General features: G+C 55.7%; 106 protein-coding genes, 1 tRNA gene and 1 pseudogene (1 of these 108 only partly in view). 48 read left to right on the top strand and 60 right to left on the bottom strand.

Annotated features, from left to right (window positions below; translation table 11 throughout):
* On the top strand, positions 1-1,337 hold the 3' portion of the coding sequence (locus A6R74_RS18385) for a RecQ family ATP-dependent DNA helicase (protein ID WP_064235924.1). It extends 670 nt beyond the left edge of the window; the window shows 1,337 of its 2,007 coding nt (coding positions 671-2,007); the start codon falls outside the window, past its left edge; the stop codon is at positions 1,335-1,337.
* Here the strand turns inward: A6R74_RS18385 and A6R74_RS18380 are convergent.
* From A6R74_RS18380 to A6R74_RS18355, 6 genes are all read right to left on the bottom strand, one after another.
* Positions 1,334-2,755, bottom strand: coding sequence for an FAD-dependent oxidoreductase (locus tag A6R74_RS18380; RefSeq protein WP_064235923.1), 1,422 nt, complete (start codon positions 2,753-2,755; stop codon positions 1,334-1,336). The genes A6R74_RS18385 and A6R74_RS18380 overlap by 4 nt on opposite strands.
* The gene (locus A6R74_RS18375) at positions 2,755-3,702 is read right to left on the bottom strand and encodes a polysaccharide deacetylase family protein (protein ID WP_064235922.1); all 948 of its coding nucleotides are present in this window, start codon (positions 3,700-3,702) and stop codon (positions 2,755-2,757) included. Before A6R74_RS18375 ends, A6R74_RS18380 begins: the two co-directional genes overlap by 1 nt.
* A 4-nt stretch (positions 3,703-3,706) precedes the next feature.
* Positions 3,707-4,660: a polysaccharide deacetylase family protein gene (locus A6R74_RS18370; protein WP_064235921.1), complete on the bottom strand. Its 954-nt coding sequence runs from the start codon at positions 4,658-4,660 to the stop codon at positions 3,707-3,709.
* A 12-nt stretch (positions 4,661-4,672) separates the two neighbouring features.
* On the bottom strand, positions 4,673-5,341 hold the full coding sequence (locus A6R74_RS18365) for an isochorismatase family protein (RefSeq protein ID WP_064235920.1): 669 nt from the start codon (positions 5,339-5,341) through the stop codon (positions 4,673-4,675).
* Between the two features lie 65 nt (positions 5,342-5,406).
* Positions 5,407-6,300 (bottom strand): isocitrate lyase/PEP mutase family protein, encoded by an 894-nt coding sequence (locus A6R74_RS18360; protein WP_064235919.1) that lies wholly within the window; start codon positions 6,298-6,300, stop codon positions 5,407-5,409.
* A gap of 54 nt (positions 6,301-6,354) precedes the next feature.
* Entirely contained in the window at positions 6,355-6,825 is a 471-nt protein-coding gene (locus tag A6R74_RS18355) for a nuclear transport factor 2 family protein (RefSeq protein ID WP_082906745.1), read from the bottom strand.
* A gap of 213 nt (positions 6,826-7,038) precedes the next feature.
* Between A6R74_RS18355 and A6R74_RS18350 the strand changes: the two genes are divergently transcribed.
* The 7 genes from A6R74_RS18350 (at position 7,039) to A6R74_RS18320 (ending at position 13,671) form a co-directional block, all read left to right on the top strand.
* Positions 7,039-7,845, top strand: coding sequence for a GntR family transcriptional regulator (locus A6R74_RS18350; protein ID WP_064235918.1), 807 nt, complete (start codon positions 7,039-7,041; stop codon positions 7,843-7,845).
* Positions 7,846-7,990: 145 nt separating this feature from the next.
* On the top strand, positions 7,991-9,430 hold the full coding sequence (gene leuC, locus A6R74_RS18345) for a 3-isopropylmalate dehydratase large subunit (protein ID WP_064235917.1): 1,440 nt from the start codon (positions 7,991-7,993) through the stop codon (positions 9,428-9,430).
* The gene (gene leuD, locus A6R74_RS18340) at positions 9,430-10,068 is read left to right on the top strand and encodes a 3-isopropylmalate dehydratase small subunit (protein WP_064235916.1); all 639 of its coding nucleotides are present in this window, start codon (positions 9,430-9,432) and stop codon (positions 10,066-10,068) included. The genes leuC and leuD overlap by 1 nt, the downstream gene beginning before the upstream one ends.
* Before the next feature lie 161 nt (positions 10,069-10,229).
* Positions 10,230-11,228, top strand: a complete 999-nt coding sequence (dctP, locus tag A6R74_RS18335; RefSeq protein ID WP_064235915.1) for a TRAP transporter substrate-binding protein DctP — start codon at positions 10,230-10,232, stop codon at positions 11,226-11,228.
* A 64-nt stretch (positions 11,229-11,292) separates the two neighbouring features.
* Positions 11,293-11,799 (top strand): TRAP transporter small permease, encoded by a 507-nt coding sequence (locus tag A6R74_RS18330; RefSeq protein WP_064235914.1) that lies wholly within the window; start codon positions 11,293-11,295, stop codon positions 11,797-11,799.
* A complete protein-coding gene (locus tag A6R74_RS18325) occupies positions 11,799-13,112 on the top strand; it encodes a TRAP transporter large permease (RefSeq protein ID WP_064235913.1) in 1,314 nt (437 codons plus the stop codon). Before A6R74_RS18330 ends, A6R74_RS18325 begins: the two co-directional genes overlap by 1 nt.
* 115 nt (positions 13,113-13,227) lie before the next feature.
* Positions 13,228-13,671 carry an ion channel gene (locus A6R74_RS18320; protein ID WP_064235912.1) on the top strand — a complete coding sequence of 148 codons (444 nt, stop codon included), beginning with the start codon at positions 13,228-13,230 and terminating at the stop codon, positions 13,669-13,671.
* An 8-nt stretch (positions 13,672-13,679) separates the two neighbouring features.
* On the opposite strand, the gene zigA is transcribed toward A6R74_RS18320, so the two are convergent.
* The 5 genes from zigA to A6R74_RS18295 form a co-directional block, all read right to left on the bottom strand.
* On the bottom strand, positions 13,680-14,906 hold the full coding sequence (gene zigA / locus A6R74_RS18315) for a zinc metallochaperone GTPase ZigA (protein ID WP_064235911.1): 1,227 nt from the start codon (positions 14,904-14,906) through the stop codon (positions 13,680-13,682).
* 116 nt (positions 14,907-15,022) lie between these two features.
* Entirely contained in the window at positions 15,023-15,298 is a 276-nt protein-coding gene (locus A6R74_RS18310) for a TIGR03643 family protein (RefSeq protein WP_064235910.1), read from the bottom strand.
* Between the two features lie 3 nt (positions 15,299-15,301).
* The gene (locus A6R74_RS18305) at positions 15,302-16,678 is read right to left on the bottom strand and encodes a PepSY-associated TM helix domain-containing protein (RefSeq protein ID WP_064235909.1); all 1,377 of its coding nucleotides are present in this window, start codon (positions 16,676-16,678) and stop codon (positions 15,302-15,304) included.
* A 97-nt stretch (positions 16,679-16,775) separates the two neighbouring features.
* Positions 16,776-17,408, bottom strand: coding sequence for a class I SAM-dependent methyltransferase (locus A6R74_RS18300; RefSeq protein ID WP_064235908.1), 633 nt, complete (start codon positions 17,406-17,408; stop codon positions 16,776-16,778).
* Between the two features lie 284 nt (positions 17,409-17,692).
* Positions 17,693-18,040: a helix-turn-helix domain-containing protein gene (locus A6R74_RS18295; protein ID WP_064235907.1), complete on the bottom strand. Its 348-nt coding sequence runs from the start codon at positions 18,038-18,040 to the stop codon at positions 17,693-17,695.
* A gap of 495 nt (positions 18,041-18,535) precedes the next feature.
* Here A6R74_RS18295 and A6R74_RS18290 point away from each other — a divergent pair, with 495 nt between their 5' ends.
* From A6R74_RS18290 to mdoH, 3 genes are all read left to right on the top strand, one after another.
* Complete coding sequence (locus tag A6R74_RS18290; RefSeq protein WP_064235906.1) at positions 18,536-20,881, top strand: putative bifunctional diguanylate cyclase/phosphodiesterase; 2,346 nt, start codon at positions 18,536-18,538, stop codon at positions 20,879-20,881.
* A gap of 329 nt (positions 20,882-21,210) precedes the next feature.
* Positions 21,211-22,794, top strand: coding sequence for a glucan biosynthesis protein G (locus tag A6R74_RS18285; RefSeq protein WP_082906743.1), 1,584 nt, complete (start codon positions 21,211-21,213; stop codon positions 22,792-22,794).
* A 4-nt stretch (positions 22,795-22,798) separates the two neighbouring features.
* Positions 22,799-25,330: a glucans biosynthesis glucosyltransferase MdoH gene (mdoH, locus tag A6R74_RS18280; protein ID WP_240488268.1), complete on the top strand. Its 2,532-nt coding sequence runs from the start codon at positions 22,799-22,801 to the stop codon at positions 25,328-25,330.
* 104 nt (positions 25,331-25,434) lie between these two features.
* Here mdoH and A6R74_RS18275 read toward each other — a convergent pair whose 3' ends face one another.
* Positions 25,435-26,382 (bottom strand): helix-turn-helix domain-containing protein, encoded by a 948-nt coding sequence (locus A6R74_RS18275; RefSeq protein WP_064235904.1) that lies wholly within the window; start codon positions 26,380-26,382, stop codon positions 25,435-25,437.
* Positions 26,383-26,593: 211 nt separating this feature from the next.
* Here A6R74_RS18275 and A6R74_RS18270 point away from each other — a divergent pair, with 211 nt between their 5' ends.
* The 8 genes from A6R74_RS18270 to A6R74_RS18235 all read left to right on the top strand — a co-directional run bounded on the left by A6R74_RS18270 (position 26,594) and on the right by A6R74_RS18235 (position 35,459).
* Entirely contained in the window at positions 26,594-28,006 is a 1,413-nt protein-coding gene (locus A6R74_RS18270; protein ID WP_064235903.1) for an ethanolamine ammonia-lyase subunit EutB, read from the top strand.
* A complete protein-coding gene (eutC, locus tag A6R74_RS18265) occupies positions 27,999-28,835 on the top strand; it encodes an ethanolamine ammonia-lyase subunit EutC (RefSeq protein ID WP_064235902.1) in 837 nt (278 codons plus the stop codon). Before A6R74_RS18270 ends, eutC begins: the two co-directional genes overlap by 8 nt.
* A 151-nt stretch (positions 28,836-28,986) precedes the next feature.
* Positions 28,987-30,420: an ethanolamine permease gene (gene eat, locus A6R74_RS18260; protein WP_064236083.1), complete on the top strand. Its 1,434-nt coding sequence runs from the start codon at positions 28,987-28,989 to the stop codon at positions 30,418-30,420.
* A gap of 111 nt (positions 30,421-30,531) precedes the next feature.
* Positions 30,532-31,035, top strand: a complete 504-nt coding sequence (locus tag A6R74_RS18255) for a CIA30 family protein (RefSeq protein ID WP_064235901.1) — start codon at positions 30,532-30,534, stop codon at positions 31,033-31,035.
* Positions 31,036-31,197: 162 nt separating this feature from the next.
* Positions 31,198-31,581, top strand: a complete 384-nt coding sequence (pyp, locus tag A6R74_RS18250; RefSeq protein ID WP_007111627.1) for a photoactive yellow protein — start codon at positions 31,198-31,200, stop codon at positions 31,579-31,581.
* A 141-nt stretch (positions 31,582-31,722) separates the two neighbouring features.
* Positions 31,723-32,868, top strand: coding sequence for an AMP-binding protein (locus tag A6R74_RS18245; RefSeq protein ID WP_064235900.1), 1,146 nt, complete (start codon positions 31,723-31,725; stop codon positions 32,866-32,868).
* Positions 32,869-32,943: 75 nt separating this feature from the next.
* A complete protein-coding gene (aceK, locus tag A6R74_RS18240; RefSeq protein ID WP_064235899.1) occupies positions 32,944-34,704 on the top strand; it encodes a bifunctional isocitrate dehydrogenase kinase/phosphatase in 1,761 nt (586 codons plus the stop codon).
* Between the two features lie 41 nt (positions 34,705-34,745).
* Complete coding sequence (locus A6R74_RS18235) at positions 34,746-35,459, top strand: SIR2 family NAD-dependent protein deacylase (protein WP_064235898.1); 714 nt, start codon at positions 34,746-34,748, stop codon at positions 35,457-35,459.
* Positions 35,460-35,464: 5 nt separating this feature from the next.
* On the opposite strand, the gene bioA is transcribed toward A6R74_RS18235, so the two are convergent.
* The 6 genes from bioA to bioB are packed head-to-tail and all read right to left on the bottom strand — an operon-like array spanning position 35,465 to position 41,158.
* Positions 35,465-36,736, bottom strand: coding sequence for an adenosylmethionine--8-amino-7-oxononanoate transaminase (gene bioA / locus A6R74_RS18230; protein ID WP_064235897.1), 1,272 nt, complete (start codon positions 36,734-36,736; stop codon positions 35,465-35,467).
* Positions 36,733-37,422, bottom strand: coding sequence for a dethiobiotin synthase (gene bioD / locus A6R74_RS18225; protein WP_064235896.1), 690 nt, complete (start codon positions 37,420-37,422; stop codon positions 36,733-36,735). Before bioD ends, bioA begins: the two co-directional genes overlap by 4 nt.
* The gene (bioC, locus tag A6R74_RS18220) at positions 37,419-38,201 is read right to left on the bottom strand and encodes a malonyl-ACP O-methyltransferase BioC (RefSeq protein ID WP_064235895.1); all 783 of its coding nucleotides are present in this window, start codon (positions 38,199-38,201) and stop codon (positions 37,419-37,421) included. Before bioC ends, bioD begins: the two co-directional genes overlap by 4 nt.
* Complete coding sequence (locus tag A6R74_RS18215; protein WP_064235894.1) at positions 38,198-38,926, bottom strand: alpha/beta fold hydrolase; 729 nt, start codon at positions 38,924-38,926, stop codon at positions 38,198-38,200. The genes bioC and A6R74_RS18215 overlap by 4 nt, the downstream gene beginning before the upstream one ends.
* Positions 38,908-40,071: an 8-amino-7-oxononanoate synthase gene (bioF, locus tag A6R74_RS18210; protein WP_064235893.1), complete on the bottom strand. Its 1,164-nt coding sequence runs from the start codon at positions 40,069-40,071 to the stop codon at positions 38,908-38,910. Before bioF ends, A6R74_RS18215 begins: the two co-directional genes overlap by 19 nt.
* Complete coding sequence (gene bioB, locus A6R74_RS18205) at positions 40,058-41,158, bottom strand: biotin synthase BioB (RefSeq protein WP_064235892.1); 1,101 nt, start codon at positions 41,156-41,158, stop codon at positions 40,058-40,060. The genes bioF and bioB overlap by 14 nt, the downstream gene beginning before the upstream one ends.
* A gap of 181 nt (positions 41,159-41,339) precedes the next feature.
* On the opposite strand from bioB, the gene A6R74_RS18200 reads away from it, so the two are divergent.
* A complete protein-coding gene (locus A6R74_RS18200) occupies positions 41,340-42,161 on the top strand; it encodes a tRNA-uridine aminocarboxypropyltransferase (protein ID WP_064235891.1) in 822 nt (273 codons plus the stop codon).
* On the opposite strand, the gene A6R74_RS18195 is transcribed toward A6R74_RS18200, so the two are convergent.
* The 7 genes from A6R74_RS18195 to def form a co-directional block, all read right to left on the bottom strand.
* The gene (locus A6R74_RS18195) at positions 42,099-43,385 is read right to left on the bottom strand and encodes a TraB/GumN family protein (protein WP_064235890.1); all 1,287 of its coding nucleotides are present in this window, start codon (positions 43,383-43,385) and stop codon (positions 42,099-42,101) included. The genes A6R74_RS18200 and A6R74_RS18195 overlap by 63 nt on opposite strands.
* Positions 43,386-43,492: 107 nt before the next feature.
* Positions 43,493-44,941, bottom strand: a complete 1,449-nt coding sequence (locus A6R74_RS18190; RefSeq protein ID WP_064235889.1) for a TrkH family potassium uptake protein — start codon at positions 44,939-44,941, stop codon at positions 43,493-43,495.
* Between the two features lie 52 nt (positions 44,942-44,993).
* The gene (trkA, locus tag A6R74_RS18185) at positions 44,994-46,367 is read right to left on the bottom strand and encodes a Trk system potassium transporter TrkA (RefSeq protein ID WP_064235888.1); all 1,374 of its coding nucleotides are present in this window, start codon (positions 46,365-46,367) and stop codon (positions 44,994-44,996) included.
* 175 nt (positions 46,368-46,542) lie between these two features.
* Positions 46,543-46,749: a dodecin gene (locus A6R74_RS18180; RefSeq protein WP_008959783.1), complete on the bottom strand. Its 207-nt coding sequence runs from the start codon at positions 46,747-46,749 to the stop codon at positions 46,543-46,545.
* A gap of 58 nt (positions 46,750-46,807) precedes the next feature.
* Positions 46,808-48,145 carry a 16S rRNA (cytosine(967)-C(5))-methyltransferase RsmB gene (gene rsmB, locus A6R74_RS18175; RefSeq protein WP_064235887.1) on the bottom strand — a complete coding sequence of 446 codons (1,338 nt, stop codon included), beginning with the start codon at positions 48,143-48,145 and terminating at the stop codon, positions 46,808-46,810.
* Positions 48,142-49,146 carry a methionyl-tRNA formyltransferase gene (gene fmt / locus A6R74_RS18170; protein WP_064235886.1) on the bottom strand — a complete coding sequence of 335 codons (1,005 nt, stop codon included), beginning with the start codon at positions 49,144-49,146 and terminating at the stop codon, positions 48,142-48,144. Before fmt ends, rsmB begins: the two co-directional genes overlap by 4 nt.
* 47 nt (positions 49,147-49,193) lie before the next feature.
* The gene (def, locus tag A6R74_RS18165) at positions 49,194-49,706 is read right to left on the bottom strand and encodes a peptide deformylase (protein ID WP_064235885.1); all 513 of its coding nucleotides are present in this window, start codon (positions 49,704-49,706) and stop codon (positions 49,194-49,196) included.
* A 193-nt stretch (positions 49,707-49,899) separates the two neighbouring features.
* On the opposite strand from def, the gene A6R74_RS18160 reads away from it, so the two are divergent.
* The 5 genes from A6R74_RS18160 to aroE all read left to right on the top strand — a co-directional run bounded on the left by A6R74_RS18160 (position 49,900) and on the right by aroE (position 54,356).
* Positions 49,900-50,745, top strand: coding sequence for a hypothetical protein (locus tag A6R74_RS18160; RefSeq protein ID WP_064236082.1), 846 nt, complete (start codon positions 49,900-49,902; stop codon positions 50,743-50,745).
* A gap of 36 nt (positions 50,746-50,781) precedes the next feature.
* A complete protein-coding gene (gene dprA, locus A6R74_RS18155) occupies positions 50,782-51,918 on the top strand; it encodes a DNA-processing protein DprA (protein WP_064235884.1) in 1,137 nt (378 codons plus the stop codon).
* Positions 51,919-51,961: 43 nt separating this feature from the next.
* The gene (locus A6R74_RS18150; protein WP_064235883.1) at positions 51,962-52,519 is read left to right on the top strand and encodes an L-threonylcarbamoyladenylate synthase; all 558 of its coding nucleotides are present in this window, start codon (positions 51,962-51,964) and stop codon (positions 52,517-52,519) included.
* 80 nt (positions 52,520-52,599) lie between these two features.
* Positions 52,600-53,538: an oxygen-dependent coproporphyrinogen oxidase gene (hemF, locus tag A6R74_RS18145; RefSeq protein WP_064235882.1), complete on the top strand. Its 939-nt coding sequence runs from the start codon at positions 52,600-52,602 to the stop codon at positions 53,536-53,538.
* Positions 53,535-54,356: a shikimate dehydrogenase gene (aroE, locus tag A6R74_RS18140; protein ID WP_064235881.1), complete on the top strand. Its 822-nt coding sequence runs from the start codon at positions 53,535-53,537 to the stop codon at positions 54,354-54,356. Before hemF ends, aroE begins: the two co-directional genes overlap by 4 nt.
* A gap of 81 nt (positions 54,357-54,437) precedes the next feature.
* Here aroE and A6R74_RS18135 read toward each other — a convergent pair whose 3' ends face one another.
* From A6R74_RS18135 to A6R74_RS18045, 19 genes are all read right to left on the bottom strand, one after another.
* The gene (locus A6R74_RS18135) at positions 54,438-54,698 is read right to left on the bottom strand and encodes a hypothetical protein (RefSeq protein WP_064235880.1); all 261 of its coding nucleotides are present in this window, start codon (positions 54,696-54,698) and stop codon (positions 54,438-54,440) included.
* Positions 54,699-54,730: 32 nt separating this feature from the next.
* Entirely contained in the window at positions 54,731-55,534 is an 804-nt protein-coding gene (locus tag A6R74_RS18130; RefSeq protein WP_064235879.1) for a M48 family metallopeptidase, read from the bottom strand.
* Between the two features lie 176 nt (positions 55,535-55,710).
* On the bottom strand, positions 55,711-56,325 hold the full coding sequence (locus A6R74_RS18125) for a hypothetical protein (protein WP_064235878.1): 615 nt from the start codon (positions 56,323-56,325) through the stop codon (positions 55,711-55,713).
* A gap of 353 nt (positions 56,326-56,678) precedes the next feature.
* A complete protein-coding gene (locus A6R74_RS18120) occupies positions 56,679-57,434 on the bottom strand; it encodes a hypothetical protein (RefSeq protein ID WP_064235877.1) in 756 nt (251 codons plus the stop codon).
* 128 nt (positions 57,435-57,562) lie between these two features.
* Entirely contained in the window at positions 57,563-58,591 is a 1,029-nt protein-coding gene (locus A6R74_RS18115; RefSeq protein ID WP_064235876.1) for a hypothetical protein, read from the bottom strand.
* A 528-nt stretch (positions 58,592-59,119) separates the two neighbouring features.
* Positions 59,120-60,523, bottom strand: coding sequence for a ribosome biogenesis GTPase Der (gene der, locus A6R74_RS18110; RefSeq protein WP_064235875.1), 1,404 nt, complete (start codon positions 60,521-60,523; stop codon positions 59,120-59,122).
* Entirely contained in the window at positions 60,520-61,689 is a 1,170-nt protein-coding gene (gene bamB / locus A6R74_RS18105; protein ID WP_064235874.1) for an outer membrane protein assembly factor BamB, read from the bottom strand. The genes der and bamB overlap by 4 nt, the downstream gene beginning before the upstream one ends.
* Entirely contained in the window at positions 61,686-62,342 is a 657-nt protein-coding gene (locus A6R74_RS18100) for a YfgM family protein (protein ID WP_064235873.1), read from the bottom strand. The genes bamB and A6R74_RS18100 overlap by 4 nt, the downstream gene beginning before the upstream one ends.
* Before the next feature lie 95 nt (positions 62,343-62,437).
* Entirely contained in the window at positions 62,438-63,739 is a 1,302-nt protein-coding gene (hisS, locus tag A6R74_RS18095; RefSeq protein WP_064235872.1) for a histidine--tRNA ligase, read from the bottom strand.
* A 61-nt stretch (positions 63,740-63,800) separates the two neighbouring features.
* Positions 63,801-64,916 carry a flavodoxin-dependent (E)-4-hydroxy-3-methylbut-2-enyl-diphosphate synthase gene (ispG, locus tag A6R74_RS18090; RefSeq protein ID WP_064235871.1) on the bottom strand — a complete coding sequence of 372 codons (1,116 nt, stop codon included), beginning with the start codon at positions 64,914-64,916 and terminating at the stop codon, positions 63,801-63,803.
* Positions 64,917-64,924: 8 nt separating this feature from the next.
* Positions 64,925-65,983 (bottom strand): RodZ domain-containing protein, encoded by a 1,059-nt coding sequence (locus A6R74_RS18085; protein ID WP_064235870.1) that lies wholly within the window; start codon positions 65,981-65,983, stop codon positions 64,925-64,927.
* A gap of 47 nt (positions 65,984-66,030) precedes the next feature.
* Positions 66,031-66,765 carry a type IV pilus biogenesis/stability protein PilW gene (gene pilW / locus A6R74_RS18080; RefSeq protein WP_064235869.1) on the bottom strand — a complete coding sequence of 245 codons (735 nt, stop codon included), beginning with the start codon at positions 66,763-66,765 and terminating at the stop codon, positions 66,031-66,033.
* A gap of 140 nt (positions 66,766-66,905) precedes the next feature.
* Positions 66,906-68,102, bottom strand: a complete 1,197-nt coding sequence (gene rlmN / locus A6R74_RS18075; protein ID WP_064235868.1) for a 23S rRNA (adenine(2503)-C(2))-methyltransferase RlmN — start codon at positions 68,100-68,102, stop codon at positions 66,906-66,908.
* A 91-nt stretch (positions 68,103-68,193) separates the two neighbouring features.
* Positions 68,194-68,619, bottom strand: coding sequence for a nucleoside-diphosphate kinase (gene ndk / locus A6R74_RS18070; RefSeq protein ID WP_008959763.1), 426 nt, complete (start codon positions 68,617-68,619; stop codon positions 68,194-68,196).
* A gap of 305 nt (positions 68,620-68,924) precedes the next feature.
* Positions 68,925-69,251 (bottom strand): HesB/IscA family protein, encoded by a 327-nt coding sequence (locus tag A6R74_RS18065; protein WP_064235867.1) that lies wholly within the window; start codon positions 69,249-69,251, stop codon positions 68,925-68,927.
* A 12-nt stretch (positions 69,252-69,263) separates the two neighbouring features.
* Entirely contained in the window at positions 69,264-70,448 is a 1,185-nt protein-coding gene (locus A6R74_RS18060) for an aminotransferase class V-fold PLP-dependent enzyme (RefSeq protein ID WP_064235866.1), read from the bottom strand.
* Positions 70,449-70,500: 52 nt separating this feature from the next.
* Positions 70,501-70,968, bottom strand: a complete 468-nt coding sequence (gene iscR, locus A6R74_RS18055) for a Fe-S cluster assembly transcriptional regulator IscR (protein ID WP_064235865.1) — start codon at positions 70,966-70,968, stop codon at positions 70,501-70,503.
* A gap of 78 nt (positions 70,969-71,046) precedes the next feature.
* Complete coding sequence (gene cysE / locus A6R74_RS18050) at positions 71,047-71,910, bottom strand: serine O-acetyltransferase (protein ID WP_064235864.1); 864 nt, start codon at positions 71,908-71,910, stop codon at positions 71,047-71,049.
* A gap of 114 nt (positions 71,911-72,024) precedes the next feature.
* Complete coding sequence (locus tag A6R74_RS18045; RefSeq protein ID WP_064235863.1) at positions 72,025-72,777, bottom strand: RNA methyltransferase; 753 nt, start codon at positions 72,775-72,777, stop codon at positions 72,025-72,027.
* A 210-nt stretch (positions 72,778-72,987) separates the two neighbouring features.
* Between A6R74_RS18045 and A6R74_RS18040 the strand changes: the two genes are divergently transcribed.
* Complete coding sequence (locus A6R74_RS18040; RefSeq protein WP_064235862.1) at positions 72,988-73,782, top strand: inositol monophosphatase family protein; 795 nt, start codon at positions 72,988-72,990, stop codon at positions 73,780-73,782.
* A gap of 128 nt (positions 73,783-73,910) precedes the next feature.
* Here the strand turns inward: A6R74_RS18040 and secF are convergent, their stop codons facing one another.
* The 5 genes from secF to queA form a co-directional block, all read right to left on the bottom strand.
* Positions 73,911-74,837 (bottom strand): protein translocase subunit SecF, encoded by a 927-nt coding sequence (gene secF / locus A6R74_RS18035; RefSeq protein WP_064235861.1) that lies wholly within the window; start codon positions 74,835-74,837, stop codon positions 73,911-73,913.
* 14 nt (positions 74,838-74,851) lie between these two features.
* Entirely contained in the window at positions 74,852-76,705 is a 1,854-nt protein-coding gene (secD, locus tag A6R74_RS18030; RefSeq protein WP_064236081.1) for a protein translocase subunit SecD, read from the bottom strand.
* A 130-nt stretch (positions 76,706-76,835) separates the two neighbouring features.
* Positions 76,836-77,162: a preprotein translocase subunit YajC gene (yajC, locus tag A6R74_RS18025; RefSeq protein ID WP_007111584.1), complete on the bottom strand. Its 327-nt coding sequence runs from the start codon at positions 77,160-77,162 to the stop codon at positions 76,836-76,838.
* A gap of 164 nt (positions 77,163-77,326) precedes the next feature.
* On the bottom strand, positions 77,327-78,445 hold the full coding sequence (tgt, locus tag A6R74_RS18020) for a tRNA guanosine(34) transglycosylase Tgt (RefSeq protein WP_064235860.1): 1,119 nt from the start codon (positions 78,443-78,445) through the stop codon (positions 77,327-77,329).
* Between the two features lie 79 nt (positions 78,446-78,524).
* Entirely contained in the window at positions 78,525-79,556 is a 1,032-nt protein-coding gene (queA, locus tag A6R74_RS18015) for a tRNA preQ1(34) S-adenosylmethionine ribosyltransferase-isomerase QueA (protein WP_064235859.1), read from the bottom strand.
* A 114-nt stretch (positions 79,557-79,670) separates the two neighbouring features.
* On the opposite strand from queA, the gene A6R74_RS18010 reads away from it, so the two are divergent.
* Positions 79,671-79,757: transfer RNA gene (locus A6R74_RS18010), tRNA-Leu, on the top strand.
* Between the two features lie 245 nt (positions 79,758-80,002).
* Positions 80,003-80,206 (top strand): hypothetical protein, encoded by a 204-nt coding sequence (locus A6R74_RS18005; RefSeq protein WP_240488267.1) that lies wholly within the window; start codon positions 80,003-80,005, stop codon positions 80,204-80,206.
* 16 nt (positions 80,207-80,222) lie between these two features.
* Here the strand turns inward: A6R74_RS18005 and A6R74_RS18000 are convergent, their stop codons facing one another.
* The 3 genes from A6R74_RS18000 to A6R74_RS17990 form a co-directional block, all read right to left on the bottom strand.
* Positions 80,223-80,540: a helix-turn-helix domain-containing protein gene (locus A6R74_RS18000; RefSeq protein WP_064235858.1), complete on the bottom strand. Its 318-nt coding sequence runs from the start codon at positions 80,538-80,540 to the stop codon at positions 80,223-80,225.
* Positions 80,530-80,901 carry a type II toxin-antitoxin system RelE/ParE family toxin gene (locus tag A6R74_RS17995; protein WP_064235857.1) on the bottom strand — a complete coding sequence of 124 codons (372 nt, stop codon included), beginning with the start codon at positions 80,899-80,901 and terminating at the stop codon, positions 80,530-80,532. Before A6R74_RS17995 ends, A6R74_RS18000 begins: the two co-directional genes overlap by 11 nt.
* Positions 80,902-80,990: 89 nt before the next feature.
* Positions 80,991-82,361: a glycosyltransferase gene (locus A6R74_RS17990; RefSeq protein ID WP_082906742.1), complete on the bottom strand. Its 1,371-nt coding sequence runs from the start codon at positions 82,359-82,361 to the stop codon at positions 80,991-80,993.
* 188 nt (positions 82,362-82,549) lie between these two features.
* On the opposite strand from A6R74_RS17990, the gene A6R74_RS17985 reads away from it, so the two are divergent.
* From A6R74_RS17985 to A6R74_RS17945, 9 genes are all read left to right on the top strand, one after another.
* The gene (locus A6R74_RS17985; RefSeq protein WP_064235856.1) at positions 82,550-83,317 is read left to right on the top strand and encodes a helix-turn-helix transcriptional regulator; all 768 of its coding nucleotides are present in this window, start codon (positions 82,550-82,552) and stop codon (positions 83,315-83,317) included.
* Between the two features lie 150 nt (positions 83,318-83,467).
* Positions 83,468-83,824: a RidA family protein gene (locus A6R74_RS17980; RefSeq protein ID WP_008959745.1), complete on the top strand. Its 357-nt coding sequence runs from the start codon at positions 83,468-83,470 to the stop codon at positions 83,822-83,824.
* A 1-nt stretch (position 83,825) separates the two neighbouring features.
* Positions 83,826-84,767 (top strand): ornithine cyclodeaminase family protein, encoded by a 942-nt coding sequence (locus A6R74_RS17975; RefSeq protein WP_064235855.1) that lies wholly within the window; start codon positions 83,826-83,828, stop codon positions 84,765-84,767.
* A gap of 74 nt (positions 84,768-84,841) precedes the next feature.
* A complete protein-coding gene (gene dctP, locus A6R74_RS17970) occupies positions 84,842-85,915 on the top strand; it encodes a TRAP transporter substrate-binding protein DctP (RefSeq protein ID WP_064235854.1) in 1,074 nt (357 codons plus the stop codon).
* Positions 85,916-86,015: 100 nt separating this feature from the next.
* Entirely contained in the window at positions 86,016-86,561 is a 546-nt protein-coding gene (locus tag A6R74_RS17965) for a TRAP transporter small permease (RefSeq protein WP_064235853.1), read from the top strand.
* Complete coding sequence (locus A6R74_RS17960) at positions 86,558-87,832, top strand: TRAP transporter large permease (RefSeq protein WP_064235852.1); 1,275 nt, start codon at positions 86,558-86,560, stop codon at positions 87,830-87,832. The genes A6R74_RS17965 and A6R74_RS17960 overlap by 4 nt, the downstream gene beginning before the upstream one ends.
* A gap of 187 nt (positions 87,833-88,019) precedes the next feature.
* Complete coding sequence (locus tag A6R74_RS17955; RefSeq protein ID WP_064235851.1) at positions 88,020-89,051, top strand: histone deacetylase family protein; 1,032 nt, start codon at positions 88,020-88,022, stop codon at positions 89,049-89,051.
* Positions 89,048-90,154 (top strand): class II histone deacetylase, encoded by a 1,107-nt coding sequence (locus A6R74_RS17950; protein ID WP_064235850.1) that lies wholly within the window; start codon positions 89,048-89,050, stop codon positions 90,152-90,154. The genes A6R74_RS17955 and A6R74_RS17950 overlap by 4 nt, the downstream gene beginning before the upstream one ends.
* Positions 90,151-91,104 (top strand): branched-chain amino acid transaminase, encoded by a 954-nt coding sequence (locus A6R74_RS17945; protein ID WP_064235849.1) that lies wholly within the window; start codon positions 90,151-90,153, stop codon positions 91,102-91,104. The genes A6R74_RS17950 and A6R74_RS17945 overlap by 4 nt, the downstream gene beginning before the upstream one ends.
* Positions 91,105-91,334: 230 nt before the next feature.
* Here A6R74_RS17945 and A6R74_RS17940 read toward each other — a convergent pair whose 3' ends face one another.
* From A6R74_RS17940 to A6R74_RS17915, 6 genes are all read right to left on the bottom strand, one after another.
* Positions 91,335-92,444, bottom strand: coding sequence for a pyridoxal phosphate-dependent aminotransferase (locus A6R74_RS17940; protein WP_064235848.1), 1,110 nt, complete (start codon positions 92,442-92,444; stop codon positions 91,335-91,337).
* 41 nt (positions 92,445-92,485) lie between these two features.
* Positions 92,486-93,868: an FAD-binding oxidoreductase gene (locus tag A6R74_RS17935; RefSeq protein ID WP_064235847.1), complete on the bottom strand. Its 1,383-nt coding sequence runs from the start codon at positions 93,866-93,868 to the stop codon at positions 92,486-92,488.
* 64 nt (positions 93,869-93,932) lie between these two features.
* Positions 93,933-95,564 carry an ABC transporter ATP-binding protein gene (locus tag A6R74_RS17930; RefSeq protein ID WP_064235846.1) on the bottom strand — a complete coding sequence of 544 codons (1,632 nt, stop codon included), beginning with the start codon at positions 95,562-95,564 and terminating at the stop codon, positions 93,933-93,935.
* A gap of 27 nt (positions 95,565-95,591) precedes the next feature.
* Positions 95,592-96,425: an ABC transporter permease gene (locus A6R74_RS17925; RefSeq protein ID WP_007111564.1), complete on the bottom strand. Its 834-nt coding sequence runs from the start codon at positions 96,423-96,425 to the stop codon at positions 95,592-95,594.
* Positions 96,422-97,402 carry an ABC transporter permease gene (locus tag A6R74_RS17920; RefSeq protein WP_064235845.1) on the bottom strand — a complete coding sequence of 327 codons (981 nt, stop codon included), beginning with the start codon at positions 97,400-97,402 and terminating at the stop codon, positions 96,422-96,424. The genes A6R74_RS17925 and A6R74_RS17920 overlap by 4 nt, the downstream gene beginning before the upstream one ends.
* A gap of 107 nt (positions 97,403-97,509) precedes the next feature.
* Complete coding sequence (locus A6R74_RS17915; protein ID WP_007111562.1) at positions 97,510-99,066, bottom strand: ABC transporter substrate-binding protein; 1,557 nt, start codon at positions 99,064-99,066, stop codon at positions 97,510-97,512.
* Positions 99,067-99,319: 253 nt separating this feature from the next.
* On the opposite strand from A6R74_RS17915, the gene A6R74_RS17910 reads away from it, so the two are divergent.
* A complete protein-coding gene (locus A6R74_RS17910; protein WP_064235844.1) occupies positions 99,320-100,030 on the top strand; it encodes a GntR family transcriptional regulator in 711 nt (236 codons plus the stop codon).
* On the top strand, positions 100,008-101,030 hold the full coding sequence (locus tag A6R74_RS17905) for a histone deacetylase family protein (protein WP_064235843.1): 1,023 nt from the start codon (positions 100,008-100,010) through the stop codon (positions 101,028-101,030). The genes A6R74_RS17910 and A6R74_RS17905 overlap by 23 nt, the downstream gene beginning before the upstream one ends.
* A 46-nt stretch (positions 101,031-101,076) precedes the next feature.
* Here the strand turns inward: A6R74_RS17905 and A6R74_RS17900 are convergent, their stop codons facing one another.
* Together A6R74_RS17900 and A6R74_RS17895 are read right to left on the bottom strand one after the other, a co-directional pair.
* On the bottom strand, positions 101,077-101,769 hold the full coding sequence (locus A6R74_RS17900) for a Fic family protein (RefSeq protein WP_064235842.1): 693 nt from the start codon (positions 101,767-101,769) through the stop codon (positions 101,077-101,079).
* Positions 101,747-102,079 (bottom strand): antitoxin VbhA family protein, encoded by a 333-nt coding sequence (locus tag A6R74_RS17895; RefSeq protein WP_205634219.1) that lies wholly within the window; start codon positions 102,077-102,079, stop codon positions 101,747-101,749. Before A6R74_RS17895 ends, A6R74_RS17900 begins: the two co-directional genes overlap by 23 nt.
* 210 nt (positions 102,080-102,289) lie before the next feature.
* Here A6R74_RS17895 and A6R74_RS17890 point away from each other — a divergent pair, with 210 nt between their 5' ends.
* The 9 genes and pseudogenes from A6R74_RS17890 (at position 102,290) to A6R74_RS17850 (ending at position 114,387) form a co-directional block, all read left to right on the top strand.
* Positions 102,290-105,955 carry an ATP-binding protein gene (locus A6R74_RS17890; RefSeq protein WP_064235841.1) on the top strand — a complete coding sequence of 1,222 codons (3,666 nt, stop codon included), beginning with the start codon at positions 102,290-102,292 and terminating at the stop codon, positions 105,953-105,955.
* Entirely contained in the window at positions 105,952-106,587 is a 636-nt protein-coding gene (locus A6R74_RS17885) for a hypothetical protein (RefSeq protein ID WP_064235840.1), read from the top strand. The genes A6R74_RS17890 and A6R74_RS17885 overlap by 4 nt, the downstream gene beginning before the upstream one ends.
* Complete coding sequence (locus tag A6R74_RS17880) at positions 106,584-107,813, top strand: hypothetical protein (RefSeq protein WP_064235839.1); 1,230 nt, start codon at positions 106,584-106,586, stop codon at positions 107,811-107,813. Before A6R74_RS17885 ends, A6R74_RS17880 begins: the two co-directional genes overlap by 4 nt.
* Positions 107,810-108,679, top strand: coding sequence for a DUF7281 domain-containing protein (locus A6R74_RS17875; RefSeq protein WP_064235838.1), 870 nt, complete (start codon positions 107,810-107,812; stop codon positions 108,677-108,679). The genes A6R74_RS17880 and A6R74_RS17875 overlap by 4 nt, the downstream gene beginning before the upstream one ends.
* A gap of 341 nt (positions 108,680-109,020) precedes the next feature.
* Entirely contained in the window at positions 109,021-109,398 is a 378-nt protein-coding gene (locus A6R74_RS17870; RefSeq protein ID WP_064235837.1) for a hypothetical protein, read from the top strand.
* Between the two features lie 3 nt (positions 109,399-109,401).
* Positions 109,402-110,583 carry a DUF6575 domain-containing protein gene (locus A6R74_RS17865; protein ID WP_064235836.1) on the top strand — a complete coding sequence of 394 codons (1,182 nt, stop codon included), beginning with the start codon at positions 109,402-109,404 and terminating at the stop codon, positions 110,581-110,583.
* A 91-nt stretch (positions 110,584-110,674) separates the two neighbouring features.
* Entirely contained in the window at positions 110,675-112,240 is a 1,566-nt protein-coding gene (locus A6R74_RS17860; protein WP_165603398.1) for an RNA-directed DNA polymerase, read from the top strand.
* 308 nt (positions 112,241-112,548) lie between these two features.
* Positions 112,549-113,511, top strand: a pseudogene (locus tag A6R74_RS17855) (ribonuclease Z).
* 210 nt (positions 113,512-113,721) lie between these two features.
* Complete coding sequence (locus tag A6R74_RS17850; protein WP_064235834.1) at positions 113,722-114,387, top strand: hypothetical protein; 666 nt, start codon at positions 113,722-113,724, stop codon at positions 114,385-114,387.
* Positions 114,388-114,432 lie beyond the last annotated feature (45 nt).

The following is a 114,432-nucleotide window of genomic DNA, read 5'->3' as shown; positions in this document are numbered from 1 at the left end:
GGCTGAAGTCACAGATACAGCCGGGCTTTGAGGCGCCGACGATTATCTACGTCACCCTTCAGCAAACCGCCGAGCAGGTAGCTAAAGCACTGGCGGCTCAGGGTATTGCTGCTCAGGCCTATCACGCTGGGTTAGATTCCCAGCGGCGAGATGAGATACAGCGCCAGTTCATGGGCGGCGTGTCGTCTTGCATTGTTGCCACCATTGCCTTTGGGATGGGCATCGATAAGGGCGATATTCGCAATGTAGTGCATTTTGATCTGCCCAAATCCATCGAGAACTACAGCCAGGAGATTGGTCGGGCTGGGCGCGATGGGCTGCCTTCCACCTGCCTGACCATGGCTGGGCGTGACGGCCTGCGGGTGTTGGAAAACTTTGTTTATGGTGATACCCCTGAATACGCGGGCATCTATCGCCTGCTGGAAGAGATTGCTGCGGCAGGCCAAGCGCCAGACCGCCAGTGGGAAGTGCTGCTCAATACGCTTTCCCGGGATACCAATATCCGCCTGCTGCCGCTGAAAACACTGCTGGTGCGGCTGGAGATGCACGGCATTATCGCGCCGCGCTTTGCGTTTCTCGCCGAATATCGGCTGCGCTATCATAGTGAGCCGAATGAGCTGATAAGTCGTTTTGAGGGCGAGCGCGCGGCATTTGTGCGCTTGCTGGTCGACAATATTCCCATCGCCCGCACCTGGGGAACGGTGGATTTTGACCGCTTGCATCATGCCGGGCAGGCCCAGCAGATTGATGCCTCCCGCGCTCGCGTGATTACTGCTCTTGAGTACTTTCAGGACAAGGGCTGGCTGACCCTGGAAGGTAAGCGTATGACCGACGTTTACGAGGTCTGCCAGCCTGAGTTCGCCATTGAAACGTTGGCGAGCCAGCTATATGACGACTGCCTCAATCGCGAGCGTATCGAGATTGATCGTCTGCAATCCATGCTGACGCTGTTTGAGTCTGAGAGTTGCCTAACGCGGCGATTAGCGGAGCACTTTGGTGATAGCACGTTTGACGCACCGCTTCAGAGCGAACAGGGCCGCTGCGGCCACTGCTCGGTATGTTACGGGCACCCCGTTAGGCTGCCGGAAGCGCCGCCACTACCCACGCTATCGGATAATGACTTCACACGCTTTGCCGCCCCGTTTATTCAGCGCCACACCGAACAACTGGGCCAGCCACCTAATGCCCAGCGGTTGGCGCATTTTCTGTGCGGTTTAACCATGCCGGTCTTTTCGCCGCTCAAAGCGCGTAGCATTAGCGGCTTCGCGGTTTTCGAGCAGCGCGGCTACCCCGACGTGCACCAGTGGGCAGAGGCAATGCTGTCGCTAGGCGGTTAGGGCAATACCGCTGAGCTGAGCTTTAAGTGCAGCAACTCAGCGGCGCTTTTACCTGCCACTGCACCCAGCACCACGGCGCTAAGCAGCCCGTTACCGGAGAGATAGCCACTGTCGTTGGAGCCGGAAACCCCGCGAGCAGCACCGCCTGCGGCGAACAAGTTGGGCAGCGCCTGGCCTTGGGTATTGAGCACCCGTGCCGTGGGATTCACCTCTAAGCCGCCCTGGGTATGAAACAAAGCACCAGTCACGCGAATAGCATAGTAGGGCGGTTTGATTAGGTTGGCGGGTTCAAAACGGCGACCAAAGGTGTCTGCTGTTTGTTCTTCGGCATGCTGCTGCATCTCCGCAAAGGTAGCCTGTAGCGCTGTTAGCGGCAGGTTCAAACCAGCGGCCATCTCTTCAAGGCTGGAAAAACTGCGCACCGCGCCGCTCTCCTGAGCATTACGATAATCTTCAAACGCCTGGGCCGACTCATGAATCCGCGCATCAAAAAGGTTCCAGGCCACCTGATCAGGCTGGGCCAACACCTTGGCTGCCTGTTCGGAGTAGCCGCCGTGCTCGTTGGAGAAACGCTCGCCGTTTATATTGACCTGAATGCCGCCTTGCATCATCAGCGCCCAGCTAATCAAAATCTGGTGGGGCGTGGCGAGTGATCCATGCCCCTGGCATGCGCCCAAATCCTTCGTGCTAGCGCCCATGGCCTGACCCCACAGTAAGGCGTCGCCCTGGTTGCCTTCATGGCCGTAATACAGCGCGTTTTTTAGCGTCGGCAGATAGCGTTCAACCAGCTCAACGTTACCGCCATAGCCATTACAGGCCAGGATCAGCGCGTCGCAGCCAATGGTTTCGCGGCTGCCATCAGGGCGTTCGAGCGTAATGCCGCGCACGCGCTGTGTGGCATCAACGTACAAATCGACTACCCGTGCCTGGGTCAATATATCGATACCCGCCGCCTCACAGGCGTTAAGCAGTGCGCCCATCAGCTCTTCACCGGTGCGTCGTGGCGTTGCGTGCATGCGCAGGTGGCGGTGGCCGGGGTAGAGAAAGCCTTCTACCAGCTCAAAGGGCACGCCGTGTTGATCTGCCAGCCACTCAATGGTTTTGCCGGATTGGCTGGCGAGTAGCTCGACAATCGCCGGGTCTGCCTCAAATCCGTTCTTCTTTTGGATATCCTCCGTCATGGCTTCAGCGGAATCCTTGACGCCAAGCTCGCTCTGAAAACGCGTATTAGCAGCGGGAATAAACCCCGACGACATCGCCGTGCTGCCACGGGGAAGCGCATCGCGCTCTAGCACTGCAAGTTCAACACCGGCTTCCTGGGCAGCCAGTGCGGCGACTAAGCCGCAGGCTCCCGCACCGATAATCAGCAGCGGCAGATGGGCATCAAAGCTGTCGTTGCTATAGGGAAGTATCGCCATTACGCCTGCTCCGCTACATGATGAAATGCATCAAGAATCTCGCCTGCCGGGGCCTGCCATACCTCGGGGTGCCCGCTAATGTGCGCGAGCACCTCTTCCAGGCAGGCAATCCGGTGAGGCTGGCCGACTAGCCAGGGGTGCAGGTTCAAGGCAAAAAGCCGCCCGCCCTGCTCGCGGGACTCTTCCAACAGGAAATCAAAAGCGTCTTTCACTTGAGTCACCCAGGAATCTTCCGAATGCAGGTTCTGGCTCATCACAAACTGATCTTCGATCTCGGTCGCCAGGGGCATCATGGTTAGATTGCCCACTTGGGTTTGGCTTGTTTGGGTGAAGCATGCATAGGGCATATCGTCGTTGACCCAGTCGGCGCAGTACTCAATGCCGTTTTCCGCCAGCAGGTCGGGTGTGTTGAAGCTCTGGTGCTTGGCCGGGCTTAGCCAGCCGCGAACGGGCTGGCCGGTGACGCGGCGCAGGGTTTCCACGGAGCGCTTGACCAGCTCGGCCTCTTCTTCAATCGGCTGGCCGCCGTAGTGCAGGTGATCCATGTTCCAGCCATGGGCGATAAATTCACCGCCGTGCTCTTTCAGGCGCTGCACCAGATAGGGCGTTTGCTCAGCGAGCTGGGCGTTGATGGCGAACGTGGGCGTGATGTTGTGTGCCGCCAGCGCTTTGAGCACGCGATAGATTCCCACGCGGTTGCCGTAATCGCGCAGCGAAAAGTGACGCAAGTCCGGGTAGGGCATGGTCATGCCATTAGGCACTTTAAACGGCTTGCCGCGCTGGTTTAGCGGATAGAACTGCAACGAAATATTGATCCACACCGCCAGGGTTTTACCCTCCGGCCAAGTGACCGGTGGGCGTTCACTTAGCATCGACCAGGCATAGCGCTCGTGGTCGTAGCCCTGGCGACGGTGGGGGTAGTCGAGATAGTCGTCATTAAGCGCCATAGCGTTACCCCTGTTGTCTGGCGGTGGCGGCCTGGGCCGCGATGCTGTCGAGGGCGGCATCAAAGTAGTTGGCCAGGTAGTAGTCGGCAATCTCGCGCCCGGTGGCAACCCACACGTCCGGGTGGCCGGTGATGTACTCAAGCGCCTCTTCAAAGGCCTTAATACGGTGCGGGCAGCTCACTTGGTAGTTGTGCGTGGGAATGCACATCACCGTGCCGGACTCGGCGCCCTCGGCATAAAGTCGGTCAAAATGGCGCTTGAGCATGGTGGCGTACTGGCGCGGCTCTACCTTGTTCACGGCGTAGACGATGGTGTCGTTCATCTCAAGGGAGTAGGGCATGGAGATAAACCGCTTGCCGGAGCGAACGCTGACCGGCGTGGGCTGGTCGTCGTGGAACAGGTCGCAGGTGTAAAGCCCGCCTTTGTCGCCGAAAAGCTCTTCGCCCACTTCTGCAAACAGATCCAGGGTGCGCTCTGAGTGGGAGAGCGCCGGGGCTAGATACCCAGCGCAGGCTTGGCCAGTATGGCGGTGAATGGTTTCCATACTGTCGCGGATCATCGCCCGCTCTTGATCTTCGCTAAGCCCGTAGGTGTAGCGGGTGTTGTAGATGCCGTGGCTGAAAAATTCCCAATCGCGCTCTTTGCACATCTGGATAATTTCGGGATGGTGCTCGCATAGCGCCACGGAAAGCGACACCGAGCCGCGAACGCCGTACTTATCCAGCAGGGCCATCTGGCGCTGGTGACCAACCCGGTTACCGTAATCGCGAATGCTATAGCCGGGCACCGATGGGTGCGGGTGCGGCCAAGGGTTACGCTGGGGATTCTGCGGTGGGTCGAGTTCGTAATATTCGATATTGGGTGCGACCCAGAAGGCGACTTTCGCCCCGCCAGGCCAGGTGATCTTGGGGCGCTGGTCATAGGCCCAGTAGTCGTAAACGCCGAGTGACTCTTTCATGGCTGGCTCCTGTTATGACCCATTACCGTCCAACCACGCTAACACCTCGGCAACCGGCAGCACGTCGGCATATTTAAGATGCAGGTCGGTCAGGTTCGCGTAGTGGTAGCTCTCGTGTTTATCCGATACGCACTCCATCGGCACGATGGTGCGGTAGCCCCGGGACAGGCTTTCCACAGCGGTGGCGCGAATGCATCCAGAGGTAGAGCCACCGGTAATAATCACCGTGTCGACCTGATGCCACACCAGCAGCGACTGCAGCGGCGTTTCGAAAAATGCTGAAGGCATACGCTTGGTGTAGATCACATCCCGGCTATGGTCGATCTCGCAGCGCTCGTCGAACTCAGCGCGCTCGGAGCCGTACTTGATGTTTTGCAGCGAGTCCGGTGTGTCGGTGCGCGTGCCCCAAACGCCTGCATCTTCGGCGGAGTCTAAAAAGGCCACATGGGTCCAGACCACCGGCCAACCTTTTTCCCTAAAACCGCGCGCCAGCTGGTTGGTGTACTCCAACTGTTTGGGGTCGGTTTCGTAGGCGGTTTTGAACAGATCGGTGCGGGTGTAGGCTTTTTGCGGGTCGACGTTGACCAGCACCGCTTTGTTGCCAAAACCAAACGGCACCCGCTGAGGGTTGGCCATGACGTCGTTAAAAATCTCTTTCGCCGTTTTGTCGGTGGTCTGCATGGTCGTCTCCTGAATAGTTATTTATTCGCACTTATAAATAATGGGCACGAGTTGATAAGAGAGAGTTAGCGATTGTCGTACTGCTCGCCAAGCTCCAGCATCGCCTGGGTGCCTAAGTAGTCATTGAGCTGTTTGAAATCGAGCATCTGGTCGCGGAAGGCGTCGGTGGTGCCGTCCTGTTTCAGGGTGGCAAAGAAACGGCTGGCCATATAGGTAATCGCCCGAACCAGCGCGCCGGGAAAAATCACCAGCGAGAAGCCTAGCTCTTCTAACGCCTGGGCGTTCTGCAGCGGCGTGTCGCCGCCCTCTACCATATTGGCCATGATCGGCACCTTGCCTTTGAACTGATTCATAATCTTGCTGATATCTTCGTCGCTACGGATACCTTCGATAAACAGCATATCCACGCCCGCCTCGAAATAGGCTTGGGCACGCTCAATGGCGTTGTCGGTGCCTTCTACGCCAAGCGCGTCGGTACGGCCAATAATCAGCGTGTTATCGCTTGCCCGGGCGTCCAGTGCAGCATGCAACTTACCGACCATTTCGCTTTTAGAGACCAGGGTTTTGCCGCGCAGGTGGCCGCAGCGCTTGGGGTAAGTTTGATCTTCTAACTGAATGGCGTTGGCGCCAGAACGCTCCAGCAGGCGTACGCTGCGCATCACGTTCATAGCGTTGCCAAAGCCGGTATCACAATCCACCACCACCGATAAATTAGTGCGTTCGCGAATATGCGACATCGCCGTGCAAATTTCGGTAATGCTAAGCAGGCCAATATCCGGCCGACCCAGCTGGGTATAGGCCAAGCTGGCGCCGGAAAGGTAGACCGTGTCGAAGCCCGCCTGCTCGGCAAGGGAAGCGCCAAGGGCGTCAAATACACCGGGGGCAACGACGATGGAGCTCTCCTGCAACTGCTGCTTAAGCTGGGCTGGCTGGTGTGAGGCGTGCTGTTGGCGTGTCATAAATATCTCGTCACTGTAGGAAAAAGGATAGTAGGAAAAATACGAGCGGTGGGTTCAGGCGTTAGCGTCGGCTGCTTGTTCTAGCGCCAAATCGTTCCATACATCTTGGCGGGTGATGAAGCCATCGGTGAGTTCAAAGCGGTCAATAAAGCGCACGCCGCTTGATGTTTTGCCATCCAGCCACTCCACTGTTAATTCGCCATGGCAAAACACCACTATTACAGAACCAGCGCAGTGGCTGGGATAGTCGCACTGGTCTAATGCGTGAAACGTTTTACTCACCCGGCGGTAGCGGGTTTGGGCCCACTCAACGACCTCGCTTAGCCGTTGCATGGGCGGCGTGCCGGGGAATTGCATCACTACGTTAGCCGCAAGGTAGCGCTCTGCGCTGGCTAGGTCGCGGGCTTCCATGGCGCTTAAAAAAGCGCGTACCCGCTCGGTGCCTTTTTTTTCAGGGCTCTGTCCTTCAAAGCTATGTCCTTCAGGGCTGTGTCTTTCATGGCGATGATTTTTGGCGTTAGACATTGACGATTCTCTTGCCCTCGCTGCCCATCCAGAACCAGGTTGTTAGCAATGCTTAGGGGCGCTGGTTCTGCAATAATGGCTTTCAAGCGGGAGTAATTGTGTTATTGATTAACTGTTGATATGTATTATATGTAATACATTTTTATGTCTATTAATATCCCTGCGTCAAGCCTGACATAAATTTTTCGACCAACATCCTGAGGAGAGGCGTGGATGAGCGAGGCAAAACCCTCTGCGGTGGGGGGTACCAAATCACACCGAATTTATCTGCTGTTAAAAGACGCCATTTTGAGTGGGCGGCTGCCCGCTGGCAGTAAATTGGCTGGTGAAAATAAGCTGGCGGAGCAGCATGGCGTATCCCGGGTTACCGTGCGGCGTGCCATGGAGGCGCTTCAAACAACCGGGATGGTAGAGCGTAAGGCGGGTGTGGGCACGGTGGTGCTGGAACAGCCGTTGGACGCGACGGTGATGACCGCTAGCGTATCCAATCTGATGCCCAACATGGTCAAAATGAGCCAGGCCTCTCAGGTGCGGCTGCTGGAGTTTGCCTACGTGTTGCCACCGGAAATGATCCGTGAGCGGCTAGGTATGTCGCAGAACGTCAAGGTTCAGCGTTCGGTGCGAGTGCGCATGGTCGATGACAAGCCGTTTTCCCATCTGGTAACCCACGTGCCTGAATCGATTGCGCTGCACTACAACGAGATGGATTTAGCCAATACGCCGCTGTTTGTGCTGCTAGAGCGCAGCGGGGTGAAGGTTGACCACGCCTCCCAATCTATTTCTGCCACCTTAGCTAGTCACGAGGTGGCTGAAGCGCTGGATGTTGCCGTGGGCTCGCCGCTGATTTCACTCACTCGTGTAGTGTTTGATGAACAGGGTCGGGGGGTAGAGCATTTGGACGCGCTCTATCGACCGGATCGATATCGCTTCCAAATTGATTTAGAACGAAACGGCGATGATAACTCCCGCTACTGGGAGCCCAAAGTGGCTGGAATGCCCACCAGAGGGAAGGATGAGTAGCAACGCGGCTTATTTTTTAATGTATTAAATTTAATACAGATTTAAAATTATAAAAAATACATTTGACCTGTGTTGTGAAATTGCGCTAGTTGTATTGGGGTGAGAAAGATAAGTCCAACGAAGGCCGAGGCAACGAGCGAAGACCATGAGTACCCCAACAACGCTGTTTGACAAAGTTTGGCAGGCCCATGAAGTTCACCGCAGTGAAAGCGGTCAGAGCCTTCTTTGGATTGATCGCCATTTTGTCCACGAAGGTTCCTTCCATGCCTTCAATAAACTCGCTGAACGCGAGTTGCCCGTTGCCCGGCCCGATTTGACCTTTGGTATTGCTGACCATTACGTACCGACTGTCGCACGCGATCTGGCAGGCGTTGCGGATCCCAAAGTGCGTTCGATGATTGAGCAGCTTTCGCACAATACCCAGCAGCACGGGGTGACGCTGTTTGGTTTGGACGACCCGCGCCAGGGCATTGTGCATGTCTTGGGGCCCGAACAGGGGCTTACCCAGCCCGGTATGGTGATGGTCTGCGGCGATAGCCATACCGCCACCCACGGTGCCTTTGGCAGCATTGCGTTTGGCATTGGTGCCTCGGAAGTGGCCCATGTGCTGGCCACTCAAACTCTGTGGCAGAGCAAACCCAAAGTCATGCGGATTACCGTTGATGGCCAGTTGGCTGAGGGCATCACGGCCAAGGATATTGCGCTGACCTGGATTGCACGCCTGGGTGCCGACGGCGCACGGGGCTACGCTATTGAGTATGCGGGCGAGGCGATTCGTTCGCTCTCCATGGAAGCGCGCTTAACGCTGTGCAATCTCTCCATTGAAGGTGGCGGCCGCTGCGGCATGATTGCCCCCGACCAAACCACCTTTGATTACCTGCGCGAGCGCCCCTGGAGCCCGCAAGGAGAGGCCTTTGAGCAAGCCTGCGCCTATTGGTCAACGCTCTATAGCGATCCAGACGCCAGCTTTGATCTTGAAGTAACGCTGCATGCCAATGAGATCGCCCCCACGGTGACCTGGGGTGTATCGCCCGAAGAAGCACTGCCTATTGACCACGCAGTGCCCGACCCTGAGCAACTAAGCGACCCTGCAAAAGCGCGCCAAGCCCGCGATAGTTTGGCCTATATGGGCTTAACACCCGGGCAAAAACTCACCGATATCACCATTGACCGGGTGTTTATTGGTTCCTGCACCAACGCGCGCATTGAAGATTTGCGCGCCGCTGCTGCCGTGCTGGCAGGGCATAAAAGCCGCGTGCCCGGCATGGTGTCGCCTGGTTCAACGTTGGTGAAAACCCAGGCGGAAGCGGAAGGGTTAGACCGCATTTTTATCGACGCCGGGCTTGAGTGGCGTCATTCGGGCTGCTCGATGTGCGTGGGTATGAACGGTGACTTAGTCGCCAGCGGCGAGCGCTGTGCCTCCACTACCAACCGCAATTTTAAAGGCCGCCAAGGCCCGGGGGCGCGCACCCACTTGATGTCGCCCGCAATGGTGGCTGCCGCGGCGGTCAATGGTCGCCTAGCGGATGTGCGCACGCTGGCAGCTGACGATAACGCCACTGTTCAGGCTTCAGGAGCGCACTAATGCAACCGATTACCGTATTGAACACCCTTGGTGTGGCCCTTGCCGCCGCTAACGTAGACACCGATCAGCTAATCCCCGCGCGCTTTATGAAAGAGCCGCGCAGTGTCGGTTACGGCCAGTTTTTACTCTATGACGTTCGCCACGATGAGCAGGGCAGACCGGACGCGGAGTTTATTCTGCATCGCCCTAATGCGGCCAATGCAGAAGTGATGGTCAGCCGACGCAACTTTGGCGCAGGCTCATCCCGTGAAGCAGCGGTTTATGCGCTGGTCGATTACGGCTTTCGCTGCGTGGTGGCGCCGAGCTTTGGCGATATTTTTGCTTCTAATGCCGTCAATAACGGCTTGCTGCCCGCGGTCGTGGAAGAGGATGACGCCGAGCGCCTGCTTGCAGCCCTTGGTGATGCACCAGCTGCGATTGACGTCGATTTGGAGCAGCAGGTTATCCGTGTCGCTGAAGTGGAAGTCAGTTTTTCCATTAGCCCCGTATGGCGCACCAAGCTGCTTAATGGCTGGGACGATATCGATATGACCCGCCAGCACGCTGACTCGATTACCGATTTCGCAGCACGCTACTTAGCGCGGTATCCCTGGACAACGGCGCAGCCGCCAGAAAGCACCATTATTAGTAAAGGGTAGCGGCAGTGCCTGCTAACCTAAAAATGCATTTTTATAAAAAACGCACGCTTGCAGCAGACGTTTATAAGAGCGATACGAAAAAGCTTATTAAACGGCTTATAAGAAAGTAACAGAAACAATAAACGCTATAACGCAGATTACCCCGTGCAGGAGACTAACGAATGAAAAAAGTAACGCTTACTATGGGCATGCTCACCGCCCTGGCTTCCACTCAGGCGCTAGCCGTTGATCAAATCACCGCCGTGCATGCGTTTCCGCCGTCTTTGATCTATACCCAAAGCTTTCTCGAGTTCGTCGATAAAGTAAATGAGCGCGGTGAAGGGGTGGTGCAGATTAACGTGCGCGGTGGCCCTGAAGTGATCGGTCTTTCCGAGCAGCCAGACGCAGTGCGGAACGGCGTGGTGGATATGGCCTATACCGCTGCGAGCTTTTACGCAGGCACGGTACCGGAGCGCGATGCCATGGTGGCCTCCAATACCAACGCTATTTTTGCCCGTGAAAATGGCGGTATCGATCTGCTCAATGAGATTCATCAGGAGAAGATGGGCACTTATTACCTGGGCTGGTTCGACAGCGGCGTGAGCTACAACCTCTATACCATTAATGAACCCACCATTGATGCTGATGGCAATCTAAGCGTTTCAGGGCTGCAGCTACGCAGTAACCCAGTCTATGACGCTTTCTTCCAGGATTACCTAGGCGCGCAGCCGATTAGCTTACCCACCACCGATGTCTACGCTGCGCTTGAGCGTAGTGTGGTCAACGCCACTGGCTGGACGCAAATTGGTCTTAAAGACCTTAATTGGGATCGCTTCTTGAACTACCGGGTTGACCCTGCCTTCTTTTCTACTGACATGGGCGTAATCGTTAACCTGGACAAGTGGAACCAGTTAAGCGAAGAAGCACAGCAAATTCTTCAAGACGTGGCCATCGAGCATGAGCGTGAAAGCGCTGAGTCATTGGCTGACTTAGCTGAAACGCAGCAAGCTGAACTTGAGGCTGATGGTATGCAGGTAGTTACTCTTGAAGGCGAGGTCGGCGAGCGTTATGCCGAAGCCGCCCGCGATGCTACCTGGGAGCGTATGCGCCGTCAGATGGAGCGTCATCCTTCTGGTCTTGAGCATTACGACACGCTAATCGAAAAGTTTAACGACCTCTAAGAACGGTAGGGGGCGCTGAATTTTCGAGCGCCCCTTTTGTATGACTTTCTCGTTAGGGTCTTTTATGCGCTACGCACAACGCGGCTACCTGCTGCTGCTCAACGGCATGGCCCTGCTGGCCGCCATCATGCTGGTATGGCTGATGGTAGCGGTGGTGCTTTCTGTGGTCATTCGTAATTTAGGGCTTCAACCCTCGGCGTGGTTTTTTCTCTCCACTGAGTACGCCATGTTTTATCTCACCCTGCTGGGTGCGCCTTGGTTGGTACGTCAAAAAGGGCACGTGCATATTGAACTGCTGACCTCTGTTTTGCCGCCGCCAGCGCTGAATATTCTCAGTCGTGGTGTATCGCTGCTGTGTGTGGTGGTGTGCTGCGTGTTGGCGTGGAAGGGGCTGGATCTTGTACTACTCAATATTGAGCGGACTGATTACGATGTGCGCGCTTTCTTTGTGCCGAAATGGATGCTGACGATTGTGTTTCCGATCAGTTTTACATTGATGGCAATCGAATTTGGCCGCTTTGTGGTTGGTCATGAGATTCTTCACAGCGGCGAAGCGGGGATTAAAGAATAATGGAATGGTACTTTGCACTCGCTTTTCTACTCTCGCTGATTCTGTTCTTTATGGCGATTGGTACGCCCATCGCATTGGCATTTTTAGCCGCCAACGTGATTGGTGCTTGGCACTTTATGGGGGGGCAAACCGGCATCATACAGATGCTCAACAATGGTTTTGGTGCGCTCTCTAGTTTTAACCTAGTACCCATTCCGTTGTTCTTACTGATGGGCGAGCTGTTTTTTCGCACCGGCCTGGGCATGAAGATGTTCAATGCGGTTGACCAGTTGATGGGCAAGCTGCCGGGGCGTTTATCGTACGTAACCGTTGTTGGTGGCACGGCGTTTTCTACGTTAAGCGGCTCTTCTATGGGATCCACAGCATTGATGGGCTCGCTGCTGGTGCCGGAAATGGAACGCCGAGGCTATAAAAAGAAAATGGCCATTGGTCCGATTCTGGGCACTGGCGGTTTGGCGATTATTATTCCGCCTTCAGCGCTTGCCGTGCTGTTAGCAACCTTGGCAAGAGTGGATATTGGCGCACTGCTGATCGCGGGCATTCTGCCGGGGCTAACGTTGGCAGGTTTTTATATCGTCACCATCTTTATCCAAACCAAGCTGGATCCCACTGCCGCACCCGCCTATGAGCTTGAGCCGGTGCCCCTTAGCGCGAAGCTCAAACTGATTGTGACCGATATTCTACCCATGCTCAGCGTGATGGTGATTATTGTTGCGATGATGCTAATGGGGTTTGCCACACCTTCCGAAGCTGCAGCCTTCGGGGCATTGGGTGTGATCATCCTGGCGTTTATTTTCCGCTGCATGACCTGGGAGGCGTTTAAGCTTTCGGTCACCGGAGCACTCAAGGTCACTTTAATGGCTTACTTGATTGTCTTCGGCTCTGCCACGTTTAGCCAACTACTGGGCTTCTCAGGCGCCTCGGGAGGCTTGATCGGCTGGGCGACCAGCTTTGATCTTTCGCCTATTTTGATGCTGTTGGCGATGTTTGCCGTGCTGCTGGTGCTGGGCACTTTTATGGAGCAGATTTCCATCATGATGCTGACCGTGCCGATCTTCTTCCCGTTAGCGCAGGCGCTCGGGTTTGATCTAATTTGGTTTGGTATCGTTGTTTTATTGGCTCTGGAGATCAGCTTCTCAACGCCGCCGTTAGGGCTGCTGTTATTCGTCATGAAAGGGGTAGCGCCTGCGGGTACTACCATGCGTGAAATTTATTCGGCCGCCATTCCTTATATTCTCTGTTCGATGCTACTGGTCGCAGTACTGATCGTTTTTCCGGGCCTCGCTACTTGGCTTCCCAGTATGCTGCAATAGGGATTTCTGAGAGCGGTATATCAGCCCCCATCCCATTTGGGTGGGGGCTTCTTTGCATTTGTGAATCATCGGCTAAGCTTAAGCTCTTTCAAGGAAATTAACGCAGGGAGCAGTCATGTTTAGTGGAACGGTAGCGGTGCTGGTGATGACGGTCGCCGCTGTCATCGCCAGCGTGCTGGTGCATTTTGAAGTGGCGGTACGTATTAGTCGGAAGCTGGAGTATTGGCAACTTGCGTTACGGGGCCGCTTTTTAGTGCTGTTTCTAGCGTTATTTGTTGCCCACCTAATCGAAATATGTATCTTTGCGCTGGCGTTAGTTGGCTTACAGGCGTTACCCGAAACAGGACAGATTTCGGGCAGTGAAACGGTGGCACTGTGGGATTATTTTTATATGTCGGCAATAAGCTATACCACCCTCGGGTTTGGCGATCTAACGCCTGAGGGTGGTATGCGTCTGTTACTAAGCGCCGAAGGTTTAATCGGCTTTATGCTGATCACCTGGTCGGCGTCGATCACTTTCTTACAAATGCAGCAGCACTGGGCCGTGGGAGATGAATAGCCTATAACTTATTCCCAAGCGGGGAAGGGGTCGGGCAGTTGCTTCCACGCTTTCATTCCTTCCAGCAGTTCTGCCTCGCTTAGCAGGCAGGCATCTAAGGCTTCACGCATTTTTGCTTGATCCAGGTTCTGGCCGATAAACACCAGCTCTTGGCGCATGTCGCCAAACGGCTCCTGCCACTTCTCCATAATAAACTGGCGGGTTTCGGGGTCGGTTGGCCAGCGCTCTTCGGGAATCGCTTTCCAGAACACACCTGCCGGGCCATGGTGAGCGATACCGCCTGCTTGGCTCCACTGGCCTGCGGCTTGAGGACGGGTTGCCAACCAGAAAAAACCTTTCGAGCGAAGTAGGCCTTTGCCAAACCACTCTTGATTAAGCAAGTCGTGGAATTTTTGTGGATGGAAGGGTCGGCGAGCATGGTAGGCGAAGCTGCCGATGCCATACTCTTCGGTTTCGGGAACGTGCTCACCACGCATCTCCTTTAACCAGCCTGGCGCCAATTGGGCGCGCTCGAAATTGAACTTGCCGGTATCCAGTACTTTATCCAGCGGCACGCCACCTTGGGTGATCGGCACCAGCTCCGCATCGGGGTTAAGTGAACGTAAAATGGCTTTTAAAGCGTCTAGTTCTTTGGCGCTAATCAGGTCGGTTTTGCTGATCAGCAGCACGTCGCAAAACTCGATTTGATCGACCAGCAGGTCGGCGACATTGCGCTCATCGTCTTCACCCAGACTTTCGCCTGCTTCGGCAAGACTCTGCGCTTCGCGGTACTGTTCTAGAAAGTTGGCACCATCCACCACCGTGACCAGCGTATCCAGTCGTGCAACATGGGAAAGACTCTGGCCGCTTTCATCTTCGAAGGTGAAGGTTTCTGCCACCGGTAGCGGCTCGGAGATGCCGGTAGATTCGATTACCAGGTAATCAAACTTGCCTTCCCGGGCCAGCTGGCTGACTTCTTCCAGTAAGTCTTCGCGAAGGGTGCAGCAGATGCAGCCGTTGCTCATCTCTACCAAACGCTCTTCACTGCGATTAAGCGCCACATCGCCATCCAGCGTCGACTCGCCAGGGCCGCCGCGCACCAACGCGCCGTCGATATTCACCTCGCTCATATCGTTGACGATTACCGCTACGCGACGACCTTCACGATTGGCGAGAATATGATTGAGCACGGTGGTTTTACCGGCACCAAGAAAACCCGAGAGCACTGTCACGGGTAGGGGAGAAAATGCGGTCATTGCTAGGTCACCTCTAAACGGGTTTTGTGTTATGTGATAATATAACAATAAAGGTGCGTTTAGATAAAGACCTAAGTTGGAGAGGTGGGGATCAGTTGCCCATTGGTTAGTGAGTCTTAGCGCTTATATTGCGTCGGGCAGTAGCCCCGTAGCACATCGGGTGAACGCAATGCACTATGTTTGGTGGCGCGGCCGGTGACGCGCTTTCGCCATAGGCGAAACGAAGCGGGTTTGAGCTGGTGGCGCATCACCTCAATCACATCGGGCTCGGCAAGGCCAAACAGCGTTTCGATGGCTTCAAACGGGGTGCGGTCTTCCCAGGCCATTTCGATAATGCGTGATTGCTCGTCATCGGGTAACCGGCGAAAGCGTTTAACGGGGGCTTTTGGCATCTTTCACCTCGTTTCAGTGAGTTGGCGGTGTGCGCTGTTGCGTTGTTTAACATACCATCGCAGCGCATCAATCACGATGAAAACCGCTAAGCTGACGCCCAATACAGGCAGCGCCATACCTAGCACGATAGCGACAAACAGCACGCTTAGTTTGGCTGTAAACGGTAGCATTAGCCAAGGTTCAGTCACTGTGGGAAAGCGCTGACCACTTACCGTGCGCAACCGCCGCCATGCCATCAAGTAGCCCCATATTATCAACGTCACAAGCCCTGCGGCGATCAATGCCAGCACGACTTGATTAACAATGCCAAACAATACCCCCATATGCAGGTCAATCCCCCAGCGGGTGAGTTTGGCTGCCAGAGGAAACGTGGTGAAGTCGGTTTGATCGGTCACTGCCATGCTGTGCGGATGCAGTGCTACTTGGTCGACTTGGGTAGGCCACTGGCGATCAATTTCGGCTACCCGCCACGCCTGCTGAGGGCCGCTCGGGGGCGTAAGCTGAAGTCTTGCTGCGTTTAGGCCCGCCTGGCGGGCAGCGCTAAGCGCTCGATCAAAGTCGTCTAATGCGATGGCCGTGGAGACCATGGCCATGTGGCCGCGATGTTCCGCATGTTCATCGTGTGGTTGGGTATCGGTATCGATCAGCGCTGTTGAGGCGCTTGGGGTACTCCAGCCCCATGCATGCCGCAGCTCGGCAATATTGCTGCCCGCCCACTGTGACCAAGTAAGCCCCGTGGCAGAAAAGAACAGCAGCCCGAGCGATAAGACCCATCCAAGTGTTGCGTGGCGTCGGCGGGTTGCCTGGGGCCCTGAGCGTGCTTTTAGCGTGCGGCGTTGCCAAACCCACAGCATGAGGCCACCCAGCGCGGCAACCCAGAGCCAAGAGGCAGCCAGTTCACTATATAGACGGCCTATATCACCCATTAACAGCTGGCGATGAAAGTGATCAATCGCTGTGCGCAGCGGAAGTATTCCGCTGGTGCCGTAAACCGTTGTATCACCAGTCACCGCGAGCGAAATCGGATCAACAAACAATGCGCGATGTTCTGAAGGGCCGAGACCTGGCTCACTAAACATCAGCCTGGTGGTGTCGCCGTGTTCTGGTGCGGGGCGTACCGCGCTGGGTAAGGTTGGAACGCCTAGATAGCGCTGCCCTGCAGCGATCTGTTCGGCAAGCGGTTGAGGCTCGCCCTGAGTAACGCCATATAGGGTGTCATGGTAGAACCACTCTTCAAGTGGCGGGCTGAGTAAGTAGGCAATGCCGGATAACGCCGCGATAAGAATAAAAGGGCCGATGAAGAGGCCAATATATAAGTGTAGGCGGCTAATGAGGGCAAAGAGCAGTCTGCCGGTGCGGGTAGGGGAGTGGGCTGTCATTGGTTTGAGTCCGAGTGGTATCGGTAAAATAGCCTGACAGCTTAGGTAGTTTACTTAGCGATCGCTAGCGTTGAGGCAGCGGTAAAAAGTCACACGTTTAACGGCTAGAAGGCGCTGGCTTGGCGGCCAGCAGTGCTCGAAATAGGCCATTCATCAGCACTGGCTCGTCATGACGAATCTGGAACCCCGCCTCGCTGAGCAATGGCTGTGCTTGGCGAGTAATGTCAGTCGCAAGTGCCGATGTGACGCCATTTAGAAGACGTCGACCCGCTCCCACAGGTTGGTCGTCGGGTTGAAACTTATCCATTACACATAGCTGCCCGCCGGGTTTTAGCACGCGGTACGCTTCGGCAAGTCCTCGCTGTGGGTCTGGCATGACCGCAATAATGAGATGCATGATGACAGCATCAAAGTGCTCGTCAGGGTAGCTGAGCGCCTCGGCGTCCATCACACTACACTCCACATCGTGGCGCAGCGCCTCGGCCCTTTTGGCTGTGCGTTTCACCATGGCCGGAGCGATATCGGTGGCGTGCAATTCAATATCGTGAGGCAAAAAAGGCAGGTCTAACCCTGTACCAGCCCCTACCAGCAGCACCCGCATGCCTGGCTCCCAATCTACTTGGCCAAGCGCAATACGCCGCGGCCTGCGAAACGCCCGAGCGGCGACCACATCGTAAAAAGGTGCGTAAAAAGTGTAGCGTAGGCGATTCCACGCGGTAGTGTTGAGCATAACACCTCTTAGCAGCGCAACGCTGCGATTGCTGAACGGCGGGTGTTGACTGCCGATATCAGACTACCTATAGCATGAAAGTAATCATTCAACCAATCGCGAGTTTTCTTGTTATGCCTGTTATTTTATAAAACTAGTGTTGTAGAGTTATATGTGGTTAGTCATTTTTAGTTTCTGTGTTAAGGTTAAAAGTAGCGTGACATTAGTATATTTATTGTTGAGTATAAGTAATAAACTTTGATTGTTTTTGGTATGGTAGTGACGCGTTTTCTCATTAAATATCATTATCCCTTCTGAAGACGAGCGGCTAAGTTTTCAACAATATCTATAACGAGTTTGCGATCATTTTGATTTAAGGGGGCTAGAAGCTGTTTCATTCTGCTTGACTGATCATCGATATGAAAACTGGCTTGTCCAAACAGCTCTGCAGCTTCGCAGTTGAAAATTTCAGCAAGCTCTATTAAGCGCACAATATTGGGGATCACCCGTCCACGCTCAATGCGTGAAACGGCTTCATTGCCAACACCTAAGCGCTCAGCAACTTCTTCCTGGGTTAAGTGACTGCGAACCCGCTGTTTTGCAATGGCCCGGCCAATACTGCCCGCTAGCCGTTTCTGTTCTGTTTTATTCACAATGCCCTCCATTAGACCTAGATGGTTGAGGAACGACCTATTGACATGAAGGACTGTTTAGGTTGAATATCATCCTCTAAGGTTGATTTGGATGCTGATAGTTACTTTTTGTTTCATTAGATTACTCTCTGAAATGTTTGGTGCAGTGACGGGAAGTTGATTGGGTAGCCAAATAATCATAAATATGTAGATGTATATGGACATATAGATAAAAGCCTACAGCTATGAAATGAATAGCTAAGCGTGTATCGATAGGCATAGTGCTTGAATGTCTTTAAATGTTAATGACCGAGTGGCTTTAGTATTTTTTTAAAAATTGTTTAATGGTTTTAATGTGAGGTGTTGTTAGACAATGAGTGGTTTTCCATTTAAAAATTTTAGCATTTAATCATTTGCCATAAAGCGTTAATAGGGCGACGGGTGTGTTTTTTCCACAGAAACTTATCAGGATGAGCGAGAGAAGCTTGATGTGTAAATCTGAAGGCGCTTAATAACATGCCACTTACTTCTGCACCAGAGGTTTTTCGACAGTTGGCGGATAAGTTGTCCTGCGTCAGTGAAGAGGGTTTTTTTCAGCACCTTGCGAGGTCCTTAGCGGATATCCTTGGGGTTGATCATGCTGTTGTTGAACATGTCGATAGCCACCAAAGCATTGTAACCACGCTGGCGGCGTGGTCGCAGGATGTGTTCATTGAAACGGCCCCATATGCGCTACGAGGCACACCATGCCAGCAGATCGCTGATCACTCACGATTGTTTGTAGCCTCCCACGTTCAGCAGCAGTTTCCAGATGATCAACGCCTGGCTGCCCTGGGAGCAGAGGGGTATTTGGGGGTTTCCATCGCTGCGCCTGGTGGCGGTTTTTTGGGTGTTATTGCGCTGATGCACTCCTCTGTTTTGGGGCTTCCTTCGTATGCCGATGAAGTGCTGCGTATCGCTGCGGCGTTAGCTGGCGTCGAGTTGGCGCGTCAGTTAGCGGAAAGTCAGACACGCGAACGCCTGTTATATAAACAGCGGGCGCTGCAGCGCATTGGCCAACGCAATGAAGCACTGATCAACACTATTAATGAGCAGCAACGTTTTCAGCACGCCGTGGTTAGCGTAGCGACTGCGGTTTCGGCTGAAAATGGCGAAGCGTTTCTGCATCAACTTACCGCTCACACGGCCGAGGCGTTATCTGCCGAGGTAGGCTTTATTGCGCTGCTGAATGAGCGAGATGCTGATTTTGCACATACTTTAACGCTGTATGTAAATGGTCAGCGGCAAAGCAATTTTGCCTACTATCTTCCTGGTGTTCCCTGCCACAAGGTGATGGTGGAGCAGGAGTGTATCGTTCACGATGGCGCCGCCATTATGCTGCCTACTGAAACCAATGGCGCGTTAAGTTGGGTAAACGGCTATGTAGGGCGACGGTTGGATAATAGCCATGGACAGCCCATGGGGCTTATTGGTGTTATGTTTAAACAGCCGCTGGCCGATGTGGCTGTTGTGCGCAACGTATTGCAAATATTCGCCGCGCGGGCGGCTTCAGAGCTTGAACGCCAACAAGATGAAGTACGCATTCGCCAACTCGCTTTTTGTGATCCCGGCACTCAATTGCCCAATCGCGCTGCCTTTATGCGTCATTTAGAGCAGGTGGTTACTGATACTCAGACCGCTGAACTGGCGCTACTGTTGTTAGATCTTAACCATTTCAAAGAGATTAATGACACCGCTGGGCACGACCTGGGTGATTTAGTCCTTAAGGCCGTTGCCGAGCGCTTTGTCGCCACCTTAACGGAGGGGCAGTACCTGGCCCGGTTAGGCGGCGACGAGTTCGTGGTAGTTTGCCCTGGCGTCGAGGCAAACGGCGCGTTAGCCACCGCGCAGAGGCTGTGGGACAGCATCGCGCTGCCGTTTATTGTTGAGCAGCACTCTTTCGAACTCTCGGTGGGAATCGGTCTCGCGTTTTATCCCCAGCATGCGGCAACGCCTTTAGAGCTGTTAAAACACGCAGACATTGCCATGTATCAAGCGAAACGGCAAAAGCTTCCCTTGTGTGTATTTGAGCCTTGGATGGAGCGTGTCGTCGCTGAACAGTTGCATATCGCCAAACGCTTAGCGTTTGCCATTGCAGAAAAACAGCTGAGTCTGCACTTTCAGCCCCAGGTAGATTTACACAGCGGAAGGCTGATTGGCGCTGAAGCCCTTTGTCGCTGGCACGATGAGGAGCTTGGCGACGTTTCGCCGGGCAAATTTATACCTATTGCTGAGGAACGCGGCATGATCGTTGCGCTCGGCAGTTGGGTAATAGAGGAAGCCTGCAGGCAGCTTGCTGCATGGCGAGAGCAGGGACACACCATGCATGGGCAGCTGGCGATCAATATTGCCGCCCAGCAATTTGAAGAGGAGGACTTAGTGGCTAGCGTGCTCAATCGCTGTGCCCAGTTTGGCATTGAAGCATCACAACTGAGTCTGGAAATTACCGAAAGTGGCATTATGGAGAATCCTGAAAAGGCGATTGCTATCACTGAAGTGTTAAAGAGCAAAGGGCTAGGGCTTTCCATTGACGATTTTGGCACCGGGTATTCGTCGCTTGCTTACCTGAAGCGCTTCGCTGCTGACAAAATCAAAATTGATATCTCTTTCGTCCGCGATATGCTTACCAGTGACAATGACCGAGCCATTGTGGCGACGATTATAGCCATGGCGAACACGCTGGGCCTTGAGACCATTGCGGAAGGTATAGAAAACCAAGATCAAATTACCGCGTTGCTGGCGTTGGGCTGTGCTCAGGGTCAAGGTTACTGCTTTGATCGGCCATTGACTGCCGACCAGTTCTCCCAGCGCTGGCTTCGCTAAATCAGTAGATCAATTTTGCCTTAAGCGTTTGCGAAAGGCGCCCGCCAAGTATAGCGGCCGTTGAAGCGGCTCAACGACTTGAGCCCGTTCTAATTTTTTCCTCAGTCCTTTCAAAAAGCCCAGCCAGTCAGGGTGCCAAGTAGTCTAGACTCATGCTATACCTAAGCTGTAATCTCATCTTCATATGCGCTCACGGTGTGTACTTTGGCGATGATGAGTAATAGTAAAAGGACGCATTTAGCTGATCGAATGGACGCTATTCGTATGTCGGTTCGGCAAATAAGCGGATTTGAATTCAGTCAAAGGATTGTACAGGAGCATTACGCTAAATGAGTGAATCGACCCAGCGAAATAACCTTTCACGCCGCAAAGGTTTTTTTTCAGCAGCCGTGCTAGGCGGGCTACTGGTTGGAAGCCTCCCTGTTGAGGCTTTGGCGTTTGGCTTCGATGATGTCGCCCGAAGAGCAGAGGAACTAGCCGAACAGGGCTACCGCCCCCCAGAAACATCGTTGCCAGACGAGCTGCGCGAACTCAGCTATGCAGAGTATGCGCAAATACAGTTCAAGCGAGATCGCGACGTATGGAGCGGTAATGATGCACCTTTTACCCTGAGTTTTATCCATGAAGGGATGCATTACGACAGTTCCATCCAGTTGAACAGTATTGATTCGGAAGGGGAAGTTCACAGCTTTGCTTATAATCCTGACGACTTTACCTACGGTGATTTAGGCATCTCGGACGATGTTAAGCATAGCGATGGCGTTGGTATCGCTGGCGTCAGAATCAACCACACACTCAATGGTGCTGATAGCAATGAAGTGATGGTATTTCTGGGGGCAAGCTATTTTCGCGCTGTGGGCAGAGGCCAAGTTTACGGTCTTTCAGGGCGTGGGTTGGCCGTAGATACGGGATTATCTTCGGGAGAAGAATTCCCCCGCTTTAGCGAAATGTGGATCGTCGAGCCCAGCCCAGAAAGCCTGTACTTAACGATTTTCGCCCTGCTTGACTCGCCTAGCGTTACGGGAGCCTACCGCTTCGTGCTTCGTCCCGGTGAAGGCACTTTAGTCGACGTACAGTCGCGGCTATATTTGCGTAGGCCAGTCGAGAAACTGGGAATAGCACCGCTAACCAGTATGTACCTTTACGGCCCGGAACAGCCTTCATCGACACAACACTATATGCCGGCAATCCATGACTCGAATGGCCTATTAATCGATGATGCCCAGAATGGCTGGCTGTGGCGCCCGCTAGCCAATCCGGCCAGATTAATGATGAATAGACATACAACGCCTCAGTTGCGCGGTTATGGCCTGATGCAGCGTGGCCATAGCTTTAGCGATTATCAGGATATTGATGCACGCTATGATCTGCGTCCAAGCGCCTGGGTTGAGCCGCTCAACGAGTGGGGGGCAGGTAGTGTTGAGCTGATTCAGATTCCGACAGACAACGAGACCAACGATAACATCGTATCGATGTGGCTAGCGGATGAGCCCCATGAGCCAGGAACGCCGCTGGCGTTCGATTACCGCATTATATTCACCACTAATGAAAGCCGTCATCTTGACCCTCAGCTTGCATGGGTTGAAGAGACACGTCGTTCACGGGGTGAGGTGATTCGCGATGACCTAGTGCGGGAGCCAGACGGTACACTCGCCTTCGTCCTCGATTTTGTCGGGCCTTCGCTTGAGGGTATCGGCAACGGCGCAAACATAAGCGTTGATGCAAGCGTGGGCGATAATGGCGAATTAGCCGCTAGCCGCGTTGTGCATAATCCAGCCACTAACGGTTGGCGTGTGTTTGTCAACGTGAAGCGCAATAACGGTAACCAGCCTTTGGATATCAGGGCCAAGCTAATGCTTGATGGCAAGCAAGTATCTGAGACTTGGTACTATAGGCTACCCGCCAATGGCTGAGAAAATGTCTTCTTCACAGGCAACGCCAACGGATATTTATTTAGAGCGGTTGGCGTTGGAGACCCAGAATCGTGAGGAGCGCTACAAGTTACTGGTCGGTGATCTTGATAAGCACGAAATGGCTTCTCTACATGCTGCGCTAGGTGAGCGTAGTGAGGATCATTGTGATGGCCAAGCCGAAGGCCATAATGAAGGCCACAGCGGCGAAAATAATGATCCGGCGGCTTTATCGGTGGGGCGGCGCTTGGCGCTTGCCTATGCGGAGCCGCCTCTCGCGCCGCCAGAGGTGCTGTCAACGGACACATCGGGCATTACGCGACTGCGCACTGCGCCAGCGATGAAGCGAACGCCGTTGGCCCCCCAACAGTGGTCGACCAATCCTTTCGTGAATATTGGCCGACGCTTCAAGCGCTGGGCTAGCGGTGATGTTCGTCGGCGCAAAAGAGCATCACCCTCCGCTTCTTGGAAGTGGGTCGCCTCAAGGCGTCGTTGGATTTTATTAGTGTTGATTTTTGGTCAAAGTATCATCGCCGCCAATCAGATGCGCACCGTTCTCCCTGGCCAAGGCCTGCAGTGGCTTGAGATCGCTATTTTGTCACTGTTTGTACTGCTATTCGCCTGGGTATCCGCAGGGTTTTGGACGGCCTTGATGGGGTTTTTCCAGCTATTACGACGCCATGACCGCTACGCCATTGATAGCGAGGTGGGTGACGAGCCGATAGATGATGAGGCACGCACAGCGTTGCTGGTGCCCATCTGTAACGAGGACGTTGCAAGGGTATTTGCCGGGGTGCGCGCCACCCTGGAGTCTTTGCGTAGCACGGGTAATGATCGGCATTTTGACATCTTCATCCTGAGCGATACCTCCGACCCTGATATTGCCATTCAAGAAACCTATGCATGGTTGGTGTTGTGCCGCGATCTGGAAGCTTTCGGGCAGGTTTTCTATCGCCGTCGACAGCGCCGTGTCAAACGCAAGAGCGGTAATCTTGACGATTTTTGCCGCCGCTGGGGAGCGCTCTATCGCTATATGCTGGTGCTGGATGCCGATAGCGTCATGAGTGGCAAATGCCTTACCCGGCTGGTGCAAATGATGGAGGTGCATTCAAATGTTGGCATTATCCAAACGGCGCCCCGCGCTTCCGGCCGTCTCAATTTGTACGCCCGCATGCAGCAGTTTGCGACGCGGGTTTACGGGCCGTTGTTTACCGCTGGACTGCATTTTTGGCAGTTAGGCGAGTCGCATTATTGGGGCCATAACGCGATCATTCGCTTAGCCCCGTTTATGCAGCATTGCATCCTAGCGCCACTGCCTGGTAAAGGCTCAATGTCGGGCGAGATTTTATCCCACGACTTTGTTGAGGCGGCGCTGATGCGGCGCGCCGGTTGGGGGGTATGGATTGCTTATAATCTGGAAGGCAGCTTTGAAGAAATGCCACCTAACCTGCTCGATGAGCTCAATCGCGACAGGCGCTGGTGTCACGGCAATTTGATGAACTTCCGGCTGTTTTTTTCGCAAGGCATTCATCCCGTACACCGTGCCGTTTTCCTAACCGGTTTAATGTCCTATCTTTCTGCGCCGCTATGGTGTCTTTTTTTAGTCCTTTCTACCGCACTTTTAGCCGTGCATACCTTTACCACTCCCAACTACTTTCCTGAACCGGGGATGATGTTTCCTGTTTGGCCGCAATGGAATCCAATGTTAGCGGTGGGATTGTTCGGTGTGACGGCGCTGCTGCTGTTCTTGCCTAAGCTGCTCAGCGTATTGCTGGTGTGGGTACAGGGTAGCCGACAATTTGGCGGGCCACTCAAGGTGTTAGCGAGCATGGTGCTTGAGTCGCTGTTCTCGATGCTATTGGCGCCAGTCAGAATGCTATTCCACACCCGCTTTGTATTGACATCATTAATGGGGTGGGCGGTTCAATGGCGCTCGCCATCGCGGGAAAATAGTGACACGACGTGGGGTGATGCCTTCCGTGCTCATTGGAGCCAAACCTTGATAGGGGCCGTGTGGGCAGCGGGGGTTTACGTTATGGAACCCACATTTCTGTGGTGGCTCTCGCCCATCGTCGTTTCTTTAATGTTATCCATTCCGGTGTCGGCCCTCTCGAGCCGTGTCTCGTTAGGACGATTCTGCTTTCGAAAGCGGCTGTTCCGGATTCCCGAAGAAACGCAACCCCCAAGGGTACTGCGGCGTATGGTGAGTTTGCTTTCCCGCATGAACACAGGAATGGCGGCGCCGTCTTTTGCCCAAGTGGTGGTAGACCCCGTGCCCAATGCATTGGCAACTTCCCTAGGCACATCACGGCATACCGATGTTGAGCCAGTACGCCGACGTCGAGCCGAGCGGGTTGCACGCGGAGTAAGGATGGGGCCTGCGGCAATGAGTCGGTTAGAGCGTTTGGATTTTCTCGATGACCCTGTGATGCTTTCGCAACTGCACTACCACATTTGGGACGACAGCAAGGCGCACCACAGTTGGTTTGACTATGGTCTTCCAGGGCGTGAATCCAAACATCTGCCTACGTTTAGCTAAGCTAATGATCACTTTCAACGACTGGCGATTTTAACCAGTACCGCACGTTTAATCAGGCCGGCCGAGAGGCTGGCTTGTATTGCCTATCTGCTATTTTGAGTTGCTCAAAACGCTTTCGCATGCAGCGTCTGCGAAGGCGACTCCCCAAACTGCTGTTTATAGTCGTGGGCGAATTGACCCAGATGCCAAAATCCCCAATAAGTGGCTATGTCGGTGACCGACTGCTCTGGTGACGCCGCTCTTAGCGCGCGCCGCACGCGATTCAGCCGCGTTAGGCGTAAAAACTGCAGTGGACTGATGCCTAAAATAGTCGTAAAGCTATACTGCAGGGTGCGGCGGCTCACATGAGTTAGTTGGCAAAGCTCCTCCATGGTCACAGGGCCATCCAGGTGTTTGTCAACATAACGCTTAACGCGGTCAACCACTTCCTTGCGATGGGCGTAGCTGGGCGGCAACACAGCGCCAGGCTGGTCGGTTTGCAGCAGTTCCAGTAGCGCCATTAGCAGTATGTCTTGATGAATATGACTGGCAATCGCCAGGGTTTGGCAGGTGAGTAAACGCTCGATAAGAAACGACACGGCATTAAGCGTTTCCTTATTAGCTTGGCGTCGCGGCCTTACCTGCCAGCGTTTATCCAAGCTCACACCCTGCCGTTGGGCGGCCTCTGCTAATGCTGGTAATTGAATCACCAACCCGTAGATATCGAAATCCTCTGGGGTGACCAGTTCAAAATCCCGCCCGCCGGGGCGGCACATTACCTCGCCCGTGCTAAGCGCTTGACCATTGATACGCGCCCCCTGGCGAGTAGTGGGAAGCCCGATCCATAATGAGTTAGGCCACACCCGGCAGTCCTGACGTAGTGCTTGCCCGGTATGCTCTTTGAACACTTGCATGGTTTCTAATGCCACTTCATCCAGTCGACCATAGAAGCTTCCCGGACTGAGCTGGTCGTATTCCTGCTGCCAGCGCGTCAGGTTTTGTGCATGCTCATCGGCATCAAACGCTTCTTGGATGCATCTTTTTGGTGCAAATGCGCTGTCGAGCGTGGTCATGGGGACTCCCAGGAGCGTCAAATACGCTCAATATTGCTTGGTTGACGCCTTAACTTTCTGTATTTGTTTGAATTTATAAAATAATACCGGGTTTGCCAAAACTCGATACTCGCTATCTATTGATAACGCTATGGTAGCAACAAGCAAGTTTTATACCTCAACGCGCAGTCAGCGCGATTAAAAGCAGCCGTCATATAAAAAGGAAAACGCCATGGCGCAGACCTATCACACTACGGTGGGGAGCCGTAGCTACCGCTTCGCAAGCTTGGCCGAGCTGATGGCCAAAGCCACGCCGCCGCGTTCGGGCGACCGCTTGGCCGGGGTGATGGCGGAGAGTGCCGAACAGCGCGTGGTTGCCCAAATGGTGTTGGCCGAGCTGCCACTCACCACCTTCTTGAACGAAGCCTTGATCCCCTATGAAGACGACGAGATCACCCGGCTGATTATCGATGACCATGACGCCGATTCCTTCGCGCCGATAAGCCACCTCACCGTGGGCGACTTTCGTAACTGGCTGCTCTCCGACCACGCCACCAGTGAGGAGCTAACGCAAGTCCGCGCGGGGATTACCCCAGAAATGGCTGCTGCCGTTAGCAAGCTGATGCGCAATCAGGATCTGATTTTGGTCGCCAAGAAGTGCCGGGTCACCACGGCGTTTCGTAACACCATCGGTCTGCCGGGTCGGCTCTCTACACGGCTCCAGCCCAATCACCCCACCGATGACGTCACTGGCATTGCCGCCAGTATTCTTGATGGCCTGCTCTATGGCAGCGGCGACGCGGTAATTGGCATTAATCCCGCGACTGACAACGTTGCTCAAAGCGTCAAGCTGATGCGTCTGATGGACGAGGTGATTCAGAAGTATCAGATCCCCACCCAGTCCTGTGTGCTTACCCACGTAACAAACACGCTGGAAGCGATCGAGCAGGGCGCCCCGGTCGATTTGGTCTTCCAGTCGATCGGCGGCACCGAGGCAACTAACCGCAGTTTTGGCTTTGATTTGAGCACCCTAGCGGAAGCCGAAGCGGCGGCCCAGTCGCTTAATCGCGGCACGGTGGGGCGCAACGTGATGTATTTCGAAACCGGACAGGGCAGCTCGCTCTCCGCCGATGCCCACCACGGGCTCGACCAGCAAACTTGCGAAGCCCGCGCCTACGCGGTGGCACGCAAGTTTAATCCGCTGCTGGTCAATACCGTGGTGGGCTTTATCGGCCCGGAATACCTTTTCGACGGCAAGGAGATCACCCGGGCGGGATTGGAAGACCACTTCTGCGGCAAGCTGTTGGGCGTGCCCATGGGCTGCGACGTTTGCTATACCAACCACGCCGAGGCCGACCAGAACGATATGGATAACCTGCTCACGCTACTCGGCGTGGCGGGCTGCAACTTCATCATGGGCATCCCCGGTTCCGACGACATTATGCTCAATTACCAGACTACCTCCTTTCACGATGCGCTCTACGCACGGCGAGTCTTAGGGTTAAAAGCGGCGCCAGAGTTTGAGCGCTGGCTTGAAGAGATGCAGATTTTCCAGGATATCAGCACTCATCGGCTCAACGACCAGCTGCCCGCTGCCTTTGCCAACAGTCTGCGCCACCTGCCCAAGGAGCCGCATCATGGTTGATCAGCCAATATCGCCCATCGTCGTCGAAAACCCTTGGGAGCGGCTGAATGCGTTTACCGACGCACGAATTGGCCTGGGGCGCGCGGGTGTCAGCCTGCCGACCAGCAAGCTGTTGGCGTTTCAGTTGGCCCATGCCCAGGCCCAGGACGCCGTTCACACCCCGCTGGATGTCGACGCGCTCGCCAGCGAGTTAACCGCGGCGCTGGATTTATCAGAGGCCCCCATACGCTTACATAGCCATGCCCAAGACCGCGCCATGTATCTGCAGCGGCCTGACTATGGCCGCCGCCTCAACGATGAAACCCGTGAGCAATTACAGCAAGCCGCCGCCTCTCAGCAGCGCTATGACCTGGCGGTAGTGATTGTCGATGGGCTCTCTGCGCTGGCCGTGCAGCAGAACAGTGCGCCGTTTCTTAGCACGCTGTATCAGATGTTCAGCAGCGATGCTGCCGATTGGCAGCTAGCGCCGCTGACCATTGTCGAGCAGGGGCGGGTGGCAATTGGCGATGAGATTGGCGCGCTGCTGAACGCTGACGCCGTGCTGGTGATGATCGGCGAACGGCCAGGACTAAGCTCCCCGGACAGCCTGGGGCTGTATATGACCTGGGCGCCGGAGCCGGGGCTAAAAGATGATCGGCGCAACTGTATTTCCAATGTGCGTCCGGCAGGTTTACAGATTGAGGAGGCCGCTCGGCGCTTCTTTCTGCTGTTAAAAGAGGCCCGTCAGCTCAAAGTGTCGGGGGTTAAATTGAAAGACCGCAGTGAAGACGATGTGCTAGAGGGGGACGCCGCATCCGGTTCAATACGCAACTTTCTGGTCGCTGATTAGCGACCTTGGTTCACGGCAACAGCCGTATCAAAACAGACGTATAAAAACAACGACGTAACAATTCTCCAATAACAATATGGAACGCAGTAATCAGCCAATAGCACAGCACGCCGCTGACGACACTTTCGTTCCACACCATGAGGGCAAAATGATGACACAACCATCAGTTGATAAAGCGTATTTGGCAAAACGCCAATTGCGTAAAGGCACCGCCGGCTGGATGTTGCTGGCGGGGCTAGGGGTTTCCTACGTGATTTCCGGTGATTTCGCTGGGTGGAACTTTGGCATCGCCGAAGCGGGCTGGGGTGGTTTTGCGGTTGCTGCCTGCTTAATGGCGTTGATGTACTTGGCTTTAGTGCTGTCGTTGGCGGAAATGTCCGCAGCGATTCCCGCCGCGGGGGGTGGCTACAGCTTTGCCCGCCAGGCCATGGGGCCGGCCGGTGGTTATCTTACTGGGCTTGCAGTATTGATCGAATACGCTCTGGCCCCTGCGGCGATTGTGATTTTTATCGGTGCCGCGGTGGAGTCATTACTGGGTATCAATGGCCCGTTGGTATATCTGATCTTCTACGCCGTGTTTATTGGCATCCATCTGGCGGGCGTGGGGGAAGCGCTTAAGGTCATGATGGTGATTAGTGGCTTGGCGGTGTTCGCCATTATTGCCACCGCCGTGGCTCTGATCGGTAGTTTTGACTCGGCCAACTTGTTTGATATTGCCCCCACCGATGCGGCGGGTGCGAGTACCTTTATGCCGTTTGGCTGGTACGGTATCTGGGCCGCGCTGCCGTTTGGCATGTGGCTATTCCTGGCGGTGGAAGGCGTGCCGCTGGCGGCGGAAGAAGCCAAAGACCCAGCGCGGGATATGCCCAAAGGCATTATCGGGGCGATGCTGTTTTTGCTGTTCACCGCCTTGCTAGTCGTCGTTCTGCTGGCCGGTGCGGCGGGGGCTGAAATGATCGGTCAAAGCGGCGTGCCGCTGGTGGATGCGCTGAACGCGGCGGGTAACCCAACGCTTGCCACGGTGGTTAACGTGCTGGGCTTAGCCGGACTCATTGCTTCCTTCTTTTCGATCATCTATGGCTATAGTCGCTTGGTGTTTGCGCTCTCACGAGCAGGCTACCTACCTAAGCAACTGTCGCTGACCAGCGGACGTAAAGTGCCCTATCTAGCGCTGATCGTGCCGGGCGTATTTGGCTTCCTGGTGTCACTCAGCGGTGAGGGCGACCTGATGTTGGGGATGGCCGTGGTCGGCGCGACTATTTCTTATGCGCTGATGGCGCTGAGTCACATTATGCTGCGGGTACAACAACCTGACTTGCATCGGCCGTATAAAACCCCTGGCGGTGTGGTGACATCAGGTATTGCGCTGGTACTGTCGTTGGTAGCTCTCACCGGTGTGTACGCCTTTGATCCCCGCGCATTCAACTACACCATCGTGCTATTCATCGCTGGGGCGGCTTACTACTTCCTGTACAGTAAAAATCATTTGGTGGCGAAAACCGCCGAGGAGGAGTTTGCGCTGGTGTCCGCTTCACCTGAAGAACTGGATGAAGGCGAAACCGCACCGGCCGCCGCTAAGCTGTAAGCGAGCCAACGAGTAGGCTACTGTGATAAGCCCCGGGCGGTAAAAACGTCTGGGGCTTTTTTATACCTATGTATTTATGCATCTATCTATGAACCGTTGCGAGGTGGCCGCATGACGCTGAACTTTAATGATCCCAGTGAACAGCAGCGGTGGTATGCCGTCGATGATGGTGTCATGGGCGGGGTTTCCCAGAGCGGGTTTAGCGTTATCGAAGGTGAAGGTCGCTTTCATGGCGAGGTGTCGCTGGAAAACGGAGGAGGATTTGCCTCCGTTCGCCGTGAGCCCAACGGTTTTGAGCCAACGCTAGCGGATGCCCTGGGCATAGCGCTAACCGTGCGAGGTGATGGACGTACCTATCAACTGCGCCTGAAAAGCTCCTCCCTGGGTGATGCCTCTGCCTACCGGGTGAAATTCACCCCTGCTCAAGATTTCTGGGAGACACTGCATTTCCCATGGAGCGCCTTTGAAGCGGTGCGGCGTGGCACCATGCTTAGCGATGCCCCTGAAGTCATGCCAAGCGAGATTCACCAACTCGGTTTCTTAATCGCAGATCGCACCGCAGGGCCTTTCTATTTACAGGTAAGTGCTATAAACGTAGTACTTGGTAAACGATAAAAGTGGTAGCGATATCATCCAATAGTAGTAGTTGGTTGTCTTAGTAACATGATGCTGCTAATTTCGATGGGGCTTGTAGTTTGTGCACAGTTTTTGTGACAGATTTGTAAAATTTTTGGTGGGTCGAAATGCCTGCCATTCGTTCAATCAGGAGGTGTGGTAATGGCAATGGAAACGGTTCGCTTTGGTGGCGACGATATTGAAAATTCACTGGCGAAAATGGATGACAAAAAACTTGATGAGTTAGCCTTCGGCGCTATCCAGCTGGATGCCAACGGTAAAATTATTCAATACAACGCAGCGGAAGGCGGCATTACCGGGCGAGACCCCAAAAGCGTAATCGGTAAAAATTTCTTTACCGAGGTAGCACCCTGCACGCAAAGTAAAGAGTTTCAGGGCCGCTTTAAAGAAGGCGTTAGCAGTGGCGAGCTCAACACAATGTTTGAATACGTTTTTGACTACCAGATGACGCCTACGAAAGTAAAAGTGCATATGAAAAAAGCTATTTCAGGCGATACCTATTGGATTTTTGTTAAGCGTCTGTAATACGCTTATTGGCCGCTTGCTCAACAGATAAGAGGGGTAGGCGGTCTGCTATTTGAAGCGGACATTTTTTCTTGCGAGTTCCGGCTCGTAGTTAAAGGCAAAAAGACAAGTAGTTAAAGATAAATAGTTAAGGATAAAAAGATGCCTCAGTGGCTAAGCGAAGCTGATTGCAAGGCAGTTTTGCAATCACTGCTGAGCGCAGAACTGGCTGTATACCGGGGTACCCCTGCGCCAAACTGGCAGGATACACCGGCTATCGATTCCCTCGAACGGCTTCACCTCGCCGCTTGTGTTAACGAATTCTTTTGTTTACACGAAACAGGAGCCGAAGACCGCCTGCTAATGACCCAAAATTTTGATGACTGGGCCTCCTTAGTGGCACGGGCCATCGCTGAAACCTCAGGGCTGACGTTTAGAACTTCCGGCAGTACAGGCTCTCCTACTGTTCATCTACACCGCTGGGAAGATATTGAAGCAGAGGCCCATGCCTTGGCGCAGCGCTTTGCGTCTCGAGCACCGCTACATCGCGTGATTAGCTGGTTACCGCTGCACCACCTGTACGGCTTTATGCTGGGCGTTGCGCTACCCAGTGTGATGGGTATTCCGCGCATTAGTGCTGACACCGCAATGCTACCGACCTTAACGGCAGGTGATGTAGTGGTGACGGTTCCACCCCGCTGGGACTATTTAGCCCGTTCACGCAACGTTTGGCCCGCCAGTGTCGTCGGCGTGTCTTCGACCGCACCGCTTTCTGCCGACACCTCAGATGCGTTGATCGCAAGTGGTCTAGCCGGGCTATTAGAGATCTACGGCAGCACCGAAACGGGTGGTGTCGCCACCCGCTGGCAGCAGGACGAGCCTTATCGGTTGTTAGCCCATTGGCAGCGGGTGGATACACAGCATATCCAGCGTGTTAATCGCCCCATCGCCACACCGTCGCTGGCCACGCCATTGCTAGATAGCACTCAATGGCACGACGAACACACCTTTACGCTGCAGGGGCGTCGCGATGACGTGGTGACGATCGGTGGCGTGAACGTTAGCCCCCAGTATGTGGCCGAGCGTTTGCGTGCGCTGGAGAGTGTAGCCGAGTGTTCGGTACGTACCACAGGGCCCGCTACAAAACGGCGTTTGAAGGCTTTTGTGGTACCTGTGAATAACGAGCAGGAAGCCGCTAATGCGATCGCGCAAGCCATTGCCCAGTGGCCTGCCGCCGAACGCCCCATTGGAGTGACATACGGTGATGCTCTGCCCACCAATGAGATGGGCAAGCTAGCTGACTGGTAAGTGCCTACACCAAGGTCGTCTCGCATGTAGTTTGCCGTTACGCGAAGCTGGTAGAAATAATCAGGAGTTTGGCCAGTGAAACACTCACCGGGTTATCGCCTAGCGGCAACGATTTTGCACGGTTTCGACGAGTATCGGACGCGCTTTAAAGAGATCACTTCTGACGCCAGCCGACGCTTTCGTGATGCTGCGTGGCGTGATGCCCAACTGGCGTCGGCAGAGCGGATCAATCTCTATAAGGAAAAAATCGACGTCACCCTGGGGCGTTTGAAGCGCACTTTTGACCCCGAAGTGGTTTCACATTGCGAGTGCTGGCGGGAAGCGCGCTACCACTACGCCGAACTGATTAGCCATCGGCTCGACTTTGAACTGGCGGAAACCTTTTTTAACTCGCTGTTCTGCGCCATCTTCCACCACCGCCATATCCGCAACGACTGGATGTTTGTGTATAGCTCCCGGGAAGATGCTGCCCGCCGCTCAGGGATTGAGCTATGCCGCAGGCACAGGGTCAATGGCGATTGGCAGGCGGCGCTCAAGTGGGCGCTTCTCGATGCGCCACTGGATAATCGCTTTGCTGATATAGACCAGGATACCCACCTCGGGTCCAGCTTCTTACAGCAGCATTTACCTGCGGCGATGTTGGAGGCCGATGACACTGAAATCGAGCTGCTGAATAGCGTCTTCTACCGCAATAAGGGCGCTTATCTGGTGGGGTGTATCCGCGGCGGCGGTGAACAGGTGCCGCTGGTGCTGCCTGTGCTTCACGGCGAAGGCTTTGGTGAACAGCAGGGTGGCGACCCCTGTCTGCACCTGGACACGGTACTGATCGAAACCGACGAAGTGTCAATTATCTTCTCTTTCACCCGCGCCTACTTTCAGGTTGAGGTGGCGGTGCCCAGGGAGTTTGTCGATTACCTGCAGCAGTTAATGCCGCACAAGCCGGAAGGCGAACTCTACGCTGCCATCGGTTTCTTCAAACACGGTAAAACCGAGTTTTTCCGCGCCTTGAACCGTCAGGTCGCCAAGCGCGAAGATCAGTTTATTATTGCCCCTGGCGTGCGCGGCATGGTCATGGCGGTGTTTGTACTGCCCAGCTTTCGCACTGTATTTAAGATCATTAAAGATAAATTCGACCCGGCCAAAGACGTTACCCACGCCGTGGTGCGCGAGAAGTATCGGCTGGTAAAGCGCCACGACCGGGTAGGCCGTATGGCCGATACCCAGGAATTTTCCAATTTTATTGTCCGTCAGGATCATTTTTCGCCGCAGTGCCTGGAACACTTATTGGAAGTCGCGCCCTCAACCGTGGTGTTGAAAGACGATAAAGTGATTATCAAGCACTGCTATACCGAACGCATGATGACGCCGCTAAATATCTACCTGGAGCAGTGCAGCGACGCAGAGAAGGCGATGGTGCTCAAGGATTACGGCAATGCCATTAAGCAGATGGCGGCGGCGAATATCTTCCCTGGCGATATGCTGCTGAAAAACTTTGGCGTAACACGCCATGGCCGGGTGATCTTCTATGACTATGACGAAGTCTGCTACCTCACCGAGTGCCGTTTCCGGCATATCCCTAAATCCTCCGGCAATGATTTCCAGGGAGGCGATACGTTATCCATCGGCCCCAACGATATTTTTCCCGAAGAGTTTGGCCCCTTTATGTTTGCCAATAAAACGCTGCGCGATATGTTTATGCACCAGCATCCTGAACTGTTCGACCCGGATTATTGGCTGGAACTGCAGCAGGCGATCATCGATGGCCGCGTCATTGATGTCTACCCTTACCGTAACAAGCAACGCTTTGCGGGCAGCATCGGCCAGTTGGTATATTAGAAGCCTATAGCGCGCAATGAGACACAGACATCGAGGCAACTATGGCAGCAAGCCCGCATTTGGTGGTGTTTACCGGCTCGGGGATTAGCGCCGAGAGTGGGATTAAAACCTTTCGTGCCAGCGACGGCCTGTGGGAGAACCATCCGGTTGAGGATGTGGCGACTCCCCAAGCGTGGCAGCGCGACCCGCAGCAGGTGCTGGATTTTTACAATCAGCGCCGGGAGCAGATCCGTCGAGCCAAACCCAATGCTGCTCATAAAGCGCTGGCCGCTCTGGAGCAAGATGGCTTTACCGTTAGCATCATTACCCAGAATATAGATGACCTGCATGAGCGAGCGGGCTCCCGCCAAGTGCTGCACTTACACGGCGAGATTCTGAAAGCGCGCTCCTCCATCGATGAGCGCATGCGCTACCCGCTGCTCAAGGGGGGGATTGAGCTGGGTCATGTGTGCGATAAGGGCAGCCAGCTACGCCCCGACGTGGTCTGGTTTGGTGAGTCGGTGCCGCTGTTCGCCGATGCCTGCGACATTGTTAGCCAGGCTGACTTTTTGCTGGTCGTCGGTACGTCGCTGGCGGTTATGCCCGCAGCATCGCTGCTATCTTATATTGACTACGATACCCCCTGCGCACTGGTCGATCCAGAGGCGGATAGCCTTAGCCCGCCGGGGGTGCTGGCGATTAACACCACCGCCGGAGAGGGCGTTCCAGCGCTGGTAAATCGCTGGAAGCAGCAGGGTAATCTACTGCTTTCCTGAGCTGTTTACTGCTCAAGAAACCACGCCCTCATCACCTCGGTAATCTTCACCATCTCTGCTTCAGAGGTAATGTAGGCGGGCATGGTATACAGCCAGCGGCCGATGGGGCGAAGCCAAACGCCTCGCTTGCGGGCGAAGTCACCTACCCCTTTTAGTGCATCGGCGGAGTGCGCTTCAATCACCGCCGTAGCGCCGAGTACGCGAACATCGGCCACGGTTGGGTACGCGTTGAGCGCACGGTCTTCCAGTAGCTCGCGTCGCAGCAAGCGATTAAGCGCCGCTATCTTGCCAAGATAATCCTCTTCCTCGAACACCCGCAGGCTTTCCAGCGCCACGCGGCAGGCCAGCGGGTTGCCCATAAACGTCGGCCCATGCATAAACGCATGCTGGGAGCTGTCGCCGATAAAGGCGTTGTGGACGCGATCCGTCGCTAGCGTCGCGGCGTGCCCCAAATAGCCACCGGTTAAACCTTTGGAGAGCACCATAATATCCGGCGTAACGCCCGCGTGGTCAGCGGCAAACAGCTTGCCGGTGCGGCCAAAGCCGGTGGCCACTTCGTCAAAGATCAGCAGCACATTAAACTCATCGCATAGCGCCCTAGCGCCAGCAACATAGTCCGGCGAGGTCATATTGAGTCCGCCTGCGGCCTGTAATAGCGGCTCCATCAGCAGCGCGGAGATTTCGTCATGGTGGCGCTCAAGCACCTCACGCAGGGCGCTAAGGTCGTGTTCCACCTGCTCCGGCGTGGCGTCATAAGGGGCGGTGGGTGCCGGGGCAAAATGGTGTTGGGGCAGCAGGCTGGCGAACAGACTGTGCATACCCTCTTCCGGGTCGCATACCGCCATGCAGCCGGTGGTGTCACCGTGGTAGGCCTTCATCAGCGAGAGCATCTTGCGCTTGCCGGGATTTTCGGAGAGCACTTGGTACTGCAACGCCATCTTCATCGCCACTTCCATACCTACCGAGCCGCTATCCGAATAGAACACGTGATTCAGCCCGGCAGGGGTAATGCGCACCAGCTCGCGGGCCAACTGGTCGGCGGGGTCGTGGGTTAAGCCACCAAGCATCACATGGCAAAGCTGGCCTGCCTGTTCGCGAATGGCCGCCACCAGGCGCGGGTGGCCGTAGCCGTGGATCATACACCACCAGGAGCAGGTGGCGTCCAGCAGGCGTTCGCCGCTCTCAAGCACAAAGTGAGCGCCGTCACCGCCCACCACCTTGGGGGCGGGCGTCTGGGTTTTTAAGTGGGCATAAGGATGCCAAACCGGCGTCGTCATAACGGCTCCAGGGAGAGGTAGGGGGCAGCAGTAGCGGCACTGGGGGTGTCGAGATGGGGGATAATGCCTAAACAGGGGGCGGCCAGTTTAGTATTTAGATGCGCGATGTTGGCATCAAAACGAGCAGTGTCGGCCGCAAAATCGGGATCCACCACGCTGCCTGCCCAGCCTGCGAGTACCAAGCCGTCGGCGCGAATGGCTTCCGCTGTTAAGCGAGCATGATTTAAGCAGCCCAGCTTTAGGCCAACCACCAGAATCACCGGTAGCTCAAGCGCGATCGTCAGGTCGGCAAAATCTTCCTGCTCGTTTAACGGTACGCGCCAGCCACCGGCGCCTTCAATCAAGGTGAAGTCTCTGGGTGTTTGGCTAAGCGTTTCGCGTAGTGAACTCTCGATGGCGCAAACCTCAAGCGGCTGGCCTGCCTCCATCGCGGCGAGATGAGGCGCAATGGCGGGGGCAAAGGCGATAGGGTTAACCGTGGCATAGTCGACCGGCGGCACACTCTGCTGCTGTAACATCAGTGCATCATCATTACGCAGACCTTCGCTAGTCTGCTCGCTGCCGGAAGCCACCGGCTTAAGGCCCAGCGTGCTCAGCTGCTGTTGGTGGGCGGCATGTAATAAGCCGCTGGACACCAATGTTTTACCCGCATCGGTATCGGTGCCGGTCACAAACCAGACGTTCATAGCGGTTTTTCCAATTGCAGCGTTAAACAGTGGTAGCTCACCGGCAGGCCCTCAGGCTGGCGCAGTTGCTCATAGCGCGCTTTTGCGGCGGCGATATCCGTTCGGGTAAGGCGAGTGTTTGGTCGGGGAAGCTGTGCTCCGACGCCTTTAATAGAGGCCATCACGGCTTGCAGGTCGGGGTAGTAAAAGCGCTCAACGGTGTCCGTTTGCTGGTGGATGGTTAAGCCGCTTTTACCAATCGCCTGTTCGACTCTGGCGTGATTAGGGGGTTGCAGCAGCGCCTCGGGGCGTTGCCAGACACAAGCGATCTCTTCAAGGGTGCCGGGCAGCAGCGTGGTGATATGCGCCTGCCCGCCGGGCGCGAGAACCCGGTAAAGCTCCTCCATCACCGCGCCAATATCGCGACACCATTGGACTGCCACGTTGGAAAACACTAGGTCAAAGGCATGCTTATCAAACGGCAGCGCCGCCGCATCGCCTTGTTGCCATTGGATAGCGTCACCATAGCGCTGGCGGGCCTGTGCCAGCATGCCGGGAGCTAAATCTAACCCGGTGATCTGGGCGCAGGGGTAACGTTCGGTCAGCTGGTGTGTCCAGTAACCAGGGCCGCAGCCCATATCGAGTATGTTATAGGCGTGGTCAGGCAGCGAATCCCAAAGCCGGTGACCTATTTGCCGCTGTGCGCTGGCGAGCGCATCGTAGCGCGGGGCGGCCCGGGAGAAGGCGTGGGCAACCCGCGCCTGCCAATTGGCATCGCTGTTTACCGTTAGAACGTTCATAAAACCGCCATGTTAGCGCTAGCCATCTGGGTGGCATGATGAGCAATCTTCGCAGCGAGTGCCTGGGGCTGGGAGAGCATCGGGCAGTGGCCTACACCGGTTAAAAGCTCACTGGCGCGGCGCTGGGCGGGGCCGATTAATGGATCGTGCTCGCCGGTGAGCCGTACCACCGGGCAAGGGGCCACCGCTAGGCGTCGGCGGTTATCAATCGATGCCAGCCAATCCAGGCCAGTAGCGAGCGTGTCGCTGTCGGCGGGTAGCGTGTCGCCCAGCAAGTCATGCAACTGCCGATAAGCCTGCCGGGGGCTGGGCTCGCCTTGCGCCTGCCAGCGTAAAAAATGCTGCCAGGTCGCGGTGGGGTCGCGCTGAAAGGCACGACGAAAGGCATTTAGTTCGCCAGAAGTGACGCCGTCAGTAGCGCAGAAGGTGTTACCGGCACCGAGTAGAATTAGCCCGCGTGGTGGGGGCAGCTCCTCAAGGAGTGCCGCTGCCAGTAACCCGCCTAGCGACCAGCCGACCCATATCGCCTCGTTGGCTAGTGGCTCGGCCATCGCTTTCGCCAGCTCTGTCAGCGTGGCGTTAGTCCCCAGCGCAGCGGCATCGCCGTAGCCAGGCCAATCGATGGCCTGAGCAGCCAGATGATCGGGCCAATGCGCTGCCAATGGCTGCCAGATACGCCGGTCGATTCCCCAGCCGGAGAGCAGTATTAAACGCAGGGGCTGCATAACGCCTCTTGGCACTTGCACTGGTTGAGCGCCGATAACAGCTGGTCAATATCGCCCTCCTGGTGGCGGGCGCTTAGGGTGATGCGCAACCGAGCTTCCCCTTTGGGCACCGTTGGCGGGCGAATCGCTCCTACATGAATGCCAACCTTTTGCAACTGCCCCGCCCAGCTTAAGGTGCGCGTTTCATCTCTTAAGATAAGTGGCTGAATGGGTGTGGCAGAGGTGCTGATTGGAAGCCCTAGGTTTAGCGCCTCGCGGCGGAAGTAAGCGATATTGGCGTTGAGCTGAGCACGATGCTCAGGTTCATCCTGAACGATCTCCAGCGCTTTGAGGGTGGCCACGGCAATCGCCGGGGGCTGGGCGGTGGTGTAAATATAGCTGCGGGAAAATTGCATCAGGTGGTCGATTAACGCGGCATCCCCGGCTATAAAGGCCCCCGCGGTGCCCAGTGCTTTGCCTAAGGTGCCGACCAAAATCGGCACCTCGGTGCTGCTCCAGGCGCTACCCGCGCAGCCGCTGCCATTTTCACCCAGTACGCCCACGCCGTGGGCGTCGTCGATCATTAGCCAGGCGTCATGGCGTTGGCTAACGGAGACTAAACTGGCGATGCCGGCTATATCGCCATCCATGCTAAACACGCCATCGCTAACCACGAGTTTATGCGCGTACTCACTGCGCCCCAGCAGGTTTTCCAGATCGCTTGTGTCCCGGTGATGAAAGCGCCGTGAGCGGGCGCCGCTTAATGCGGCGCCATCGATTAACGATGCGTGATTAAGGCGGTCTTGAAAGATAGCCGTCTGGCGGTCAGCCAACGCTTGCAGAACACCTAGGTTGGCCATATAGCCGGTCGAAAACAGCAGCGCACGTTCTCGGCCTGTCCAGCGTGCTAAGGCATCTTCTAGGGCGTCGTGAACCGCCAAATGACCGCTAACCAGATGCGATGCACCAGCGCCAGCGCCATAACAGCGCGCGCCCTCCGCTTGAGCTTCGCTGACTCTTGGGTCTTGAGCCAAGCCCAGGTAATCGTTACCGGCAAAGTCGAGCGCACCAACTTCCATGACCCGGCGGGTTCGCCAGCGATTTGCTTGCTGGCGGCCTAAGCGGGCATCGGCTAAGCGCTGTTGCCAGGCGTTAGACACTGGCATCGACGGCTAGCTCGGCAACGCGTTCGGCGTGCACCTGCTGCTGCGCCTGTTGGGCAAGACGTGCCGCTTGGGTGTCTTCACTCTCACACGTTTCGCGCTTTTCTGGGTGTAGGCCCAGCTTGGCAAACAGCGCACGGTCGCGATCCGCCTGGGGGTTACCGGTGGTAAGCAGTTTGTCGCCGTAGAAGATCGAATTGGCGCCTGCCAAAAACGCCAGCGCCTGGGTCGATTCGTTCATCTGCTCACGGCCAGCGGAGAGTCGCACATGACTCTGGGGCATCATAATGCGGGCGACGGCAATAGCGCGGATAAACTCGATGGGATCCAGGTCTTCGACATTTTCCAGCGGCGTACCGGGTACTTTGACCAGCATATTGATCGGCACGGATTCCGGGTGCGGCGATAGCTTGGCCAGCTGTTGCAGCAAGGCGCTACGATCTTTGGCGTCTTCACCCATGCCGAGAATGCCCCCGGAACAGACTTTCATGCCCGCATCGCGCACGTTGGAGAGGGTTTCCAGCCGGTCGCTGTAGGTGCGGGTGGTGATGATTTCGCCGTAGTACTCCGGCGAGGTATCCAGGTTATGGTTGTAGTAATCGAGCCCGGCGGTGGCTAGTCGGCTGGCCTGTTCGCCGTCGACCATGCCTAGCGTCATGCAGGTTTCCAAGCCCACGGCTTTTACCTGACGCACCATCTCTTCAACCAGCAGTAAGTCTTTGTCCCGGGGGCTGCGCCAGGCTGCGCCCATGCAAAAACGGCTGGCACCGGCTTCTTTCGCCGCCTTGGCTTGCTCAACGACTTTTTCAATTTCCAACAGCTTCTCTTTCTCTAGCTGGGTATTGTAGTGGCCAGACTGCGGGCAATATTTGCAATCTTCCGGGCAGGCGCCGGTTTTGATCGACAGCAGGGTAGAGACCTGGACTGCGTTAGCATCGAAGTGAGCACGGTGAACCTGCTGGGCTTGGAACAGCAGATCATTGAACGGAAGCGCGAACAGTGCGTTGATCTCGTCCAGCGTCCAGTCGTGGCGCTGCGGATAGCCTGTTTCAGTGCTTTGCTCTTGAAGTAGCTCGTGGGTCACGGTCATGGGTGTAAACCTTTCAGCTTTTAATAGTTGACGAGACTTTAGCGGCGTTGCGCTTTGGGTGTCAACGTTGGAAGTTTTTTAGGTTTACAGTGATCTGGTGGAAACATTCGGCAAAAGGCGGCGTGCTCATTTATACTCTGCGCCCTTTTCGTTGTTAGTTGTTTCCTCTTCTGGAGCGCGGATGTCTGCTTTTGATAGCTCTTTTGGCAAGAGCTCTGTTGGCGAAAGCTCTGTGAATGATAGTGCTGCTGATGCCGTCGTCGAGCATCCGCGCCCTCCTCGGCGGGAGTTTAAAGCGCGGGGGAGTTTTGTTACCCGCTGTGATCACTGTCAGCTACCGGTTCTTAACTGCTTGTGCCCTTATCAGGTTAAGGCGGAGAGCCATGCCCAGGTATGGCTGTTAACGCACCCCTTAGAGCACTTCAAACCCACCAATACCGGGCGTTTGATTCGCGATGTGATCACCACGACGCAGGTATTTACCTGGTACCGCGTGGCGCCGGATGCCCAGTTAGCCGCGCTGCTAAAAGACCCGCGCTATGTGCCTTTTGTGATTTTTCCAGATGATCAGCCCGACTATGCGGATCGGGTGGTCGGTATAGATGCAGTGCACGCGGCGAAAGCGCAGGCGCGTATTCCGGTATTTATCATTCTGGATGGTACCTGGCGTCAGGCACGGCGCATGTTTCGTAAAAGCGCTTATCTGGATGGTTTGCCGGTACTGCCACTGAAGAGTGAGCGAGAGACGCGCTACCGGCTGCGCAAGCCGGCATCAAAAGCGCATTTATGTACGGCGGAAGTGGCGATCGAACTGTTGCGTCAGGGCGGGGATACGGTCGCGGCGGACGTGCTGGATGACTACTTCGAGGTGTTTAACGATAGCTACGCGGCGAGCCGATTGCATCACAAAATCGACCCGCCGACAGCAACAATGCAGCGTCTAGCCAAACAGCGCGCCGGCGATTCTGAACCCGGCCACCCAGGTGCCCACCGCGGAGCCTAGCGTGGCGAGAATAAACACCAGCAGGGTGCGCGATACACGATTTTTCCACCACCCTTTCAACTGGGTGACATCGTGGCGCAGCGATGAAAAATCACGCACTTTGGGTTTGCGCATATAGAGCTCAACCCCGGCGGCTACGAAGCCAGCACCGATGGTGGGGTTCAGCGAGGTCAGCGGCGCGGCAAAGAAGGTGGCGATCACGGTCACCGGATGCGCCAGGGCGATAATCGTTGCACCACCGGAGAGTATGCCGTTAATCAAAAACCACTCCAGTACTAGCTGCCAGCCCAGGTCGGTGTTGCGGGAAAAACCAATCGCAAAGCCGGTAAGCACCAAGGCGGTAATCAGCCACGGCAGCGCTTTCCAAATCTTGGACGGCGGCGGGGTGGCCTCCAGCGACTCACGCTCTATTTTTGGGTCGGCGGGCAGTGGCGCTTCAAGGTGTTCGCCGGTGCCTTTGAGGTGGCCTGCGCCAAGCACGACGAGCACGTGTTGATAGCGCCCTGGCGGCGCCTCCTCGGCCAAGCGCAGCGCCATATAGCGGTCGCGCTCGCGAATCAGCGGCGTATAGAGCGCTTCTGATTCGGCGGCAAACTCGCTGAAGGTGGCCTCCAGCATATCGCCCTCTTTGAGCTTTTCGATGTCCTCTTTGGAGACATCCTGGCGTGAGAGCACGCTGCCGATAAGCCCTGAAAAGAGCGAGAAACGCTGCCACCACGGCACATTGCTGTAGATGCGCTTGAGGGTTAAGCCCACATCGCGGTCAACCAGCAGTAATGGCAGCTTGAGTCGGCTGGCTTCTTCAACGGCGGCGCGCATTTCGGCACCCGGCTGAATGCCGGATTGATCGGCAATCCGCTGCTGAAAGGCGCCCAGCGCCAGGCTCGCGGCCACCATGCCCGCTTTCCCTTGTTTAAAGACTTGAAACAGATCCTGCTCGCCCATGGCATCCGGGTTGGCCATGCTGTGGTGGCGGGCGTCGCAGAGCTCAATGGCTACCGCATCAAACGCGCCGCACTCTAACAGCGCGCGCACATCGTCGGCGCTTTCCGCCGACACATGGGCCGTGCCCAGTAGCGTGTAGCGTGTATCGCCGACAGTGATCGTTTTTAGCGGCCCGCTAGTGGCTGGAAACGCGGTGGGCGTTGCCGCCAATGGCCCCGTTTTTTCATGAGATGTATCTTCATGAGACGTTTCTTGGTGAGACGTATCGTCGTGGTTCATTAACAGCTCTCAAAATCTATAAGTGGGACTGGTGTGAAGTGTTTATGTGAATGACCGATGTTAAGGACTGTTGTTAAGGGCCGTTGTTAAGGACTGTTGTTAAGGGCTTAGCGCCGCCAGAAGGCGGGGGTAAACAGCACCAGTACCGTGAAAATTTCCAGGCGGCCGAGCAGCATGGCCATGACCAGTATCCATTTCGCCAGGCTGGGCATGTCGCCATAGTGAGTGTGGGACTCACCCAGTGCAGGGCCAAGGTTGTTGAGCGCTGACCCTACCGTCGACCAGGCGGTTACCTGATCAACCCCGGTCGCCATTACCCCCACCAACATTAAAAAAAACAGCAGTACGTAAACCGAAAAGAATCCCCATACCGCCTGGGCAATGCTGTCGGGAACGCTGACCTTGCCCACTTTGACCGCAATCACCGCATTGGGGTGGATCAGACGCATAATTTCGCGCATGCCCTGTTTGATGATCAAAATAATCCGTATCACTTTCATGCCACCACCGGTAGAGCCGGAGCAGCCGCCCACGAAGGCCGCTACAAATAATAGAAAGGGCAGGGCCCCGGGCCACATCGAGAAGTCGGCAACGCTAAAGCCCGCGGTGGTGGCAACAGAAACGACCTGAAAAACCCCGTGGCGCAGACCGCGCACGGTATCGTAGGTGTCGGTTAACCAAAGGGAAAGCACGGTGACTACGCTTAGGGCGAGCAGAAATAGCATCAAAAAGCGCGCTTCGGGGTCTTGGAAATAGTGCATCAGGCTTTTTTCGCGCCAGGCAATAAAGTGCAAACTAAAGCTGAACGCGGAGATTAGCATGAAGGAGACACAGATCAGTTCAATCGTGGCGCTATCAAAGAAACCAATGCTGGCGTCGTAGGTAGAAAAGCCACCTAGGGCGACGGTGGAAAAGCTATGACTTAAGGCATCGAACCAGTCCATGCCTGCGAGCATATAGGCAATCATGCAGGCCAGGGTGAGGGTGGCGTAGATATACCACAGCGCTTTGGCGGTCTCGGTAATGCGTGGGGTGAGTTTGGAGTCTTTCAGCGGCCCCGGGATTTCGGTGCGATACAGGGCCATGCCACCGACGCCGAGGGTGGGCAAAATGGCCACGGCCAAAACGACGATACCCATGCCACCTAGCCACTGGAGCTGCTGGCGATAGTAAAGAATCGATTCGGGTAAAAAATCGATGCCGGTAATCACCGTAGCGCCGGTGGTGGTCAAACCGGAAAACGACTCAAATACCGCATCGGTGATGTCCAGCGAGCCTTCGCCGAACAGCATCAGCGGCAGCGAGCCGAACAGTGCCAGCACCGTCCAGAACATCGCGGCAATAATAAAGCCATCGCGGATGCGCAGCTCTTTTTGCGAACGCCGATTGGGCAGGTAGAGCAGCAGCCCAGTGGAAACTGAGATCGCAATGCCGCTGATAAAGGCGCTCCACACGCCGTCGCGAAACCACAGCGACATCAACGTGGGGGGGAGCATGGTCAGGCTGAACAGCATCAGCAGCAGCCCCAAAATGCGCAAAATAACCCGCAGACTCATGGTTGTCGCATGCTCCTGTTACTAGCCGCCAGTGGCAGTGATTCGAGGGTTATCAAAAGAACGTTAAACCGACTTGGAACAGGCGCTCCACATCGCGGATGCGGCGCTTGTCGATCACAAACAGAATCACGTGGTCGCCGCTCTCTACCATCACATCGCCATGGGCGATGATGACCTCTTTGCCGCGCACAATCGCACCAATGGTCGTGCCGTCGGGCAGGTCAATCTCGCGAATCGTGCGGCCGACGACTTTAGACGACTGTTTGTCGCCGTGGGCAATGGCTTCAATGGCCTCGGCCGCCCCCCGGCGCAGCGAGTGAACGTTAACAATATCGCCTCGGCGTACGTGGGTCAGCAGGCTGCCGATGGTGGCTTGCTGGGGTGAGATGGCAATATCGATCTCGCCACCCTGTACCAAATCCACGTAGGCGGCGTTGTTAATCAGCGTGAGCACCTTCTTGGCGCCTAAGCGCTTGGCGAGCAGCGACGACATGATATTAACCTCGTCGTCGTTGGTCAGCGCGCAGAAGATATCACACTCTTCGATGTTCTCTTCTTCCAGCAAACGCTTGCTGGTGGCGCTGCCGTGGAGCACCACGGTGCGATCAAGCCGCTCGGAGAGCGTGGTGCAGCGCTCCAGGCTGTGCTCAATGATCTTAACCTGGTGACTATGCTCCAAATGCTCCGCCAGCCGCTCACCGATATTGCCACCCCCGGCAATCACGACGCGGCGGAAGTCCCGTTCGACTCGGCGCAGTTCGCTCATCACCGCGCGAATATCCCGACGGGCGGCGAGGAAGAACACCTCGTCGTCGGCCTCGATCACTGTATCTCCTCGGGGAATGATCGGTCGGCTGCGGCGGTAGATCGCCGCTACGCGGGTATCCACATTGGGCATATGGCGGCGCAGAAAGGCCAAGTCCTGGCCCACCAGCGGGCCGCCGTAGAAGGCCTTCACCGCCACCAACTGCACCAACCCCCCGGCAAACTCCAGTACCTGCAGGGCGCCGGGGTGCTCGATCAAGCGGCGCACGTGATCGGTGACCACCTGCTCGGGGCTGATCAGTACATCGATGGGAATCGCTTCGTGGGCAAACAGTCCTTTGCGGGTCAGGTACGCTGTGGCGCGCACCCGAGCAATTTTGGTCGGGGTGCGAAACAGCGTGTGGGCGACTTGGCAGGCGATCATGTTGATCTCGTCGCTATTGGTGACGGCGATCAACATATCGGCGTCTTCGCAGCCTGCTTGGCGTAGCACAATCGGGTAGGAACCCGCCCCGGTCACGGTGCGGATATCGAGTTTGGTGTGCAGGTCGCGCAGTTTTTTGGCGTCAGTATCAACGACGGTGATGTCGTTTTCCTCGCGGGCGAGGTGTTCTGCCAGTGTGCCGCCGACCTGGCCGGCGCCGAGAATGATGATTTTCATTACTGAGCATCGGTTCCATTAAAAGCGCCAGCGCAGTGTCGTTAAGACCAGAAGGCGGTCTTAGGACTCAGTCCTGACGTTCAAGACGTAAATTGTCGTTCAGGTACGTCTATCATGCGCTGCAATAAAGACGGCGGCCAGTGTAAACCAGCCGCCGCTGAAAAGCAGGTGAGGATTACTCTAGTGTAAAGCCCACTTTAACCGTGACCTGCCAGTGGGCCACCTGGCCATCTTCAATGTGGCCGCGCGTATCGACCACTTCCAGCCAACGCATATGCTTAATCGTTTCTGATGCCTTGGCTAACGCATTCTGCACCGCTTCCTCAATACCTTTCTCGGAAGAGCCGGTCAGTTCCACGTGCTTATAGGTGTGATGACTCATAATATCTCCTTCCTTGTCAGAAATTCACTGCCCCTGAGTCAGCTAGAACTGACAAAGCTCAGGCAGTGCGCTTCTCTAGTCTGGCATAAAAAAAGCCATCGTGACTGTTCTGGGCCGGAAACAGCTGCCGACCTGCACCGCTGACAATGCCCCAGGCAACGTCGTTAGGTGTAGTCACGTGAGCGTCAGGCGTACGGGCGAGGAACGCCTCGATCTGTTCGCTGTTCTCTTCCGGTAGCACCGAGCAGGTGGCGTAGAGTAGCGTGCCGCCTTCGCGCAGCATGGGCCAAAGGTTATCTAACAGCTGGCGTTGAAGCTTGGCCAGCGGCCGGATATCGTCTTTGCGGCGCAGCTTTTTGATATCCGGGTGGCGGCGAATAACACCGGTGCCAGAGCACGGGGCGTCGAGCAAAATGGCATCAAACGGCGTGCCGTCCCACCAGTCGCGTTCGGTGGCATCGGCGTGCTCGAGTACCGCTTCGACGCCTAGACGGGTGAGGGTGTCTTCCACTCGTGCCAGGCGCTGGTTATCGCTATCGATCGCCGTTAGGGCAATATCAAACTGCTCTAGCAAATGGGCCGTTTTGCCGCCGGGGGCGCAGCAGGCATCCAGCACACGAGCACCCGGTCGAGGCGCTAGCGCGGGCCCAAGTAGCGCCGCTGAGAGCTGGGCGGCTTCATCCTGAACGCTCACGTGGCCCTCTTCAAAGCCGGGCAGTGCGGTCACGTCGCAGGGTGTTTCCAGCGTAATGGCGTCTGGGGCATGGGGGCACAAATGTCCGTTAAGACCCTGCTCGGTGAGCATGCCCAAATAGACTTCGCGGTCGTTATAGCGTTGATTCACCCTTAACGTCATCGGGCCAGCGTGATTGTTGGCTTCAATGATATCGCGCCACTGCTCTGGCCATGCCTGACGTAGCGCGTTAAGTAGCCAGGGTGGGTGCTCAAGCGCCACGTTCTCATCCCGATCTACCTGGGCCTGGAGCGCCTCGGATTCACGCTGCAGGCGACGCAGGCAGCCATTTAAGACCCGGGTCGCCCACTCCTTGTTGAGCAAGCGCGCAGCGCCTGCGGTTTCACCTACCGCCGCGTGGGCAGGAATGCGCATATAAAGCAGCTGGTAAATACCCAGTAGCAGCAGCGCCTGAACATCGCTGTCGCGCTTTTTAAACGGCTGCTTAAGCAGCGCCCCTGCAAGGGCTTCCAGGCGCGGTAAACGGCGGCAGGTGCCGAAGCAGAGCTCTTTGAGTAGCCCGCGGTCACGCGCCACCACGCTGTGTTCATCCAGCCCCGCCAGTGAGCCTTGGTCGCTAAGCACCGGGGCCAGCGCGCGGGCCGCAGCAGCGCGCACTTCTTGGCCGCTGCCGCCACCTTGAGGGGAGCGCTTTTGGCTCATGGGGTTTCTCCTTCGCTGGCCTGAGCCGCTGGTTTATCAAGACGAGTGCCAAGGCGTGTGCCAGTAGCCAGACGCGCGTGTCGCGCATTGAGTAAGTCACGTACGGCCATGGCTTTACCGCCGGGCAGTTGCGCGCTGGCCACGCATAATACCTCGCGGCCCTCTTGCCCGCAGGCAACGCGCAGATGATCGCCGCCGTGATCCAGTAGCGTGCCGGGTGCGCAGGGTGGATGTTCGCCTTCCTCTACGCTGGCCATTAACAGGCGTAGGCGATCATCGCCAAGCCCGCACCAGGCAACCGGCCAGGGGTTAAACGCACGAATCTTGCTGGCCAACTGATGCGCTGACTGAGCAAAATCGAGTTCGGCTTCCGCTTTGCTGAGTTTGGCGGCATAGGTAACGCCCTCTTCCGACTGAGGCGTGGCGTGTGCGGTGCCTGTGGCCAGATCATCCAGGGTGTTAATCAACGCATTGGCGCCTTGAATGGCGAGGCGGTCATGTAAATCGCCGCCGGTGGTGCGATCCGTAATAGGCGTACGCACTTCCGTAAGCATCGCGCCGGTATCCAGGCCAGCATCCATCTGCATAATGGTTACGCCTGAAACCTTGTCGCCTGCCTCAATTGCGCGCTGAATCGGTGCCGCGCCGCGCCACCGGGGCAGCAGCGAAGCGTGAACGTTAACGCAGCCGAGTCGCGGTATGTCCAGCACGGCCTGGGGTAGCAGCAGCCCGTAGGCAACGACGACCATAATGTCGGCACTGAGCGCAGCAAGTTCGGCTTGAGCCTCGGGCTCTTTTAGCGTTTGGGGCTGATAGACAGGCAGACCGTGCTCCACAGCCAGCTGTTTGACCGGGCTGGGCGTTAGCTTGCGGCCACGGCCAGCGGGGCGGTCGGGCTGGGTGTACACCGCCACCACCTCATGCTGGCTTTCCAGCAGCGCGGCAAGGCTTGAAGCGGCGAATTCAGGCGTGCCGGCAAAAACAACGCGCAATCGTGACATAGAGTGAGGGCTACCTAGCGTATCTGGTGTGTAAGTATGAAAAAGGCTTAGGCGTCCTGAATCTGCTTATGGCGCTTCTGCATTTTTTTGCGGATACGGTCACGCTTAAGCGGCGACAGATAGTCTACAAACAGTACGCCCTCCAGATGGTCGTACTCGTGCTGAATACAGTGCGCCAGTAGACCTTCCGCTTCCAGTTCGTAGGCGTCACCATTGCGATCCAGCGCGTTGAGCTGCACTTTAAGATAGCGCGGTACTTCGGCGTAGTACTCGGGAATCGACAGGCAGCCTTCGGAAAGCGGTTCTTTCTCGTCGCCAATCGGGGTATAGCGTGGATTGATAAGCACCAGCGGCTGGGAGTTATCGTCGCTGACGTCCATGACAACGACACGGCGATGGACATCGATCTGGGTCGCGGCCAGACCGATACCCCGGGCGTCATACATGGTCTCCAGCATATCGTCGACGAGCTGGCGTACCTCATCGTCGACGCTTTCCACCGCAGCAGCCTTGGTGCGCAGGCGCTCATCGGGGAATTCAAGAATAGGAAGTTTGGCCATGGCGTTACAATCACCGTTATGCTGAGTCTGAATTAAGTCAAGCTAGGCAGTGACGAGCGTCTTCTAACCTAGGTACTTTATGATGGGTCACTATAACATGCTGTCAACGTTTCTGGGCATGCGCACCCGACACCCTCAGGCTTTCAGCCGCAACATAATAATCGCGCTGGCGTATTTTATTGGGGAGAGCAGGATGGCGGCTAAGCAACACGCCTATCGGGCAGCTTTAAGCGGTTTGTTGTTGAGTGCAGTTATGCTGGTAAGTGTCGATGTCGCTGCTTGGGAGCGTGATCAAAAAGTAATTAAACTCTCTCCGCAGGTGCGTACCTTGCCCCATCCTGAGGCGGTCGCGCCGATTGCTTTGGAGGAAGCGCGGGCTTTTCTGCGCGAACACCGCGTTGTCGATGATGCCGAGGCATTGCAGGCGCTGGCCTACGTAGTGGCAGGGGAGGATCGTCGCTTGATCAGCGGCGCTGGAGATAAGGTCTACGTGCGTGGCGATATATCGCACCACGGCCAGGTGGGCATCTATCGGCAGTCGGAATCCTACCTCGCCATGGATGGCACGCCACTGGGTTTGGAGCTGATTAACGTAGGCGTTGCCCGCCATGTCAGCAGTGAGGACGATATTGCGCAGCTTGAAGTCGTTAGCTCCCATCAGGAGGTGCGGGTTAACGACATCGTTTTGCCGCTGGACGAGCGCGAGCTGAGCAACGAACTTGTGCCCCGTACGCCGCTCAATTCTGTCGAAGGGCATATTATTGCCACCCCCGGCGGGGTGCGCTTTATTGGCCGCTTGCAGATTGTTACGTTGGATCTCGGCACCCTGGATGGCTTGCAGGCGGGCCATGTGCTGCAAGTCAATCAACAGGGTGAGCTGATCAACGACCCGCGTACCCAAGAGCTGGTTCAGTTGCCGAGCAGTGAAGCGGGAACGGTGATGGTATTTAAGCCCTATGATCAGGTCAGCTACGCCTTGGTGATGCAGGTATCCCGGGTACTGGAAGTGGGCGATGAGGTTGGGTCAGGGACTCACTAGCGGCCGGTAAAGAAATACGTTTAAGAAGGAGGGAGTATGGAGGCCCAAGCGTGGCTGGTGGTCAATGCCTTGCCCGGTATGGGAGCGCTACGTATCGCGCAGTTAGTCGCCCGTCAGCCGCAGTGGCCGGAGGGGTGGCTGGCCGCACTGCCCAGTGGTGCAGCCCGCGAGCTGCGCCTGTGGCTTGAACACCCCTCGCGCAGCTCGCTGCAAAAGGTGATTGATGAAACCCAGGCGTGGCAGCAAGGCGGCCCAAGCCGCCACGTGTTACATCGCGACCACCCTGCGTGGCCTAAGCTGTTAAACGAGTTGCCTGACCCGCCCGTGGTGCTCTGGGCTCAGGGCGACCTTGGTGCCCTGGAAGGCCCCAAGCTTGCCATGGTCGGCACGCGTCGCCCCACCGGCGAAGGCACCCATAACGCCCAAACCTTCGCCCGCGATCTCGCCCACCGCGGCTGGTGTGTGGTTAGCGGCATGGCGTTAGGGGTGGACGGCGTAGCCCAGCGCGCAGCCCTAAAGGCGGGAGGCCGCACGATCGGTGTCCTTGGCTGCGGTGTGGATGTGATCTATCCCGCCTCGCACCGTGATCTTTATGAGCAGCTTAGTCGCCAGCCCGGCGGGCTGCTGTTGTCCGAGCACCCGCCTGGCACCGTGGCTCGGCCAGCGTTTTTTCCACGCCGTAATCGAATCGTGACCGGCCTCTCGCTCGGCACGCTAGTGGTCGAGGCGACCGAAAAGAGCGGCTCGCTGGTCAGTGCACGGCTTACCTTGGAGCAAAATCGTGAGCTGTTTGTGCTGCCCGGCTCGCTGCATAACGTCCAGGCCCGCGGCTGCCTCACACTGCTACGCCAGGGCAGTGCTCACTTGGCCTGCAGCGTCGACGATATCATTACTGATCTGGGGCACTGGGCGGAGACGTTTATCCCGCCCGACGCCGCTATTCAGCAACCCTTTCGGGAGTCGGCAGAAAAACCGTTTAAGGAAGAGCCATTGCCGGAGAGCTTACCCGATTCATTATTAACGTCTCTATCGGCCACGCCAACGCCTATCGACACGCTGGTAGCGTCTACGGGCACATCGGTTAGCTACTGCCAGCAGCGGCTGCTGATGCTTGAACTAGACGGCTGGGTAAGCCAGCAGGCGGGAGGCTGGGTGCGGCTGCCACGGCCATGATAGGATAAAACCCTTAAAGGCCTGTTAGCCGTGAGGAGAGACCATGAGTTTGGCGACCGATCTAGCCCCTGCGATTAGCGCGCTGCGTAGTGGGGGAGTGATTGCCTGCCCCACCGAAGCGGTATGGGGGCTTAGCTGCGATCCCGAAAACGACGCAGCCTTAGCCCATCTAATGCGTATGAAAGAGCGCGACCCCGCCAAGGGGGTCATCCTTGTCGCCGCAAACATCGAGCAGTTCCAACCCTGGCTGAGCCAGCTTCCACTCGCGATGCATGCGCCCCTTGCGGCAAGCTGGCCGGGGCCTAATACCTGGCTGGTACCTGACTATGGCCGCAGCCATGGGCTGGTGCGAGGTGCCCACGAGCGGGTAGCGCTACGAGTCACCGACCATCCGGTGATGAAAGCCCTGTGCGAAGCCTTTGGTGGCCCACTGGTCTCCACCTCCGCCAATCGTTCGGGGGAGCCGCCCGCCATGAGCGCTGCCGAGATCACTGACATCTTTGGCGATGAGGTTGCCTATGTGGTGGAAGGCTCGCTCGGCGGCAACGCCAAGCCCAGCACCATCAGAGATTTAGCCACCGGTAAAATCATGCGCCCCTAGCAGCTGCTCAACTCACTATTCACCGATTGCTATTCACTATTCACCTATTACGACTCACCAATGACCCCTCAGGAGTTACCGTGGCCCACGAGCACCTTGATGACGTTAAACGCTACCTTCTTGATCTGCAGGATAGGCTCTGCGCCGGATTAGCGGAGGCTGATGGCTCGGCCCAGTTTCAAGAGGATAGCTGGGAACGTGAGGAGGGCGGCGGTGGACGCTCGCGGGTGATGACCCAGGGTGGCGTGTTTGAAAAGGGCGGCGTCAACTTCTCCCATGTTTATGGCGCCCAACTGCCGCCTTCGGCCACCGCTGCGCGTCCTGAACTCACTGGGCGTAGCTTTCACGCAGTAGGCGTCTCCTGGGTGCTGCACCCGGAAAATCCGCATGTGCCCACTAGCCATGGCAACGTGCGCTTCTTTATTGCCGAGAAAGTCGGCGAGCCGCCGGTGTGGTGGTTTGGCGGTGGTTTTGACCTAACGCCATTTTATCCCGTAACGGAAGACGTAGTGCACTGGCACCAAGTGGCAAAAGCCGCCTGCGAACCCTTTGGCGACGACGTTTACGACCGCTATAAAGCCTGGTGCGACGAGTATTTCTACCTCAAACATCGCGATGAAACCCGCGGGGTGGGCGGGCTGTTTTTCGACGATTTAAACGATGGCGAGTTTGCCGACTGTTTTGCCATGCAGCGTGCGGTGGGCGACAGCTTCTTAGCGGCGTATTTGCCCATCGTCGAGCGGCGTAAAAACGACGCCTGGGGCGATCGCGAGCGTGACTTTCAACTCTACCGTCGTGGTCGTTACGTGGAGTTCAATCTGGTGTGGGATCGCGGAACTTTGTTTGGCCTACAGAGCGGCGGGCGCACCGAATCCATTTTGATGTCGATGCCGCCATTAGCGCGCTGGGAATACGCCTTTGAGCCAGAGCCGGGTAGCGCCGAAGCGCGTTTGCAGGATTTCTTACAGCCCCGCGACTGGCTCGGCGAATTCGCTGAAACGACGGAAAAATCATTATGACCGATCGCTACTGCGTGTTTGGCAACCCGGTCAAACACTCCAAATCTCCGCAGATCCACGCTGAGTTTGCCCATCAAACGCAACAAGCGCTTGAGTATTCCGCCGAAGCGCCGCCGCTGGATGGCTTTGCCGGTGCCTGGCGCGCCTTTATCGACGCGGGCGGGCGGGGCGCCAACGTGACCGTGCCGTTCAAAGAGGAAGCCTTTGCGCTGTGCGACACCTTGAGTCACCGCGCCCGCCGTGCGGGGGCGGTGAATACGCTGATTCTGGGCGGCAATGGCCGTACCTACGGCGATACCACTGACGGCATTGGCTTAGTGCGCGATTTGGCCTATCACCGTGTAGCGTTGGCAGGAAAGCGTATTTTGGTGGTCGGGGCTGGTGGCGCCGTGCGCGGTATTCTGGAACCACTGTTAGCTGAGCAGCCTAGCGAGCTGGTCGTGGTGAACCGCACCGCCGCCAAAGCCGAGCAACTGGCCAACGATTTTGCCGATCTGGGGCCTATCCATGGCGGTGGTTTTGATACCGTTAACGGCACTTTTGATGTGGTAATTAACGGCACTAGCGCAAGCCTTTCCGGCGATTTACCGCCGTTGCCGGATGCGCTTTTTGCTCCGCGTGCCTGGGCCTACGACATGATGTACGGCTCCGAGCCGACGGTCTTTTTACAGTGGGCGGGGCCTCGTGGTGCAAAGCTGCTAGATGGCCTGGGCATGCTGGTTGAACAGGCCGCCGAGTCGTTTTTTCTGTGGCGGAATGTACGTCCCGACACGGCACCCGTGCGTGAAATGCTGCGCCAGTCGCTTAACTACTCATAGCCGCATCCAGTCAATACAGTTAAAAAAAGCGGGGGCGGATAATGTATCCGCCCCCGCTTTTTTTAAGCCATTAACAACATTTCACTTAGCGCGTTTTACATACAGTCCTACTGTGCACATCACCAGCCCGACCACCGAAAGCAGCATACCGCCATTCACTAACAGCGGCGAACGCTGGAGCCAAGAGACGAAGGGCTGCGGCGTGTCGCGACAGGCACTCTCGATATAGTCCCAATGCCCGCCATCAAGCTGGCAGGCGCGCACATCGTTGAGCTCCCAAAAATACACGCCCATCAGCACAAACAGCGGCAGCACCAGCAGCAGTAATCCCAGCTTAATCATTTAAACCTCAATTATTTGAACCTCAAAAGCCATTAAGGACGCGGGCAGTTGGGCGTACGACCATTGCTACGAGCTTGCTCATAGACAGCCAGTGCTTGATCCATATTGCCTTGCAGACCTTGAATGCGCTGACCTTGGCCGGGGTGAGTCGACATCCACTCAGGGGGCGCACCGCCGCCTGTCGCTGCCTGCATGTTTTCCCATAGCGTCACGCTTTCACGTGGGTTAAAACCGGCTTGCGCCATCAATTCCAGGCCAATCACATCGGCCTCACTCTCATGGGCCCGTGAGAACGGCAGCACGATGCCGTACTGCGCGCCCATGCCGAGTACGCCCATAAGTTGTTGGCCACCGGCTGACTGCATACCCGAGCTGCTGGAAATAACCGATAGGCCTAACGATGTGGCACTCTGGGTAGAGGCACGCTCATTGGCATGGTTGGCAAGCACGTGACCTATTTCGTGGCCTACAACCGATGCCAGCTGTTCTTGGTTAGTGGCAATATCCAGCATGCCGGTATTCACGCCCATATAGCCGCCGGGTAAGGCAAAGGCATTGGGTTGATCGGATTTAAACACACGGATTTGCCAATCTAGCTGTTGCTGCTGGGCGGGGAGCTCCGCCACGATGGCATCGGCAATACACTGCACGTAGCGATGACTGGCCTGATCAGCTGTGGGCAGTTCCTGCTGATATTGAGTGAACGCCTGACGGCCCATCTCATTTAATTCGCTATCGGAGAGCAGCAAAAGCTGCGAGCGCCCGGTGGGCGAAGTAGTACAAGCGGCGATAGACGCGCATAGCGCGGTAATAGCGAGAGGTCGAAGCCAGCGCATGAGACGGTTTCCTTATAGACGAAAGAGTTTCTTGGACACAAGATAACCGCTGAGTGCAGTAAATCAATCCCCCATCATAACCCACCTTGAGGATAAGTATGGATGCTGAATTGACCACCCCTCTGAACCAAGACTAAGACGCAGAGGAGTGGCTTTAAGCTTCTAGACACAAACCCTCAGCGCTGGGGTACTAACTGCCCGTCGGCGCCTACATTTAGGCGAATGGTAGGCGTCAACAAACCTGCAGGCAGCCGCATGCCTAAACCGCGTAGATCGCCAGGCGTGATGGCCAGTTGACTGCCGGGCGGCAGTTCGCCTTGGGACGCCAACTGGCTGGCAAGCTCCAGCATGGGGGCCATGCGCTGGGTATCGGTGGCGAGGACATCAAAGGCAACCGGCAGGCGCAAATTGGCATCATCACCGGAAGTAAGCGTGACATCTTGTTCGTAGTTACCCTGCACAGGATCAACGCCAGGCATATCCAGCGCCCAGCGAAAGCCTGACATCTCCACCGGGGGCATGCCCGCGGGTAAGCCCAGCCCCATGGCAATGGTGGCCTGAACGGGCAGGCTACCGGCACCAAGGCTGGAAGCAATCAGGCTGGTTAGATCACTTGTATCTAGCCCCGCATTGATACTGTAAGGCCCAATGCGAACATCCTCGACCCCCAGGGAGGTCACCGCCAAACGAAACGCAAACAGACCGGTTTGGGGCAGGGCGAGACAGCCCGTGAGTAGGCTGGCAACGCCAAGCAGGGTCAGCCATCGCCAGTAGCGAGCAATATGAAGCATAAGACTCCCCTTAAGTAGGGCGTAGTAGTGGGGTAACGATGCGGAGTATTAATGTGCTGATGTTAACTTGTTAGGTACGGTCTAATAAGCGCGGCTATTTGAGGGCTGAAGCCGTACGCTGTCAAGCGAAATTGGCCGCTTCGAAGATAACCTACGAGGCGAACGATAAAGCGCTCGCTTTAGGATTGGTTCAGAGAATGGAACCGCAGATAAAAACCATCCTGGAGGCACTAAGGAAATAGCGCCTGTCCAGTCAGCAGAGTAGGGAGAGCTTTATCGATTTTTTGCAACAGCGAACTTGGTGTAAGCCTGCATTAGCTTGTATCTACCCGTGCTGCTGTTCGTCAATCATCTCATTCTTTCGAAAAAAGGAAGCTTTCCAGGTTATCTTTCAATCCAACCGGCTCCATCAACTCGAGAAGGCTTGTGTGGCTCCCGCCTGAAAGTGGCGCTTTGCCACTATAATGCGTAATTTGGGCACTAAGGCTGGCTAACCAGAAGTCTGGATATTGTGCCTGCTCTATGGGTGGCAGGTTTTCGTAGTGTTCTAATACCTTTGTTAAACCACCGATTATGGTGCCTTTTTCCCTCGATTCCCGCATTATTTCAGCAACGACTTGCTGCTTCCATGCTTGCCTCTGATCAGCTTGTTCGTCCCAGGCGGCACGCCTTTCATTAAAAGTAAATGAGCTGCTTTCGTCGTAGATAATTAGCGTCAATTGATCTGGTGATAGACCCTTGAAAGGGTTGCTGCCATGACCGTTGGCGAATTCAGTTGCCTGTTTGGCCCGGTCAAGTAGTATGGGGTCATCGGTGCTAGGCACCTCGGCATCGTACCGCTCTTTATGCTGGCGATACGCACTTCCGTAAAAATTGCCAGTAAGTTCTTTCGCCTTGCTAGCCAACGTATCTCGATCCATGCTGGCGTCGCGGGCATCAGCACGTGCCTGGGCCTCATTAAGCTGCCGGGCTAGAGGTGAAAGGTTAGGTTCGGAAGTCTTGTCGCTACCTGTATTGTCAACATGTTTGATTGCTGAGCTGGTACGACTAGTGTTCGATTCTGTTGCCTGAGTCGGGGGCTGTTGTAAATAACTGTTCACTTTGATCATGATTTTTTCCTCTCATTGATCCTTCCGTCCTTATGCATGGCATACATAGCTGTAAAGTCACCTTCTAAAAGTGCTTGAGAACAGCCGCCTTCAGCACAACTTGTTGCTATCATATAGAATCACCATTACTACAAAATACTTTGGTAAGGTACCCAGCTTGAGTTTTCTCCATCCGAATGATTGTTTTCTTGAGTTCGCAATGCCGAATCTAATAAGTTTAAGTTATGGCTGTTTTTATTAATTTCTTGAATATCTATACTGACCAAAGAGTGTTGTCCTTGATCATTGCTGATAATGGCAAAAAAGCTATCTTGGGCTTTTTTTAAGCCATTGTTGTACTCTGGTAAAGAGGTTGTGATGTTAGAGGGTTTTATATCTTTATCCGCATTAGATGAAGTGTTTTTATTTTTCTCTGTTGAGTCGGAAATCCCACGCCAGTTCTTTTCAGCCTCGGTCATTGCAGAGATTAAACTTTCTTCTATTTGTACACCTAGGTCATTAACCCAATTCTCACTCTTTCCTTGCCTATCCTGCATTTCGAGTTGTTTCTCTTGCTTTTCTTGCGCTAACTCAAAACCTTTGTTTCTAAAGTCAATATCGTTTTCGGTCATTTCCATAAAAGCCAAGTAACGCTCCGGTGACGTGAAGTCGCCGGAGTCATCGAAGGCTATTTTGGAAAGAGAATGCCTATCCAAACCAGCAAAAGGGTTCTCGGATGAAGACTCAAGGTAAAGAGGTTCTGCATTATAATATTTCGAGAGTAAATAATTGGCAGTCTGTTCTGATATGGCGATTCTTTCTTCGTTAACACTGTTGGGCTTTTCCAAAAGTATTTCAGCCTCTTCACCTAATTCTTGAAGCTGATGGCTTATATTTTTTAAAAAACTATCAAAATTAGTAGAAGAGCTACTTGTTGTGTTTTCTTTGAGCAATATGTCTGAAATTTTCATGGCCGTCGATGATAGTTCAACAACCGTAGCTTTGCTGTTGCTCTTTGGTGCAGATGAGCTATTAGTTAGTAACGGTGACTCGTTAGCACTTAACCCATAGTAAGATGGTTTGCTTATGTAATTACCACTTAGTTTTCCGCTGCCTAAGAGTTTTTGATAGTGATCGCCGGCATTTAAAATAACACTAGCGTAATTGAAAATTTCCATTTTCCCTCCGAATAATTGTTCTTTGCTATAATTATTTCTTGTTGATAGTGTGGATTATTAGTTAACAATAAATGTATAAAGATATTAATTCAAAAGTTATAAATGGCGTAATTAATTTAAGTTATCCTGTAGGATGTGTGCGTCTCACCTTGGCTAATGAATTATTATTAGCCTTTGAGATGCTGATGTCAAAAAGTTTTGTGTAGTGATTATAGGCGTGAATAATAATGTTTTTATAAATTTCTAATATTTCATTATTTTTCATTTAGTTACGGCTAGGTCTTGCTGTAGACCTTTGGCCTATTAGCCGGAATGGTGCAAAAAAATGGCTTTTTTCCGACTTAGGGTGATCCCGCGGGAGCATAAAGGGTATCGGTCTGTTGCGCATATATTCGCTGAGGTGAGTGAGAGGTTGGGCCGATTATCTACATCAAAAAAGTGAAGTGGTATGCGGAGTGGCGATAGAAAAACGCCTGCTGAAAATTCAGCAGGCGTTTGATGAGGCATTTTTTAAATCTTGGCAATAAGCTAACGACGGCTTTTACGCGCCTCTTTGGTGCGGTTAAGCTCGCGCTTTTTGGCCTTCTCTTTGTCGCTGGCGCCTGCCATATTGTCGAACGGATTGCTGCCGGAGCGGAACTCAAAACGTATCGGCGTGCCGCGCACTTTTAATACTTTACGGAAAGTGTTGGTCAGATAGCGGCGGTAGGCTTCCGGTAGCGACTCGGTTTGGTTGCCGTGTACGACGATAATCGGCGGGTTGCTGCCGCCCTGGTGGGCCATGCGCAGTTTAATGCGCCGCCCGTGTACCATTGGCGGTGGGTTTTGGCTGACCGCGTCCTGGAGTAGGGTGGTGAGGCGGTTGGTCGACCAGTGGGCGTTAGCGGCGTCAAAGGCGCGATCAATCGAGGGGTAGAGATCACCCACCGCCGTGCCGTGCAGGGCAGAGATAAAGTGCAGCTCGGCGTAATCGGCAAAGCCCAGACGGCGCTTCACCTCGGTGCGCATCTTGTCCTTGGCCTCGGTCTCCAGGCCGTCCCACTTATTCACCGCCAGCACTAGCGCTCGCCCGGTGGTTAACACATAGTCGAGCAGGTGCAGATCCTGCTCCACCAAGCCGCTGGAGCCATCCAGTACCATGATCACTACATGGGACTCTTTGATTGCATCCAGGGTTTTGATGATAGAGAACTTCTCGGTGACTTCCCGGATATTCTTGCGACGCCGGATGCCCGCGGTATCGATCAGTACATAGGGCTTGCCGCGGCGTTCGAAGGGAATTTCGATGGCATCGCGGGTAGTGCCCGCTTCATCAAAGACCACCACGCGCTCTTCGCCCAGCAGGCGATTGACCAAGGTCGATTTTCCCACGTTAGGGCGGCCAATCACGCTGATGCGCACGCCTTTGCTGCCGGTATCCGCAGGGATGCTGGCATCGCGCTCGGGAAACGGTTCGAGTACCACGTCGATCAGGGTAGACACATTGCGCCCGTGGGCGGCAGCAATCGGCCAGGGATCGCCTAGCCCCAACGACCAGAAATCGCCCATCGCCGAGTGCTCTTCCAGACCGTCGGTTTTATTCACCACCAGCCAGGTTTTTTTCTGGTTAACCCGCAGGTGGTTGGCAATTGCCTGGTCGGCAGCGATCAGGCCGGCGCGGGCATCGACCATAAACAGCACAATATCGGCTTCATCAATGGCGGCGAGTGACTGCTCCGCCATGGCGGCATCGATGCCGTCTTCGTCACCGCTAATACCGCCGGTGTCAATGACCGTATAGACCTTATCGCCCAGCATGCCATTGCCGTACTTGCGGTCGCGGGTGAGGCCAGGAAAATCGGCCACCAGTGCATCACGCGAGCGCGTTAGGCGGTTAAACAACGTCGATTTGCCCACATTGGGGCGACCGACTAAAGCAATGACGGGTGTCATGGAGTGACTTCCAGGGTTTCCAGGCGACCATTGTTGGCCTGGACATGAATGGTGCTGCCTTCAGTGACCGGGCGTACGCTGATGCCCGAGCTGTGCACGCGAGTGCGACCTACGATATCGCCTTCGCGAGCGTCGATCAGGTGAAGATAACCTTCAAAATCACCGAAAACCAAGCGGCCATCGGCGAAGGCCGGGGCGGTCAACCAGCGATCTTCTAAGTCGTCGTTGCGCCAAATTTCGCGGCCGCTGTTAGCGTCGAGGGCGACAATCTGGCTGTCATCGGTGACCACAAACAGGAAGTCGCCGACCAGAATCGGAGTATGGCGGCTGGACAGATCCGCTTCCCAAAGCATGTCGCCTTGAGTCGCTTCCAGCGCAACTACCCGGCCGTTATAGCTGGTTACAAACAGGCGGCCATCGGGGCTGATGATCGGCTGGCCGGAAAGATCAACCAGGCGCTCTACTTCGCTACGCCCACGTGGGGTAGCAACCTGCATCTCCCAAAGCGGCTGGCCGCTGCGGTTATCCAGCGTGGCTAAGCGGCCGTTGGCTAGGCCGACAAAGCTGACCGGATCAATTACCATCGGCGTGCCGGTGCCGCGCAGCGTTAACGAGGGCTGTGAACTGGTGTATACCCAGCGTTCTTCGCCAGTGGCGCGATCCAGGGCCGTCACGCGGCCATCGACACTTTGTACGATCAGTAGCTGCTGATTGGCTTGGGGCGCGGCCAGCACCTCGCTGGATACCCGCGAGCGCCAATTTTCGCTACCATCACGCTGATCCAGGGAGATCACTGCGCCGTTACCAGTGGCCAGATAAACCTGCCCGGCAATCGCCGTTAACGCACTGGAAATAGGCGTATCCAGATCGATTTCCCACTCGACGTCGCCGCTATCGGCATCCATCGCCATCACCACGCCTTTGGCATCTGCCGCAAATACGCTGTCGCCTTCACGGGAAGGCGCGATGGGGTAGCGGGCATGGCCCAGGCCATCGCCCACATTGCGCCGCCATTGCGTCTCTAACGAGGAGGTTTCGTTGAAACTGCGTAACTCTTTAGGCGTATAAGCAGGCTCGCCTTTGCTTGCGCAACCGACCAGCAGTGCCAGCGACAGCGCGCCTAAGCTTGCGCGTACCAGCTGTTTCGTTGGGATACCAAAAGTCATTGCGTCGCCTCCTCAGCGCCGAGATCGTCAAGCTTGAACTGCACGCCGTAAAGCGGCTGGTCTTGGGTTTGTGCCAGTTGCAGGGCGGTTTCCCAGGCTTCGCGAGCCGCCTCGGTGTCGCCTTGGGCGAAGAATGCATCGCCGCGTACGTTGGCCCGTTGGGCTGCTAGCGCGTCGCTAATCGGCTCGTCGAGCAGCGCCAGTGCCTGCGTCGGATTGCCGTCGGCGAGTTCGACCCGGGCCAGACGCAGCCAGGCCAGACTCTGCACATAGCGGCGCGAGGAGTCGGCAGCGTTTTCCAGTGCGGTTCGCGCGCCTTCCAAATTACCTTGCTGAACCGCTAGGCGTGCATCAAGCAGTAGGGCGAGTTCCGCGTAGAGCGTATTGCCATGCTCGTCGGTCAGTTCGCTGACCATTTCCCGCGCGTTGGCTAGTTGCTCTTCGTCAAGCTCGTTGCCAGCAGTCATGTTGACTAGCTGCTGATAGCGCATGGAGGCCGCTTCGGCTTGGCCCTGTTGATAGTTCTGCCAGGCATTCCAGCCGAACACCCCGGCCGCCGCCAGAACCGCGCCTGCAATCAGCGACATGCCGTTCTCTTTCCACCAGCGCTTGACGGCGTCTAGCTGCTCTTCTTCGCTTCTCAGCTCCACCACGGGCGGGCTCCTGTTTTCTAAGTACTTATTTCACTAAATTCGTATGTACGTTATCTAAGGCCGTATACACAAACCATCGGGCTAGCCTGCAGGGCTTATGCGTTAGCGGTCAAAAACTCGCGCAGCGTATGGCCCAGTGTTGCTTGAGGAACGCTTTGCTGTTCGCGGTCGTCGCGCAGAAACTTGACTGTCGCCGACTGTGCGGTGATTTCATCTTCACCGATCAGTATTGCTATCGTGGCAGCGCTCTTGTCGGCTTTTTTGATGCGGCTTTTGAAGCTGCCGCCACCACAGTGAAGCTGTAAACGCAGTTCAGGCAGTTCGTCACGCAGTTGCTCGGCCAGGGTGATGGCGGCCGTTGTGGCGCTATCGTCCATGGGTAGCAAATAGACATCGCAGCCACCAAGAGCGTCCTCAGGAATTAGCTCAAGGGTTTCGAGCAGCAGAATCAGCCGCTCAATGCCCATGGCAAAGCCGACCGCCGGGGTCGGCTTGCCGCCCAGTTGTTCGACCAAGCCGTCGTAGCGACCGCCTGCGCAGACGGTACCCTGGCTGCCAAGCGCAGTCGTCGTCCACTCGAACACGGTGCGGCAGTAGTAGTCGAGCCCGCGCACTAAGCGTGGGTTGATTACATAGGCAATGCCCGCCGCTTCAAGCATCTTAGTGAGCTGCTCAAAGTGTTCCCGAGACTCGGTATCCAGGTGATCCATCAGCTGCGGCGCGGCATCGAGCATTTCCGCCATGGCAGGGTTCTTGGAGTCAAGGATGCGCAGCGGATTACTGGTTAAGCGGCGCTTGGAGTCTTCGTCAAGGAGATCATGGTGCTGCTCAAAATAGGCCACCAGCGTATCGCGGTAAGCCGCCCGCGCCTCGGATGAGCCCAGCGAGTTTAGCTCCAGGGTAACGTGCTCCATTAGCCCCAGTTCTTGCCACAGGCGCGCCGAAAGCAGGATCACTTCGGCGTCGATATCCGGGCCGTCAAAACCGAAGGTCTCGACGCCAATCTGGTGGAACTGGCGATAGCGGCCTTTTTGTGGACGCTCATAGCGAAACATCGGCCCCTGGTACCACAACCGCTGGGTTTGGTTATACAGCAGGCCGTGTTCCATGGCCGCGCGCACACAGCTGGCGGTACCTTCTGGGCGCAGCGTCAGGCTCTCGCTGTTTCGGTCGTCGAAGGTGTACATCTCTTTTTCGACGATATCGGTAATTTCGCCGATAGAGCGCGCAAACAGCGCGGTTTGCTCAACGATAGGCGTGCGAATTTCATTAAAGCCGTAACGCAGCATCAGCTTTCGTACTTTGGCTTCAAAAAATTGCCAGCGTGGGCTATCGCTGGGCAGTAGGTCGTTCATACCACGAATGGCTTGAATCTTTTTAACGGCGGACTTGCTCAAAGAAAACTCCTTATTCTGCCATCAGGCGTTATTCACCCAGGCTGGCAGCCAGCCCCAGCGGTTAAACGCTGCGGGCAATCATATCGTCTTGCTGCTGCTGTTTTTCGCGCACTTTATCGCGAATCAGCTTTTCTAGGTCATCGACCAAGTGGTCGTTGCGCAGCTTGCTGGTCGGTTTGCCATCGATGTAAATCAAGTTGGCGGGGCTGCCGCCGGTCAGGCCGATATCGGTCTCTTTGGCTTCGCCGGGGCCGTTAACCACGCAGCCAATCACCGAGACGTTGAGCGGTGTCATGACATCTTCCAGCCGCTCTTCCAGCTGGTTCATGGTGCTAATAACGTCGAAGTTCTGGCGCGAGCAGCTGGGGCAGGCAATAAAGTTGATGCCTTTAGAGCGCAGCTTGAGGCTTCTGAGCATATCAAAGCCGACCTTGATCTCTTCCACCGGGTCTGCCGCCAACGAGACGCGGATCGTGTCACCGATACCATCCATCAGCAGCATGCCCAGGCCAATCGACGACTTGACCGTACCCGACCGCAAACCACCTGCTTCGGTAATCCCTAAATGCAGCGGCTGTTCGATGCGCGCGGCAAGGTCGCGATAGGCAGCTACTGCCATAAACACATCCGAAGCTTTGACGCTGACTTTGAAGTCGGGAAAATCGAGGCGATCAAGATAGTCGATGTGGCGCATGGCGGACTCCACCAGAGCCGCAGGTGTAGGTTCGCCATACTTCTTTTGCAGGTCTTTTTCCAACGAACCGGCGTTGACGCCAATGCGGATCGGAATGCCATGGTCACGGGCTGCGCTAACCACCGCGCGAACGCGGTCTTCACGGCCGATATTGCCGGGGTTAATGCGCAGGCAGTCGACGCCGAGTTCAGCAACGCGCAGGGCGATTTTATAATCAAAATGAATATCGGCAACCAGCGGGACATTGACCAGTTTTTTGATCTGACCAAAGGTTTCGGCGGCATCCATATCGGGTACCGAAACGCGCACAATATCCGCACCGGCTTTTTCCAACTGCTGGATTTGTGCCACGGTGGCGGCGACATCCAGTGTGTTGGTGTTGGTCATGCTTTGAACGGCAATGGGGGCATCACCGCCCACCGCAACGTTTCCGACCTGTATCTGTCGGGAAAGGCGGCGTTTTATCGGAGAAGGGGCGTGCATAGGACGGGTCACTCTCCCAAGGTAAATCGGGCGACATTGTTGGCGCCTGCGCGAGCGGGAAGGTCAACTTCCTCGCCTTGGTAGCGCAGTTCGACGCCGGTGGCATTACCCACGGTTAAACGAAACGGGGGCTCGCCCTCGACGGTGGTCGAGGTGCCAGGCGTTTGCAGGCCAACGAAGACGCGCTGGTTGGTGGCATCAAAAATTTCCGTCCATGACTGCTCGTTAAACGTCAGCTCAAGGACATTGGCATTGGCGGTCTGCTCGACAGCGGCCGTTTGCTCGCTGTCCGCACTGCTCTGTTCGGTAGCGCTCGGGTCACTGTCATTCTGGCCTGTGCTGCTAAGCTCATCGCCTTCGGCGTCAGCACCGCTGTCGCTATCCAGAATGGACGCATCAAGCCCTGCAATGGCGTCAGCGTCAGCCTGTGCACTGGGGGCTTGACCTTGCTCAGACGTCGATGAAGGCGTGACGTTGGTAGCATTGCTGGGCAGCGTCGCGCTTTCGTCGCCACTGGTGAAGCTTGAACTTGCGCTCTCTTCTGTGTCAGTTGGTTCACTGGCTGGCTCTGCAGGGGCAGTAGCGGTCTCTTCCGTAGCAGTGGAGCCAAAGCCCGGCGGCTCGTTGCCCCCCCGGCTCTGCCACCACATAACGGTCACGGCAATAAGACCCACAATGACCAGCAGGGTAACCAGCTTAAACAGCCAGGCGCCAATGCGGGAGGGCGGTCTGGCAGTGGAGACTGGCGAGACTTTGCGCTCAGTGTCAGTACCGCCGCTGCGGGCTTGATACGCCTCAAGCACCAGTCGGTCATCCATCCCCAGGTATTTGGCGTAAGAGCGCAAATAGCCACGCCGGTAAGCGGCGACAGGAATCTCTTGATAGTCATCCTGTTCTAGCCCGCCCACGACGGCGGGGCGCAGGTTTAGCGCACGGGCCGCATCGGCGAGCGGTATACCCAACTGCTCGCGTTGGCGAGCAAGAAGCTCGCCGGGAGAGGCGCTAGTGGTTGTGCCGTGAGTACTTGGGCTATCAATGACGTTTTCTTGTGACTGTGTATCGCTCATGGCTGAGCATCCTTCATTAAATAAGCGGTGATCAGGGCGTCAATCAGTCAGTCGTTGCCAAGCAGACGCTGGTATTCGGCGGCGACGCTATGCTCGCCGCGGGAATGAGCGATATCAACCGCCATTCTAAGCGCTGCTTGGTTGGGCTCGGCGAGCTGTAAATACGTTTGCAGCGGTGCCCAGGCCTGAGAGTAATTGCCCTGCGAATATTCGAGTTCAGCTAACATTAAATAGCCGCGTGAATTACGCGGATCAATACTTTGCGCGCGCTCCAAACGAGCGCGCGCTTTAGCAAATTTTTCCAACGCCAGGTAACACTGCCCTAAATTAGTAAATAACTGGGCACGGTTGGCGTACTGGGCATCCTCTGATGCGGTTTCTAACTGCTCACAGGCGGCATTGAACTGGCCCTGACCGTACAAGAACGCCGCATAGTTGTTGCGGGCGCGGGTGAAGTCAGGTTCGGCGTTCACCGCCTGTTGAAAATAGTCATTGGCAAGGTCACTTTCGCCCTGGCGTTGGTAAACCAGCGCCAGTGCTTGCAGTGCTTCTGCATGGCGTGGGGCAATTTCCAGCGCCCGATCCAGTGCGTTAAGTGCGCGGGGAAGATTGTTGCGCTCCAGATAGGCAACGCCAAGCTGGGTATAGGCGTCTGCCGCCGCGGGGTTGGCTTGCGGTGTAAGGTTGTTGGACGAGGCACAGCCGGCTAGCCACAAACTACCGATAAGTACGGTGAGCATGGGCACCCGCGATGGGTGTTGGCGCCTGCGGTGAGCGATCATGTAAATCCTCTTGTGGTGAACGTCCAACTGCTAGTAAGGCAAACCAAATAAATAGCAGTACGCATGTAAATAAAAACCGTGACCATCAAAGCGCCGTGCCAAGCGGAAGTCAAGATAAGCCCGGTTTTCTACACCTTATCTTAGTCCGCATCGAGCTGTACTGACTGAATATAGCGCGCGCTGCGTTTGGTGCGGTCTTTCACGCGACCAACAAGCTGACCGCAGGCGGCATCGATATCTTCACCTCGGGTCGTTCTCACCGTCGCGTTGTAGCCTGAATCATACAGCCACTGCTGAAAGCGCATTACCTGGTTACGCGACGGTTTTTCGTACCCAGAGTTGGGGAACGGGTTAAACGGGATCAGGTTGATCTTACACGGCAGCTCTTTAAGCAATGCAGCAAGCTGCTCGGCGTGCTCCTGCTGATCGTTGACGTCTTTGATCAGCGTGTACTCAATGGTGACCTGACGATTATCCGGGCACTTGGCAAGGTAGCGGTGGCAGGCATCCAGCAGCGCACGAATATTGTACTTGCGGTTGATGGGCACTAGTTCATTGCGCAATTCGTCAGTCGACGCATGTAGCGAAATCGCCAAGCTGACGTCCATTTCATCACCGAGCTTGTCGATCATCGGCACCACGCCAGAGGTCGACAGCGTCACCCGGCGCTTGGAGAGGCCATAGCCATTGTCATCAAGCATCAGCTTCATGGCGGGCACAACGTTATCGAAGTTGAGCAAAGGTTCGCCCATGCCCATCATCACTACGTTGGTCACTGGACGATTGGCCGTATCACGCCGCGGGCCAACGCTGCGCTGCGCAACCCAGACCTGACCGATAATCTCGGCAGCGGTCAAGTTACGCTGAAACCCCTGCTTGCCGGTGGAGCAAAAACTACAGTCCAGCGAGCAGCCGACTTGGGATGAGACGCACAGCGTGCGGCGTTTACCGTTCTCTGCCGGGATCAGAACCGTTTCTACATAGCTGCCATCCTCCACTTCAAGCACCCACTTGCGCGTACCGTCGCTGGAGGTGCCCTCGTAGATCACCCCTGGGCCACGAATTTCGGCCAGCCGTGCCAGTTTTTCACGCAGCGCTTTGGAGAGGTTCGTCATGGCAGCAAAGTCATCGCTGCCTTCCTGGTGAATCCACTTCATTAGCTGCGTAGCACGGAACTTCTTTTCGCCGATCGACAAAAAGAAGGCTTCCATCTGCTCGCGGGACATACCAAGCAGGTTTTGACGTTCAGGCGTCGCTTTGGCAGCAGGCGTGCTGGCGGCGTCTGAGCTATCGGCGTCACGGGGGGCGGGCGTATGTTGGGCTACAGTGGTGGTCATGGCGGTCAGCGTTATAGAAAGGGGCGGGGGACTAGCCCCCGCAAAATGGCCGGCAACGAAAGTTGATTCGGCGGCGCTAACTCAAAAGCTCTTAGCGCGGGCAGATTTCGTCGTTACCAAAGAAGTAGCTAATTTCGCGCTCAGCGCTTTCCGGAGAATCAGAACCATGGACAGCGTTAGCGTCGATTGTTTCCGCAAAATCGGCGCGAATAGTGCCGGGAGCCGCTTCTTTCGGGTTGGTTGCGCCCATCAGATCGCGGTTTTTAGCGATGGCGCCTTCACCTTCAAGCACTTGAACAACCACCGGGCCAGAGGTCATGAAGCCAACCAGGTCTTTAAAGAACGGACGCTCTTTGTGCTCGGCGTAGAAACCGCCAGCCTTCTCTTCGGAGAGGTGAACCATCTTCGCGGCAACAACGTTCAGGCCAGCTTTTTCAAAGCGGGCGATGATTTCACCGATGGCATTTTTAGCAACGGCATCAGGCTTGATAATAGAAAGAGTGCGTTCAGTAGCCATGTTAATGGTCTCCATAAATGAGGGCTAAGCAAAAAGTGCCGCCCCAGAAGGCCAGGGCGGCCCAGAAAATGATTCGGTTAATGGCGCTTCAGCAGCTAACGTTTACTCAGCTAATATTTTAAAAAGCATGCGGGTACGACCCAACTGCCTGAGCGTGTGTATCCAGGTGCGCGATTATAGCGCTTAAGCTCGGGGATGAATACCGGCGATGAAACTCGACACGACAAATCCCGGCACGGCAAGGCTCGTCAAAACAAGACTCGTCACAACAAGGCTAGTCACAACAAGGCTCGTCACAACAAAGCCTAGACGGTGAAGCTTTCGCCGCAGCCGCACTCATCTTTGACGTTGGGGTTGTTGAAGCGGAAAAAGCGGTTCAGCCCTTCGCTGACATAATCCACTTCACTGCCGTTAAGCATCTCCACTGCATCGGGGGCGACGTAGACGCTGGCCCCATGGGCTTCAAAATGCACTTCGTCGTCACTGACGGTGTCGGCAAAATCGAGCACGTAGCTATAGCCAGAGCAGCCGCTTGGTTTGACCGAGACGCGCAGGCCGAGCCCTTGGCCCCGCTCGTCAAGCACGTGGCGAATCTGTTGTGCGGCAGCCGGGGTAATATTGAGTGTTGCCATGTGGCGTCCTCCTTAAAAAGTGTCAGCCGCTTTGCGTGGCGGTGTCCGTAAACCGCTCACCGCATGGCGTATGAGCGTTAGCGCATGATCAATCTCGGCGCTAGTGGTAAAGCGCCCGAAGCTAAAGCGCAGCGACGAAAGCGCCAGCGAGCGTGGCGTGCCGATACCCAGCAGCACGTAGGACGGATCGACGCTGGCCGAGTTGCACGCTGAGCCGGTGGATACCGCCACATCGCGCAGCGCCATCAGCAGCGATTCTCCGTCGACGCCTTCAAACGCCAAGTTGAGAATGTTGGGAACAGCGTGGTCTAAGGGGGTGTTGGCAAAGACGCCCTCGACACCTTCAAGGCCGCGCAAAAAACGTTGCTGTAAGTGCGCAATATGAGCGTTGTCTTCATCGTACTGCTGCTGCATCAGCGCAAAAGCTTCACCCATGCCAGCAATTTGGTGGGTTGGCAGAGTGCCGGAGCGCATGCCGCGCTCATGGCCACCGCCATGAATCAGCGCTTCAACGCGAATGTCCGGGTGGCGCTTTACATACAGCGCTCCCACGCCTTTGGGGCCGTAGGTTTTATGGCCGGACAGCGACATCAGGTCAATCTGCTGGGCCACCACGTCTAGCGGAATACGCCCTACCGCCTGGGCGGCATCGGTATGAAAGGCCGCGCCAAACTCATGGGCAACGGCCGCCAGGGCCGCGATATCGTTGATGCTGCCCAGTTCGTTGTTAACCGCCATCAGTGAGACCAGTGCGGTATCGTCGCGCATCGCCGCGCGTAGCTGCTCAGGTTGAATGCAACCATCTCGCCCCGGCGTTAGCCAGGTGACCTCAAAGCCCTCTTTTTCCAGCGCATGGGCGGTATCGACAATGGCTTTATGCTCAATCGACGAGGTCACCAAGTGTAGGCCGCGCTCGCGGTTGGCGCGCATAAAGCCAATTAGCGCTAGGTTGTCTGCTTCGGTGGCGCCGCTGGTCCAGACAATCTCTCTGGGGTCGGCACCAATCGCGTCGGCTACCTGACGGCGCGCCTGCTCAATCACCTGTTCTGCCTGCCAGCCTAGCATGTGGCTGCGCGACGCCGGGTTGGCAAATAACTGGTCAACTGTCAGGTAGCGCTGCATGACCTCAACCACGCGGGCATCCGCCGGCGCGGTGGCGGCGTAATCCAGGTAAATGGGCAGCGTGGGTGTCGTCATCGTTACGTTCCAGCGGTTGTTCGGTCAGGGTAGTCGGTTTTGCGTCGTTGGTTCAGGGTGAAGAGGCGAGAATGCCAGCCTCGGCACGCTGTTTCTGTCGCGACGCAATACGTATGACATCAGGGCGCAGCATCAGTTGTGCCAGCGTCATATCGTCAAGAAAGTGGCGTATCTGCACGGAAAGCTCGCACCACAAATGGTGCGTCAAGCAGGTGTCGCCCTGCTGGCAGTCGGAAAGCCCCTGGCAGCGGGTGGCATCAACGCTTTCGTTCACTGCGTCAATCACCTTTGAGACACTGATCGCGTCCGCGGGTTGGGAAAGCAGGTAGCCGCCGCCCGGGCCACGCACGCTATTGACCAAGCCTGCACGACGCAGGCGAGCAAAAAGCTGCTCTAAATAGGAGAGCGATATCTCTTGGCGATGAGAGATATCGCTTAGGCTGGTCGGGCCGTTGTGGGCATGCAGGGCTAAATCGAGCATGGCGGTAACGGCGTAACGGCCTTTGGTGGTCAAGCGCATGGCAAGCACCTCGACGCTGAACGCTCAGCGCACTAACGGCAAATGTGCTGCCATTATGGGAAAACCCGAGTGCTTTGGTCAACCATTACGCGGTGGCAGCGTTTCTTGCTCCCTGGTCGACTCATCGACCAAATGCTTGCCAACGCCGGGGCAGCCGGTGTCCTGCTCATCCAGAATGTCGGCGAAATCTTCGTCCCGCAGTTGGGGCAGTTGCCCGTCACGATAGTTGTCGTCTAGCTTGCGCAGGGTCGAGCACATGCGCTCGATACGCTCATCAACGGCGTGCATATGGTCGAGCATGGCCTGCATCGAACGGGCCACCGGGTCGGGCATATCCTGGCTGACGCCGTAGGCATCAAAGCCAAATTTCTGACAAATGGCTTCTCGGCGGGCAGGGTCAACATCCAGCGCCTCTTCCACGTCGGGGTCGGCACGTTTAACAATTTTACCGGGAATGCCGACAACGGTGGCCCCCGGCGGCACTTCTTTGGTAACCACCGCGTTGGAGCCGATTTTGGCCCCGGCACCCACGGTAAAGGGGCCGAGTATCTTGGCACCTGCACCGACAATCACGCCATCGCCCAGGGTCGGGTGGCGTTTGCCTTTGCTCCAGCTTGTGCCGCCCAGGGTGACCCCTTGGTAGAGCGTGACGTTATCGCCGACCAGCGCCGTTTCGCCAATCACCACGCCCATACCATGGTCGATAAAAAAACGCCGCCCGATAGTGGCACCCGGATGAATTTCAATACCGGTCAGCCAGCGTGAAAACGTCGACAGCGTCCGTGCCAGCCATTTGAGGTTTTTCTTCCATAACCAATGGCCGCAGCGGTGCAGCAGCAGGGCGTGCAGGCCGGGGTAGTTGGTCAGCACCTCAAGAAAGTTACGTGCGGCTGGGTCGCGGTCAAATACGCTGTTGATGTCTTCACGTAGACGTTGAAACATGAGGTGTTCCTTGGCGTTAAAGGGCGGCGTCTATCAATAGTGGAATCACGTTAAGAATAGCGAAGTTGGGGCGCGTAGCATCAACTTCAAGTTTCGCGTTTTCAGTCCAATACGTTATGGCTTAGGCCGCTTGGTGCCCGCTGCTTTCTCGGTGGCCGATAGAATCCCGCGCAAAATATTCATTTCCATACGCTCCGGGCGTGAGCGTAGGTACAGGCGGCGTAGTCTCGCCATTAGCTGCCGTGGCTGATCAGGATCATGGAAATCAATGCCAATCAGCGTGCGCTCTAAGTGCTCAAAGTAGCGCTCAAGCTCGGCGTGGGTGGCCAAGTCATCGTCAGCGCTGGTGTCAACTGCGGGCGCGTCAGCCTGGTTTAACCAGGCCATGCGACACTCATAGGCGAGCACCTGAACCGCTGCGGCCAAATTGAGCGAGCTAAAATCGGCGTTGGTAGGAATATGCACATGGGCGTGGCAACGCTGGAGCTCGGCGTTGGTCAGGCCGCTGTCTTCGCGTCCGAATACCAGCGCCACGCGAGACTCTGCAGCCTGACACTCGCCGGGCAGTCGATCGGCCAATTCCCGAGGTGAGAGCATCGGCCACGGCAGGGTGCGCGAGCGCGCACTGGCACCTACGGCCAGGGTGCAGTCCGCCACTGCGTCTTCCAGTGTAGCGTGGACGTTGGCTTGGTGAAGCAAGTGATCAGCGCCAGAAGCGCGGGAAATGCTGTCCTGAGTAATCACCTCGCAGCGGGGGGCGACAAGGGCCAAATCGGCCAAGCCCATATTGTGCATGGCGCGTGCTACGCCGCCGATGTTGCCAGGATGGCTGGTGCCGATTAAAACAATGCGAATGCGTTCAAGCATGATAGGGCCCGGTGAAATAGTACTCTGAAATAGTGCTCTGAAATAGCGCTCGGTAAATAGCGCTCGGTAAATAGGCGTAAAACGCGCAGTCTAGCATGAGTCGATGGCATGCCCGAGAGCGGTCTGCTAGAATTGCGCGCCAAAGGCGGATATTGCGCCAACCTATCATTAGCATCACGTTCTTTAACATCACTGTGACAAGGCCCAACCATGAATCCGATGGTCCAGTTTACGTTGCGCGCAGCGCGCAGCGCTGTTGAGCACTTCCTACGCGTTCGCGAGCGTATTGAAAACGCGCACGATGAATTTAACCTTGACCGCCTGCTCGACGAAACAGCGCGCAAGGCCGAAGCGACGATTGTTCAACAGTTGGAACGCGGTTATCCCCAGCACGGTGTTACTGGCCGCTTTACCCCGCATCGCGCCGGTGAAGGCGAAGGCGCGGATATCGTCTGGAAAATTGAACCGATGCACGGCTACTCCAATTTAGCCGTCGCCGGTAAGGGCTTTGCACTCTCAGTGGTGTGCCTTATCAAAGGTCGTCCCGAACACGCAGTGATTATCTGCCCGTTCGCCGACGACGAGTATATTGCCAGCCGCGGCCGCGGCGCCCAACACAACGACAAGCGCATGCGCGTTAGCAAACCGACCGCCATCAGCGGCACGCGTATGGCCATGAGTCTTCCGGAAGTATGGCTGCGCCCGCGCAATTTACCTGCCTATTTAACCGTTTCCCAGCAGCTTGCCCCTCAGATAGAAAACCTGCTGGCCACGGGCTGTGGGCTATTGGATCTATGTGAACTGGCCACCGGACGAGTGGATAGTGCTTTTGTGCTTGGCTTGGAAGAGCAGGATATGCAGGTTGGTACGCTGTTCCTGAAAGAGGCGGGCGCCCTGATGGGTACCCCGGACGGCCAGCCCACGGTGAAAGTGGAAGGGCAATTAATGGCTGCCGGGCCGCGCCTCTATAAAGCGCTGATCAAGCAGCTAACGCCGCACTTCTAAGCAGCGCTGCTGAGTCTTTAAAGGCACAAGTTTTAAAGACATAAGCTTTCAAGACGAAAAAATGCCCCTGCTGGGTTTCCAGCAGGGGCATTTTTGTAGGCTAAACAAGAGGAGTAAAAGAGGCGCTGTTAAGGCAGCTCTTCCTCTTCTTCGTCGAGCTCTTTCTTGGTGGGGATCAAATCTTCCCGCGATAGTTTCAGCGGTAGCAAAAGTGCCGCGGCAATATAGATAGACGAGAAGGTACCCACCACGATGCCAACCAGCAACGCAATGGCGAAGTTCTCAATCATATCGCCACCCAGCAACAGCAGCGCGAGCAGTACCAAAACGGTAGTGCCTGAGGTTGCTAGCGTACGCGATAGCGTGGCGTTAATTGCTTCGTTGAAGATTTGCGGCATATCGTCGATCCGCGAGGTGCGAATGGCTTCGCGGACGCGGTCGTAAACCACGATGGTATCGTTCAACGAGTAACCGATCACCGCCAGGATAGCCGCCAACACGGTGAGATCGAAGTCGAGCTGAAACAGCGAAAAAACGCCCACGACGATGATCACATCGTGCATCAGTGCCAACAGAGCGCCAATCGCAAACTTATACTGAAAGCGGAAGGCGACATAGAGCATCACCACGCCGAGTGCGACCAGCAGGCCAAGGCCGCTCTGGTCGCGTAGCTGGTCGCCCACCTGGGAGCCAACAAACTCAGAGCGCACAAGGTCGACGCTGTCGCCACTGGAGCGCAGCAGGTTAACCACCTCGCCACCCACATCGGCATCAAACGCCTGCTGAAGGCGAATCAATACTTCGGTCGATGCCCCAAAGGTCTGCACCGAGACATCTTGGAAGCCGCTGTCTTCAAGCAGCACGCGAATAGCGTCGAGTGAGGGCGCGGCGCCGTAGCGCACCTCAATCAGCGTACCACCCGTAAAGTCCAGCCCCAGATTGAGCTGCTGGAACAGAATGGCGCCAATCGACACGATTAGTAGCAATGCGGAGACGATATACGCGAGCTTGCGTCGCCCCATAAAGTCGATTCGCAGGTGTGTTAGGGGTTTCATTACCACCTCTTAAGTTAGATCCACAGCTTTTTGACGGGTTTGCTGCCGTAAGCCAAATTGACCATGGCACGAGTCACCATTAGCGCCGTGAACAGCGACGTCAAAATGCCGATAGAGAGTGTTACCGCAAACCCTTTGACCGGGCCGGTACCAATCGAGAACAGGATAACGGCCACCAATAGTGTGGTGATGTTAGCGTCAACGATGGAGGTAAAGGCACGTTCATAGCCTGCCTGGATCGCCTGCTGAACCGACATGCCGTTGCGCAGCTCTTCGCGTATTCGCTCGAAAATCAGCACGTTGGCATCCACCGCCATGCCCAGCGTCAGCACGATACCGGCAATCCCCGGCAGCGTCAGCGTCGCGCCCAGCATCGACATTGCTGCGACCAGCAGCGTTAAGTTCAGCGCCAGGGCGATATTGGCAAATATCCCAAATACCTTGTAACGCACCAGCATAAACAGCACGACCAGCAGTAGGCCGATCTGCACTGATAGCAAACCACGCTCAATGTTTTCAGCGCCCAGGCTTGGCCCAATCGTGCGCTCTTGAACGAAGTAGATGGGTGCCGCGAGTGAGCCCGAACGCAGCAGCAGCGAAAGTTCAGCAGCTTCTGTGGGTGAATCCAGTCCAGTAATCCGGAAACTGTTGCCCAGCGCGCTTTGAATCGTCGCCAGACTAATCAAGCCGCGTTCAACGTAGGGCTCGCGCTCAATGGTCTCTTCGCCCGTTTCCGGGTCGGTGACCACCGTGTCTTCGCTTTTGTGCTCGATAAACAGCACCGCCATATTGCGACCAATATTGGTGCGCGTGGCGCGGTTCATCAGCGTGCCGCCGGTGCCATCCAGATCGATATTGACCTGCGGGCGACCATTTTCGTCAAAGCTGTTGCTGGCACTGGAAACGCTGTCACCGGTAATAATCACATCGCGCATTAGCTCAGCAGAGCGCGATGGTTCATTACGAAATGTCAGGGTTTCCGTTTCGTTGTCCGGAGTGTCATTACGTGCTTCCAGGCGGAATTCCAAATTCGCTGTCGCACCCACAATGCGCTTAGCTGCCACGGTATCCTGGATGCCGGGAAGCTCTACGACGATTTGGTTGGGGCCTTGGCGCTGCACCATGGGCTCAGCGACACCCAGTTCGTTGACCCGGTTGCGCAGGGTGGTCAAGTTCTGGTTGATCGCATAGTCCTGAATTTCGCTGACCGATTGATCGCTAAGCGTCATCACCAGCGTTGAGGCACGACCATCGCCTTCGCTGCTGTATTCAAAGTCAGGAAAGTCACGACTGATCAGGCTGCGCGCGGTATCGCGGTCTTCAGCGCTGGCAAAATCGATCGACAGCGTGCGCTCTTCGACATCGGTGTTGCGATAGCGAATACGTTCGCTGCGCAGTAGTTCACGCATGGCGCTGGCGTTGACTTCCAGGCGCTGGGTAAGCGCGGCGTCCATGTCCACTTCTAGCAAGAAGTGCACGCCGCCGCGCAAGTCGAGGCCCAGGGTCATGGGGGAAGCAGAGAAGGCCTGTAGCCATTCGGGTGTTGCTTCGGCGAGGTTCAGCGCTACCGTTGCCTCATCGCCTAAAAGGTCGGCGGCAATGTCGCGTGCAGGAAGCTGATCGTCGTCGTGGCGCAAACGAATTAACCATTGCCCGTTCTCTTCTTCGAGGGCTTTGATTTCAATGCCGTCTTCGCTGAGCGCGGTTTCAACGCGGTCTATCTGACGCGCATCCAGCGAGTCGCCTTGGGCGCTGCTAATTTGGATGGCGGGATCTTCGGGGAATAGATTGGGAAGCGAGTAGATAAGGCCAACCACCAGGACGACCAGTATCAGCAGATACTTCCACAGGGGGTAACGGTTGAGCATGCAAGCCCTGCCTTCAATTACAAACGGAATGCTGTGCACGGACACGCCGTGCACAGCAAAGTTCACCATCATTTATACCATGTCACCCCTGCCGGGGTGGCTGGCACTGGTCGGCAGGGGGTTGCAAGGTTTAGATGGACTTGATGGTGCCTTTAGGCAATACGGCGGCAACGGCGTTCTTCTGCACGTTAACTTCGGTGCCTTCAGAGATCTCGATGGTCAGGAATTCGTCGCTCACTTTAGTGATACGACCTACCAGACCGCCGCCAATGACGATTTCATCGCCTTTATCCAGGTTGGTAACCAGCTGCTTGTGCTGCTTGGCGCGCTTGGCCTGAGGACGCCATAACAGGAAATAGAAAATCAGCACGAAGCCGACCAGCATGACGATTTGCGCAATACCACCGCCAGCGGCGGCTTCTTGGGCATGAGCTGGTGAGATGAAGAAATCCAGCATTGCAGAGAACTCCTGAGTTAGAAAAGCTTAGGTTTTTTTAAAAGCTTGGGTTTTATTAAAAGCTTGGTTTTTAAAAGCTTAGTTTTTAACAGCTTGGTTCAAAAACATGCTTGGTTTAAAAACATGGTCGAACAGTCTAAACCACGCGCCAAGGCGCGTGGCGATTAATTCGCTAGGGGAGGCACCGGCAGGCCGCGCCGTGCATAGAAGCCTTCCACAAAGGTCGTCAATGTACCCGCTTCAATTGCCGCGCGCAAATCGGCCATCACACGCTGGTAGTAACGTAAGTTGTGGATGGTGTTAAGCATCGAACCGAGCATTTCATTGCAGCGGTCTAAATGGTGTAAATAGCCCCGCGAGAAGCTCTTGCAGGTATGGCAGTCGCACTCCTCGTCAAGCGGGCGAGTGTCAAAACGGTGCTTGGCGTTACGAATTTTGACCGTGCCTTCCGAGGTGAATAGATGGCCGTTACGGGCGTTGCGAGTAGGCATCACGCAATCGAACATATCCACACCCCGGCGAACGCCTTCTACCAGGTCTTCGGGTTTGCCGACGCCCATTAAATAGCGTGGCTTGTCATCCGGCATCCAGGTGGGCAGGTAGTCGAGCACCTTGATCATTTCTTCTTTAGGCTCGCCCACCGAAAGGCCGCCAATCGCCAAACCATCAAAGCCGATCTCCAGCAGCCCGTTGAGCGAGCGTTCGCGCAGCTCTGGGTGCATGCCGCCCTGGATGATACCGAACAGCGCGGAAGGTGAATCGCCATGGGCATCTCGCGAACGTTTGGCCCAGCGTAGCGACAGCTCCATGGATTTCTCGGCTTCGTCAAAGGTGGCCGGGTAGGGCGTGCACTCGTCAAAGATCATCACTACATCGGAGCCTAGCGAGCGCTGAACCGCCATGGACTCTTCCGGGCCCATAAACACTTTGCTGCCATCCACCGGCGAGCGGAAATGCACGCCCTGCTCGGTGATCTTGCGCGTCTCGCCCAGGGAAAATACCTGAAAGCCGCCGGAATCGGTCAGAATCGGCTTATCCCACTGGGCGAAGTCGTGCAGGTCGCCGTGAGCTTCAATCACCTCGGTGCCGGGGCGCAGCCACAGGTGAAAGGTATTGCCCAGGATGATCTCGGCGCCGATCTCTTTGACGGAGTCCGGCGTCATGCCTTTCACCGTGCCGTAAGTGCCCACCGGCATAAACGCCGGTGTTTCTACCGTGCCGCGGGGGAAGTGAAGGCGACCACGGCGGGCGCGGCCATCGTCGGCCAAGCGCTCAAAGCGCATAAAGCATTCGTTTCGCATAATAAGGTAACTCGTTAATCTCGTTCGTTTGGCGCGACGGGGACAGGGTTTGGGTCAGCCATTAGCGGGTCAGCAGCATGGCATCGCCATAGCTGAAAAATGCATAGCGCTCGGCTACCGCCCGTTGGTAAGCGTGCATGATGGTGTCGTAACCTACAAAGGAGGAGACCAGCATCAATAGCGTCGATTCAGGTAAATGGAAGTTGGTAATTAAAGCATCCACACAGCGCCACTGGTAACCGGGGTAGATAAAAATATCGGTGTCGCCACTGAAAGGTGCGATCTGCCCATCGCTGCTTTTCATGCAGGCGCTTTCCAGGCAGCGCACGCTGGTGGTGCCTACCGCCACTACACGCTTACCCGCCGCGAGTGTGTCACGCACTTGCTGGCAGGTGGCTTCGGTAACCTCGATCCACTCGCTGTGCATATGGTGTTCAAGGATGTTGTCTACACGCACCGGCTGAAAGGTGCCCGCGCCGACGTGCAGCGTGACAAAGGCACGGTTAATGCCTTTATCCGCCAGCGCATCCAGCAGCGGTTGATCAAAGTGCAATCCTGCGGTCGGCGCAGCGACGGCACCATCACGCCGGGCGTAAACCGTTTGGTAGCGCTCACGGTCACTTAGCTCGTCTTCGCGGGTAATATAAGGCGGCAGCGGCATATGACCGTGCTTTTCCAGCAGCGCGATCATCGGCGTATCGCCCAAAAAACGCAGCTCGAACAATGCATCACGGCGGCCTTCCACAATGGCGTGAATGCCACCCTCGAAAATCAGCTCGGTGCCGGGCTTCGGCGATTTGCTCGAACGGATATGCGCCAGGCCACGGTGGGCATCCAGCGGGCGCTCAAGCAGCATCTCTACCTTGCCGCCGCTGGCTTTGTGACCGTGCAGGCGCGCCGGAATCACGCGGGTGTCGTTAAACACCAGCAGGTCGCCCGGTTCCAAAAGCTCAAGCAAATCAGGGAAGCGGCGATGTTCCAACGCACCGCTCTGGCCATCCACACACAGCAAGCGGCAGTCGCTACGCTGCTCAGAAGGGTAGCGAGCAATTAATTCGTCGGGTAGCTCGTAATGAAAATCCGCGCGCTGCATGGCGTATAACTCTTAACGTTGATCAAACAGGCGGCATAGGATAGCGCTTTGGCTGGATAAAGTCAGTCAATGTGATTGACCTACCTAGAAATTTACGTATACTACGCACGCATTGCCGGTATGGCGGAATTGGTAGACGCAGCGGATTCAAAATCCGCCGCCTTTACGGGTGTGCCAGTTCGAGTCTGGCTACCGGCACCATATTTAAAATCAGGCACTTAGGTGCCTTTTTTTATGTCTGCGATTTGTGTTTTTCCTTTCTGAATCTCTCAATCTGTCCAGTTTTTGTCCAGGTCAATTTTTGAGGCGTACCTAATCGCGTTGACTAGCTATGCTTAGTTTTAGCTGCAGTGCTGTAGCTTCTAGGCTAATATTTCGCTGAGGTGTATTGATGCGATGAGTTTGCCTAATTCTTAAGCTCATTCTCACATCATGGAGGAGAAGTAATGAAAAGCCATGATGCTGCTGTGATTACCATGCTTCGTGAAGATCCTGATATGGCTATCGATTATCTACGCACTGCTTTTGATGAGCTGGATGAGGAGGGCGGAGAAACGGCTTTTCTAATGGCGCTTCGCCATGTGGTGGAGGCTCAAGGTGGAATGGCAGTGATAGCTGAACGTGCCTCTCAGCATTTTAGAACTGACTGAATACGGCCAGAAAAAACTAAGCAAATTCAAGCTCCACATGCCCAGGTTTAGAGCGTGGGCGAGCGGGGCCAATGACAATACGTACATCACGACCTAGACGAGCTAGACACTCAAGCATTTTCGCTTCGCTAATGCCTCGGAATTGACCTTTGAGTAACGCTGAAACTTTAGGCTGAGGTAAGCCAGTTAGCTCGGCGACTTTCACCTGTGTAAGACGGCGAAGCTTGATAACTTCGCTGATTTTGGCTGCCAGTTGAGCCTTTATCACCATTTCGTCCGCGTCTGGGACGTTGAGGTCGGCATATACATTGCCTGCGCTTTCTTCAACGATCATTGTGAGCCTCCTTGGCGTGCTCTTCCGCCGCTTTTAGCCGTTCACGTATTTTTTGCATATCAGGTTTGGGGGTAGCTATGCCACTTGACGATTTCTTTTGGAAACAGTGCAAGACATAAACCGCTTCCTGGATGCGAACCGTATAAACAGCACGATAAGTGTCGCCCTGATGATTCTCCACAACCTCAAGAACCCCCGCCGAACCAAAGCCTTTTAATGGTTTCGATTGTGAGTGTTTCGAACCAATCTGGGCTAGATGGATTGCAAAACCAAATACATCCTTTACATCCTCAGGCATTGCCTGAAGATCTTTTTTTGCACTAGCTACCCATCGTAAAAGTTTTGGCGGTGGTGTCTCCATAAAGGAAAAATATACCTATATGGTAATAGTTTCAAGCTTGAGATAAATAACTGAAAATATGCCGTTGTGTCCTTCTTAACGTTCAGCACTTACTTCCTCACATCAGCCAAATACTCTGCCGTAAGCTGTCGATAAAGCGTTACTAGCTCCATGCTTTTGATATCCTCGTGCCAACTCGCAGCATAGCTTTGGGCGCGCTCGGCGAGCTGCTGGCGCAGAGCTTCATCACTTAGCAGGCGGTTAACCTTAGTGGCGAAGTCGTCATGATTCTCCTCGGCGATTAGGCAGCCTTCTCCCTCTTTTAGCACATCCAGCGTGCCCATCATGGCGGTGGAAACCACCGGTGTGCCAAGCGCCATCGCTTCCAGCAGTACCAGCCCCTGGGTTTCCGTGCGTGACGCAAAGACGAAAACGTCGGCGGCGCGGTAGGCGGCTTGCAATGGGCCGCTGCGGTCGAGATAACCGAGAAACAGCACTGACTCTGCCACGCCAAGCTCCTGAGCACGCCGAACAAGCGAGTCGTGGGCCGGGCCTTCGCCGGTAATGATTAGTCGGGTGGTGGGGTGTTCGGCTAATACCTTGGGCAGCATATCGATCAGAAAGTCGATGTTCTTCTCAAAGGCGGCGCGGCCTACATAGAGTAGCAGTCGTGCTTCCTGGGGCAGGCCGTAGTGAGCCCGAAAGTCGCTTTCATGCTGGGCTCCCTGTGTGTGGCAGAACGACTCCAACGCCAAGCCGGTAGCAATCACCGTGGTAGGCGTGGTTACGCCGTAGCGAGTAAGTGCTTGCTGCATCGCTTGAGAGGGCGCTATTAAGGCGCTGAGCTGTTGGCACTGGTGTACCGACAGCCGCCGTGCGGACAGGCGTAGCCAGTGTCGCGGAAGCCAGCGAATATAGTGATGAACATACTCCTCAAAAAGCGTGTGGTAGGTCGCGACGACTGGAATCCCGAGCCGACGACCCAGCGCAACACCGGCATAGTGGGCGGTAAAGGGCGTGTGGACATGAATAAGATCAAACGCCTTGTCTGCCAACTGCGGTGTCAGAGCGAGCAGATCGCGGTAGCGCATCATGCGATCTTCCGGGTCGCCGGGTATCCGGCGCGAACGGATGCGCATCACACCCGGTTCGTCCACTTGGCCCAATGGGTAGTCGGGGCAGATTAGCGTGACCGAGTGACCTAAGCGTTCAAGAGCGCCGCGAAAGCTGGCAATGGAGGTGGAAACGCCATTGACGCGGGGAAAGTAAACATCCGAAATCATCAGTATGTTCATGCATCCCGGCTGCGTCTCAGCCGTGGTCGCCGTTGAGTGAAGCAACATCAACGCAGATGCCAGCCGCGCCTCGCGGTCAGCTTCGCGCTGCAGGTGGAGAGCATTGCCGTTGGCTAAATGGGCGAGGACTGTGACTTCCTGGTCACTGAGCGGAGCGTTGCGAAGGGGGCGTCGACGCTGTGGCATGTTGTCTAAACTCTTATGGCAGCTTATGCCCACCCTAACCTGAGCCCATGACTGGCAGATGACAGCATTTTATCCGCATTGCGCCACTCTGGCAGAGCGTTAACCTACAGTTGGCTACCCCCTCGCTTTTGGTCGCCTAGCCGTTTTATAGTGAACGACTCGCATTTGACGAAAGACGGTATTTCACCATGCCCCCTTTTGAGCTGCATAGCCGCAACTTAGCCAAAGAGCAGGTGGCCCATACCCACGATTTTCACCAGCTGATTTTGGCCACCTGTGGCGTCACAGAACTCTCCATGGAAGGGCAGGGGGAAAGGGTGACCGCTCGGCGTGGCTGTCTGATTCCCTCGTCGCGCCATCACGAGTATCAGGGCGATGGCAGCAACCGTACGTTAGTGCTGGATATTCCCGTGGCGCAGTTAGCTTTGCTTGAGAAGGGCAGCGACATTGAGCGTCTGTTCGATAAGCCGCGCTTTTTCAGCGTGCCGCCGGCGTTAAATCAGCTCACCCACGCCTTGGCCAATCAGCTTGAGCAGTGCCCCGCATTGCAGAATGAAATAGCCATCCTGTTGCTCCGCGCGTTGACCATGTATCTGCAGGAGGCCACCCCAGCGGCGGTTGGGCAGTTGGGCCAGCACTTCATCAGCGAACGTCTCGACCTTGCGCGATTGGATGCCTGGCTGGATCAGCACCTGGCCGATGAGATCCGCGTAGAACAGCTAGCGTCTCTGTGTGCCTTGAGCCCCGGGCACTTTCATAGCTGCTTTCGCGAGCTAACCGGCGTGACGCCGCTGGCGTATGTGCAGCGCAGGCGCTTGGAGCACGCGCGTACGTTAGTCCGCCATAGCACTCTTAGCCTGGGGCATATTGCCATGCTGGTCGGTTTTCGCGACCAGGGCAGTTTCTCCCGCGCCTATCGGCGTTACTTCGAGATTTCCCCTTCCACTGACCGTTAGTCCCCTTAGGCCGTTAGGTTCCTCCCGAAAGCGGCCTGCATGACTTGCGGGCAAACTTGCCGCAGTGTCGGGCAAGTAATTTGCCGATAAGCGCTCTAGTCTCTGAAGAAGCCTTTTATGTCAGAAGAACTTCTTTCAAGGAGAAACACCATGGGCGTTACCTATCAAGACAGCAATGCACGCATGAGCCAAGTCGCCATTCACAACGGCACCGTTTATCTCGCTGGCCAAGTGCCTCCTGATGCCACGGCGGATATGCGTGGCCAAACCGAGCAGGTGCTGGCGCGCATTGATCAACTGCTAGCCCAAGCGGGCACTTCTAAAGAACACCTGATCTCAGCGCAAATCTGGGTCACCAGCATGGCGGAGTTCGACCAAATGAACGCCGCTTGGGACGCCTGGGTGGTGCCTGGTCGTCCACCCGTGCGTGCAGCGCTTGAAGCCCAGCTCGCCAAGCCCGAGTGGAAAGTGGAAATCATGGTGGTAGCCGCGCTGCCGGAGGCCTGATATGCGGGTTGTTTCTGGCGAAGAAGTCTCGCGCTGCTTGGCGTGGGACGGCTTAATCAAACGGCTACATAACACGTTCGTGAATGGCGTGGAGTCTCCGCCGCGCCATCACCATGCGATGCACCGGCCGGATGGCGAGGCCACCATGCTGTTAATGCCCGCCTGGGAGGCGGTGGGCTATATCGGCGTCAAGATGGTCAACGTATTTCCACAAAACGCCGACCACGGGATTCCGGCGATCTCCGGGCTCTACTTGCTCAGCGAGGGCAAGCACGGTCAGCCGCTTGCATGTATCGATGGCAGCGAGCTAACCCGGCGCCGTACGGCGGCCGCTTCGGCGCTGGCCGCCCAAGCCTTGGCGAATAAAAACGCAGAGACGCTGCTAGTCGTGGGTACGGGCAAGCTGGCGCCCATGGTGATTGAAGCCCACGCCAGCGTACGTCCCATCAAGCGGGTGCTGGTGTGGGGGCGTAATCCCAGCAAAGCGGCGTCGATTGCCGATGAATATGCTGAGCGCTTTGAAACCCAGGTGGTGGAAGAGCTCGCTGATGCAGTCGCCGAGGCCGACATCATCAGCTGTGTAACGCTCTCCACACAGCCGCTGATTAAAGGCGAGTGGCTAACGCCCGGTACGCACTTGGATTTGATCGGCGCGTTTCGTCCGCAAATGCGTGAAACCGATGCCGTATGTTTGCGCCGCGCGGAGGTGTTTGTGGATACCTACGCCGGGGCTAAAGGCGAAGCGGGCGACATTCTGCAAGCCATTGATGAAGGCGAGTTTCAGTTTGACCAGATCCAGGCGGAGCTTGCCGAGGTGCTCACCGGGGCCAAGCCGGGGCGCACTAAACCGGAAGCAATCACGCTGTTCAAATCGGTAGGCGCGTCGCTTGAAGACTTGGCCGCCGCGATAGAAGTATGGGAGTCCCTGCCCGCACAACCATAACAAGACCGACATCGCTACCGAGTAGCACCGCCAGTCATAACGAAGACCGACCAATAACCAAAACGAGGTATGTTATGAGCGCTAAAAAATCAGTATTTATCGCCGCCTTGGCGGCACTTCCCCTGGCGATTGCCAGCGCCAACGTACAGGCACAATCCTATGAAATGGTGATTGCCACCCAGATTCCGGAAGATATGAGTAATAACGAAATCTATCCGGCGCTGGTGCATTTTAAAAACTTGGTAGAGGCGCGCACCGATGGGGATCTCGAAGTCACCATCTTTGGCGGCGGCCAGCTAGGTTCCGAGGTTGAGAACGGCTCGGAAGTGCAGGGCGGGCGCACGCTGCAGTCGACGATAATGTCGGCCGGGGCGATGTCGTCGTTTTACCAAGATTACCAAGTAGTCACGGCGCCGTTCCTGTTTACCAACTGGCGTCAGGCGTGGAGTTTTTTCGATAGCGAATGGTTCGCCGACTTTATGTCCGGCACCGTCGAAGCCGCCGATATGCGTTATTTGGGCACCTTCGACGATGGCGGTGGCTTTGTCGCTTTCACCAATAACGTACGGCTGATCAAGACCGTCGAAGACTTGGAAGGACTCAATATTCGCACTGAGGAGAACCCGGCCCACGTGGCGATTATGCGCTCTCTAGGCGCTTCCGCCACGCCTCTGCCCTGGGGCGAGCTAATCACCGCACTGGAAACCGGCCTCGCCGATGGCCAGTTCAATGCGCCGGTACTCAATACCACCTTTAACTTCGATGCGGTCACCGACTACACCACCCTTACCGGGCATGTGTATAACAGCGCCCCTTGGGTAGTCAGCGAATCGTGGTATCAGTCGCTACCTGAAGAGCATCAGCAGGCGCTGGTAAGCTCCGCGCGGGAAGCGATCCAACTGAGCCACGGTATGTCAGGCGCCCTGGCAACGGCCAGTTGGGTGGAGTCCTGCGAACGCTTTGAAGAGTGCTATTTGATGCCCGACGCCGAGCGTGAACGTATGGCGGAAATTGCCCGCCCCGCCTGGCAGGCGTGGATCGTCGATGACTTTGGCATGGACGAAGCCCGTGTACAGGGGCTACTTGACGAAGTCGAGCGCGTTGGCCAGCAGCTAGCCGAAGACGACTACCGTATTTATGGTCAATAAGTTCGGAGTCAATAAAGCTGGTGCCAAAAAAACAGGCCAATAACGGTGAGCGATAGATAAACGCTGGGGCTATACACATGCCTCAGCGTGAGGAACAGCCATGGGTGTTTTAACTCCTTTGCGCCGCTTGAGCGATAGCGTCAATCAGGTAGCCATCGTGGTATGTGTGGGCTGCATTCTGACGATGCTCGGCATCTCGTTTACGGCCTTTCTCTACAAGCTGATGACCGGCAGCACGCTTAGCTGGACCTACTCGCTGGCGCGGCTGTTTCTGCCCTGGATCGGCTTTCTTTCCATGACCATTTCGCTGCGCTACGGTGAACATGTCGCCATGACGCTACTGGTGCGTAGCTTGCCTAGAGCCATGGTGCAGGTGGCTGCCGGGCTCTGTTTGGCGGTGATTGGCCTGTTTGCGCTAATGCTGACGTGGTACGGCTGGGATTACTTTACCAGTGCCACCCAGGTCTACATGGTCTCTGATCAAATCCGTATTCCCAGCAAGGTCACCGCCATCGTCGTACCTATCAGCGGTGTGATTATGCTGCTTCACCTGGTACATGGCTTTGCGCTACTGGAACACTTTCTGGATGAGCGCGATGCCATTGATGAGCTCATTGACAGCGCTGATGGGGAGCACCGCTTATGACACCTGCCATTGTGGTATTCGTGCTGTTGCTGTTTATTGGTGCGCCGGTAGCGGTGGTGATGGCGATGTCGGGCCTGGCAGGTGGTTTTGCGCTGGGCGGCGAGCGCATGCTGGGCATCATTGCCGACCGTATGTTCTCCGGCGTGTCGGGTTTTCTGCTGATCGCCGTGCCCTACTTTATTTTTACCGCCGAGCTGATGAACCAAGGTGGGCTGACCCATAAGCTGATTGCGTTCAACAATGCGCTGTTTGGCCGGGTGCGCGGCTCGCTCTCCCATGTGAATATCTCGGTCTCGGTGTTTTTTGCCGGACTGACCGGCGCGGCAGTCACTGATACCGTTGCGATCGGCAAAATTATGATTCCCGAGATGAAAAAGCAGGGCTACGATGCCGAGTACGCCGCCGCCGTCACCGCCTGTTCATCAATTATTGGGCCGATTATTCCGCCTAGCGTGGTGATGGTGGTCTACGCCACGCTGCTGCGCGATATCTCGGTGATTGACCTGTTCGCGGGCGGTATTATCCCCGGTTTATTGATGGCGCTGGCGCTACTGGGGGTTAGTTTCTTTTTGGCCTGGAAACGCAATTACCCCAAGGAAGCGCCGACGCCCTTTAAAGCGGCGATCCTGGCCTTTTTAGTTGCGTTGCCCGCGATGGTGGTGCCGCTGATTATCCTTGGCGGGATACTCTCGGGGCTGACGACGATTACCGAAGCCTCGGGCTTTGCGGCGGTTTACGCCATAGTGATTGGCGTGGTGTTCTACCGCAACCTAACCTGGCGCAAAATCTGGGACGCCCTTGTCACCACGGTGCGTTTTTCCGGCGTGGTGTTTTTTCTACTGGCGACGTCTGCGGTATTGGGCTGGTTCGTTACCCGCTCAGGCATAGCCAGGGATGCAGCCAGCATGATCACCACCGTTAGCGACGCAGCTTTTGTGCAGCTGATGCTGGTCTGCCTGCTACTCTTAGTGATTGGCACGGTGATGGATGTGCTGCCCGCGCTGGTGGTGATTGCCCCGGTGCTGGTGCCCGCGATGATTCAGTTGGGTTTTGACCCGCTGCACTTCGCCATCTTGATGATCGTCGTACTGAATATCTCCAATGTGACCCCGCCGGTGGGGATGACGCTGATGACCGCCGCGCGAATAGCCGAGGTGCCCTATGAACGGGCAATTATTGCCTCGCTGCCGTTTTACGTCTCTTTTTTGGTGGTGATTGTGCTGCTGGCTGCCTTCCCAGCGCTCTCCACCTGGATTCCCTCTTTACTTTAACGGGCTGCTAGGGTTTGTACGAAAAGTCGGCGAGCGAAGGCTAGACAAGGCAAAAATCAACGAGAAAGCGCAGTTTACGAGTTGTAAATGAGCATTTTGATCGGACTCGCGCACGAGGCGATTTTTAACGCCGTATTGTCGAGCGCAGGCAGTTTTCGTACAAAGCCTAAGGATTGCGAATTTGACTATGAAATGCTTCTACCACCCCGATCAGGCATACCACGCGCCGCCGACCTTTCTGCTGCGCGGCCAGCCTGCGCCCTCTCCGGAAGGCCCGCTGCGTGCCGAGCTCCTTACCCAAGGCTTGGAGAGCGCAGGGCTGACCCTCACAGCACCCAAAGAGGCGGATTCTCCAACGCTGCGTAAGCGTTTGGAGCAAATCCATACGCCGCGTTATCTGACGTTTCTGGACACCATCTACGCCCGCTGGCAAGCACTGCCCAATGCGGCGGAGGTGGTTGCTCCCAATATCCACCCCTGCGGCGGCGGTCACCACTACCCGCGCCACCCGATTGGCCAGGCGGGTTGGCATTTGCACGATATGGCCTGCCCGCTAAGCGCCACCAGCTTCCAAGGTGCACTGGCTTCTGCTGCCAGCGCCGAAGCAGCGGCCGAAGAGGTGCTAAATGGCGCGCCAGCGGCCTACGCACTGTGCCGCCCACCGGGACACCATGCCGGGCCTGAGCGCGCCGGGGGCTTTTGCCTGCTGAATAACTCGGCGCTGGCGGCCACGGTGCTGCGCGAGCGCTTCGCCAAAGTGGCGATCATCGATGTGGACTTACACCACGGCAATGGCACCCAGGATATTTTCTATAAACGCAGCGATGTCTGGACGGGCTCACTGCACGCTGATCCTAGCGATTTCTACCCCTTCTTTTGGGGCGGTGCTGATGAAGAGGGCTGTGAGGAGGCCGTGGGCACTAATGTCAATCTGCCCCTGCCGGTAGGCAGCGACGGAGAGGTTTATCTTGATGCGCTAGCGATTCTGATTGATCACCTGCAGCGCTATGAGCCAGATGCCGTGGTGGTCGCGCTAGGCCTAGACGCGCACAAAGATGACCCGCTGGCGGGGCTTAAGGTTGAAACGGAAGCGTTTGTTGAAGTGGGTAAGCGCTTAGCGGCGATCTCGCTACCCATGGTAATCGTTCAGGAAGGTGGCTATCCCACTGAACACCTAAGTGCCAACCTGGCCGCCTTTATGCAGGGCTTTATGGCATGAGCAAGACTGGTTTTTACTGGCATGAGCGCTGCTTCTGGCATGACTTGGGCGCCATCGGCGTGTTCTCCGCACCGGGCGAGTTCTTACAGCCTCAGGCCGCCTCGGAGAGCCCGGAAAGCAAGCGACGGCTTAAAAATATCATTGAAGTCAGCGGTCTGATTGATGAGCTGAGTGTGGTTAAACCACCTGCCGCGACGCTGGATGACCTGCTGCGTTTTCACACCCCGCGTTACCTGGGTGAACTGCAGGCGGGGGATAGCGCACGGGGTGGCAACGGCGGCGACTGCGCGCCCTACATGCCCGGTAGTTGGGCGGCAGCCACCCACTCCGCAGGCTTGGCCAGCGCCGCCGTTGAAGCCGTAGCACTGGGCGAGGTGAGCAACGCTTACGCCCTATGCCGCCCGCCGGGGCACCATGCGGAGGCTGATCAGGGCCGTGGGTTCTGCCTGTTGGGCAATATTCCCGTCGCGGTGATGCGCGCTCGCGCCTTGGGGCAGGTGAACCGCGTGGCGATACTCGATTGGGACGTTCATCACGGCAACGGTCAGCAGGCGGCGTTTTATGGCGAGCCGGATGTGTTGACTATATCGATTCATCAGGCGGCCAACTATCCGCTGGAAACCGGCGGCTTTGACGAGCAGGGCGAAGGCGCAGGCCTGGGTGCCAACCTCAACCTGCCGCTGCCGCCGGGGTGTGGCCTGGGGGCTTACGCCTACGCCATGGAAAGACTCGTGTTGCCTGCGCTGGAAACCTTCAACCCCGAACTCATCGTCGTGGCCTGTGGTTACGATGCCTGTGCCAAAGACCCATTAGGCAAAATGTTGCTCAATAGCCAGGCGTTCGCCACCATGACTGCCCAGCTTAAAGCTCTGGCCGAGCGCTGCTGCGAAGGCAAGCTGGTGTTTATTCACGAAGGTGGCTACTCCGAAGGCTATGTGCCGCTGTGCGGCCACTCGGTGATCCAAACCCTGGCGGGCAGTGCGATTAGCGTGCCCGACCCGCAAAACGATGAAATTGCCGCCTGGGGCTATCAGGCCCTGCAACCGCACCAGCAAGCCTTAATCGATGACTGGTGCCAACAGTGGGAGCAAGCAACACGATGACACCGCTTTATGATCGCGATGGCTGGATTTGGCAGGACGGAGAATGGCGGGAATGGCGCGATGCCAAAGTGCATGTGTTGTCCCATACATTGCACTACGGCATGGGCTGTTTTGAAGGCGTGCGCGCCTACGCTGGCCCCAGCGGCACGCATCTTTTCAGAGTCGCTGAGCATACACGCCGTTTGGTAGAGAGCGCCCATTCGCTGGATATGCCGCTGCCATTTAGCGAAGCGGAACTGATAGAAGCCCAGCGCCAGTGCCTGGCGAAAAACAACCTGAGCAGCGCCTACCTTAAGCCCACGGTGTTTTTCGGCGCGGAAGGTATGGGGCTGCGTGCTAAAGGATTAACCACCCATGTCATAGTGGCCGCTTGGGATTTGGGCCCTTATATTTCGCCCCAGGCCGCGACCCACGGTTTGCGTGCGCTGACGTCATCTTGGGCGCGCCACCACGTAAATATCAGCCTCTGCCGGGCAAAGACTAACGGCCACTACGTCAATTCGATACTGGCGCTGAACACGGCGATCAAAGCCGGGTTCGATGAAACCATCATGCTCGACCCGGAAGGCTATGTGGCCGAGGCCTCGGCGGCCAACGTCTTTTTACTGCGCGATGGTGTGCTGCATACCCCGGAAGTGACCTCGTGTTTGCAAGGCATTACCCGGGACAGCGTGATTCAACTGGCGCAGAAAGTACTGGGTATAGAAGTGCGTGAACGGCGGATTACCCGTGATGAGCTATACACCGCCGATGAGGCGTTCTTAACCGGCACCGCCGCCGAAATACTGCCGCTGCGCGAGCTGGATGGTCGCCATATCGGCACCCGCGCGGGTGCACCGCCTGTTAATGAGCCTATCAGCCCAGATAGCGTGACGGCTCGACTGCAGGGCTTATATAGCCAGGCGGTGCGCGGTGAGTTGGACGATTTCAGGCATTGGTTAACGCCTTAGATATATGGGTTGGAAGTTAGAGCTATGCATCCCCTCTTACGCGCTGCGAGGGCAGGTTTCCGCGAGGGTCTTTTGTCATGGCCGGAAAATGTTCCCAACCATTCCGGCATTCTCGCCATCCATGGCGGTCAGATGACAAAAGTAGCGCCCAGGGATGGGTTCACAGCGCCCTCGCGGAAACCTGCCCTCGATGCACCTTGCCATCTGCTTGCTCAATTTTACCAACTGAATCAGGCGTGCTCTTTAATAGCCTGTTCGAGAGCGGCCAATCTTCCAGGCTCCAGCGCGGCTTCCACCGCGGTAATACGAATTACATTGGCAAGCTCGGGATGCGCCAAGCGAGCGACTAACACCCCTTTGTCTAGCAGTTGCTGGTGTACCTCGGCGGCGAGGTCGGCGCTGGGCAGGCGAATGCCAATAAAGTTGGTGGCGCTGGGCAACACATCGGCCTCTAGGGCGCGAAAGTGCTCCGCCAACTGCTCCCGGCGTGCTTTTACATCAGCAACGTGCTGGTGCACTTCGTCAGGATGATCGAGCACCACTTCGGCGGCGGCCAGGGTCAGCGACGATACCGCGTAGTGAATCCGCACCTTCATCATCATCGCCAGTACGTCTGGGTCGGCAATCGCGTAGCCAATGCGCAGCCCCGCCAAGCCGTGGGCTTTAGAGAGCGTGCGCAGGCGAATCACTCCCGGTATGGCTTTAGCGGCGAACTCGCTGTTGGCGTCGTCGCGGAAGTCTCCGTACGCCTCGTCTAACAGCAGCCAGCAAGTGTCGGGCAGCGCTTCGCGCAGCTTGAGGATGGCGCTGTCGCTATGTAAATGGCCGCTGGGGTTATCCGGATTAGCCAGATAGACCAAGCGGGCGTTTTCCTGATGGGCCGCCGCTGCTAAGGCTTCCATATCAGGCGCCAGCACGCCGGGCGCTTCAAAATAGCTGGGCTCCACCAAACGACAGCCTTGGCCTTTGGCAAAATAGCCCAAGGTGGGATAGGTGCCTGCGGTACTCACTACGGTTTCGCCAGGTTCGCAGGTGGTGCGAAGGGCCAGGGCGATTAAACTATCGGCACCGGCATCTACCAGCAGCGTTTCCAGCGCAATACCTTGCTGAGCACTCAAGCGTTGGCGAACACCGAGCGCTTCAGAATCGCCGTAGCAGTAAACGTGTTCGGCCAGCGCATCGCCAAAATGCTCGCGCAGGGCGCGGTGGGGCATGTCCAGGCCTTCGTTAGAGCCCAGCCGATGGGGAATCTCTTTGCCAAGTCGGCGCTCCAGCACCTTAATGCCCGGAAACGGATTAACAGGGCCTTCACTGAGTAAGTGGTTGGGGTAGCGGGGCATGGTGATTCCTAACAATGCAGTGAATGTTTAACTTAAAGCGTTTATGAAAGTACTTTACCGGGGTTGAGCAAATTAAGCGGATCGAGGGCCTGCTTGAGCGTATGCATTAGCTTGATCTCGGCGCTGGAGCGGCAGGTACTTAGCCAGGGGCGCTTTTCTAAACCAATACCATGCTCTGCAGAGACCGAGCCGCCCAGAACACGAAGTGGTTCGTAGACCATGGCTTCCACTTCGCGGCGCACCTCGGGTTCAGCGCTGCCCGCACTGACGGAAATATGCAGGTTGCCGTCGCCCAGGTGGCCAAACACTACCATGCGTGCATTGGCCCAGCGCTGGGTTAGCTGTGCTTCTAAGGCATCGGTGTAGCGCTGCATATCGGCAATCGGCAGGCTGACATCGAAAGTGAGCACCGGCGCAAGGCCCTTGACCAGCCCTTCGATATCTTCTCGAATGGCCCATAGCCCATCACGCTGAGTGCTGGATTGGGCGATGACTGCATCGACAATCAACTCTTTCTCTAACGCGCTTTCTAATGCTTCGCTGAACTGGTTAGCATTGCGCTCGGCGTCGCTACCCAGAGACTCAATGATCACATAGAATGGGTGTTCGGTGGCAATCGGTGGAGTATGGCGGTCCAGGGTTTCGGTGAGCAGGCGGTAGTGGTTTTGCCACATCACTTCAAAGGCGCCCAGGCTGCCGCCAAGCGCTTTACCCATATGGCTGAGCAGCCCGGTGAGCGCCTCAAACGAAGGGCAGGCCACCATCGCCGTTTGCTCGCTGGGCGTGGGGGGCTGAAGGCGCAGCACCGCCCTGGTCACAATGCCCAGGGTGCCTTCGCTACCGATAAACAGCTGCTTTAAATCGAAACCGGCGTTATTTTTCAGCATGCGGTTCATGGAACTGACCACCCGGCCATCCGCCATCACTGCTTCCAGGCCGAGCACCTGCTGGCGCATCATGCCGTAGCGGATGACACGGACACCGCCAGCGTTGGTGGCGATATTGCCGCCAATGGTGCAACTGCCCCGGGCGCCCAGATCCAGCGGAAATTGCAGCCCGACCTCTTTAGCGGCTTCCTGAACCCGTTGCAGCGGTACCCCGGCCTGAACACTAAGCGTACCGCCTACCTGATCAATCTCTTCAATGGCGCTCATGCGCTCCAGGGAGATCACTAGCTCATCCGGGCTAGCTTCCGCGCCATGCACCAAGCCGGTTAATCCGCCGTGGGTCACCACGGGTTGTTGAGCGTCGTGACAGGCCTTCATTACCGCGGCCACCTGCTCAGTGTTGGCGGGGCGTACAATGGCGCCAGCCTGGCAGGGCGCGCCGGTCATCCAATCGACGCTACGGTTACTGACATCGTCGCCCGTTAATACGTGGGTCGGGCCGACTATGGCGCGCAGCGTCTCCAGGGTTATGTGCATGTGTGTTCCTTAACGTGTCTTGTCCATTCGGTAAACTAGCTTTTGAAAAACCTGCTTTGCAAACTTATGCAGTTGCCGCCACGGGCGCCTCGCGGCCGGGAATCGCCTTGAGCAAGTCTTGGGTATACGCCTCTTTTGGGGCGAGGAAAATCTGCTCGGCGCTGCCTTGCTCGACAATACGGCCATACTGCATCACCACAATACGGTCGCAAATCTGCGCGGCGACGCGTAGGTCGTGAGTGATAAATAGCAGCGATAGGGAGAGCCGCTGCTTAAGCTCCTCCAGCAGCTCCAATACCTGGGCCTGAATCGATACATCCAAGGCGGATACGGCTTCGTCCGCGACAATCAGCTCGGGATTAAGCGCCAAGGCTCTGGCAATACCAATACGCTGACGCTGGCCACCGGAAAACTCATGCGGGAAGCGCTCCACGGCGCTGGCGCCCAAGCCAACCATATCTAAAAGCTCGCCCGCCTGTTTGAGCGCTGCGGCTTTGGATGTGCCGTTGGCAATCGGCCCCTGGGCAATCGCCATACCCACCTTGGTGCGTGGGTTGAGGGAGGCGTAAGGGTCTTGAAAAATCATCTGCACCCGGTGGCGTTCACGGCGCAGCGCATCGCCTTTAAGCTGAGAAAGGTTGATACCATCCAGCAGCAGCTCGCCGCTGTCCGGGTGTTCTAAGCGCACCACGCAACGGCCGAGCGTCGATTTTCCTGAACCGGATTCGCCCACAATTCCCACGGTTTCGCCGCGGGCGAGGGTGAGCGAGACATCTTCCAGTGCGCGAACCTCGCGGGAGGGTTTAAGCCAGCCGCCACGGGAGCGAAATATTTTATTAAGCTGTTTGATTTCCAGCAGCGGCGCCACCTGGCTGGTCTCGCGGTGAGGCGGCACCGCATTGCTGGGGATGGCGGCAATCAGCGCTTGGGTATAGGCATCTTGAGGGTTTTCAAGCACCGATTTGGCGTCACCCAGTTCGACAATTTTGCCGTGGCGCATCACGCAGACGCGGTTAGCCACTTCAGCCACGACGCCAAAGTCGTGGGTGATAAACATCACTGACATACCGCGCCGTTGTTGTAGGTCGCGAATCAGCTCCAGAATCTGCGCCTGGGTAGTCACATCCAGCGCCGTGGTAGGCTCGTCGGCTATTAGCAGGATAGGCTCCAGCGCCAATGCCATCGCAATCATGACCCGCTGGCGCTGGCCGCCGGAAAGCTCGAAAGGATAGGCGCGAATGGCTTTTTCCGGTTGAGGAATACCTACTTCGATCAGCAGTTCCAGGGCGCGGGCCTGGCGCTCTTTGGCATTGAACTGGCCGTGAGCCTCGAACACTTCGGCAATTTGCGCACCTACCCGCATCAGCGGGTTGAGGGCGGTCATCGGCTCCTGAAATATCATGCCGATTTTGAGCCCGCGTAGGGCGCGGTGCTGCTTCTCGGTCATGGCAAGCAGGTTCTGCCCTTCAAACAGCACCTCGCCCTGGGTGGCGCGCACGCCCTTGGGCAGAAGCCCCATCACGGCGTTGGCAGCCATTGACTTGCCGGAGCCGGACTCGCCCACCACGCACATAATCTCCCCGCGCTTTACGTCGTAGCTGACGTCCTCCACCGCTAGGGCGCGATCCGCCCCTTTGGGGAGCGCAATGTTTAGGTCGCGAATGCTAAGCACGGTTTCTGTTGATGCTTCATTCATAACAAGCTCTCCAGCCATAACAAACGCCTAGCGCTCGCGTGAAAGTTTGGGGTTAAGCGCATCATCTAGTCCTTCACCGACCAGATTTAGAGCCAACACGGTGAGCAGAATCGCCACCCCGGGGAAGAAGCTCAGCCACCACGCCTGACGAATCACCGTGCGCGCCGCGCCAATCATATAACCCCAGGACATCACGTTGGGGTCGCCCAAGCCCAGAAACGACAGCGCCGATTCCAGCAGAATGGCGGTCGCGACCATTAACGAGGCCAGCACGATAATCGGCGACAGGGTATTGGGCAGAATCTGGCGCAGAATAATCGTGGTGTTGGACTGGCCCACCAAGCGCGCGGCTTCGACATATTCACGGTTACGCAGCGACATAAACTCGGCGCGTACCAAGCGAGCTACCGGTGGCCAGCTCACTATCGCAATGGCCAACACAATCGAGCTGATGCTGGGTTGCATAATCGCCACCAGAACGATTGCCAGCGCGAAGTTGGGAATGGTCTGAAAGAACTCGGTAAAGCGCATCAGGAGGTCGTCAATCCACCCGCCGTAGTAACCGGCAATGGCGCCCAGCGGTACGCCAATCAGCAGCGCCACACTGGTGGATACCAGCCCAATCAGCAGCGACACCCAAGCACCGTGCATAAGGCCGGATGCCACGTTGCGGCCCATGGTGTCGGTGCCCAACGGAAAGCCATCCTGTGAAAGCGGCGGTAAGAAAGGCCGCTGCACCATCCTCCAAGGTGATTCAGGAAACAGCAGCGGCGCCAGTATCGCCATGGCGATAATCACCAGCAGAATAATCAGCCCCACCAGGGCGCCACGGTTTTGCGCGAAGCGTGCGAAAAAGCTCATGCGGCCCCCTTCTTGATGCGTGGATCAGCCAGGCTGTAGACCAAGTCGGTAATGATGTTAAAGACGATAACCAGCGCCGCCGAGAAGAAGAAAATTCCCAGCAGCAGGTTATAGTCGCGCTGCTCAAGGGCTTCAAACATCAACCGCCCGATGCCGGGCCAGGCAAACACGGTTTCGGTCAGGATCGCCCCGCCGACCATCTGCCCCGCCTGTAGGCCAGCAAGAGTAATAATGGGTAGAAGTGCGTTACGCAGCACATGGCGGCGCTGAATAATGCTGGGTTTCAAACCTTTGGCGCGGGCGGTTTTAACGTAATCCTGCTGTGCGGCGTCGAGCATGGAGGTGCGCGTCATGCGGGTGTAAATCGCCATAAAGAACAGCGCCAAGGTGGTTGCCGGTAGCACTAAGTGCTTGGCAATATCGAGCACCAGCGCAAACCCTGTATGGCCTGCACCCACGGTGTAAAGGCCGTAGGCGGGCAGCCAGCCGAGATATACCGAAAACACCACTACCGACATCAGCGCGACCCAGAACAGCGGCGTAGCGTAGAACACCAGCGCTAGCGCCATAATCAGCGAGCCGGAGGGTTTCTTGACCCGCGCCGCGGCCATAGAACCCGCCACAATGCCCAGTACCAGCGAAAGCACAAAGGCGGTGCCGGTGAGCAGCAGGGTGGCGGGTAGACGCGCCATAATCAGATCAAATACTGGTACGCCCAAGCGATAGGAGTAGCCGAAATCGAGCATCGCAATGCCCGACACATAGCGCCACAGCTGCACGTACATCGGCTGATCAAGGCCGAAGCGCTCGCGCAGCTGATTAAGAAATTCCTGGTCAGCGGCGCCCGCTTGTCCCGCCAGAATGGCGGCCGGATCGCCGGGGGCCAATTGAATCAGCAGGAAATTAAAAATAACGATTAAAAACAGCACAATCACGGCTTTAAACAGCCGCATAAGTATTAGGCGAGCGTAGACCATAGACACCTTCCTGACGGGCACTTTCCTGACAGATACTTTCCTGACGGATACCTTCATGACATGGCTAAAACACCCAGGCAGCTCGCGCTACCTGGGTATACTTGGGTTTAGCGGTCTAGCCAAGCATCCTTAAAGCCGTCGTTAACACCCACGCCGGAGGTGACCAGGTTCTGCACATCACAGCGGTAAAGGGTCGGGAAGCCAAGCTCCATTAGCCAGCCAACGGGCACATCTTCGTGCAGGATTTCTTGCACTTCGCGGTAAAGCTTTTCGCGCTCTGCGTCGGGGAAGGCGGTCGCTGCTTCGTTAAACAGCTCGTCAACGCGCTCGTTTTCGTATCCTTCCACGTTATTCCAGGGCGAGCCCTTGGCAATGTTGTCGGAAAGGTAAGTGCGTGAAATACCCAGAGCCGGGTCGCCGTACTGGAACAGGTAGGTAAAGGCGAGATCGTAGTCCCAGTCACCCAGGCGCTGGTTCCAGCCGCCCACATCGGTGGCTTGAGTGCTGACGTTAATGCCTACTTCACGTAGGTTTTGCTGCACGGCTTCGGCCCAGCGCGTCCAGGTTTCGCCATAGGGCAGCGGTAGAATGGTGATCTCTTCTCCGTCGTAGCCCATCTCTTCGAGTAGCTCCCGGGCACGATCCGGGTTGTGGTCGTAGGGTTCCAGGTCATCGTTTTGGAAACGGGCATTAGAGCCAAACGCAGAGAGCGGCACGTTGCCCAGGCCATTCCACAGCACATCTTTGGCAAACTCGCGATCCATGGCGTACATCACTGCCTGGCGGAAGCGTTTGTCGGCGGTGGGGCCTTCGCGGTTATTCATCCACAGCATGGCGAAGGGGCTGAAGTACTCGTGGCCTTCTTCGGTCATGCAGACGTTATCCATCGCTGCTAAGCGGGGAATGTCGAAGTTCTCGACGGTGCCGCTGGGCAGCACATCAATGGTTTCATTTTCGAACGAGACTGCGCGGGAAGCGCCGTCAGGAATGATGTGCCAGTTAACGCCGTCGAGGTAGGGCAGGCCCTCTTCGTAGTAATCGTCGTTTTTAACCAGCTCGATAACGGTACCGCGCTCCCAGTTGGCAAACTTAAACGGGCCGGTGCCAATCGGGTGGTCATTGTGCTCGTTATCGCGGAAATCAGTGCCTGCGTATAAGTGCTCGGGCACCATGGTGAAGGTGCCCGCTTCAAAAGAGAGCAGGAACGGGCCGAAAGGCTGAGTGAGGGTAAACACCACGGTGTGGTCATCGGTGGCTTCAATGCTTTCTACATGTTGCAGGACCGCCCTGGCGCTAGGATTCAGCTCGCGATGAAACACATCCGCAGAGAACACCACGTCGTCGGCGGTGAAAGGTTCGCCGTCGTGCCAAGTCACGCCCTCACGCAGGTGGAAGGTGTAGGTGCGGCCATCCTCACTGACGTCCCAGGATTCCGCTAGCTGAGGCATGGGTTCAAGATCGGTGGTGTAGCGCAGTAGGCCTTCGTAGATATTACCTGCCACGGTACGGGTAGGCGCGTTTTGAACCATGCCCAGCACCAGGCCGGGGGGCTCGGGCTGGATAATGGTATTAACCGTTCCTCCCGACTTGGGGTCATCGGCCAGAGCGGCGGTGGCAAAAGCAAGTGCTGCAGCGGAAATAGCCAAAGCTAAAGGTGTCTTCATGTTTCCTGCTCCTCGTTTATTAGGATAAAGCCTTGCACGTAATAAATTTACGCAGTCGTTAGGCGAGCGAGGCATGGCGTGTCAGGCCCTGTTGTGATGATTGTTGGGGGCCTTTAGAAGCTAGCACTTAAAAGCCAGCTCTTAAAAAAATAGCAGCATGCGGTAAAACTGTCGACAGTCGGCAATCGTTCGTCGACAAGTAAGCATTTTTCGTCATACTGGAAAGAACATGTCATACCCATGAGTGAATGCGATGGCCTTACCAACGGCAGCTCCCAGGGCCTTTATCCAGCAGCAAAACCTGGTCGAGCAAGTGGCTGACTATTTGACCCAAGCGATTATTCAGCAACACTTTTTACCCGGTGAGCGGCTCTCTGAAGTGCAACTTTCCCGAGACTTGGGCGTGAGCCGCGCGCCGGTGCGTGAGGCCGCGCGTTTGCTTGAAAGCCGCGGCTTATTAATTTCAAAACCTCGCCGGGGCTTCTTTGTTCGCGCGTTGAATGCCGTTGAACTCGAAGATGTCTTTGATTTGCGGCTGTGCCTTGAGCGCCATGCCATCCACCGTTTGGTGGAGCGCTATACGCCTGAGGCTAAGCGCGCGCTGGAGCAGCAGGTGGATGTGCTGTGTGAAGCAGCAGAAGGCAACGATGGCACTCGCCGTATTGAGGAAGATCTTCAATTTCACCGCTTGCTGCTGCATTACGCAGGCAATGAGCGGTTGCTGCGCGCCTTTGATGACCTGACTCACGAGCTGCGCCTGTGCATCACCCTAATTACCAAAACCCATGAAGCCCCCGACACTATTGCGACCAGCCACTTCAAATTGCTCGACGCGCTAGATAGCGGCAGCCCTGACGCCTGCCATGAGGCGATCGACTACCACATCGGTGTTGCTCGTAAATTTGTGGTCAAGGGCGTGGGCGAAACCGGAGATCATAGCGATGAAGACATTCTTCCAAGCTGATCAATTGCTTCATCGGCCGCAAACCTACTTCTCCCGTGGCAAAATGCGCACGCCCCAGGAAGTGCCTGAACGCGCCACGCAACTGCTGGCGGCGGCTAAGCGGCTTGGCTTTGATATTCAAGCCCCCAACGATTATGGCGCAGCGCCGCTAAGGGCGGTGCATTCATTGCCCTACCTGCGCTTTCTCCAAAGTGCCCATCAGCGTTGGCATACCCTTGACGAAGACTGGGGTGAAGAAGTCATCTCTAACATCTTCGTGCGCTCGCCCAACGCCCTGCGCGGCATCTTGGCGGAAGCCGCCCGCTACCTGGCCGACGGCAGCGCGCCAGTAGGTGAGCATACCTGGCAGTCGGCTTACTGGTCAGCGCAAAGCGCGGTTGCTGGCGCCGAAGCGTTGCTGGCCGGTGAGCGGTTTGCCTATGCGTTATCACGCCCGCCGGGCCACCACGCGGGGATCGACTCCGCCGGTGGGTTCTGTTTTCTTAACAATGCCGCCATTGCCGCGCAGCACCTGAAAACCCGCTATCCGCGCATCGTCGTGCTCGACCCCGATATGCACCATGGCCAGGGCATTCAGGAGATTTTCTACCAGCGCGACGATGTGCTGTATATCTCGATCCACGGCGACACCACCAACTTCTACCCGGTGGTGAGCGGCTTTGAAGACGAGCGCGGGCAGGGCGCGGGCTTGGGCTATAACATCAACCTGCCCATGCCTCACGGATCAGAAGAGTCAGTGTTTTTCGACCGCCTGGAGCAAGCCTGCCAAGCCATTCGCCTGTTCGAGCCGGACGCCCTTGTGCTGGCGCTGGGGTTTGATATCTACGAACTCGACCCCCAATCGAAAGTCGCTGTTTCAACAGCAGGATTTGGTGAGTTGGGCCGCCGGGTAGCGAACCTGAACGTGCCTACGCTGGTGGTGCAGGAAGGCGGGTACTACTTAGAAGGGCTGGAGGCCAATGCGGTGAGTTTTTTTGAGGGGTTGCTGGGTAGAGTGTAATGGAATCAGAATTATTGATTAGCCACTGGGGGAAACAGCGAGAGTGCTATAAAAGTCGAACAGCATCGCGCAATAAGTCAGGCAAATCACGGTTGCCACCAAGTTGATCGACACTCAGCATCACGTCCCGCTTAGTGGCAAGGTTCTGGATATTTGGTAGAGCAAGTTGGTTCACGCTGAGGTCACGGGCAATATAAAGTACATCACGCCCAACGGAAGAGCTGCCAAACTGCCCCCAATCCAGAATGTATCCCGATGCTTCGGCAAGTTGGCGAGTGAACTCGCGCAGCGTGCGACTGTTCCCGTCAGCGAAAGGATGGATATAATCGACTTCGACATAGAGCCTACCAATGGCCTGAGTAAACTGGTTCGTCTCTAAACTGGATAACTCGGTTAGGTTCGCGCCTTCAAGCACTTCGTTGAGTCGCACTTGCGCTGCTTTGTCCATTGATGAATAAGCCACATTAGACGTTATTCCAATGCTTTCAAGGTGACGGCTCTTAATCCAGTCTTTCCCAGGCGCGACAGTTGGCCGAAACACGCCTGGCATGGCATCAACGAAACCCAGGCTGGGTAGATCTTGAAAAATTCGCCGGTTAATTTCTTTCAAGTGAGCCGCATCGAAGTTGCCAACCACAGGGTTAAGGCGTAGCGCAACGATCCTTTGCCATGTGTAAGTTGCTTCAAGCGCTTGCAGCTGTTCCGAGGTAAGTGGCTTACCGCTTTTGTAAGGATTCATTGCGTATTTTTATAAACTCATCCAGCTCGATTTCTCCGTTAATAAACCGCTGTGCATGCCGTTCATCAGCCTCGCTGAGTTTCAAACCCTCCAAGCCGACTGAGGCTCGGCCATAGTTCACCGCCTCCTCCCGGCGCTTACGCTCGGCAGGGCTAATAGTCGACGTGCGCGCGCGCGCTTGCTCGACGTAGTCCCGCATCAGTTCACGTAAAACCTGAGCAGCTGGACGGTGTTCACTCTCTGCTGCATCACGAAAGCTGGTTCGCAGATCAGGCTCAACTCGGAATGTCATTGTGGTCTCTTTGCTCATTGCTTTAACTCCAAAGCATAAGACTTAATGATAATCTAGATGTAATGACATTGTAATGCCAAAATATTTAGAAGTTGAGTGAGCGTGCGAAACTCAGACCAACTAGCGCCGCCAGAAAATGCTGCTTTGGCTTGTATCTGGTAAGAGTGGCAAAATGGCTGCTTTCAGCGATCAGCATAACGATCCGGTTAGCAAACGAAAGGACACGGCATGGCCCACCTGCTACGCATCGTGATGATTCACGGCCACCTGGAAGGGGTGGTGGAACTGAGTGTGGATGGCCACACCAATATTTGCGGCACCAACGCCTCCGGTAAAACCACGCTACAGCGGCTGGTGCCGGTGTTTTATGGCGAGCTACCCAATAAGGTCGTGCCCAAGACCCGCATGAAGTTTGATGCGTTCTACCTGCCCAACCGCAACAGCTACCTGGTGTACGAATACCGCCGCGAAGCGGGTAACATCTGCCAGGCGGTGCTGACCCGTAAAGCCGAAGGCGGGGTGGAGTACCGCTTTGTGGGCGGGCCTTACCAGCCGGAAGATTACCTGGTAGAGAGTGAGGCGGGCGTGGCCGCGCTGGACTACACCCAGTGGGCCAGCGGCCTGCGCCGCAGCGGCACGCCGGTGTCGCCCAAACTGGGGGCTACCTCTGAATTCCGCTCGGTGATCCAGAACGATTTTACCCAGTTGCACGGCAATAGCCGCGACGGCCTTAAGCTGCGCCAGATCGCGGCCCAGTTCAGCCTGGTGAAGCCTGAGCGGCGTATCCGCCATATCGAAAAGCTGGTCTCGGCGGTGCATGCCAAAGAGGGCAAGATGGACACCCTCAAAACCATGCTGGCGGCGATTTTCGAAGAGGATGGCGTAGAGCTGCCGGTGACGCGGATTCGCAACACCAAGGCGCGGGAGTGGATTGCCCAGATGCGCCAGTCCATGCGTCTGGAACCGCTGCAGGCATCGCTGGCTCGGCTTGGCGGAATCGACCGTGAACTGGCTGATCTTGATGCCACACTCTGGCAACTCAAGCCCCAGCTCGAAGACGACCGCCAGCGGGCCGAGCGCCACATGGCCGATCTGGATGCCGAGCTTGCCCGCCACCAGCGCGAATTCCAGCAGCGGGAGAGCGACCACGCCGAAGCACGGGACGCGCTGAACGACCGCCACAGCGAAGTGGTCAGCGATTTACAGCAGACCCAGCGCCGCCTCAATGATCTGCAAAGCCAATACGAGCGCTACGCGGAGGCGGATATGCCCGCCCTGGAGCGGGATATCAATGCGCTGCCCCAGTGGCGCGAACAGCGCGATCAACTGCAAAAGCACCTGAACGTGATGCAGGACGCAGTAAAGGAGAGTCAGGCACGACTCGACGGTCGCCTACGCGAATTGTCTGAAGCGCTGGCCCGCCAGACCGGCGAAGCCCAGGAGCTGATCGACGCCCTGGTCGAAGAGAAAGCCCTGCGCCGGGAGCAGCAGTGGGAAGCCGAACAGCAGTTAAATGAGCGCTACCAGCAGGAGCGCCAACGCCTCGAAGGCGAGTATCAGGCCCAACTGGAGCTAGGTGTCGAGCAGCTTGCCGAGCTCAAAGCGCAGCTCTCACTCTCCACCCAAACCGCCGAAGAAGCCAACGAGGCGGAACTCGCCCAGGCGCGCCTGGATCAAGCCCAGCAGGAGCGCAACGCCTCGGCCGCCACCCTAGACGGCTTACGCCGGGAGTTTGAGAGCTGCCGCCGTGCCCGAAACGACGCCGAGCAGCAACTGGTGCAGCTTCGCCAGCAGCTTGAGCGCGCCGAGCAGCGCTGTTACGCGCTCTATCAGCAGCGCGACCCGGAGCAGGGCAGCCTGCGCCACTTCCTGCGCTACCACCGCCCTGGCTGGGAGCAGCAGCTAGGCAAGGTGATTGCCCCGGAGCTGCTGGAGCGCCGCGATCTCGCTCCGCAGCTGGCCGAAGGCGCCAGCGATGATCTGTTCGGGCTGGCGCTGGATCTCTCCGCCATCGCCCTGCCGGATTACGCCCAGGACGAAGCCACCCTGCTGGCCGCCATCGAAGAGGCAGATAGCGCCAAGCGACGCGTGCAGTCAGAGTGCCAGGCCGCCGAAAAAGCGCTTAAACAGCACAACGAGCGCGTACAGCAGGCCGATGAAGCCCAGGATCAGGGCCGTATGGCCCATAAGCGCGCCGAGCAGGAAGTCGAGTTTGCTACCGAGGCGCGCCGCCAGCAGCAGGAGCGCCACACAAAACGCCAGCAGGAGCGCCGCGCCGCCCATCAGGCCGCGTTAGCCAGCCAGGAGCAGGCACAAAAAGAGCTGCGCGAAGAGAAGCAGCAGGCCTTAGCCGCGCTTAGCGAGACCCATCAAAGCCAACTGCTAGAGCTAAAAGCCGACGGCCAGAGCCAAGTCGATAGCCTGGACGCCCAGCTGCGTCAGTATAAACAGCAGCTAAGCGACGCCAACGCCGAACACCAGCGTCAGCGGGAAGAGCTGGAAGAAGCCTTTAGCCAGGAACTGGCCGAGCAGGGCGTCGACCCCGCCAAGCTTAAAGATACCAAGGTGCGCCTGGCCAGCCAGGACGAACGCATCCGCGTCACCGCCGCCCGCCAGGATGAGCTCACCGAGTACACCCGCTTTATGCGCGTGGAGTGGGGTCAGCAGAAACCGCAGTTGGTCGCCCAAGAGGCCGAGCTGGAGCAGGCTGAACAGAAGCTGCAGCGCGATAAAGAGCATCTGAAAAACGACTTCCAGGCGGCGCGCAAAGCTCACCAAAGCACGGTCAGCACGTTAAAAACCCAGCGGGAGAGCGAATACGCCTGCCTGGAAGCCTTGAAGCCGCTGCTCACCCAGCTGGAAGCCTTGGCCATCGAACCCGACGGCCAAGCCCCCAGCGCGCCCCTGGGTGATGTGGACGAGCGCATTGAGCGCGCCCGCCAAGCCTTGGGCAATCGCCACCAGCAGATCGAACAGCTACGCCGTGGCTGCCTGGAGGTGGAGAGCCAACTGATCAAGGACGCCAGCAGCGGCTTCGCCGAAGCGCTGGAGAGCGAACGCAGCAAGCTGCAAAGCGACAACCCCCGCCTACAGCTGCCGCTACTGCGCGACATGCTCAAACTGCTCGAAGACCAACAGCAACAGCTGATTCAGGAAGGCCGCAACCTTAGCGACGACCTGGATAAATTCTTTACCGTGTTCCGCGATCTGAACCGCCGCATCAGCGCCCAGAGCCGTCGGCTTTCGGAAGAAGTCGCCGACGACCTGCGCCTGGAAGGCATCAGCAAGGCCGAAGTGCGTATCCAGTCCACCATCGATGAACTGGGCTTCTGGGAGCCGCTGAAGCTGTTCGCCCAGCGCTATAAAGAGTGGCGGGAATCGGGCCAGACGCTGCCCAGCGATGACTACCTCAACACCCTGGCGGACGTGGTCGATTTGCTGCGCAGCGATCAGCAGTACAGCTTCGAAAGCCTGCTGCGTCTGGAGCTGCACCTCAACGAAGGCGGCACCGATCTGGTGATCAAAAACGACCGCCAGCTGCTGGAATCCTCCAGCCACGGCATGGCCTACCTGATTCTGTGCAAGTTCCTGCTCGCCTTTACCCGCCTGCTGCGCGGCGATGCGGAAATCGCCATCCACTGGCCCATCGATGAGATCGGCACCCTGGCGTACCACAACGTCGAAAAACTGTTCGACGCCTGCGACAGCAACCGCATTCATATCGTCGGCGCGTTTCCCAACCCCGAGTCCGATGTACTGCTGCTGTTCGCCAACCGCTACCTGATCGACCGCGATGAGGCCAACCCCAATAAGCGGGTGTTAAAACGCATCGAGCCACGGCTAAGCCGCCTGGCCGAACGGCTCCAGGAACGTCAGCAGGAGGTGACAGCATGATCGAACATGGCCCACTGCTTGAGCGCCTGCTGGCGGGGGAGTTTATCTGCCCGATCAGCGATGAGAGCGGCTACCGCCATCTCAGCGATGAAGAGACCCGCGAGTCGATTGACGCCTATCTGCGCCCCCTCAATCGCCGCCTGGCCAGCAACGAAGACGGCAGCGTCTACTTTCTGGCCTGGCGTCAGCTTAACGACAGCGCCCGGGATCAGCTCTCGCGCCAGCTGGGCGATACGCTCAACAGCCTGCTGCCGCTGCTGGAGTGGCTGCAACTGGTTCAAGAAGCGTTAGGCCGCGACACCCTGGCCGCCCCCGGCGATGTGCTCAAACCGGCGGAATTCAGCGCCAAGTGTGAAGATAACCAGAGCCTGCGCGAACGCCTGGAGCGCCTGGCCACCGACAGCTTTTTCGGCTCGCAAAGTGACCAATTAGATGCCCAGGTAAAGCAGGTCTTCAAGCGCCTGAAAGAGCACGGCTACCTGCTCCAGCCCCACTCAGAGCGGCAGGTGTTTGTGGTCACCGGCAAGATCGACTACCTGGTGGACTTGGTGCGCTTTATCCGCGATGAAGAGAACCTGCCCATCGAGGCCGACAAAGAGGAGGGCTCCGGCGCCCAGGAGGCCCTTCTGTGAATGAGCTGGAAAGCCGCCTACTCAAAACCGGCAGCGAACGGTTGGCGCTGCTGGGTAAACATTCTGAAGCGCTGATGCAGGCCTACACCCGCGATGAAGCGCCGCTGGAATCACTCAGCGATAGCGCGCTACGTAAGCTGCTGGCGGCGCGCATTCTATGGCGCCCGGACGAGCAAAGCGGCGTCAAGCTGGCACCCAAGGTGCGCGAACTGATCGCCGAAATGCTCGCCGACGAGACCCGCCGCCATGTGAACGCCGATGTCGCGGAAACCCTGGAGCTGATTCGTGCCCTGGTGCACAGCTACCGGGAAGCGCGCAGCCGCGGCGAACACTGGCGGCTAGAGCAGCAGCTGATGCGCCTGCGCCAGGAAGTCGATGACCTGAACGGGCGCTTCGCCGATGCCATTGATAGCCTATGGCAGCGGCTCAATAGCGATTTCGGTTTTGTCAGCCAGCTCAACGACAAAATCCGCGAAAACGACCGCGCCCAAAAGCAGATCGCCCGACTGCTGGACGGCCTGGCGCTGATTGACTTCGACGAACTGATCGAGCTAGTGGGCAGCGACGGCAGCCTGCGCAAGCTATTGATCAGCCAGCTTCAACAGCAGTTAAGTAACCACTACACCGGCCTGCGCGAAGTGCAGCGGCGCTTGATCGAACTGATGGCGCGCTTTCGCAAGCAGCAGGCGCGCAGCCGCCTGATGAGCGGCATGGCCGCCTTTATGCGCGAGCACCCTGGCTTTGTGCCCGGCAACTACGCCCGTCGCAGCGAGGTGCCCACGCTGGTCAATCAAGCCGCCCCGCTAAGCGCCGCCGCCGCCCCAGCGCTGGATCGCAACCTTGATAGCCAAGTGCTCGCCGAGCTGCTCCACCAGCTACCCCAGCCGCGCCACACCACCCAAACGGTGGAAGCCGCAGCGCCAGCCCAGGCCCAAGAAAGCAGCATGGCCGCCGCCCGCCAGCAGGCGCTTAAGCAGGATGTGGAACACTTCTATTTAAGCGTGATCGATCAGCCCCAAGCAGAGCCGGTCAGCGCCCTTGAGTACCTGCACGAAAGTCCGCTGGAGTGGCCGGATGAGATATGGCTGTTCCAGGTGATCGCCGAATACCAGGGCCTGCCGCGCAGCGATCAGAAGGCGTTTCGACTCAAACAGCAGGAGAGCCAGGCGAGTACCTTCAACCACCTGCGCCTAATCCACGACGTTGAGCTGCAGTTGGCCGTATGAACCTACCCGGTCGCGCCCGCAATGGGCTCAACGGCGTCGCCCGCGAACTCCTCCGCCAGCCCGCAGTGGAAAAGCCCCGCCGCCAGTGGGTAGACGATGTAGTGGCCTGGTGCCATCAGCACGACATTGACCTAGCCACGCGCATCAACGGCAAAACGCTACGCTTTGACGCTGCTCTGCTGGCGCAAATTGATGACGTACTCGACAGCGCCCGAATAGCCCCGCTAGGCCGCTCCCTCAGCGGCCTAACCAGCAGCGCTCAGGCGAAAGAGGGCGTGGAAGAAGATAAAGCAACCCGCGAAAGCCCCCGCGCCCGGCGGGTACTCGTCAGTTTTCCGCAGCAGCCAATAGCCGGGCTCGCCAGCGAGCCGCGCACGATTCGCGATATAGATGTACAGGCGCTAAAACTGAGCGCGTTTAGCGCCTTGGTGCAGGTCGAAAACCTGGACAGCTTCTATGAGTTTTCGCCGGATGTTCCTGCGCTAAGCGGCTACGCAAACCCACTAGTCGTATACCGAGGCGACAGCCACTACGGCGGCGGCTTTGCCTTGCTGGCGGATGCTTGGCATAAAACCCGACGGCCGCATATTTATGCCGGTGATTTCGATGTTAATGGCGTCACACTAGCGCTGGATAGCAATGCCACCCACTTGCTCCTGCCCGGCATCGAATGGCTGACCCAAAACGCCACGCCGTTGCATGTGCCCGCTGAGCAGTTTCCTTTCCAGCGTAGGCTACGTAAGCACCTTGCTGCGCTGCCATTTGCTCATCCATTGCGTGAGTACCTGGCACTGTTGCTGGAAAAGCAGCGGGGGCTCAAGCAGCAGTGGTTTGGCGGGGAGATGGTTTGTGTAGTGCTTAGTTAGAAGCCGCAAGCCCATCAAATAGGCGGTAAATCTTTCGCCCTCAAAGCGGTTATACCAGGCGCTACCTTCAGTAGCGAAAATATGCAAAATCTTCGTTAAGTAACTGATTTTATAAAAAATTAATGTTTTTGTGAGCCGTTTTGTTTGGCAGAACTAAACGAATCGATCCACGACTTTCGATTATATTTCCAATATTTTCTTTGCCTCGCAGCGAACCAATGGGATAGAGTCGATTCAGATGATTACATGACCACAATGAATGCGCTGATACCTTTATTAAGGTTATGCAGCTTACCGTATAATCACTGTTAAGCGCTTTAATAAAGATTGGAGTAAGATTAATGGATTGGAAATTTTCTCTTCCAACTCAATGCCCACCAAAAGAAGCTAGAAATGATGACATTGAACTATATAGGCTAATCAAAAATTCTCCACCTAACCCTGAGGATTTTGTACCACTAGCTTATGAGTTAAAGACTCCACATCAGCAGTTTGAAGATGAATTCATGAAGTGTTGCTCCCATGGGCTGTCGGTTTTCAAGAGTATAGATGGAGCAATTAAATGGAGAAGAAAATATAAAAAGAAATTTAAAAATCATAAGATATCAAAAGGTATGGTAACTCGTGGGGATGGAATGATTCTTGAAACATTTAAAAATCCTCACGTAACATGGTGGGTTTCTACAGACCAGCCTGAAAGAGAGTTTGTTGAGGTATAGAGCATGTCGCAGCATAGCCATTTGAACATTGAGATTAAGAAGCTCAAGCCATGGGAGGTGTTTGATTTTTTTGAAGGCCCAAGGTTTTACAGCTGTAAAAATCAAACGGGCCAGATTTATCTTGTTCATTGGGTTGACGAAATAAATGATTGTGATGTTTGGCTGTACTCAAAAGTAAGCTTTGAAAAATACTGTGCCCTTAAAAATAAGAAAATCGACATTCGTTCATGCTTTGAGAATCCAGAGGAAGGGTTTTCATATCTAGTTTCTGTCGCATCATGCAATGAGTTCAATATTAACCTGATTAAACCAGAAGAGTATGACTCAGAATGGTTGCCTGATGATGGTGAGTTCTTAGACTACGATTCTCCATCAACGTCTCTTCCTACTAAAATCGTTGATGTACAAGAGGCTGCAGTGGCTAATTCAAGACAAGTTTTGGATTTGGCATTTAGTAAAAAGCACCAAACATATGAAATTGCATCTGAAACGTTAGGTAAAATTCTTACCACAGTACAAAGCTTTATATATTCATCCGCTTGCTCCAATGATTTAGATGTTCGGAGGGTTCCAGAATATATCAAAGATGAAAATATGCTGATGGTGTCTGGACTTTTTGCAAGTTCTTTTGGCGTTAGGCTTCAAAGTAAAAATAGTGATTTATTTTCCGGTTCGAACCAAAGTAATAATCTACAACGTTTCATGGAGCTGCTTGCTACTACAGAAGAAAGTGATCAAGTACTGAAAGAAGTTAAAAACTATAATTTACTGTCACGAGCTAGATATAAGGCTGTACTTCAAGAGTTAGTTACAGCTGAGCTCTCAGTGAAAGCCGAATGGTCTGACCCGTATGGTAATTCTAAAATTTCAAGAATCTCCTTTCACCAAATAAAAGAATCATTGAGGAAACTCGAAGAAGGTGAGTCGAGTAATACTCAAATAGTGGAATATAAAGATATAAAGCTTGTGGGCGTAGATATTGAAAATGACTTCTTCGCAGTCGTAAAAAATGATGGTGAGTTGTTGAAAGGAAAGCTCGATAAATCGCTGGAATCTTATCAATTTAATGTTCCGAGCATAATTAACGTAAAAATAGAAGAAACATGCAAAATTAATCCAGTAACAGATAAAGAAAAATGGTCTTATAAGCTCATCGAAATCAATTCGTCGGCACTTAGCAAGTAAGCTTTGGTGACACCTTTATCTCAAATGATTTGGATGATGTTTATTTGAATAGTTTTCATTTTTTTGTGTGCTTAAAAAAGGAGTAATGGTTTTGAAGCAAAAAGACTTTCTCTCTAAAGGTTTTCTGCCAAAAGAATTTCCCGGATTATTTGATTCGTCTGATCTTTCAAAAACACTCAGTTATCATGATGACGTGTTAAAGTCTGAACCAAAAGTAAGTAGGCCAACTAAAACTAGTATACCTAAATTTTCAGGCTTTAGACGAAGCATTACTGTTCCGAATCCAAAACATTATTCGATGTTGGTGAAGTTTTTGGTTAAGCATTCTCGTGATATTGAAAGATTTTATGATGTTAGTAAGATATCTATGAGTAAGGCTATTTACAAGAGTGATAGCAGCAGAGCAATAGCTAATGAATATAACTTTGAACAAGTTATGCAAGAAAAACTTGCGAAAGGTTTTTCGTCTCGTTTCCTGTTAACAGCAGATGTATCAAAGTTTTATAATACTATATATACGCACAGTATTCCTTGGGCTATACATACAAAAGATGTATCGAAAAGAGACAGAACAGATAATTTATGGGGGAATGAATTAGACCGACTAGTTAGGAATATGCAGGATGGACAAACATTAGGCATTCCTATTGGCCCTGATGCTTCAAGAGTGATTTCGGAGTTAATAGGTGTAGCACTTGATCGCTCAATTCAAAACTCTGAACCTAGTCTTAATGGTATTCGGTTTATTGATGATTTTTTCTTCTTTGCAGATACTGCATCAGAAGCAGAAAATTTAGATTTAAAAATTAATCGAGCTCTTGGTGAATTTGAATTAACCACCAACGAAAATAAATCTAGTATCGAGACCATGCCGGTTCCTATCGAGAGTCTTCAACAACAAACTATTAGACATTACAAAATTAGGAAAAATCCACCGGAGCAAAGGCTAGATATCATACATCTCTACAATATTGCAATTGATGTCCATAAAAATAATCCGCAAGAAAGTTCTTTTCATTATTTTTTAACAAAAGTTATGCCTGTCAAAATACATGAAACTAATTGGAGAATATTGGAATCAATATTATTGCAGATAAGTATCTGTGAGCCTAAGTCTATTACTGTAGTATCTAAAATACTCATATCTTATAAATCTTATGGTTATCCACTAGATCTTTTAAATATAAAAACTGCTTTTTTGAAAGTGGCAAAAAAAGGGGTTGATAATAATTTTGGGTATGAGGTTTGTTGGTCATTTTGGGTGTTAACCCAATTGGATATTGCAATTAATGAAGAAATAGCTGGTCTGGCAGACGTAAATGATTCTATGGCAATATTATCGATTCTGACAGCTAGGGAGAAAGGTTTTTATACAGGGCGATTAGATACTAACCATTGGGATACGATTATCACTAATGATGGATTGTATGACTCTAGTTGGATGCTTTGTTATGAGGCAGAAAAGAGAGGTTGGCTTACAAACCAAAATGGTATTGATGCAATTGATAATGATCAATATTTCAAAAAGCTTAAAAGTTCTGATGTCTCATTTTTAAATATGGATAGCACAATAAATCCAATGGATGAGGATGATTTGCATGATGAAACGGAATTTGATACTGAAATAGATATCTTCGATTTAATTTATGGTAATTGAATATAATTAGCTCCATAGTGCGAATTTTCAAGCGCATATTCGTTTTTAGGCTAATTGGTGTTAAATGCTTATGATTGTCCATTTAATTCGTACGCAGTATTGTCAACTAATTAGCACAGCTTTATGAGCTGTATGTGCTAATTTTTAACCACAAGTGGCGTCAGAAAAGAGTTATGGATATAGGTAGTCTTTAAGCTCTTAAATGTACGTCTAATCTTCATTGTGAAAATATTACCCCTTAACTTTGGCTAGCGGGCAGTCCTTTTGCTTTACTCTAAAGCGAGTACAAATGAGAGCATGGAAGCGCTATGAATTTACTGTTCCTAGGAACATCCGCCGGAGTACCCACCAAAACAAGAAACGTCTCCGGCATCGCTTTGCGAGAGAGCAAGGGTAAGGGCTGGTACCTGATCGATTGTGGTGAGGGCACCCAGCATCAGGTCTTGCACACGAAGCTGTCGTTCCATTCATTGAAAGCCATCTTGATCACCCACGTGCACGGCGATCACTGCTATGGGCTGCCGGGCATACTGGCGAGTGCGGGAATGGGTGGCCGGAAAGCGCCGCTTACCATTGTGGCGCCTGCCGGTATCAAGGCATGGCTGGAGGCTACCTGTGAGGCCACGCAGTTAGTCTTGCCCTTCGCCCTGGAGTTTATCGCCTCGGACGACCTGCCAAGCGTTGAGTTTGAGAGCATCGCGGTAACCACATTCAGGCTTTCACACCGGGCGCCGTGCTATGCCTATGGATTTGCGGAGCGAAAGGTCGACGCTGATTTGAACATCGAAAAGCTGACCCAAAAGGGCATTCCGAGAGGGCCGTTGTGGGGGCAGTTAAAGCAAGGGTTTGATGTTGAGTACGCGGGTGAGCAGCTAAAAAGCCATGACTACTTAATCTTCAAGAACAAGCCCAGAAAAATAGTGATCGCCGGGGACAATGACCAGCCTGACTTGTTAATGGATGCCTGCGCAGGGGCACAGGTGCTGGTGCATTAAGCCACCTACACCGAAGAGATGGCCGAGAAGGCCGGTGACGTTGGGCATAGCTACGCCAAACTTGTCGCCGAATTTGCCGAATCGGTACAGCTCTCCAACTTGGTGCTGACGCACTTTAGTCCCCGTTATCAGCTCAACCCCCATGCAACGCCTTCCATCGAAGATATTCGCAAAGAGGCTCAGAGTGCCTATTCGGGCTCGCTTTATTTGGCGCGGGATTTTTGTGAATACAGTTTGGATAAAGCGGGCCACTTTTCTGAAGTGGCGCGCGAGTAGCTTTTTCGTGTGTCGTCCTATGTGACTGCCTAACGCTACTGGTTGGAAAGCGGCGGACGCTAAAGCAGCCGTGGTTGGGTGTGTAGATGGAGTGCTTTGCGTTAGCGTGAAGGGGTAGGCGGTAAATCAGGCGGATACATGAGTTTGGATTAAGCTGGAAAAACTAGTTTTGCTTAACGATGCGTTTTGAAAGTTCAAGGAAACGATGACATGAGTCCCGAAATAACAATGATCGTACTGCTCGCGGCCATCTTTAACGCCAGCTGGAACGCCATCGTTAAAATGAGTGGTGACAGGATCGCCGTCATGGCGGTAATCACTTTATTAGGCAGTCTCGTTTCTGCGTTAGCCTTGCCTTTCGTAGCGCTCCCTGATCCGGCTAGCTGGCCACTTTTGGGTCTGGCCATCCTGATTCATACCACCTATCACTTTTGCCTGCCCATGGCTTATCAGCATGGCGATTTCGGTCAGGTCTATCCCATCGCACGTGGGTCGGCGCCGTTACTCGTAACCCTTGGCGCTGCCGCATTCGCTGGCGAAATGTTGGGGGTTTTACCGCTACTCGGTGTGCTGTTTCTTGACGTTGGCGTGATGTCGCTTTCATTCGATGCCAGCACCGGTATCACCAGGAATCCCCGCGCTATTTCCCTTGCTCTTGGTACGGGCGCCCTGATTGCCTGCTACACGTTGGTGGGTGGCCTGGGTGCACGGCAAGCGGGCTCGGTACTCGGTTTTGCAGTCTTGTTGACGCTCGGCAACGGTTTGCTGACGTTTGCAGTTGCGTTGACATGGAAAGCAAAGGAAATAAAGAAAGTGATAAGCAGCAACTTGGCACCCGCAATTGCTGGTGGTGGCATGCAGGTCGGAGCGTATTAGATCGTTATCTGGGCCATGGCCTATGCCCCACTGGGTATGGTCTCG

Origin of the sequence: Halomonas sp. ALS9 (assembly GCF_001651035.1) — a bacterium.
GTDB lineage: Bacteria > Pseudomonadota > Gammaproteobacteria > Pseudomonadales > Halomonadaceae > Vreelandella.
Note: the sequence above shows the minus strand (reverse complement) of the source record. Positions and strands in the feature narration are given on the sequence as shown.

Excerpts from the sequence above, each read along its gene's own strand:
- A6R74_RS18380 (WP_064235923.1), bottom strand. The coding sequence starts at position 2,755 with ATGGCGATACTTCCCTATAGCAACGACAGCTTTGATGCCCATCTGCCG.
- A6R74_RS18375 (WP_064235922.1), bottom strand. The coding sequence starts at position 3,702 with ATGGCGCTTAATGACGACTATCTCGACTACCCCCACCGTCGCCAGGGC.
- A6R74_RS18370 (WP_064235921.1), bottom strand. The coding sequence starts at position 4,660 with ATGAAAGAGTCACTCGGCGTTTACGACTACTGGGCCTATGACCAGCGC.
- A6R74_RS18365 (WP_064235920.1), bottom strand. The coding sequence starts at position 5,341 with ATGCAGACCACCGACAAAACGGCGAAAGAGATTTTTAACGACGTCATG.
- A6R74_RS18360 (WP_064235919.1), bottom strand. The coding sequence starts at position 6,300 with ATGACACGCCAACAGCACGCCTCACACCAGCCAGCCCAGCTTAAGCAG.
- A6R74_RS18355 (WP_082906745.1), bottom strand. The coding sequence starts at position 6,825 with ATGTCTAACGCCAAAAATCATCGCCATGAAAGACACAGCCCTGAAGGA.
- A6R74_RS18350 (WP_064235918.1), top strand. The coding sequence starts at position 7,039 with ATGAGCGAGGCAAAACCCTCTGCGGTGGGGGGTACCAAATCACACCGA.
- leuC (WP_064235917.1), top strand. The coding sequence starts at position 7,991 with ATGAGTACCCCAACAACGCTGTTTGACAAAGTTTGGCAGGCCCATGAA.
- leuD (WP_064235916.1), top strand. The coding sequence starts at position 9,430 with ATGCAACCGATTACCGTATTGAACACCCTTGGTGTGGCCCTTGCCGCC.
- dctP (WP_064235915.1), top strand. The coding sequence starts at position 10,230 with ATGAAAAAAGTAACGCTTACTATGGGCATGCTCACCGCCCTGGCTTCC.
- A6R74_RS18330 (WP_064235914.1), top strand. The coding sequence starts at position 11,293 with ATGCGCTACGCACAACGCGGCTACCTGCTGCTGCTCAACGGCATGGCC.
- A6R74_RS18325 (WP_064235913.1), top strand. The coding sequence starts at position 11,799 with ATGGAATGGTACTTTGCACTCGCTTTTCTACTCTCGCTGATTCTGTTC.
- A6R74_RS18320 (WP_064235912.1), top strand. The coding sequence starts at position 13,228 with ATGTTTAGTGGAACGGTAGCGGTGCTGGTGATGACGGTCGCCGCTGTC.
- zigA (WP_064235911.1), bottom strand. The coding sequence starts at position 14,906 with ATGACCGCATTTTCTCCCCTACCCGTGACAGTGCTCTCGGGTTTTCTT.
- A6R74_RS18310 (WP_064235910.1), bottom strand. The coding sequence starts at position 15,298 with ATGCCAAAAGCCCCCGTTAAACGCTTTCGCCGGTTACCCGATGACGAG.
- A6R74_RS18305 (WP_064235909.1), bottom strand. The coding sequence starts at position 16,678 with ATGACAGCCCACTCCCCTACCCGCACCGGCAGACTGCTCTTTGCCCTC.
- A6R74_RS18300 (WP_064235908.1), bottom strand. The coding sequence starts at position 17,408 with ATGCTCAACACTACCGCGTGGAATCGCCTACGCTACACTTTTTACGCA.
- A6R74_RS18290 (WP_064235906.1), top strand. The coding sequence starts at position 18,536 with ATGCCACTTACTTCTGCACCAGAGGTTTTTCGACAGTTGGCGGATAAG.
- A6R74_RS18285 (WP_082906743.1), top strand. The coding sequence starts at position 21,211 with ATGAGTGAATCGACCCAGCGAAATAACCTTTCACGCCGCAAAGGTTTT.
- mdoH (WP_240488268.1), top strand. The coding sequence starts at position 22,799 with ATGTCTTCTTCACAGGCAACGCCAACGGATATTTATTTAGAGCGGTTG.
- A6R74_RS18275 (WP_064235904.1), bottom strand. The coding sequence starts at position 26,382 with ATGACCACGCTCGACAGCGCATTTGCACCAAAAAGATGCATCCAAGAA.
- A6R74_RS18270 (WP_064235903.1), top strand. The coding sequence starts at position 26,594 with ATGGCGCAGACCTATCACACTACGGTGGGGAGCCGTAGCTACCGCTTC.
- eutC (WP_064235902.1), top strand. The coding sequence starts at position 27,999 with ATGGTTGATCAGCCAATATCGCCCATCGTCGTCGAAAACCCTTGGGAG.
- eat (WP_064236083.1), top strand. The coding sequence starts at position 28,987 with ATGACACAACCATCAGTTGATAAAGCGTATTTGGCAAAACGCCAATTG.
- A6R74_RS18255 (WP_064235901.1), top strand. The coding sequence starts at position 30,532 with ATGACGCTGAACTTTAATGATCCCAGTGAACAGCAGCGGTGGTATGCC.
- pyp (WP_007111627.1), top strand. The coding sequence starts at position 31,198 with ATGGCAATGGAAACGGTTCGCTTTGGTGGCGACGATATTGAAAATTCA.
- A6R74_RS18245 (WP_064235900.1), top strand. The coding sequence starts at position 31,723 with ATGCCTCAGTGGCTAAGCGAAGCTGATTGCAAGGCAGTTTTGCAATCA.
- A6R74_RS18235 (WP_064235898.1), top strand. The coding sequence starts at position 34,746 with ATGGCAGCAAGCCCGCATTTGGTGGTGTTTACCGGCTCGGGGATTAGC.
- bioA (WP_064235897.1), bottom strand. The coding sequence starts at position 36,736 with ATGACGACGCCGGTTTGGCATCCTTATGCCCACTTAAAAACCCAGACG.
- bioD (WP_064235896.1), bottom strand. The coding sequence starts at position 37,422 with ATGAACGTCTGGTTTGTGACCGGCACCGATACCGATGCGGGTAAAACA.
- bioC (WP_064235895.1), bottom strand. The coding sequence starts at position 38,201 with ATGAACGTTCTAACGGTAAACAGCGATGCCAATTGGCAGGCGCGGGTT.
- A6R74_RS18215 (WP_064235894.1), bottom strand. The coding sequence starts at position 38,926 with ATGCAGCCCCTGCGTTTAATACTGCTCTCCGGCTGGGGAATCGACCGG.
- bioF (WP_064235893.1), bottom strand. The coding sequence starts at position 40,071 with ATGCCAGTGTCTAACGCCTGGCAACAGCGCTTAGCCGATGCCCGCTTA.
- bioB (WP_064235892.1), bottom strand. The coding sequence starts at position 41,158 with ATGACCGTGACCCACGAGCTACTTCAAGAGCAAAGCACTGAAACAGGC.
- A6R74_RS18200 (WP_064235891.1), top strand. The coding sequence starts at position 41,340 with ATGTCTGCTTTTGATAGCTCTTTTGGCAAGAGCTCTGTTGGCGAAAGC.
- A6R74_RS18195 (WP_064235890.1), bottom strand. The coding sequence starts at position 43,385 with ATGAACCACGACGATACGTCTCACCAAGAAACGTCTCATGAAGATACA.
- A6R74_RS18190 (WP_064235889.1), bottom strand. The coding sequence starts at position 44,941 with ATGAGTCTGCGGGTTATTTTGCGCATTTTGGGGCTGCTGCTGATGCTG.
- trkA (WP_064235888.1), bottom strand. The coding sequence starts at position 46,367 with ATGAAAATCATCATTCTCGGCGCCGGCCAGGTCGGCGGCACACTGGCA.
- A6R74_RS18180 (WP_008959783.1), bottom strand. The coding sequence starts at position 46,749 with ATGAGTCATCACACCTATAAGCACGTGGAACTGACCGGCTCTTCCGAG.
- rsmB (WP_064235887.1), bottom strand. The coding sequence starts at position 48,145 with ATGAGCCAAAAGCGCTCCCCTCAAGGTGGCGGCAGCGGCCAAGAAGTG.
- fmt (WP_064235886.1), bottom strand. The coding sequence starts at position 49,146 with ATGTCACGATTGCGCGTTGTTTTTGCCGGCACGCCTGAATTCGCCGCT.
- def (WP_064235885.1), bottom strand. The coding sequence starts at position 49,706 with ATGGCCAAACTTCCTATTCTTGAATTCCCCGATGAGCGCCTGCGCACC.
- A6R74_RS18160 (WP_064236082.1), top strand. The coding sequence starts at position 49,900 with ATGGCGGCTAAGCAACACGCCTATCGGGCAGCTTTAAGCGGTTTGTTG.
- dprA (WP_064235884.1), top strand. The coding sequence starts at position 50,782 with ATGGAGGCCCAAGCGTGGCTGGTGGTCAATGCCTTGCCCGGTATGGGA.
- A6R74_RS18150 (WP_064235883.1), top strand. The coding sequence starts at position 51,962 with ATGAGTTTGGCGACCGATCTAGCCCCTGCGATTAGCGCGCTGCGTAGT.
- aroE (WP_064235881.1), top strand. The coding sequence starts at position 53,535 with ATGACCGATCGCTACTGCGTGTTTGGCAACCCGGTCAAACACTCCAAA.
- A6R74_RS18135 (WP_064235880.1), bottom strand. The coding sequence starts at position 54,698 with ATGATTAAGCTGGGATTACTGCTGCTGGTGCTGCCGCTGTTTGTGCTG.
- A6R74_RS18130 (WP_064235879.1), bottom strand. The coding sequence starts at position 55,534 with ATGCGCTGGCTTCGACCTCTCGCTATTACCGCGCTATGCGCGTCTATC.
- A6R74_RS18125 (WP_064235878.1), bottom strand. The coding sequence starts at position 56,325 with ATGCTTCATATTGCTCGCTACTGGCGATGGCTGACCCTGCTTGGCGTT.
- A6R74_RS18120 (WP_064235877.1), bottom strand. The coding sequence starts at position 57,434 with ATGATCAAAGTGAACAGTTATTTACAACAGCCCCCGACTCAGGCAACA.
- A6R74_RS18115 (WP_064235876.1), bottom strand. The coding sequence starts at position 58,591 with ATGGAAATTTTCAATTACGCTAGTGTTATTTTAAATGCCGGCGATCAC.
- der (WP_064235875.1), bottom strand. The coding sequence starts at position 60,523 with ATGACACCCGTCATTGCTTTAGTCGGTCGCCCCAATGTGGGCAAATCG.
- bamB (WP_064235874.1), bottom strand. The coding sequence starts at position 61,689 with ATGACTTTTGGTATCCCAACGAAACAGCTGGTACGCGCAAGCTTAGGC.
- ispG (WP_064235871.1), bottom strand. The coding sequence starts at position 64,916 with ATGCACGCCCCTTCTCCGATAAAACGCCGCCTTTCCCGACAGATACAG.
- A6R74_RS18085 (WP_064235870.1), bottom strand. The coding sequence starts at position 65,983 with ATGAGCGATACACAGTCACAAGAAAACGTCATTGATAGCCCAAGTACT.
- pilW (WP_064235869.1), bottom strand. The coding sequence starts at position 66,765 with ATGATCGCTCACCGCAGGCGCCAACACCCATCGCGGGTGCCCATGCTC.
- rlmN (WP_064235868.1), bottom strand. The coding sequence starts at position 68,102 with ATGACCACCACTGTAGCCCAACATACGCCCGCCCCCCGTGACGCCGAT.
- ndk (WP_008959763.1), bottom strand. The coding sequence starts at position 68,619 with ATGGCTACTGAACGCACTCTTTCTATTATCAAGCCTGATGCCGTTGCT.
- A6R74_RS18065 (WP_064235867.1), bottom strand. The coding sequence starts at position 69,251 with ATGGCAACACTCAATATTACCCCGGCTGCCGCACAACAGATTCGCCAC.
- A6R74_RS18060 (WP_064235866.1), bottom strand. The coding sequence starts at position 70,448 with ATGACGACACCCACGCTGCCCATTTACCTGGATTACGCCGCCACCGCG.
- iscR (WP_064235865.1), bottom strand. The coding sequence starts at position 70,968 with ATGCGCTTGACCACCAAAGGCCGTTACGCCGTTACCGCCATGCTCGAT.
- cysE (WP_064235864.1), bottom strand. The coding sequence starts at position 71,910 with ATGTTTCAACGTCTACGTGAAGACATCAACAGCGTATTTGACCGCGAC.
- A6R74_RS18045 (WP_064235863.1), bottom strand. The coding sequence starts at position 72,777 with ATGCTTGAACGCATTCGCATTGTTTTAATCGGCACCAGCCATCCTGGC.
- A6R74_RS18040 (WP_064235862.1), top strand. The coding sequence starts at position 72,988 with ATGAATCCGATGGTCCAGTTTACGTTGCGCGCAGCGCGCAGCGCTGTT.
- secF (WP_064235861.1), bottom strand. The coding sequence starts at position 74,837 with ATGAAACCCCTAACACACCTGCGAATCGACTTTATGGGGCGACGCAAG.
- secD (WP_064236081.1), bottom strand. The coding sequence starts at position 76,705 with ATGCTCAACCGTTACCCCCTGTGGAAGTATCTGCTGATACTGGTCGTC.
- yajC (WP_007111584.1), bottom strand. The coding sequence starts at position 77,162 with ATGCTGGATTTCTTCATCTCACCAGCTCATGCCCAAGAAGCCGCCGCT.
- tgt (WP_064235860.1), bottom strand. The coding sequence starts at position 78,445 with ATGCGCTTTGAGCGCTTGGCCGACGATGGCCGCGCCCGCCGTGGTCGC.
- queA (WP_064235859.1), bottom strand. The coding sequence starts at position 79,556 with ATGCAGCGCGCGGATTTTCATTACGAGCTACCCGACGAATTAATTGCT.
- A6R74_RS18005 (WP_240488267.1), top strand. The coding sequence starts at position 80,003 with ATGAAAAGCCATGATGCTGCTGTGATTACCATGCTTCGTGAAGATCCT.
- A6R74_RS18000 (WP_064235858.1), bottom strand. The coding sequence starts at position 80,540 with ATGATCGTTGAAGAAAGCGCAGGCAATGTATATGCCGACCTCAACGTC.
- A6R74_RS17995 (WP_064235857.1), bottom strand. The coding sequence starts at position 80,901 with ATGGAGACACCACCGCCAAAACTTTTACGATGGGTAGCTAGTGCAAAA.
- A6R74_RS17990 (WP_082906742.1), bottom strand. The coding sequence starts at position 82,361 with ATGCCACAGCGTCGACGCCCCCTTCGCAACGCTCCGCTCAGTGACCAG.
- A6R74_RS17985 (WP_064235856.1), top strand. The coding sequence starts at position 82,550 with ATGCCCCCTTTTGAGCTGCATAGCCGCAACTTAGCCAAAGAGCAGGTG.
- A6R74_RS17980 (WP_008959745.1), top strand. The coding sequence starts at position 83,468 with ATGGGCGTTACCTATCAAGACAGCAATGCACGCATGAGCCAAGTCGCC.
- A6R74_RS17975 (WP_064235855.1), top strand. The coding sequence starts at position 83,826 with ATGCGGGTTGTTTCTGGCGAAGAAGTCTCGCGCTGCTTGGCGTGGGAC.
- dctP (WP_064235854.1), top strand. The coding sequence starts at position 84,842 with ATGAGCGCTAAAAAATCAGTATTTATCGCCGCCTTGGCGGCACTTCCC.
- A6R74_RS17965 (WP_064235853.1), top strand. The coding sequence starts at position 86,016 with ATGGGTGTTTTAACTCCTTTGCGCCGCTTGAGCGATAGCGTCAATCAG.
- A6R74_RS17960 (WP_064235852.1), top strand. The coding sequence starts at position 86,558 with ATGACACCTGCCATTGTGGTATTCGTGCTGTTGCTGTTTATTGGTGCG.
- A6R74_RS17955 (WP_064235851.1), top strand. The coding sequence starts at position 88,020 with ATGAAATGCTTCTACCACCCCGATCAGGCATACCACGCGCCGCCGACC.
- A6R74_RS17950 (WP_064235850.1), top strand. The coding sequence starts at position 89,048 with ATGAGCAAGACTGGTTTTTACTGGCATGAGCGCTGCTTCTGGCATGAC.
- A6R74_RS17945 (WP_064235849.1), top strand. The coding sequence starts at position 90,151 with ATGACACCGCTTTATGATCGCGATGGCTGGATTTGGCAGGACGGAGAA.
- A6R74_RS17940 (WP_064235848.1), bottom strand. The coding sequence starts at position 92,444 with ATGCCCCGCTACCCCAACCACTTACTCAGTGAAGGCCCTGTTAATCCG.
- A6R74_RS17935 (WP_064235847.1), bottom strand. The coding sequence starts at position 93,868 with ATGCACATAACCCTGGAGACGCTGCGCGCCATAGTCGGCCCGACCCAC.
- A6R74_RS17930 (WP_064235846.1), bottom strand. The coding sequence starts at position 95,564 with ATGAATGAAGCATCAACAGAAACCGTGCTTAGCATTCGCGACCTAAAC.
- A6R74_RS17925 (WP_007111564.1), bottom strand. The coding sequence starts at position 96,425 with ATGAGCTTTTTCGCACGCTTCGCGCAAAACCGTGGCGCCCTGGTGGGG.
- A6R74_RS17920 (WP_064235845.1), bottom strand. The coding sequence starts at position 97,402 with ATGGTCTACGCTCGCCTAATACTTATGCGGCTGTTTAAAGCCGTGATT.
- A6R74_RS17915 (WP_007111562.1), bottom strand. The coding sequence starts at position 99,066 with ATGAAGACACCTTTAGCTTTGGCTATTTCCGCTGCAGCACTTGCTTTT.
- A6R74_RS17910 (WP_064235844.1), top strand. The coding sequence starts at position 99,320 with ATGGCCTTACCAACGGCAGCTCCCAGGGCCTTTATCCAGCAGCAAAAC.
- A6R74_RS17905 (WP_064235843.1), top strand. The coding sequence starts at position 100,008 with ATGAAGACATTCTTCCAAGCTGATCAATTGCTTCATCGGCCGCAAACC.
- A6R74_RS17900 (WP_064235842.1), bottom strand. The coding sequence starts at position 101,769 with ATGAATCCTTACAAAAGCGGTAAGCCACTTACCTCGGAACAGCTGCAA.
- A6R74_RS17895 (WP_205634219.1), bottom strand. The coding sequence starts at position 102,079 with ATGAGCAAAGAGACCACAATGACATTCCGAGTTGAGCCTGATCTGCGA.
- A6R74_RS17890 (WP_064235841.1), top strand. The coding sequence starts at position 102,290 with ATGGCCCACCTGCTACGCATCGTGATGATTCACGGCCACCTGGAAGGG.
- A6R74_RS17885 (WP_064235840.1), top strand. The coding sequence starts at position 105,952 with ATGATCGAACATGGCCCACTGCTTGAGCGCCTGCTGGCGGGGGAGTTT.
- A6R74_RS17875 (WP_064235838.1), top strand. The coding sequence starts at position 107,810 with ATGAACCTACCCGGTCGCGCCCGCAATGGGCTCAACGGCGTCGCCCGC.
- A6R74_RS17870 (WP_064235837.1), top strand. The coding sequence starts at position 109,021 with ATGGATTGGAAATTTTCTCTTCCAACTCAATGCCCACCAAAAGAAGCT.
- A6R74_RS17865 (WP_064235836.1), top strand. The coding sequence starts at position 109,402 with ATGTCGCAGCATAGCCATTTGAACATTGAGATTAAGAAGCTCAAGCCA.
- A6R74_RS17850 (WP_064235834.1), top strand. The coding sequence starts at position 113,722 with ATGAGTCCCGAAATAACAATGATCGTACTGCTCGCGGCCATCTTTAAC.